We start from the raw sequence: 84833 nt of genomic DNA on the forward strand, positions 1-84833 counted from the left end.
TTGCCAATGAACTCCATGGGCCGGTTGATCATATCCCGGGTGTGTTCGTTCTCCAGCAGCAGACTGATCAGATCAAACCCCATCGGTTTGCCGGCGGCTTTACGGGCCTCTTTCTCGCGCCACAGCAACGACATATGTCGCGCCATATCCGCAGCCGCCCGGAAGCCCTCATCGCGATCAACCTGGCCACCGGTGGTCTCTGGCGCAGCGGTGGCCAGGTCAGACCAGTAGGCGAGCTTGTGCCGCTGGTCGAACGGAAAATCAAACAGCGTGGCCAGCATCCGGGAAGTCAGGTCGATCGACACCCGCTGCACCCAGTCAAAAGGCTCATCCACCGGCAGCTGATCCAGCACCCCGGCAGTACGCTGGCGAATCAGCGACTCCATCTGCGCCAGGTTTTTCGGTGCCACCACCCCCTGCACCGCCTGACGCTGGACATCGTGCCGGGGCGGGTCCATGGCGATAAAAGTCTCGATTTCCAGCCCCTCTGGCTGAGGGCCGATGGAAATAATGGGCTCGGCGGAGAACAGTTCGTGGTGTTTGTCGACAAAAAGAATGTCCTCGTAACGGGTAATCGACCAGAACGGACCAAACGGACTGCTGGCCTGGTAGTGCACCGGGCACTCATCCCTTAACCGTTTGAAATAGGACTCCCACAGCCCCTGCCGATACAGGAAGGGATTGCTGACATCGATCTGTTCCAGCGCCAGCTCAGACGCCGGCGGCAACGGGGTTTCCCGGAACTCCGGCACCGGCCGGCTGAGGCCGGCCCGTTGCCGGGCCACCTGCAGTGCGTGCGAGCCCCGGATCTGCCAATGCAGGGGAACGCGGGAACTGGCTTTCGCGACCAAGGGTTGAACAGCGGCTTCAAGCTGGGATAAAAGCGGGCGCATAACGTGACTCCTTGCGGGTAGGCTGCAGGGTTTGACTACATCTGGAATTCCGGCAAACGCACCACCATGCCGTCCATGGCCTCCGACACGGTCACCTGACACGCCAGCCTTGAAGTGTCGGTTTTCTCCGGCGTCATCGACAGCATGCCCGCCTCACTGGCCAGCATGTCGCCGGTGGCCGGCAACCAGTTGGCCTCCACCATCACATGACAGGTACCACAGGCGCAGGCACCGCCACAGTCAGCATCAATACCCGGCACTCCATTCTCGGTGGCGGCTTCCATCAGCGACTTTCCCGCCTCAATGTCGACCACATGCTCGGTGCCATCGTGTTCAATGAACGTAATACGGCCCATCACTCACCCTCTGTTGTTATTGATATCGGACAATGAGGCCAGAATACGGCCGAACCGACAGGTGCAGCAGGTCATCAATTGACACAGGGGAGTCATTTCAAGACACTCTGATTGTCGTGACCCTGCGCCGCGACCTCTCCTTCCTGAGCCCAGACGGAGGCCGTTAACGCCATGCTGACCACCAACCCGGACAGGGCGTGTATTCCCTCAAATTACAGCCGGTTGATCGCGCGGGAACTGGGCCTTCAGCCTCGGGAGTTGCGCAAACTGCTGCATGGCACCGGCCTGACCGTGAATCAGTTGTTACAGGAAGACACCCTGCTGACCCCGATTCAGCAGGTCCAGGTACTGCAGAACAGCCTCACCCTGGCCGGCGACGAGGCCCTGGGGCTACGGCTGGGCCAGCGAATGACCTCGCCCAGCCACGGAGCGATGGGGTTTCTGGTGAACAGCAGCCCGGATCTGCTCACCGCCCTCAAGGCCTTCCAGACCTTTCTACCCACCCGACTGAACCTGGCAAAACTGGACCTGAGCATTCGCAATCAGCGTTTGACGGTGACCTGTTCCTTCAACCTGGCGTTGACCGCTTCCCTGCAACGTCTGCTCAGTGAAGCGTTCGCCGTGATTTTCTTCGACACCGCCGAGTTCATCATCGGCCGCCCCCTGCATGAGGCCGTGCTGGCCTTTGGCCACGCTGAGCCCGCTTACAGCGAACTCTACGGCCGTTATCTGCCCTGCACCGTGCAGTTCCGGTCACCCGTGATTGCTCTGGAGCTGCCCCTCCCGGTGTGCAAAGTGCCGAATGCCTCGGCCAATCACGAGAACTACCAGCTGGCGCTGAAACAATGCCAGGCCATGCTGGATCAGCTGAAGGCTAACGACAGCGGATACCGTGCCCAAGTACAGAAAGCGATGTTGTCGACCCCGCCCGGGGCCCTGTGTGAAGACGAGATCGCCGCGCAGTTGTTCCTCAGCAAACGAACACTGGCACGGAGACTGAACGCAGAAGGAACGAGTTTTCGGGCACTGAGGGATCAGGTGCTTGCACAGCAGGCGGCAGGCTACCTGCGTGACAGCCCGTTGGCGGTAGAGGCCATTGCGGAATTGATGAACTACCACGACAGCGCCAATTTCCGGCGCGCGTTCAAGCGATGGTTCGGGGTAACTCCGGACGAATACAGAAAACGCAGGTCTGTCTGAAGCAGCAACCAGGCGAAGCCTGGCAGCAAGGTAGGGAGCAAGCGCGGTCACCGCAAGAACCATGGGCCAGAGGTTACCGCCCCTGAAGGTGTAGGCCTCCAGCAACTCTGCCCGGGATTTCCCCTGCCAGAGCCCGAAGGAGAACTCGAACACCAACGTAAGCACCAACCAGGCCACGCCCAGGCCAAAGAGCCCCGCCAGGTGACGGACATTCAGCCAGGGCAAGGCAACGTAGGCCATACCAATAATCAGCAGTGAAAGCAGAATACCGCTCAGCACCAGCGCAACCGACCTGCCGAATACCGGTTCCAAAACCGCTTCCCGCAGAACGCCATTGGCGATGGCCAGCACCAGAATACCGCCCCAGACCACCAACCCCTTCAGCAAAACCGTGATCATCATCCGCCGTCCTTCCAACCGATAGCCCGCGTCATGTCGCCTTCGGCAAACCCGGGAACTCAGGCACATTGCCCAGCGCGCGATCCCAGGCTGCCCGGCTCGACGTAAACAGATGCGCCGTCGGCTCCCGGGAGAGCTCCGTATCCAAACACCCGGCGGGCACCACCAGCAAACCCGGAATATGAGTATTGGGCACAGCCGAACCACAGGTTTGGCAAAAGCACTTTTGGTGCCGGGTACCCGGGAGCGTGAAAGAGGCCACGGCCTCCTCACCCGCCAGCCAGACCAGCCGGGCCGACTGGGAGAACAGGTTTGCCGCATGGGCAGACCCGGTGTCCTTCTGGCAATACCGGCAATGACACAGGTAAAAGCTGTCGAAGTCTCCGTGCACCTCGAACTTCACGGCGCCACACAGGCAAGAGCCAACATAATCCGTCATCGCATTCCCTCCCTTCAGTATTCAAGGTATCAACCTGTGTTCGCGTGCATGCAAAGCTTCGGCAAAGGCACCACCAACAGGCTGCATGGCGCAGGCTTAACGGCTACAATGGGCCTCAGTGGAGCGCAGGCGCTGCTGCCATTTTTTACAGGAAAGCCCATGGCTATTCAGCTTGATTTTCGCACCCTGAGCCTGACATTGATGTTGTTCAGCCTGGTGTTCGGTCTTGGTATGTTTGCCTACTCAAGAGAGCATGCCAAGTTCTCTGGAATCCGGACCATGGGCGCAGGTTATCTTCTGATTGGTGGTGGCTGTGTGCTGCTTGGCCTGCGCCATTTTATTTACGATTTTGTTTCCATAGTGCTTGCCAATACCGCAATCATTATAGGAGTAGTGTTGATATACAGAGGGCTGTTTCGTTTTCGCGGTATCTCTCTGCGCCATGAACGCTGGCTGAGCACCACACTGGTGCTGGTGCTGGCGGTTTTAATGTACGTTTATACCTTTCATATTCCAGATGTAAACCTGCGCATTCAGGCCTTCTCTATTGTTTTTGCAGCTGCCTGCCTGATTGGTGCCACCGGATTTTTACGACATCGCGAAAGCCATAACCGTATGGCCGGCAAAATGCTTATCGTCATGTTTTTGCTGGTGAGCGCATTCTTTATTTTCCGGTTTTTTCGGTCGTTTTACGAAGTACCGCCTGAAGACTTCATGAACGCCGGGTGGCTTAGTGCATTGGCGATTGTTGCGGGAGAGTTTTTGGTTATTTTATCGTCCTTCTGCACGATATGGATGGCTTCCGATGAATTGCAGGATGAACTCTCCGAAATCGCCAGAATTGATCCTTTAACGGGGCTCTACAACAGGCGGGCATTCGACGAATGTTGTGACATTGAGTTCAGCCGAGCGCAGCGTTCAGGTGCACCTTTCGCCATTATCATGTGCGACCTGGATCACTTCAAAAACGTGAACGACGAGTACGGCCATCATGTAGGCGATGAGGTATTGAGACGCTTTGCCAATACGCTCAAAGAGCACATACGAAAGCATGACGTGGTGGCGCGTTTCGGGGGCGAAGAATTTGTTCTGTTGTTGCCTGGTAAAGACACCGAGCAGGGATTAGAGGTGGCGGAGAAACTCAGAGCCAAAACGGCAGACACCCAGATCACGATTGGTGATGATGTCTGTTTAACGCTCTCGGCCAGTTTCGGAGTGGCTCACTACGATTCCAGTGACCGCGAGTGGAGTGCCGTGCTGCACCGTGCGGACAACGCGCTGTACGCCGCCAAAAAACAGGGGCGTAACCGCGTTGTCGATCTGGTAACGGAAGGCCAGAACGTTCAACCGGGGCAGATGCTGAGTGCGCAGCCATAGGCCCGAAAAGTAGGGGCCCGTAGCCGGACTAAATCCACCGTTTTGCCTCAGCAATAACCGTCTTCATTCTCGCCGCCAGGGCCCGATGCCGGGGAACGCAGAGATACAGCGTTTCGCTCACCGGGTTGGCGAGGGGATGAACTCTGATCTGACCGGGCTTCTCAAAGGCCTCTACCGCATGCGCGGGCAGAACGGTAAAACCCAAGCCCATGCTCACTGGCTCCAGAATCAGACCAATCTGGTTTGAGAACCCTTTCTTCGGAAACAGGTTACTGTGCTGGAACTGAGGGTAATTGGCACCGAGAAGCAAACTCGCGTGATGACTCCCATCCGGGTGGTCGATAAACCCCAGGTTCATCAACGTGTCCCAGTCCGGTTCTTCGATGGATGCAGGTGTTACCAGCAACAGCGCTTCGTGCGCCACAGGCGTGCAGCTTACGTCCGCCAACGTCGATCTCGACGTCATGAACCCAAGATCCACACTCGACCCGGCAATCGCCTTTTCCACATCGGGATTCGGCGCAAACCGGTAATCAATGATCAGCTTCGGGTGCTTGCGCTGTAGCGCCAACAGATGTGGGTAAAGTTTCAGCCCGACACTGCCCGGAGACATGATCCGCACACTGCCTTCGAAAGGCGGGTCCTCTGCGATTGTCTGTTCCAGATTCGACAACGCAAAGAGGATGCCCTGCGCCTCTGCATAAAGCCTCTCGCCGGCACCGGATAGAGAAAACTGTTTACCCTGCCGCACCAGCAATTCGGCACCCAGTTGCTCCTCAAGCTTACGTATATGCTGACTGACGCCCGACTGTGTCATATGCAGGCGTTCCGCCGTACGGGTGAAATGACCAACTTCCACCAGAGTGCAAAAGGTGCGCAACCATGTCGTATTTATCATTACATTGCGTAATCTTTTAAAGAATAAATGATAATTTTATCTGATCAATGATCGTGTGTAACCTGCTCTCAGCCTTAACAAAGGAGGACAGGAAATGAACAACGTTTACCCAAGAAATTTCTCACACATCGGCATCTCCGTGCCCGACCTTGAGCAAGCCGTAAAGTTCTACACAGAGGTGATGGGCTGGTACCTGATCATGGAACCAACCGAGATCGAAGAGGACGACAGCGCCATCGGAGAAATGTGCACCGATGTCTTCGGCGCGGGCTGGGGCAGCTTCCGTATCGCCCACCTGTCGACAGGCGATCGGATCGGCGTGGAGCTTTTTCAGTTCAAGAACCAGACCAACCCGGAAGACAATTTCGAGTATTGGAAAACCGGGGTCTTTCACTTCTGTGTTCAAGACCCGAACGTCGAGGAACTGGCAGAGCGGATTGTGGCTGCGGGTGGTAAAAAGCGCATGGAAAAACCTCGCTACTATTACCCGGGCGAGAAGCCCTACCGCATGATCTACATGGAAGACCCGTTTGGGAATATCGTAGAGATCTACAGCCACAGCTACGAGCTGATATACAGTGAAGGCGCCTACTGATAGAGGCTGAAACCATTCGGGGCGGCATACGGCGGGGCACAAAGGACGTTTCGTGGATGCCGCCCTATGCCTGCTTGGGGACGGCGCAGTGGGTCGCCAGCGACAGTGGCACCGCGTTTCCGCTACTGGCTATCAATTTTACGAGTGTAGATTGTCCTGGTTCCAAAAACGGATTTCCGGTTCACGATTAGAAACGGGACAGTGGGGATCGCAGACAGGAGTATGAAAGTGCAAAAATCGTTGATGTATGAGTTTGAACTGACCGGAATCTGAACCACCTCTCCAATGACCACCAAAAACACCAAAATCATGGCCAGATAATAGACGGGGCCGAACCGTAGATGAAGGATGTCGTCTGACTCAACTGCCTCACTCAAATTGGCGCGGCAAAAAGGACAGAGAAAACCATTCCGAAAACCCTGATCACCGCCGTCAACAGCCTCTCCTGTAGGGAAGGAACGTTCACAGGAGACACAAAGATATTGCTCTTTCACAGCTCACCATCCTCATGGGCAACACAGGTCATAACCCGCCGAAAGCATGCACGCCCAAGGAATGAAGGCGAAGCCTCAATGCCACAGGCGTCGCGATACCTAGCCCTGAAAAGGCTATATCCTACTGAATTGAATCAATAATTTTATTTCTCACAAGCTCAACCGAATCCCTGTTGTAGCCGGCAACCGCAACCATGAGCTTGCTTTGATTAGGCGATATTTCTATACATTTAACCACAACACGGTTCGACTTTACGTTCCCGTATATTCCATATTCATTCTCAACCTGATTCTCCAGACCCAGGACTTGCAGGGCATACGAGCTCTGTATCTCACAAGCCTCTTTGGATTTGTTCAGATCTTTAAACCATGACCAAAGCTCAGGCGGTTTTTCCTCAGCGAGAGCTGGTCCTGATAGTAGAAACAAAAGAACTAAAACTGCCTTATTGATCATGCGAGTTTCCCTACCATTTATAACACCCGGCGTAGCCGGTTGGCGTTGGAGCATCAGCGGAAAACCTCATCCGCTTTGACGCTACAGTTCGCCGCCTATTCATGAAGCCATGGCGCATAACTCAGGCCAACCAACACACCCTCGGGGCTCATAAACCTTGCCACTGTCTGCCCCCAGGGTTCAGTGCGGGTTTCATGAACGAATTCCTGCCCCCTTTCCTTCATCTCTTGCACTGCCGCCTCTACAGCCGCCGCATCCGCCAACTCGAATTCAATGGTCGCCGTCGGCTCAGGAATATGGCCGGGCCATTCCTCCTGGCCAAAACAAGAGTTCGCTGCCATCGAAAGGGGCCATACTCCGAAATGGTTCGCTCCGGGGAATTTATCCATGAAGCGATAGTCGTCCATCTTCTCCAGCGGCAGGCCCAGCGCATCCTCATACAGAGAGGCACTGGCCGCAGGGTCTTTGGTTATGGACGCAAAACCTGAAATACACTTGATTTCCATACAATCCCTCCGTGGTTTATGGAGCACCCTCATGTTAGGGGTTTCCCTAGCTATATAAGGTGTTTCCTGTTTGTGGGTATATTCGGGGTTAGCGATGCGTGTCCACTACATCAGGGGAAGTCCAGAGCGAGGTTGAGCGCCATGTTAGAAACCTTTTGGATTGATCTCGATGTCGATCTGGTGCAATTTGGCTATCTTGGATGATTTTTTGGAAATCTCTACTTTTAATTCATCAATCTTCATCATTCCGTCGTAATCAATTGCCACGAAATCTCCCTGGCCAACTTTTGACTTATTCACTATCGCTTGAATATCAGAGACGGCGTCCATTACATCTCGGAGAAATTTAATCATGGATTGATCATCGAAGTCAGATATTGACTTTGCCCGCTCTTTTCCTCGAATGGCCCCCTTAGCAATCAACTCGGATATTTCTCGAAGTCCTTGGGTCATGTCGGTAATATTGCCTTCACATGACATCATGTGCTTGATTGCGTTGCGATTAATAGTATTCAGAATAATTTCAAGAGAGTCCTTATCATTCCAAGGATGCAATGACGAATAATCTTGATGCCGCCGTACAGCGTTTAGCATGTTTTGTATTTGATCTTCATCCGCCTTGTCGCAAAGTTCCCCAATGAAATAGCTCGGATTAATCACTTTGCAGTAGGTTGGGACGGTGTGTTTTGATGACCTACAGAACCCGAAAATATAAAGCGTTGAGTAGCTGTCTTTCAGGCTAACGCCAGCATCGTTTTTTGTCTCGAAGGCTTTGATTGTCTTGTCAATCTTTGCCGGACTCGCATTCGACGTAACTTGAACGGCAATCTTTTTTTTGTCGTCCGCCAAGTCAATTGCAGGAAAATTAACCGTTAGCTGATTCTTGTTAACTAACTCCCCGATATTGAGTGCGCGAAACATATGAATGGATAATGCCTCAAGCATCCGCTCCATGTCATAGAAGCCAGCCTTTTGGCGTTGGACAATGTAGGTTTGAAGCAGCGCGATATCTGCTTGCAGGTTTCTGATGAGTGCATCAATCACGGTAAATTCTGCCTTGTTTCTAACGCCAGCCAGCATGCGCGGCTACGGAATGGAGGCGAAGCCGCAATGCAGTAGGCGTCGCGTGCCTGGCCTTGTTATGAGCTTTCACTGTCGTATGCATTCATCAAAGTATTTAGTCTTGCTGTATCGGGGCTTTCGTTAAAGAGGTCTGGATCTCGCTCGAAGAGCATTTCGATGTAGTTGTGCATGATCTTGTACTCCCGAATATTGCGAATCCTTCCACGTCGCAAGATTGGATTGACCTGAAACCCGAACACCTGCCGGTCAAGCACGATGATGTCGAACCTGAATAGGACGAATACCAACAACAATAGAGCAAATACAAGAATCAAAGGCACCCAACTTTCCTCAATTTACTCATAACGCCTGGGCTAAGCCGCCGGTGCGGAGCGCAGCGTAGTACCGGTGGACTTCACCCATTGGTTATGCATGGTGACCCTCGATCTTTCGGTTCGCAAAACTGACGAATTCATTTTCTTCAGTTTGATCTGCAAATGACCTTTTGGGAATTATGTGTGCGACCATAGTATCCAAAAACAGATAGATGTGGTCCTGGTTGACTGCTAATGATTTAACGGCGCCCCACTCTGTAAACGAGCTATAGCTCTTGGCCTGCTCACCTATTCCACTCTCTCCTACTTCATATATATGCGATCCAAGCACCACGCCGTTTTCCAACGGCATATAACTACGCATCTGCCTGGCGCTAACAACCAGAAAATAGATTATCAAAACCAGGAACGGGAAAGCTGCAGTACCCCCCGTTACCCAGTCAAAACTCTGATGTTCGCCGCCGTAGAACTCAAGCAAAAACACGAAATATGCTGCATAAATGACCAGAAAACAAAAGTTGAGATAAGAAAATTTTTGTTTTCCTGGGGCCGTTCCCGATGAAAGAGCCGCCACAACATAATGCTGATAGGCCTCAAAATCTTTTTGGCTTATATTTGTCTCGATTTGCACTTACTGAACCCTTGTAGCGATTGCATAACGAATGATATGGACTCCCCATGCTCCCTCGGCATCGATGTGCCACATTGAAGGTGTCAAAGTCTTCAAGCGAAAGCAGGAGGAGTCATCATGAATGTTACAACCATCGGCATCGATCTGGCGAAAACTGTGTTCAGTATTCCTGGCACCAATCAACACGGCAAGGTCGTGGTTCGCAAACGGCTCAATCGTCCCAAACTGCTGGCGTTCTTCGCACAACTGCCTCCGTGCCTGATCGGCATGGAGGCCTGTTCCGGTGCCCATTACTGGGCTCGGGAGTTAACCAAACTCGGCCACGATGCCCGGATCATTGCGCCCCGCTTTGTCGCTCCGTATCGCAAGAGCAGCAAGAATGACGACAACGATGCCGAGGCCATTTGCGAAGCCGTCAGTCGGCCCAACATGCGCTTTGTCCCGATCAAGACCGAAGATCAACAAGCCGCGCTGTGCCTGCACCGCATCCGCCGTGGGCTGACCAAAGAACGCACCGCACAGATCAATCAGATTCGCGGGCTGCTGGCCGAGTTCGGACTGATCATTCCTCAGGGCCGTTATCACGCTCGCCATCGGATTCCGGAAATCCTGGAAGATGCCGAAAACGGCTTGCCCATGCTGGCCCGGCGTTTACTCAACAACATCAACCAGCGCATTCTCCAGCTCGATGAGGAGATCCTGGCCTATGACCGGGAAATCGAAGCCACGGCCCGGCGCGACGAACAGGCCAAACGGTTAATGGCCATTCCGGGCATCGGCCCCCAAACAGCCACCGCGATATTGGCCAGTGCGCCGGATCCCAGACAGTTCAAAAGCGGGCGACACTTTGCCGCCTGGCTCGGGCTCGTACCCAGGCAATACTCGACCGGAGGCAAGCCCCGGCTGGGTAGAATCACTAAACGGGGGGACAAGTACCTGCGAACATTATTAATCCATGGCACCCGAGCGGTGATTGCCAAACTCGCTGACAAACACGATCAACTCAGCGAGTGGGCCAAAGGATTGGTGGAACGCCGCGGCTACAAACGAGCCGCCGTGGCATTGGCCGCCAAGAATGCCCGGATTATCTGGGCGCTGTTGATGAACCAAACCGAGTTTAAAACACAGCCTGCAGAGGGCTGATAACGGGCAACAACGACAGGCAGAACACGCCTGCCAGCCGAGTCTTGCAACGGCAAGCGATGACGGAACGGTCAGACCGAGAGTGATTGAACCTGTTTAGTTCTGTGGCTGATAAAAGCCGACTAACGAATGAGGTCATCACTCACACGCATCATCATCCTGGCCCGGGCAAAAGCGCCCACACAGAGGCCGAATGTAGAGCTGCAGTCTCAAACCGCTTCGGAATCAAATGGCGTTGCTTGACCGCAGGGGGAGTCCATGTAGCTGAAATAAGCGGCGGCCCGACAGGGGCGTCCGGTGGAGGCCTCAGGCCGGAACGTACTTAATTGACTGGTTAAATTCAGCCTGACTGATTGCCATAGAGCCTTGCCCCGTAAACGATGTGCACATAGAAAAGAAGCGGCACAAAAATCAGAATCGCCAAACCCACGATCCCCTGATGCTCCAGAGATTGTCGATACGTCGGTTTGATAGCTCCAAGGGAAACTACGTAAAAAACAAGTCTCGACACTTGAATGAAGGGCCAAGCCACGACCAGAAAGAGTATCCACAGCACCGAAGCAACAACAAAAGCTTGGGCAAGTGACTCCAGCGTGCTTACGAATCCCGAACTATTTTCTTGCACAGGCTCCCTCAAATTTAACGCCGCCGTAACCGGCCGGAAAACCACGCAGTGGTTTGGAGGTCCAGCCCACGAAGTGGGCGATGGTTGACGGCCTTGTTATAAAGCGAAACTTTCACAGTTAACAGTAATCCACTTTGATACTGGTGCAATTTTTATATCTGGAACTGAAACAAGAACATCAACGTCAGTATGCTTGCTTACACCTTGTGAATAAACATCACAAACGTAGTTTTGTAATTCTTCACCTAACCTTTCCCACCAAGCAGGACACATGTAAATATTCTCTATCAAAGCGAACATAAACATAGCTAGAGAATTGGATATTGACTCTTTCTTTAGTAGCTGGGTGATTAATTTCTTGCTGCATGTAGAATGTTCGGAAAGCCAAGATATAACTATGTAACCATGCCCTTGACTCGCGAAAGAGTTTATAGACAAATAATCTGGAATATCATTTTGATCGCTGGATGGTGTTTGAAGAACACCACCATTAAAGTCAATCTCTGATCCAAGAACAGCACTTGCCATTACGCTTGGCGCGTAATTTAACTCAAATACAATATGCTCTAGCCCATCATAGTTTTTGGAGAGCAACATGTTATCGAGCTTAGCCTTAATATAAGACAAATCCCCCATTGTTAAGTCATTGTTTCCGCTAAAGTGTTTTGATATTTCTTGGATCTTTACTTGATGAGCTAAAGATTTACCTTTATCTAAATCTTTGAGCAAACCAAATACATTCGAGGCAGCCTCTTTGGTAAAAAGCTCTCTAGCAACTGCTCTGTAAGCTACCAAAAAACAATGGTATTCCGAGCTGTCAAAAGGCTCATCTTCAATAGCAGAAAATAGCTCGTTATCGTGGCGAGAGCAGAATCCAGTGAAGGTGGACGCCTGATTTATGCCTACGGACTTCGGCGTAATTTTGCTGGACTTACTAAAATCATATTTAGCCCTGAAGGTTGTTAATACATGACCGTTAACCGCAATTTCTTTAAGAGAAGAACTCTTAGATACAGAGTGAGCTTTGATGATTTTGGTAGTGCACTCACCATGTAATGAGGAAGGGGCGCTACAGCATTTTTTTGAATTAAATGAATTCAAGGTCTTATGTATTTGCTCTTTACCAATTGCTGATTGTTTGGCTCGGCCTAGATGGCACTTCTTGTACTTCACGCCAGATCCGCACCAGCATGGCTCATTTCGGCCAATTTTCATGAGACTCCACTATAGCTTTATAACGCGAAGGTCAGCCGCAGGATTGAAGTGACAGCGAAAAACCTGTCGGCTGGAGCGTATGGTTAAATACTGTAGATAGCATGATCAGATTTGAGCCATCGTGCCAATCCATCTAGCCCGGGGAAAAGTGTTCGGTGAGTAATACCCAGTTTAGAGAGTTCAATTCTTATTTTCCGTTTACAAGCGGAGGGCACAAGAGCAGACACTAACACATCAACGTCACCGCAGTAGTTGTCCTTGGTGAGTTCAGGAACTTGAAAATTGTCAGCCTCTTCTAGGGGAAAAGAAGTGAAGCATCCCTCTTGTGCCGCCAAACGCTGATTCATAAGTTCGGGAAAGAATACAGTCAGTGAATGATCCAATTTCACACTTTTGGTGGCATCACACCATGCGGTCGGGCTGAATCCGTAAACGATGCCATCACAGTGATCAAACGAGGCATCCTGAACTGCATAAAACAGCGCCTTTAAAGGATTTGTAGACCAGTCTAGCAATCTGGTAGGAAGGCCATGATGTTGAGCATGAACAAGTTTCTGTACATAGCTCAGTGACCGGAGATCCTCATAAGGAACAGAGTACTTCTCAAAATCTTCAATTAGATCTAGTTCGATATCGCACAGCCGCTCGTAGCCATCCTGCGTTGTTTTAGAATACCTAGATATTCCTGGTAGGAGCGGCCAATCAGCATCAGATTGCCCGCGATACATTTGAGCACCGCCAGCCTCCCTTTCTTTGTCTTCCCAAAGAAGAATGTCAGAAACTGTCTCAATCCTCATTTGCGTCCTTATTTAATCGGGATAGGGAGGTGCCTCACGGCACCCCTCCTCCCACACCACCGGGCATACGGATCACGTACCACGGCGGTTCGGTTAATTACTTTGGTGACCTGTCTTCATGACTCACAGCCAAAACATTCCTTTCTGGTCTGATGAATCGACAGAGCACCAACCGGATTCCTATATGTTGTCGAGCCTACTGCGGTTTCACCAGGTCTGGTGCAATACCTCTGTACCAAGACAACCTGTCCTCCTCTCAACCGTTCAGGCCTTCCTGCCGCGATTCACTTCGCGATGTCAACATCGCGCCGAGTAGGCCACAGTACTATGCCCTCTGCTGACTTCTGTAACGCGATCAAGAACGATCGCTCGCCCTTCAGTTGATCCCTCAACACGCTACAGACCTCCCGGGGTAAGACACTAGACTTTCATAGCGTAGACGCTGGATTTATAAAACGCACCCCATTGCGGATGGAGGGCTTCGCTGTCACGTGCCAGCTCGCCCCGAGTACGTCACACCTCATATCCAGTTCCTGTTCGTCGCCCCGCCAATTTGCGTTGGGCTTCCTCCAGACCCCACCTCGCGATGACGCCCTTGCCCTTCCGCTAACCTTCGGCTCCGCGAATACCTGGTATCGGGACTTTCACCCGACGAGTCTAGTGCCATGCCCGGCACACACGCTGTGGTAATGGGCGCCAACGGAGCAACGCGTAGTTGGCGTCCCGTTGACCACCTTGATACTGATTGAGCCTTCTCCCCAGCCCAGCGGTTGCCCGCTAAGCTGGAAGGCGACGAAGCACTACAAGGGAGAAGACTCATGAACTTTTACCATAGCACCCACCGCCATTATTGTGGAATCGATCTGCATGCCCGCAGCCTGTATGTCTGCATCATCGACCAACAGGGCGAGGTACTTCTGCACAAAGAAATCAAAGCTCGCCCGGAACCGCTTCTGGCCCTGCTTGAACCGTTTCGTGATGACCTGGTGATCGGTGTCGAATGCATGCACTGCTGGTACTGGATCTCGGATCTGTGTGAAGAACACAGCATTCACTTTATCCTGGGCCATGCCTTGTATATGAAAGCCATTCATGGCGGTAAAACCAAGAACGACCGCATCGATTCCTTCAAGATCGCCATGCTCATGAAGGGCGGCAATTTCCCCCTGGCCTACGTTTATCCCAAGGAGATGCGGGCCACACGCGACTTGTTACGCCGACGCACCCGCATCGTCCAACACGGGGCCATGCTCAAAGCCCATGTGGTGAATACCACGAGCCAATACAACCTGCCGCCCAACAAGGCCAACCTGAAGAATATCGGCGCCCGGGAACAGGTTCGGGCGACGTTTGCCAACCGGGATGTCCAACACAACATCGATCTCGACCTGGCGATCATCGAGTGCTATCACCGGGAACTCAGCAAACTGGAAGATCACCTGGAACAGCAGGCCAAACAACACGATCCCACTTCCCTGAGTGTGCTGAAGACTATTCCCGGTGTGGGGCGCATCTTGGCGCTGACCATTCTCTACGAAATCGGCGACATCCAGCGCTTTGAATCAGTCCAGAAGTTCGCTTCTTACGCCCGACTCATCAAATGCAAAGCCGAGTCTGCCGGCAAGGTTTACGGAACCCAGGGCAACAAGATCGGCAATGCCCACCTGAAGTGGGCCTTCTCGGAAGCAGCGGTGTTGTACCTGCGGGGCAATGACAAGGCCCAGCGCTATCTACAGAAACTCCAGAAACGCATGAACAAACCCAAGGCGCTGTCCGCGCTGGCCCACAAGCTGGGCCGAGCTGCCTACTTCATGCTCAAGCATCAGAGGGTGTTCGATGAACAACAATTCCTGAAGGGTTAGTCACGCCACGGGGTGAGCATGACGTCTAACTGGATCAAACAGGATGATGACCGAAAGCCGGGTGTCCGCTGACTGGTACTCGATACCAAACCAGCCTTCTATCACCGCCGTTGAAGCCAGTCGCTTTGATTAGCCACCCCGTGGGCGTGCCTTAATACCATGAGCCAGTGCGCTTACACCGATCCTGAGCCTGACCCTAACTGGAGCTATGCAGCCAGATCCTTGAATAGTGCCAGTGATCGGTTAACCGATGAATGTCTGGTGCCCCTAACCCACCGATGGAACGACCGGTTAGGCTGTGGTCTAAAGCCACGTAAGAGAGCCCCTATATGTGTTTGCTGTGAGTGCCTGACAGCCCTACGAGACTGACGAAGCAGGCGTTCTCGCTCATGGGTTTAGGTTGGCCGCTGCCGCGGCCAAAAAACCACTATTGCCTATTGATTCAGAGAAGGCTCATATGGGTTATATGCACAATTCTCGCAAGCTCCTGATGACCCGAACCTCAGTTCCCCGAGGTGCATTTTCTTGGGTCAACCAGATGGGCTTAATGCCTAATCGCATTGCGGGCTTAATATCTTTAACGAAGCTATCGCCTACCACTGCCGCTCGAGAGGCAGGCAAACCCAAGCGGTTCAAGATAGCTTCCAGAAATTCCGGACTTCCTTTGGGAAGCCCAACGTTAGATTTACAGAAATAGCCCGATACAAACTTATCTAGCCCGACTCGACTGAACGCCCCTTTAATCTCGGACTCGGACGATTCCTCCGCTCCCGTAGCGACATAGATCTTTGCAGACTGGGACAAAAATTCTAATGCTTCCGGCGCACCATCAACGGCCTGGACCACCTTCCAATCACACATTTTTCCGGGAGTTCCGGGGAAATCCACCATTAAGGTGCCCCCCCAGTCGAAAAGATACGTGTCTATCACCTAACCTTCCTTGTGCATATAACGCCTGCAGCATGCGCGCCTACAGAATGTAGCCGAAGGCGCAATGTAGTAGGCGTCGCCGTGCCTGCATTTGTTAGGCTGAGCCATTTTTTAGGGTTGCAAGTAGAGCGCCCACGCCTATGAATGTGCCACCAAATAGTTTACCTGTAAATTTGTATAGCTTGGCGCTGCTGATTGCCGTGAACGTGCGACCCACTGTAATTGCACAAACTATCAAGCATGAAAACGAAAGAAACATGAATGTCATGACAAGTAACAGAAATTGCGGCAATAAATTTGCATTAGGATCAATAAATTGGGGGAATAGTGCTGTTGTAAATAATATTGCCTTCGGATTAGAGAGAGCGACGGCGACCCCCTGGGCATACAATGAAGTCACATTTTTACGGTGAGCATTAGCCTTTGCGCTCACAGGCGATAAGCCCTTTCTCCACATACTCATACCCAAGTAGATTAGATAAATGGCACCCATAATTTTCACGGCAGTGAACGCCATTGGTGAGTGAATAAGTAGTGAACCGAGCCCAAGCACGGAGAGCGTGGATAGGATGGTAAGCCCGGTGATATTGCCCAAAATTGTGAAAACGGTTTTTGCAACACCGCAACTGATGCTATGTGACGCTACGAGTAACATCGCGGGCCCCGGAATAGCCGTAGCTACGACAGCCACCAAAACGAACGTGACCCAGACCTCAATATTCATGTGCTCTCCAAGGTGTATGGCCTAACGCCCGGCACATGCGCCGGTTTGGAGCCGCGAAGCGGCGGAAAAGCGGTCGCCGTGCTGCCGCTGGTTATGTGGCATCTTGGTAAATATCGATGACGTGGCGAGACTGAAAGAACACGTCTTGGTCACATTTCAAGCAATCGCTGCCGTAGGGTTCATTGTCCAGCCTTCCCAAATAATACCCCTCATAAACCTGAGTTACCTCGACCCACATTCTCTCGACGGAGGTTGCTTCTGAGCCCGTCGTTTCTTCCATACTGAAAATCAATTTGACTAAATCTCCTACCCTTAACGACTCACGGGTGGACTTTTCGGGGATCCAAAATGTGTCCGGATGCTGTTCATGAATGACTTCGCCGTCATCCAAGACGTAATGATCCTCTTCGTAGGTAGGTAACTTCACAACTCACCTTTTTGACACATAACACTGAAGCATTTAATGGTCGTGCGCAGCATGGCCTTTAAATGTGGGTTGGACTAAGCCGCTGCCACCAATGCCAGCACACAATGTATAAGGGTAAAGTAAATTTTGAACGGATACCGGGATGGCGGTTCAGGCCCGCAAAGGTACTCTGCAGAAGTGCTTATCGTCCTGATGGTCCCCATAAAATGCCTCATCCCTGGGTGGTTTGGATCAGCCTACCCCCCTGTCTCTTTCATTGCCAGCCTCAGCCCGAGTCGAAGCCCAGCTCCTCAGGAACTGTAGCGCTCACAGGAAGCCGCCAGGGAAAGCGGCTAACCCGTCACTCTACCCACGGTTTTAAACCGGGGAATCTGCCGAACCATATAAACCACACCATCCTCGCATCGAGGGCACGGCCAGCTGCGTTGGGACTCCGAGCCATTCTTGACTTCAACATCGACCTCGGGTGGCTTTTGAAGGGCCTGACGAATGGCCGTCAGCTTGCGACGTCGGGTTCGGTTACTCAGATAACCAAAGTGACGAATCCGCATAAAGCCCTTGGGCAGGATATGCATGAGGAACCGTCGAACAAATTCCGCCCCTTCCAGTTGCAGGCTCTTCTGGCGTCCTCCTTCCCGGTAGTCCACATAGCGGATCATGATTCGGCCGCCGTCCTGTGACAACAAACGACCGTTACTGATAGCAATGCGGTGGGTGTAGCGAGCCAGGTAATCCACCACCGTCTCCGCCTGATTCAGACAAGGGCGGGCGTAAACCACCCAATCCTGCTGCATCACTTTTTTGAGTACGTCGTCGATGGCTTGAGGCTCCGTGAGTCTGTGCAATTCGCCGGTTCTGACCGATCGTCTGAGGGACGATACCATGCGGCCGCGAAAGCGGCGGGACAAGGCCCTGACGGGGAACAGATATTGATGTTTAGCCTCATGCCATTCTCCGGCCTCTGTGAGCACCCCGCCCGGAATCAGGCAATGCACGTGAACGTGGCGACTCAGATTCTGCCCCCAGGTATGGAGCACGGCTGTCATGCCCAACTCACCCTGCAAGTGTTTGGTTTTATGGCCAAACTGACTGAGCGTATTCCAAACTGACTCAAACAGGCGACGGTAAACCACTTCCGGGTGCACCTGAACCCAGCCATTCAGGGCGTGGGGCACGGTGAACACCAGGTGGAAGTAGGGTACCGGCAGTAGCGATCGACGCTGGCGCTCACACCACTGTTGGCTAGCCCGACTCTGGCATTGCGGACAATGCCGGTCCCGGCAACCGTAGTAATGCACGGTTCGTGCTTTGCAGTGATCACAACGCATTTCCATACCGCCCATCCGGGCTGTGCGGCAATCCATCAGTCGGCTGCACACCTTGCGACGGTGGCGGTCCAATGAGTCGGTCGAGAGGAACTGGGTCAGTGCCGACTGGACCGTAACTGAACCGGCCATCACGCACCTCCCAGATCCGCGATCAAGTCCGCAGGCGAACGGTTTTGTGAGGATATTCCCGGCAACCAGTGCAGGTAGCGCTCCGTGGTGCGCAGATCACTGTGCCCAAGATATTTCTGTAACTCGTTGAGCGGTACACCATGTTCCAGCTGATGGGTCGCATAGGCGTGGCGCAGTGCGTGTATCCCTCCGCGTCTTTGCACGCCGCTGAGTCGCTTGGCGTGACGATAAACCTTCTGGGCCGTGGTGGCGGTCAGGTGCTGACCAACCAGTACTTCACTCGGAAACAGCCAGAGTACGGGGCGGCCAAGGCACCAATACGCTCGCAATACATCGAGTAGCACGTCAGTCAGGGGCACCATGCGATCCTTACCGCCCTTGCCCTGATGGATGTGAAGCAGGTGGCGCTCCCCGTCGATGTTCTTCACTTGCAATGACACGACTTCACTCACTCGCAAGCCGCAGCCATACGTGATCAACAGCAAGGCCCGATGCTTGGGGTTCTTGGTGGCTCCCACTATCCTTGCAACGTCCTGACGAGTCAGTAACTCAGGAATGCGCTGTGGTCGCTTGGGCAGCACCAGGTTCACGTCGAAGTCTGCCCAATGCAGCACCTGCAGATACAAAAACCGAATGCCATGCAGGTAAAGCCGACAACTGGCCGGCGCCAGGGAACGTTCCTGGACGAGGTAATTAAAGTAGGTCTGCAGATCCCCGACCTCCAACTGGTCCGGGGATCGACGATAATATCGAGCCAGATCCGCGACTATATAGAGATAACTTTTTTGGGTCTGCGGGGAAGAACCATGCTGACGCATGGTCTGGATCATAGCCTGACGTAAGGGGGTCATGGCGGCATCTCCTCTTTGAAAAGCCCACTTGGGCCATTCAAAAGTATCCTCCAATCACCTCCATTCCGGGGAGATTCTCAGTATCACCGCTACCGCGGAGCGGTTTAGTTCAACAGCTAATTATACGAACCCGTTCGTATAACACGCATTCGTATAACTCCAAAACTCGCGGTGCTCGCAAACCCAAGCTTCGCCAATAAAATCAGCAGATTACCTGAACCCACCACGGCTACCGCCGGAGTTATACGCCCGTGTTCGAGCCACCCCTGCTCCATGTTGGGGGCGTATAACTCCGCCCGCCCTGTTTTTCCTTTTCAAACTTATCAGAAGGTTAGCAACAATTTCCGGAGCCTGCCCGGGGTTTTGCGAACGCGTTCGTATAACTCCGGTTTTTAGGCCGGTTTTAGCTGTAGTGCGCGGCCCAGAGAATGGAAGTAGGTTCGGAAGGCGGCGTTTATCCGGTCGCGCTGTTCGCCCTGTGGGTAAAGCCCCAGGCGGGCTTCTTCACTCTCTTTGGTGCCCTTCACCAGAAAGGCGTTCTTCACTGCAGCGTCCTGGATGAAGGCTTCGAAGGCTCGGGCGCAGAGTTCTTCTGGCTGGCTGTAGTAGTGCACGCCGGCGGCTTTGTCGGCTTTTGCGGAGTTCCGGAACAGGGGGCTGGGGTTTTGGCCGCTGTCGTCCAGCAGGATGGCCTGGTAACAGGCTTGCAGGCGCTGGTTCAGCGGGTGCTGGATGGCGTCCTGGCGGGTGAGCCATTGGCGGGAGGCGAACTGGCCCCGGGGTATGTTGGGGAACAGTTTGTCGCCGATGTAGTGGTCGAAGGCATGAAACCATTCGTGGGCGATGCTGCCGGGGCCGGCGTTTTTGGCCAGGGCGAAGCTGCGGGTGGCGGGGGTGTAATGGGCAGACACCCCGGGGCGGCCACCAATGCCGTATTGCAGGGCCAAAGTGCCACGCAGGGAGATCAGGCTTTCGGTGCCGCCGAGGATGGTCATCAGGTCGCACAGGGCGTCGTAGAACAGGGCGGCACTGTGCTGTTTTTCAGGTTCGGTTACCCAGCGGCCAATCTCGACGGATCGAAACTGGAACCGCCGGCGCACGTCTAGAAAGCTGACCGGTGCCCCGGCGCGGTGGTCGGGGCCGGTTCTGTAGAAGGGTCTGGGCATGGCGGCATTGTACGAAGGCGCGGGCGGCTTGTCTCAGTTCAGGTGCTGCCGTTGGCGGCCAGCACCCGGTTGGCGCACTCGCCGCCGGTTTCCAGGTCCGTCAGGTTGCTGAGTGTTGTGTGGGCAATGCTTTCCAGGGCGTTGCGGGTGAAAAACGCCTGGTGGCCGGTGATGACCACATTCGGGAATGTGAGCAAACGGGCGAACACGTCGTCTTTCAGCACGATATTGGAGAGATCTTCGAAGAACAGGTCGCTTTCTTCCTCATATACATCCAGCCCCAGGTAGCCCACCTGGCCGGATTTCAGGCCTTCGATGATGGCGGCGGTGTCCACCATGGCGCCCCGGCTGGTGTTGATCAGCATCACGCCTTTTTTCATTTTGGCCACGGCCGCGGCATCAATCAGGTGATGGGTGTCCGGGGTGAGCGGGCAATGCAGGGTCACAATGTCTGCTTCCCGGAACAGTTCGTCCAGGCTCACATATTCCGCGCCCAGCGTTTGCGCCTCCGGGTTGGCGTGCAGGTCGAAACACAGCACGCGGCAGCCGAACCCGCGCATGATGCGCACCACTTCCACGCCAATCTGGCCGGTACCCACCACACCCACGGTGCGACCCCGCAGATCGAACCCCAGCAGGCCGTCGAGCGCAAAGTTGCCATCACGAATGCGGTGGTAGGCCCGGTGGATCTGCCGGTTCAGGGTCAGGACCAGGGCGGCGGTGTGTTCGGCCACCGCGTAGGGGGAATACGCCGGTACCCGCACCACGGCGATGCCCAGGCGTTCGGCAGCTTTCAGGTCGACGTTGTTGAAGCCGGCGCAGCGCAGGGCCACGGCCCGGGTGCCGCCGGCGGCCAGCTGTTCCAGAACGTTGGCGTCCACCTGGTCGTTCACGAACACGCATACCGCGTCGAAGCCTTTGGCCAGTGCCGCAGTGGCCGCATTCAGGCGTGGTTCCAGGAAGACCAGTTCATGCTGGTGGCTGGCCTGGTTCGCCTGTGCCAGGAACTGTTCGTCGTAGGGCTTGGTGCTGAAAACCGCCACTTTCATGGGATTGGCCTCATCCGGTCTGGGTGGGTACGGGGTCTTTCAAACATAAATCAAATGCCCGGCGGCGAGCCACCGCAATTTTGTTCAATACCGGTTACGAGGCTCCGTGCACACTGGGCGCCTCCGTTGGTTTACAGAGTGCTGATGCTATGAGTCTGTCTATTATCCTGCCGATGTCGGCCTTCGCCCTGGTGGCTTCGGTGTCGCCGGGGCCGGTCAATCTGGTGTGCCTGAGCAGTGGCACGCGCTATCCGGTGTCTCAGGGCCTGGTGTTTGTCACCGGGGCCACTCTGGGGTTTATCGCCCTGTTTATGGCGGTGGGCCTGGGCCTGAATTCGCTGTTGGAACACGCGCCCGGGTTCGAGCGCTGGTTGAGCTGGGCTGGCGTGGCCTTCCTGCTGTACTTGAGCTACCAGCTGGCCACCGCCGATGGCCATCTCAGTGAGGATGAGGCACGCCCTGCCCCCGGCTTTGTCACCGGCGCCCTGATGCAATGGTTGAACCCCAAGGCCTGGCTTGCTTCGGTGGCGGGTATCAGCGCGTTTACCGAGCGCGGCAATACCACCCTGCTCTGGCTGTTTGCGGGGCTGTATCTGCCCATTTGCTGGCTCTCGCTGGCCAGTTGGGTGTATGTCGGGGCCGGGCTTCGCCGGCTGGTGCAGCAACCGCGAATCCTGCGCGGGTTCAATCGGGTTCTGGCGCTGTTACTTGCCGGAAGTTGCGTGTTCCTGCTGCTGGACTGAGGGCTGGCGATACTGGTTCGGGGTGGCCGCCACCACGCGTTTGAAGGTTCTCTGGAAATGCGCCTGGTCGGCAAAGCCGGCGTTGAGGGCCGCGTCGGCAATACTCACGCCACGTTTCAGTTCGCTCTGGCCGTGCTGTATGCGGCGGTTGATCAGGTAAGCGTGGGGCGTTAACCCGTAGCTTTGCCGAAACGCCCGCACCAGATGCCCCGGGCTGTAGCCACTGAGCTGGCACAGGTCGTCCAGCGATACCTCGTCGGTACAGTGGCTGTCCAGGTGCTCAGCCACCGCGGCCAGGGTGCCCGAGGGGCGCGGAATGCCCCGGGCCGGCGCTTCCGCCAGGCTCTGCATCAGGTCCAGCAGATATTCGGCAACCCGGCTCTGCTTTTCCAGCAGGTCCCGGCCCGGGTCCAGCAGGCAATCGGCCATGGTGCAGTAGTCCTGGTACTGGCGGGGGTCGGTGATCACTGCCGTGTCCAGGTCCTGCCAGTCTTCGCTGGGCAACAGGCCCGCTTCAAATCTGAGCCGGGTCAGCCAGGCGGTATCCACATACAGCATCAGATACGCCCAGGGCTGGTTATCAATGGGATTACAGGCGTGGGGCCATTCCGGGTTCATCAACACCAGCGTGCCGGCACTAACGTGGTACTGGTCGGTGCGGTACAGGAACGTGCTTTCACCGCCGGTTATGGCGCCGATCGACCAGTGCCGGTGGGTGTGCAGGGCATAACAGACCTCGCGCCCATCCTCGACTTTGCGCAGTTCCACAAGGGGCATGCGGGCGTCGCGCCAGAAGATGGGTGTGCGAGGATCGGTCATGGTGGTTGCCTCAAAGCGAATCGGCCAGGCCAGTGCGTATGGCACTAGCCTAGCAGAAGCTCATCCAATCAACCGCAACCGGTAACCCTTTATTGGCTTTCTGCCCTGGCAAGCAACTCATAAAAACTCACGTTGCGTTCCAGTGCCTGCCTGGCAAGGTCGCATCTCTCTCTTACCGCCACCTTACCGGCTCCGGCTTCACAAAGCTTTTCCTTCAGCGCACTCACGCCAGGAACCTGATACCGTTTGGACAAGTAGTATTCATCGGCCACGTAGGCATCTGGCAGGTCGAGATCCGCGAGCCTGGACACTGCGTCGTGCATGAGCCGTTTTTTGTCGGTATCCGAGAGGCCAGATTGCTGGTCCAGAAACCGGGTGGCCTCACTGAGCACACTGAAACTGGCATCGGGTCTTGCGATGAAGGCTTCCGCCATTTCCCGGGCTTTTTGTTGCTCACCCCGGGCCAGCACAGCACGAAACTTCAACAGTTGCAGATGGAGATTGTCGGGCTCGCTTGCCAGGGCACGGTCAACCAGTTGCGCGTAGTCTTTACTGGCGGGCGGGTAGGTGTGGATGGTTTTCAGGGACGTCACAGGCGCCAGGGCATCGACATCGATCTGAAGGTCCGTAAACGAGCGTGCCAGTATTGCGCCATCCAGATCGTAGATCGCCATCCGGACAATAGTCCGACGCTCTTCCGATGACAGATACTCGCGACCGCCCATATCGCTGGCAACAGAAGACAGCCATTTCTGGAGCTGGTTGTCGCTGACTTCCGCCTCCTGCTTTCTGGCTTTCAAGGCAGCTACGGTCATCATCTCTTCGTAGGCACTGCCGGCTACGGGTATTCCCTCTTTGTCATTCTTGAGCTTGGTTAAAAGCGCAATCATGGCCATTGGGCTGTATCGGGATTTTTCCAGAATCTTCACGGCCAACAAATCCGCTTCGGTTTCCTGCTGCCGGTTCCATTGGGTGAATCCTGCCGCCGCCACCAGGGCATCGGTCGATCCGCCCATGCGCAGGGTGGTCTCACGGGCTTTGTCGTCATTACCGAACAGGGAAATGGCCTGGGCCAGATCAGTTATGCCTTTTGTTGTGCTTTGCAGTTCGTTCTTCTGGTGATGATTCAGCCATAGATGAGAGAGTTCATGGGCCAGCAGTGCGGCCACCTCATCTCGGGTATCCAGATATTCCAGGGTTCCTGCCTGAATCACGACGGTACCCTCAGGGTAGGTAAACCCGCCGAAACTGTAGCTCGGGCCCACCCGAACCTGACAATGGCAGGGTCCGCCGTACCAGCTTTCTGCCAGTTCCTCGGCAATGGCCTGCAATGCCGGGGTGACATCACGGGCATTCAATGGCGCCACGCTGTCACTGCGCAAACGAACCGCATCCTCGGAAGGATCCTGACCTACTGCCTGATACTGACCGGCCTGGACAACAAGCTCATTGATTTCCTGCTGCCGCATCTCTTTGTTGGTGCTCCAGTCTTTCGACTGGTAAGGCGATGAGCTGCAGCCGATCAAGCCGAAACACACGGCGACTAAAACAAGCGCTGTTTTGTTATGACAGTTCATGGGCAGTCCTCCCCTACGCCACGGGCACTAGCCACCTGGTGGTCATCCGCAAACACCACCTGTGATTTATCGCAGTAAATAACCGGCTGTTTCGAATCGCTGGTAATCACCTCCGGAACAAACACCCGATAGGTGCCCCCCGGCCCTTCAAACAGGTACTGGCCCCGCTCCTTACCACTGATCGTGACGGGCAATTGCAAACCGAGCTCACGTGCCGGTACAAGCGAGCCATCCGGTTTGCTGACGAAGGCATTCTCCGGGTCATGAAAACCCTCAATGGACTGAGCCTCTGCCAAGGCCGAACTGCACAGCAGTGCAAGCAGCCAAAGCCATCGCTTTCCGTTCATTTTCCATCTCCTTTCTTTCTTTTCTGACTGCGATCAACAGTAACGGTGTCAAACCGATCAGCTCTGCCAGGAAGCCAGGGGTGCGGTGAAACAACAGTAAAACGCTGTAGAGCACACAAAGGCTGAAGACGATGATGATCAACTCAGCCAGCTCCACCGCCAACTCTGGCCATTCCGCTCGACGCTCGTCGCGCCAGCGCCATGCCAGAACCCAGCGCGCGAGCATGAGGATGAGAAAAAGGATCAGCGGCCAGGACAGCAACAGATCGACCGGAATGGTCCACCCTGGCAGACCAATCCCGGCGAGATTCCATTCCACCCCGATCGGTTTCAGATAGTCCGCGCCGTAATGCAGTAGGTTGCGAAGTGCTTCGGCATGCAGATAAACGCCAGGCAACTGCCCCGCAATTGGTGGGTTAAACAGATCTCTGGCCGAGGGTAAAGACACACCCACAATCGCAATCCGATTATGCAGGGGCATCTCGGTGAAGAAATCATCGCAGTTTGGCGCCAGGCAAAAGACATCCCGAAGGGTGGCAGTCGGCACCGGCGGGCATGGCTTGGCACCGTTGTTACTGACGGATTCTGCGCGAAGGATATTCTTGGCCCAGTGCCAGAGTGAGCTAAATCCGCCATTGTTTTCGGGCGTTGCACGGCAATCCAGCGTTGAGGTGATACGCTGCGCCGGCATTCCCCAACTGAGATGCATACCGGGAGGCTGGGGTACCATCCAGGCCTCCGCTGCCTTCGATAGATCACCGCAAGGCCTGGACCGCGGTTGCTGGCAATAGATCTCATATCCGGCAACAGCCAGCGTTGGAACCTCACCGTATTCAGGCAGTGCTCGCCTTATCGGATAGTGTGAGCCATAGCCGGACCAGCCAACCAACCCGATATCAGAAGCCGCTGCAATGAGTGGCTGAATTGAGGGTTCAAGGTGGCCCGGATGTTCACCAGCACTCATGACCAGGGCCAAACCCGTGTGCTCCCGAAAGTACTGCAATCGGGCCACAAGTAGCGGAAAGCTGTCATCCAGCTGGCGCGCACGATAGAAGGTGATGTCGAGAATAATCGTGCCATACCCCAGGCGGCGAAGGGCGTCGATCAGAACCAGGTGGTCGCTGTAGGCCAGAGGCCAGTCATTGGCGCTCAGGTAACCATTTTCTTCGTGGGAGAGCCGACGGATGGAGGCGTCATCAATCAGAATGACATCGACCAGGTCGGCACCGCTGGTCGTCACCGCCTGGTCATAGAACGGTGAAAACAGCCGATCAAATCCGTCACTGATCGCTTGGGTGCTTCTTGAGCTGATGCCAAAAGGATCGGCAAAAACAAGAAAATAGCCCACCACCAGGAGCGCCCAGTGGCGGCGAATCATTCCGGCTAGCGATGTGCCTGCATGTAACGTCTGCACTCTGGCCTCCGCACGGGGATGCAATCCCACGCTGCCCGCACTGCGGAAGCGAGCAAGTTATGAGTGCTTACTCAGGCAACAATCAGGCCTATTGTAAAAAAACACGCTTTATCTGGTCACTTAATATACAGACCAATGCTGTTTCTATTCTGTTTTGTAAAGAACTCTGACAGATACCCACTTCTCAGAGCAGGTATCTGAATGCTCAATTACCACTCCAGCTGCGCACCGGTCTGATACTCAATCACCCGGGTTTCAAAGAAGTTCTTCTCCTTGCGCAGGGTGGCCTGCTCATCCAGCCAGGGCGACACGTTCTTCGCCCCCGGGAACGGTTCTTCCAGGCCCACGGTGCGGGCCCGGCGGTTAGCCACAAAGCGGAACTGTTCGCTGTGGTATTCCGCCGAGTAACCCAGGATCGGGTCCCGCAGCACGTAGTTGGCGTAGGCCATTTCCGCGGCTTCGGATTCGTCCCACATCTCGCGCACCGCTTTCGGGTCCAGGGTGATTTTCTCTTCCTCGAGAATCTGGTTCACCACTTTCAGGCCGAAGGAGAAGTGCATGGCTTCGTCCCGCAGGATGTACTGCAACTGTTCGCCCGTACCCCGCATCAGGCCCCGGCGCTGCAGGGCGAAGATGGGGCTGAAGCCGTTGTAGAACCAGCAGCCCTCAAACACGGCGGCGAAGAACAGGTAGGACATCACGAAGTCCTGCAGCTCTTCCGGGTTGCGCAGGTTCATGTCGGAGCGCATGGCGGCGTCCAGCCGGCGGTTGGCCAGCTGGATTTTGCCGTTGATCTCCGGCACCACGCGGTAGCGGTTGTAGATCTCGCTCTGGTCCAGGTTCAGGGTTTCGATGCAGTGCTGGTAGGTCCAGGTGTGCAGCGCTTCCTCGTACACCTGGCGGGCCTGGTAGATCTGCAGTTCCGGCGCACTCATCTTCTCCATCACCGCCAGGCCGATGTTGCGCATGGCAAGGATGTCGGAGGTGGTCAGGTACGCCAGCACGTTCTCGTACACGTGTTTTTCCGCCGGCGTCAGCCGGTGGTGGTAGTCGTGAACGTCCTGCGCCATGTTCACGTCCAGCGGCGTCCAGTGGTTCTTGTTGGCGTTCATGAAATACTCCCAGGCCCAGGGGTACTTGAACGGAGCCAACTGGTTGATGTCGGTCTCGCCGTTAATCACCCGCTTGTCGTCGACATTCACGGGCGCCGGGCCGCCGGTGGCGGCGGCAGTGGTTTGCGCTTTTGGTTCGTCGTCCCAGTCCAGCATGTGGGTGCCTCCCAAATAAGTAAATGGTTACTGACAAGCTTCGCAGTCGGGATTGTCGATGCTGCACACCTGTGGCTGTGGCGCCGACACCGGCGCTGTCTTCTCGGCGCCAGTGGCCCCCAGGGAGCGCAGGTAGTAGGTGGTTTTGAGGCCACGCTCCCAGGCCAGCTGATACAGGGCATCCAGCTTCTTGCCGCTGGGCTCGGCCATGTACAGGTTCAGGCTCTGGGCCTGGTCCAGCCATTTCTGGCGCCGGGCCGCCGCTTCCACCAGCCAGCGCGGGTCAATCTCGAATGCGGTGGCGTAGCGGGCCTTGAGCTCGGCGGGGATGCGGTCGATCTGCTGCACGCTGCCATCGAAGTATTTCAGGTCGTTCACCATCACGTTGTCCCACAGGCCTTCGGCCTTGAGATCACGCACCAGCGAGGGATTCACCACGGTGAACTCGCCGGACAGGTTCGATTTCACGAACAGGTTCTGGTACGCCGGTTCGATGGACTGGGACACGCCCACGATGTTGGAAATGGTCGCGGTCGGGGCAATGGCCATCACGTTGCTGTTGCGCATGCCGTTTTTGGCAATCAGCTCCCGCACCGGGGTCCAGTCGAGGCGGCTGTGGGTATTGAGCGACAGGTCGCCGTCCCGGCGGTTGTCCTTCAGCAGGCCCACCGAATCCATCGGCAGGATGCCCTGGCTCCACAGCGAGCCTTCGTAGGTGTCGTAGGCGCCCCGCTCACCCGCCAGCGTGGCGGAGGCACGCAACGCGAAGTAGCTGAGTTGCTCCATGGCAACGTCGGCAAATTCCACCGCTTCCGGGCTGGAGTACGGCAGGCCCAGCTGGTACAGGGCGTCCTGGAAGCCCATCAGGCCCAGGCCCACCGGGCGATGCTTCAGGTTGGAATTGCGCGCCTGCGGCACGGCGTAGAAGTTAATGTCGATGACGTTATCGAGCATGCGCACGGCGGTGTTCACGGTGCGCTCCAGGCGCGTAACGTCCAGCTCGCCGTCCTTGATGTGGGCAGCCAGGTTCACCGAACCCAGGTTGCACACCGCAATCTCATCGGCACTGGTGTTCAGGGTGATTTCGGTACACAGGTTGGAGCTGTGCACCACGCCCTGATGCTGCTGCGGGGAGCGCAGGTTGCACGGGTCCTTGAAGGTGATCCAGGGGTGACCGGTCTCGAACAGCACGGTGAGCATCTTGCGCCACAGCTGTTTGGCCGGAATTTTCTTGAACAGCTTGATCTTGCCTTGCTCGGCCAGGGCTTCGTAGTGCTGGTAGCGCTCACGGAAGGCGTTGCCGTACAGGTCGTGCAGGTCTGGCACATCGCTGGGGGAGAACAGGGTCCAGTCGCGGTCTTCGCGCATGCGTTCGATCAGCAGATCCGGCACCCAGTTGGCGGTGTTCATGTCGTGGGTACGGCGGCGCTCATCGCCGGTGTTCTTGCGCAGTTCCAGGAACTCTTCGATATCCAGGTGCCAGCTTTCCAGATAGGCACAGACCGCGCCCTTGCGCTTGCCGCCCTGGTTCACCGCCACGGCGGTGTCGTTGACCACTTTCAGGAACGGCACCACGCCCTGGCTCTGGCCGTTGGTGCCCTTGATGTGGGAGCCCAGGGCCCGCACCGGCGTCCAGTCGTTGCCCAGACCACCGGCCCATTTGGACAGCAGGGCGTTATCGCGAATGGCCCCGTAAATGCCCTCCAGGTCGTCGCCCACCGTGGTCAGGTAGCAGGACGACAGCTGGGAATGCCGGGTGCCGCTGTTGAACAGGGTGGGCGTGCTGGCCATGTAATCGAAACTGGACAGCAGCTCATAGAATTCGATGGCGCGGGCGTTGGGGTCGTCCTCACGCAGCGCCAGGCCCATGGCCACCCGCATAAAGAAGACCTGGGGCAGTTCCAGGCGGGCCTTGTTCCAGTGCAGGAAGTAACGGTCGTACAGGGTTTGCAGGCCCAGGAAGCCGAACTGGAGATCGCGCTGCGGTTTCAGGGCGTTGCCAAGGCGTTCCAGATCAAAGGCCGCCAGGGCTTCGTCCAGCAGTTCGTAGCGGATACCGGCGTGAACAAAGGCGCTCAGGGCCTGTGGATAAATCTCTGCCAGCGGAAGACTGCGGGGCAGGTCCAGGGCTTCCGCTGTTTCCAGGCGGAGCTGTTCCAGCAGCAGGCGGGCGGTTACGGCGCTGTAGTCGGGTTCCCGTTCAATGCGGCCCCGGGCGGTCATGATCAGGGCAGACAGGACTTCAGTCTCTTCAATGCCGTCGTAAAGGTTGCGCAGGGCATCTTCCACCAGCGAATCGCCGTCAATACCGTCCAGGCCGGTGGCCGCCTGTTCCACCTGCTGCTTCATCAGGCCCAGATCCAGCGGGGCGATGCTGCCATCGGTTTTTTTCACGGTCAGGTGCGGGTGCGCTTCCACCGGCTCGTCCACGGCGCGCTGGCGGGCGTGTTCTTCACGGTACAGCACGTAGGCCCGGGCCACTTTCTGCTCTTCGGCCCGCATCAGGGCCAGTTCCACCTGGTCCTGGATGTCTTCGATGTGCACCTTGCCACCGGCTTTGAGGCGGCGGCTGATGGCCTGCACTACCTGTTCGGTAACCCGGTGCACGGCGTCGTTGATGCGGGCGGAACCGGCTGCCTGGTCCCCTTCCACCGCCAGGAAGGCTTTGGTTACCGCCACACTGATCTTGGCCGGGTTGAAACTCACCAGGGTGCCGTTTCGTTTGATAACTTGCAGGGATTGGGTATCGGTCGCGGGGGCCGGGGGTTCGGCAATGACAGTGGCTGTCATGGTGCTCTCCTGAATTCGCGTTGGTTCCGTTTCACCCTCGCGAACGCAGTGGCACACCTTGCCCCGAATACGGGCAGGCCTGACCAATCTGCTCACCCTTGAATCGCGAAGGTGCAGTCCAGAAACCCATGGGGGGCTTCTGATCCCTGGCAGGTCTTCGGACTCAGGGGCGTGAACCTTTCAGCTCTGCCTAACGTGGCGACTTCCCGGCTTGCGCCAGTGTCATCTTGCCACGCTCGTTCCCCAATACCGCTGCGCGTCAGTTCCGGATTCTCACCGGATTCCCGACTACCCTGTGATCAAGATGATCAGAGTTTGATCACAATATATGGTAGTTAACCAAGGACCCGATCACTATATAGGGCCGAATACGCCAAGACAAGGCACTTTTTGCAACAGAGCCTGTCCATCTCCAGACCACCGGATTTGAGGAATGAATGTGAGAATTTCACTGCTTTTGGCCAGTACCCTGATGCTCGGTCTCGCCGCCAGCCCGGTGTGGGCAGACACAGACCGGCTAACCCGGTTCTCCACCATGACCTCACTGGAGGACGGCTGGGAGCCCCTGACCTTTCCGAACATCGAGACACACACCCGCTACACCCTGGACACGGACGACGGCCAGCAGGTGGTCCGTGCCGACGCAGACGCCAGCGCTTCCGGGCTGATTGCCCGTGTTGAGCTGGTGCCCGGCGACTCGCTCACGCTGTCATGGCGCTGGAAGGTGTCGAACATCTACGAAGCCGGCAACGCCCGCGAAAAGTCCGGTGATGACTACCCTGCCCGCATCTACGTCGCCTTTGAGTTTCAGCCGGACAAGGCCGGCTTTTTTGAACGGGCCAAGCGCAAGACCGTGGAAGTGCTGTTCGGCGAGACCCTGCCCGGCAACGCCCTGAACTACATCTGGGCCAATCAGCTACCAGAGCAGAGCATGGTCGCCAACGCCTACACCGACAAAACCATGATGATTGCTGTCAACTCCGGGCCGTCGCGGGTGGGCGAATGGGTGACCGTTACCCGGGACCTGGTGGCAGATTACCGGCAGGCCTTCGGCGAAGAACCGCCCGCCATTGTGGGCGTGGCCATCATGACCGACGCCGACAACACCGGCGAGCAGGCCACGGCCTGGTATGGCGACCTCACCCTGGAGCAAAACCGCTGATCGGCCATAAAAAAAGGCCCCTCAAGGGGGCCAAACACGTGAAAGCAATGGTCAGTGGCTGATCATCCAGGGCCGCATGGACGGGAACATCTTCTTGCCGTCGGCGGTGTAGAACAGCATGTGTTTACCGTCCGACTTTTTCTTGCAGCCACAACTCTTGCGGTGCTCGGCGTCCCGGACCCGCTGGTCGGCGGTGGAGATGATGGGCTCATGGCTCGCCTTCTCATTCCGCGCCTCCGCGTTGCGGCGGGCCGGGTCCATGGCCAGGAGCTCCGGCGGCAGCACAATCACCCGGGGTGACAGCGCCTTGCAGGTGGGGCAATGGGCCGGATTACCGGCTTCGGCCATGGCGCCCAGTTCCTGGAACAGCCCGTGTTCCCGGCATTTGTAGTCGTACAGTGGCATGGCTTACTCCTTGTCCGGTGAAAGGGGTACGTCGGTGCCCGGCGTGACCTTCCTGGTCGGTCCTTCCGCCGTGGGGTTGATGTCGAAGTCGAAGATTTCGGTCGGCAACCACAGGGTGGCGCAGGCGTTGGGCACATCCACCACGCCACTGATGTGGCCTTCCACCGGCGCACAACCAAGCAACGCGTAACCCTGAGCCGGGGTGTAACCGAACTTGGTCAAGTAGTTGATGGCGTTGAGGCAGGCCTGGCGGTAGGCCACGTGCACGTCCAGGTAGTGCTGCTGGCCCTCTTCATCCACCGAGATGCCCTCGAAGATCACATAGTCCTCGTAGCGCGGCTTGATGCTGCTGGGTTTGAAGACCGGGTTCTTGATGCCGTATTTGGCCATACCGTCCTTGATCAGGTTCACCCGCAGATGAATCCAGCCGGCCATTTCGATGGCGCCGCAGAAGGTGATCTCGCCGTCGCCCTGGCTGAAGTGCAGGTCGCCCACCGACAGGCCTGCCCCCTTCACATAGACCGGGAAATACACCTTGGAACCACGGGACAAGTCCTTGATGTCACAGTTACCACCGTGTTCCCGGGGCGGTACGGTGCGGGCGGCTTCCAGCGCCGCCTCTTTGGCGGCATCACCCGCCAGCTTGCCCAGGTGGGCAGTGTCGGCGTAGGGCAGGTTTGCCAGGCCCGGCACCCGATCCGGCTCGGTGTCGTACAGTTCTTTCTCGCGCTTGTTCCACTCCGCCAGCATTTCCTTGGACGGCAGGCAGCCGATCAGGCCCGGGTGGATCATGCCGGCGAATTCAACGTTGGGGATGTGGCGGGATTTGGTGAACATGCCGTTGAAATCCCAGATGGATTTCTGGGCTTCCGGAAAGTGCTCGGTCAGAAAGCCGCCGCCGTTCTTCTTGGAGAAGAAACCGTTGAAGCCCCACTGGCTGTCCTTGAAGGCACCGATGTCGAGGATGTCCACTTCCAGCAGGTCGCCGGGTTCTGCGCCCTCCACGCCCACCGGGCCAGACAGGAAGTGAACCTGGGTCAGATCCACGTCGCGCACGTCGTCGGCGCTGTCGTTGTTCTTGATCTGGCCACCGGTCCAGTCGTAACACTCGAGGATGAAATCGTCCCCGGGCTTGACCGTCGCCGCCATGGGAATGTCCGGATGCCAGCGGTTGTGGATATTCTCGTTCTCGTACGCGGATTTGCTCAAATCGATCTTGATGAGTGTTTCGGCCATAGCGGTCGCTCCTTGGTTCTTGGCGTTCGGCGTCTAAGCTTGGGAACGCAGTGCCCGACGGCGCCTGCGCTGACCGTTTCACTATCCGCGATACGCCACCGGCGCGGTATTCGCGAATTGCCCCCGGCACCTACGTCATTCGACGTATTGGCGCACCACTATCTCCTGCCCCTTAAGCTCGGCCAGAAATGAGGAATGCTCGGGATGCGCCAGCAACGCACGGGCCAGCGCCGGCTCCAGTTTCTGGCGGAACGCCCGTAGCATCTCGCGGGCGCCATAGCGGCTGTCGTAATCGCGACACAACACACTGCGCAGCTCCACCGACAAATCCAGCGAGGCCTGTTTGCGGGCCAGGCGCTTGTTCAACCCGGCCAGTTCGATCTCCAGAAGGGCATACAGCCACTGGTCTGTCAGGGGGTTGAACGTAAGAATCTGGTCAATCCGGTTCAGGAACTCCGGATCGAAATGCCGGCGCAGGGCCCTGTCCCGAAGGTTCTCCTGCGGGCCCGGCTCCAGCCCCAGCCAGCGGCGCCAGCCTCGCTGATAGCGATGATGGTGCGCTTCCGCTTCCAGGGCTCCGGCGTTGCTGGTCATAAAGATCAGGGTGTTGCGGAAGTCGATTTCCCGGTTGCCGGAGGGGAACACCAGCCGGCCGGTATCGAGCACATTAAGCAGGGTCCGGGTGACCTCCTTGCTGGCCTTTTCAAGCTCGTCGAACAGGACAATCCCCGGTTTGCTGAACGATCCCTGAACCTTCTCAAGATCAAACAGGCTGTGGCCTTCCTTGCTGCCCACATAACCGGGCGGCGCGCCGGTCAGCGCCGCCGCGTAGTGCTCCTGGGCCAGGGTGTTCATGTCGATGCGGCACAGGGCATCGCGGCTGCCATGAATGGCCTCGGCAATCAACCGTACGGTTTCAGTCTTGCCCACCCCGGTCGGCCCCAGAAACAAGTGAACCGCCAGCGGGCGGTTCTCTTCACCGATGTCGGCCTTGACCCGAACCAGCATGGATTCCATCGCCTCCAGGGCGTGCTGCTGGCCGACGATATTGGCCCGCAGGCTCGCCATTACGGCGTCCGGCTCAAAGCGGAACCGGGAAACACGAACCGGGCCTGAATCGGCCCGGTTCCTTGCCAGCGTTTCCCGGTTGGCTTCCAGCCGCTCATTGATAAACGGCATCGCGGTCTCCCGGGCTCAGGCCCCTGCAGTTTTTTCCTTGCCATCGAACGGCAGTTCACCCACCGGGCACTCCGCCGTGCCCACGGTTTTGCGGGTCATGGCCTCGACATTTTCCTGGGCTTTCTGGGCGTCCATCACCCAGGTGCGATAGAACTCGAACGGGCAATCGGCCACGCCCTTGTCGCCGTCACCGGAGTTGTGGACGCCGGTGTAGCCCCGGTGCAGCAGTTTGAACAGGTGGTTCTGGGACTGGTCGTTGGCGCGGGCGTCACGGATCTGGCTAACCGACAACTGGGCGTACTGAACCCCCATGTCCTCCTCGCCACATTCACCCAGGGTACGACCATCAAAGCCGATGATGGCGGAGTGCCCGAAGTACGAATACACCCCGTCGAAGCCGGAGGCATTAGCCACCGCCACGTAACAGTTGTTGGCCCAGGCCATGCTCTTGGCCATCATGATCTGCTGTTCCTTGGCCGGATACATGTAACCCTGGCACCGCACAATCAGCTCCGCCCCCTTCATGGCGCAGTCGCGCCAGATCTCCGGGTAGTTGCCGTCGTCACAGATGATCAGACTGATCTTCATCCCCTTCGGCCCCTCGGTCACATAGGTGGTATCGCCGGGGTACCAGCCCTCAATCGGGCACCAGGGAATGCACTTGCGGTATTTCTGGACAATCTCACCCTCGTTGTTGATCAGCACCAGGGTGTTGTAGGGCGCCTTGTTGGGATGATCTTCATGGCGCTCGCCGGTGAGCGAAAACACCCCCCAGGTATTCGCCTCCCGGCAGGCCGCCGAGAAAATCGCTGTCTCATCTCCGGGAATGGTGGCGGCGGTCTCCATCATCTCGTCGTTGTCGTACATGATCCCCATGGTGCTGTATTCCGGAAACACCACCAGATCCATCCCCGGCAGCCCCACCTTCATCCCCTTGATCATGTCCGCAATCTTGCGGGCGTTGTCCAGCACCTCGGCTTTGGTATGCAGCCGGGGCATCTTGTAGTTCACCACCGCCACGCCGACGGTATCGTTACTGCTGGAAATATCACCGTGTCTCATATTAATTCCCCCTCAACAAAGCTAAACGGCCAGATAACTGGCAATCTTGTCCTGATCCGCCTCTTCCCGAAGCTCCTCGTGCACAATCTCCCCCTTCTCGATCACCAGAATCCGATCCGCCGCATCCATCACAAAGCTCAGCACCTGCTCCGACACCACAATCGACAACCCCCGCTCGTCGCGAATCCGCCGAAGGGTTTTGGCAATCTCCTTGATGATGTTGGGCTGGATGCCCTCGGTCGGCTCATCGAGCAGAAGCACCTTGGGCCGGGTCGCCAGGGCCCGGGCGATGGCCAGCTGTTGCTGCTGCCCGCCGGAAAGGTTGCCGCCCCGGCGGTGCTGCATTTCCTTCAGCACCGGAAACAGCTCATAAAGGTCTTCCGGAATTTTCTTCTCGCCCACCGCAGCCAGACCTGTCTCGATGTTTTCCTTCACCGTCAGGGTCGGGAAAATCATCCGCCCCTGGGGCACAAACCCGATGCCGGCCCTCACCCGCTGGAAGCTCTTCAGGTTCGACAGGTCCGTGCCATCCAGCGTGACCTGGCCACCGCGGCTCGGGGTCATACCCACCAGGGATTTCATCAGGGTGGTTTTACCCATACCGTTGCGGCCAACCACCGCCACGATTTCCTGCTTGCCCACCTCCAGGTTCAGGTCCTGGATAATGCTGCTCTGGCCATAGGCCACCGAATGTTGTTTGACGCTCAGCATGATTAATGCCCCAGGTAGACTTCGATGACTTTCGGATCCGACTTCACGTGCTCGATGGACCCCTCAGACAGAACCTTGCCCTGGTGCATCACCGTGACCCGGTCTGCGATATCCCCGACAAACTGCATGTCGTGCTCGATCACCAGCACCGTGTGGTCTTTGGTAATGCGCCGCAGCAGTTCAGCGGTTTTCTTGCGCTCGGCTACCGACATACCGGCCACCGGTTCATCCAGCATCAACAGGTCCGGCTTCTGGATCAGCAGCATGCCAATCTCCAGCCACTGCTTCTGGCCGTGACTGAGCAGGGACGCCGGCTGGTCCAGGGCATCTTTCAGGAAGATGGTCTCGGCCACTTCTTCCACCGCAGCCACCACCTCAGCCGAGCGTTTGAAGGCCAGAGCCCCCATCACGCTGTGGCCCTGTGGATAAGACACCTCCAGGTTCTCGAATACCGTCAGGTCCTCGAACACCGACGGCGTCTGGAACTTGCGGCCAACACCGGAATGCACAATCTGGTGCTCCTTGAGTCTGGTCAGCTCCTTGCCATCAAACTTGATGGAACCCGAGGTCGCCTTGGTCTTGCCGCAAATCAGGTCCAGTACCGTGGTTTTGCCGGCCCCGTTGGGGCCGATGATGACCCGGATCTCTTTCGGGTCCAGGTAGAACGAGAGATCATCCACCGCCTTGAAGCCATCGAATGAGACGGTCAGGCCCTCCACTGCGAGCAGGAAGTCCTTGCTCTGTACTTTGGCTGCGTTCATCAGGATTTCTCCGGGCTGTATTGATCCAGCATCGGGTCGTAATCACGGCCCTCATCTTGGCGGGCAGCAGGCGCTGGCTTCGCCGGAGCGCTCGCCGCTGCTTTCGGCTTGCGCTTGAACAGACGGTCTTCCAGGGGCATCACGTAGGTCTGGTACAGGCCGGCCAGCCCGTTCGGGAAAGCCAGCACCACACCGATGAACAACGCGCCCATGGCGAACGGCCACAATTCCGGGAAGGATTCGGAGAAGCCGCTCTTGGCGGCGTTCACCAGCAACGCGCCGTAGACTGCGCCCAGAATCGACAGGCGACCCCCGAGGGCACAGAAGATGACCATTTCAATGGAGGCAACGATGCCGATGAACGAGGGCGACATGAAGCCGACAATCAGGGTGAACAGCGCGCCGCCAATGCCCGCAAAGGCGGCGGCCAGGCAGAACACGAAGATCTTGAACGCGGCCACGTCATAGCCTGAGAAACGCACCCGGTTTTCCTGGGCGTTCATGGCCACCAGGATGCGACCGAGCTTGCGGTTCTGAACAAACCGGGCCACGAACAGGCACACAAACAGCAGGCCCACGCACACGAAGTACAGGATGGTTTTGGCCTCGTCGGTGCGGATGTCCCAGCCCATCAGGGTCTGCAGATCGGTAATGCCGTTGACACCCCCGGTGTAGCCCTGCTGACCAATGATCAGAATGGTCAGGATGGCGGCGATGGCCTGGGTGATGATGGCGAAGTAGACGCCCCCCACCCGGCGGGTAAACATCGCAAAACCGATGATGAATGCCAGCAGCACTGGCACACCGACGATCGCCAGCAGGGTGAACGAGAAGCTGTGGAACGGTTCCCAGAACCACGGCAGCTCGGTCAGCTGGTTCCAGTCCATGAAGTCCGGGATACCCGGGGTGGACTGGATGGCCGTGGCCTCCGGCGTGGAAGCCTCCAGCTTCAGGAACATGGCCATGCAGTAGCCACCCAGGCCGAAGAACACGCCCTGGCCCAGGCTGAGGATGCCGGCTTTGCCCCAGCACATCACCAGGCCGATGGCCACGAAGGCGTAGGTGAGGTATTTACCCACCATGTTCAGGCGGAACGGGTCCAGCGCCAGCGGCAGGATGACAACCAGCAGCAACGCCAGTGCCAGATAGTAGAGTCCCTCTCGGGAGGTAAACCATTTCAAAGGGGAAGTGTTTTTCATGACAGTCTCCTAGCGACGGACCTTGAGCGCCATCAGGCCTTCCGGGCGCAGCATCAGGATGCCAACGACCACCAGCAGGGTGAGGACTTTGGCCATGGAACCACTGAGGAAGAACTCCATCGTGGACTGGGCCTGGGAAATACCGAAGGCAGAGACAATGGTGCCAATCAGACTCTGGGCACCGCCGAACACCACCACCAGGAAGGTATCGACAATGTAGGCCTGGCCGGAGGACGGGCCCGTGGAGCCGATCATGGTGAAGGCCGCACCGGCGATACCGGCAATGCCACAGCCCAGGGCGAAGGTCATACGGTCAACCCCGGCACTGTTGATGCCCACGGCTTCGGCCATCGGGCGGTTCTGTACCACGGCACGAACCTTCTTGCCCCAGCCTGAGCGGTACATCAGCAGGTAAACCCCCAGGGCGATGGACAGGGCAATGATCATCACGAACAGGCCGTTGATGGGCAGTTCCACCAGATCGGTAACCTGGATGGCGCCCATCATCCACTCCGGCAGTTCCACACCCACTTCCCGGGCCCCGAAGATGGAGCGGTAGGTTTGCTGCATGATCAGGCTCAGGCCCCAGGTGGCCAGCAGGGTGTCGAGCGGCCGCCGGTAAAGGTGCCGGATCATGGCCCATTCGATAAAGGCCCCGAGGGCCGCACAGATGAGAAACGCAATGATGATGGCGACGAAGAAGTATCCGCCAAACAGACCGGGCAGGACCGACTGGAAAAACCCGGAGACAAGGTAGGTGGTGTAGGCGCCGAGGATCATGAATTCCCCGTGGGCCATATTGATCACCCCCATCTGACCAAAAATGATCGCCAGGCCCAGTGCCATCAGTACGAATACCGAGAACAGGGACAGCCCGGCAAAGCCCTGCATGGCAAAAATCGACATCAATTCGCTGGTGGTGTATCCGTCAAACATGACCCTTACTCCCGTCGCTTAAGAACACGTGCTTGCGTCCGAGCCGGACGCCGGTGCCCGAAGGCACCGGCCACGGCTGCTTACTGGTAACCTTCCGGGAACGGATCGGGTTCCATCAGCTCGTCGGTTTCATAAACCACTTCATACTGGCCATCGGTTTTGGCGCGGCCGATGCGGGTCTTGGACCAGAGGTGATGGTTTTCGTGGATGCGGACATAGCCTTCCGGTGCCTTGGTGAATTCGATACCGGGTGAGGCCTCACGGATCTTGTCGATGTCGAAGGAGCCGGCTTTTTCCACCGCCATCTTCCACAGCCACGGGCCGAGGTAGGCCGCCTGGGTAACATCGCCAATCACCATGTCGTCACCCCAGGCTTCCTTGAAGGCGGCCACGAATTCTTCGTTGTTGGGGTTCTCCAGGCTCTGGAAATACTTCATGGAGGCGTAGATACCTTCCACGTTCTCGCCGCCGATACCGCGGATTTCATCCTCGGTGACGGAGATGGTCAGCAGCAGCGGCTTCTCGTCGGTGAAATCGACACCGGCGGCTTTCATCTGCTTGTAGAAGGCCACGTTGGAACCACCCACCACCGACGCAAAGATCACGTCCGGCTTCTTGAGCTTGATCTTGTTGATCACGGAGTTGAACTGGGTGTGGCCCAGCGGGTAGTACTCCTCGCCCACCACTTTCAGGCCCAGTTTGTCGATGTGCTTGCGGGCAATCTTGTTTGAGGTACGGGGCCAGATATAATCCGAGCCCAGCAGGTAGAAGGTTTTGGCGCCTTTCTCTTTCACCGCCCAGTCGATACCCGCGAGAATCTGCTGGGTGGCTTCCTGGCCGGTGTAGATCACGTTGGGTGACTGCTCCAGACCCTCGTAGAAGGTCGGGTAGTACAGCATACCGTTGTACTGCTCGATGACCGGCAGAATGGCTTTACGGGAAGCCGAGGTCCAGGCACCGAAGATGGCCGCGACGTTGTCCTGGCGGAGCAGCTTGCGGGATTTCTCCGCGAAGGTGGGCCAGTCACTGGCGCCGTCTTCCTGGACAAACTCGATCTGCCGGCCAAGGACACCGCCGGACTCGTTGATCTGCTCAATGGCGAGCTTCTCGGCCTGCACCGACCCAATCTCACTGATGGCCATGGTGCCGGTGATGGAGTGCAGGATACCGACCTTGACGGTGTCGTCAGTGACCGCCAGTCCGGTGGTGTTTACCTCGTCGGTTGCCGGCGTGGCCGCCTGGGCCGACGTGGCCAGCATGATGGATGCGGCCAGGGTGGCCAGGCTCTTTCGCAGCCCTTTGCTCTTGTGACTCCGCCCTCCGGCGGCAATGGTTGTCGTTCCCATGGTCATTCCTCGCAGTGGTTGAAAGCCGGTACCGTGCTCCGCTCCGGAAGCACAGTGCCCACGTCAATCATTCTGCTCAGGGCTGTCATGGGTGCCCATTCGGCATTCACCCCAGCGTGGTACGTCATTTGACGCATACCCGTGCCAGGTCAGACAGGTTACAACCGCAGGCAACCCCAAGGCGCACATCCGTTGCACCGGTTTATGGCACGGTTCTTGTTCCAGCTTTCTGATCCGGTGCGTGACGGCAGCAAACGCGCACCAATTCAGGGCGGCCCGGCGGGCCAGGAGCAGGGCGGGAATGGCAGTAAAACAGAATATTTTTCGGGTCCGGCGCAGCTATAACCAATGGGTGGCCAACCAGACCCTGGAAGACTACGCCCTGCGCTTTACCGCCAAAAGTGCACGCCGGTGGTCGGCTGCGCGGGTCAGCCATACTGCGCTGGGGGCCATCTCGTTCCTGGCCATGGAGGCCATCGGCGGCTCCATTACCCTGCACTATGGTTTCGACAACGCCGTCGCGGCGATCCTCGCGGTCAGCCTGGTGATTTTCCTGACCGCGATCCCGATCAGCTACTACGCCGCCCGCTACGGGGTGGACATCGACCTGCTGACCCGGGGCGCCGGCTTCGGCTACATCGGCTCGACCATCACCTCGCTGATCTACGCCTCCTTTACCTTCATCTTCTTCGCCATTGAGGCCGCCATCATGGCGATGGCGCTGGAAATGCTGTTTGCCATTCCCCTGGTACTGGGTTACCTGATCTGCGCCGTGGTGATCATTCCTCTGGTCACCCACGGCATCACCACCATCAGCCGTTTTCAGGTGTGGACCCAACCCCTGTTTATCCTGCTGCAGCTGGCGCCTTTCGTGTTCATCATCTACGCAGATGCCTCTTCCATCACCGACTGGACGCAGTTCCAGGGCGTGGGCCTGCCCGCCGACAATGGCTTTGACCTGCTGCTGTTCGGGGCCGCCGCCGCGGTGGTGTTCTCCCTGATTGCCCAGATTGGCGAACAGGTGGACTTTCTGCGCTTCATTCCCGAGCCCACCAATGCTCCGGAACGGCGCCGTTGGTGGGTGGCGGTAATGGCCGGCGGCCCCGGCTGGATTGTCATCGGCATGGTAAAAATTCTGGCCGGCTCCTTTCTGGCCGTGCTTGCACTGAATCAGGGCATTTCCGCGACAGAAGCGGCCGACCCAACCCAGATGTATCTGGTGGCGTTCAACTACATCACCCATTCCCCCGAGCTCTCGCTGGCGATGGCCGGCATCTTCGTGATCCTGTGTCAGATCAAGATCAATGTGACCAATGCCTACGCCGGCTCCATTGCCTGGTCCAATTTCTTCTCCCGGTTGACCCACAGCCACCCTGGCCGGGTGGTCTGGCTGGTGTTCAATGTCGCCATTGCCCTGCTGGTAATGGAACTTGGAGTGTATCGGGCACTGGAAGAGACCCTGGGGTTCTACGGCATTGTCGCCATTGCCTGGGTGGGTGCCCTGGTGGCAGACCTGGTGATCAACAAACCCCTGGGCCTGAGCCCGGCCCATATCGAATTCAAACGGGCGCACCTGTACGACATCAATCCGGTGGGCGTGGGCGCCATGATCACCGCCTCGGTGGTGGGAATCACCTGCCACACCGGGGTACTGGGTGACTACGCCCAGGCCCTGTCCCATTTCATTGCCCTGGCGGTGGCACTGGTCACCGCGCCCCTGATTGCCTGGAAGACCGGTGGACGTTTCTACACCGCCCGCCCGTTTGTGCCCCTCGCCACCGATCACCAACTGGTGGGGTGCAGCATCTGCGAACACCGCTTCGAGCCGGAAGATGTTACCCACTGCCCCGCCTACGATGGCGCCATCTGCTCGCTGTGCTGTTCGCTGGATGCCCGCTGTGAGGACGCCTGCAAGCCGGGCGCCGGCTACCAGGAGCAGATGCAGCAGTTTCTCGGGCGGTTTCTTCCGGCGCCACTGCTGTCGGCACTGCGCTCCCGGCTCGGGCATTTCCTGTCGCTGCTGGTGGTCATCAACGGGTTTTCCGCACTGCTGCTGTCGCTGATCTACTTCAAAACTCCGGTGGCTTCGCTTGCCGAGGCTATGCTGCTGTCTGTCACCCTGTGGAAAGTGTTCTTCATTCTGGTGATTGTCACCGGAGTGATCTGCTGGCTGTTTGTACTGGCCCATGAAAGCCGGGTAGTGGCAGAGGAGGAATCCCGGCGCCAGACCCGCCTGCTGACCGAGGAAATTGTCGCCCACGAACGCACCGACCAAGCCCTGCAGCAGGCCAAAGAGCAGGCCGAGGCCGCCAACGGCGCCAAGAGCCGGTATCTGACCGGAATCAGCCACGAGTTACGCTCGCCCCTGAACGCCATCCTCGGTTACGCCCAGCTCATGGAGAACGACGACTCGGTACCGCCTCATCGCAAGGAAGCCCTGGGGGTCATTCGCCGCAGCGGCGAATACCTGGCGGATCTGATTGAAGGGTTGCTGGATATCTCAAAAATTGAGGCGGGCCGGCTGGACCTGCACCGGGACCAGGTACGCATCGGGTTGCTGATGGAGCAGTTGGTCACCATGTTCCGGCTTCAGGCCGAAGAAAAGGGCCTGGCGTTCGACTACCACTGCCCTCACCCTCTGCCGGAGCTGGTGACCACCGATGAAAAACGCCTGCGCCAGATCCTGATCAATCTGTTGTCGAACGCCATCAAATACACCGACCAGGGCAGCGTGTCCCTGACCCTCCGCTACCGCAGCCAGGTGGCGGAATTCACCGTGCGTGATACCGGCGAGGGCATTGCCGCAGAAAACATCGAACGCATCTTCCGGCCGTTTGAGCGTATCCGCAATCCCGGCCAGAGCCGCACCGGAACCGGCCTGGGCCTGACCATCACCCGGCTGCTGACGGAAATCATGGGCGGTGACATCTCGGTGGAGAGCGAACCTGGCGAGGGCAGCGTGTTCAAGGTCAGCCTGATGCTGTCGAGCCTGCATTCCGCCAGCCCACGCTCGATCTCGACGCCGGCCCGCCGGATCTACGGCTACCATGGCGCCCGCCGGAAAATCCTGCTGGTGGATGACGACGACTCCCATCGTCAGGTGATCCGGGCCATGCTGTCGCCACTTGGCTTTGAAATCAGCGACACCGGCAATGCCATGACCGTTCCGGAACGGGTGGAACAGGAGCGCCCCAACCTGATTCTGCTCGACGTGTCGATGCCCGGGAAAAGCGGCTGGGAGGCGCTGGCCGAGCTCAGGGAAATGAAATACAACCTGCCCGTGGTGATGGTCTCGGCCGACGCCAACGAGGGCCACCATAGCGCCGAGGCACCGCGCCTGCACGACGGTTACATCATCAAACCGGTGCGACTGAACCTGCTGCTGGACACCATTGGCCGGGTCATGGGCCTGGACTGGCGCTTCGAGAAAAGCCCGGAGCCCCTGGCCGCGCTACCGCTGCCAGCCAGCGGCGCGCTTGAACTGCCCGCCCGGGAGCACTGCGAGGCGTTGGCAGACCTGGCCAGAATCGGCCATCGCAAGGGCCTGCTGGAGGCACTGCACAGCTTGCAGTATGCCGGAGACGCCAGTGACGCCTTCGTTCAGGAGATCACCAAATTCACCAACGATTTCCAGTTCGAGAAGATTCTCGAACTTCTTGAGGTAGCCGAACATGAAGCATCCTGATGACCGCAAAACCGTGGTACTGGTCGTCGACGACGCCATCGATTCCATCCGCATGATCAATGATGCACTGGAAGAAGCAGGCATGACCGTGCTGGTGGCGCTGGAAGGTAATCAGGCCCTGACCATCAGCCAGAACATCACCCCCGACGTGGTGTTGATGGATGCGCTGATGCCGAATATGGATGGCTTCGAGACGTGTCGGCGCCTCAAGGAAAACCCCGCCTTCGCGGACATTCCGATCATTTTCATGACCGGCCTGAGCGATACCGAACACGTGGTTATGGGCCTGAATGCCGGCGGCGTGGACTATGTTACCAAGCCCATCGACACCACCGAGTTACTGGCCCGCATGGCGGTGCACCTGGCCAACGCCAGAATGACCCGCAGCGCCCGTTGCGCGCTCGATACCGCCGGTCAGAACCTGTTTGCGGTCGACCGCGAGGGCAACCTGCTGTGGGGTACCCCGCAAGTATGCCGTTGCCTGCCGCCGCCGGATCACGAGGACTTCCAGGGAGTACGGGAACAACTTGAGGACTGGCTGGGCCACCGGCCAGATCCCGGCCACAGTCTGCCCATCCGGTTACTGGACACGCCCCGCTCCATTGAATATCTGGCCCTGGTGGATGGCCAGGAATACCTGTTGCGTCTGAAAACACCCCAGAACCAGAACAGCGCCTCAGCGGCGCTGCGGGAACGTTTTGATCTTACCCTGCGGGAGTCGGATGTCCTGCTGTGGATCGCCAATGGCAAGACCAACCGGGAAATCGGACAGATTCTGGAGATGAGCCCCCGCACCGTGAACAAACACCTGGAGCAGGTGTTCCGGAAGATGAATGTGGAAAACCGGACGGCGGCAGCGGCCAATGCCATTCGGGTGCTGGCAACGCTTTAAAGCCTGCCGGTGTTACCGGTACTGCTCCGGGAATCCTGGCACCACGTAGGTTTTCTGAAACCGTCGCACCGGCGGTACTTCGCCCTTTTCGGCCAGGCGCAGGTAAGCGTCGTCAAAGGCCTCACGCAGAATGGCCGCACGCGGATTGGCCAGTGAAAACAGCCAGGCGCCATTGCGGCTGCGCATTTCCGATTCGCGAATCTCGGCATCTGTCGTCCGGCTCAGGGTTTCCTGCACCGGTTGCCGGTAGTCCAGCAGGTAATCGCCGCGATGACGCTTGAGCATGTTGAGGCCGGACCGATGGTTCGGTGCTTCGGTAATCTGGATATCGGGCTGGGAGGTCAGCCAGTCTCTGAGGCCGGCGTAGGTATAGCCGCCGATCAGAATCACGGTTTTGTTGCGCAGGCGATCCATATGATCCACTGGCGGCAGGCCTTCCAGATACCACGCGCTCAGTTCCACCGGAATCGGGCTGATCCAGCTTTCGAAAATGTCGTCTTTTAAAGCGGGAATGTCGGTTAGCCCCATCCACAAATCGATCGTGCCGTTTTTCAGATAGAGGTAGGTGCGTGCCACCGGCAGGTAGATAAATTCCAGTTGGTAACCCGCCTCTGCCGCCACCTTGCGGGTGATGTCCACAAACTCTCCGGCAGGCTCGCCCCTGTCATCCCGATAAGTGACCGGCGGAAACTCAACATAAGCAACCCGTATGGTTTTATCGACAATAGCCTCCGAATCTGAGGCACGGACAGCGGTGGGATAGAACAAATAGGAGAAAACCAGAACAAGAAAAAGCGCCATCAGACAGGCGCGCGAAAGGATCGATTGGGGTTGTTGGCAACTGCGCATGTATACCGCTTTTCTTTTATCTGTTTACCTGAAGGTTAACAGATCCTATGAAAACTGTGCGGTGAAATATGCAAAACCTTGACTCAGAACGCGTGGGTGACCATGTAAAGACCGACGCCCCCCATCACGATGGTGTAAGGCAACGCCATGATCACCATGCGCCCGTAGGACAAACGCACCAGAGGTGCAATGGCTGAGGTCAGCAGGAACAGGAATGCCGCCTGGCCATTGGGTGTAGCTACGCTCGGCAGGTTGGTACCGGTATTGATGGCTACGGCCAGGGTCTGGAAGTGCTCGTAGCTGATGCTGCCGGCGTCCAGCGCCTGTTTCACTTCGCTGATGTAGACGGTCGCCACAAACACGTTGTCGCTAATCATCGACAACAGCCCGTTGGCAATGAAGAACATGCCCGGCTGCTGGCCTTCAGGCAGCGCCAGTACGTAATCAATGATCGGTTTGAACAGGTGCTGTTCGTGAATCACGGCTACCACGGCGAAGAACACCACCAGCAACGAGGTAAAAGGCAGGGATTCCTGGAACGCCTTGCCAATCTGGTGTTCATCCGTCACGCCGGTAAAGGAGGTAATCAGGATAATCACCAGCAGACCAATCAGCCCGACCTCGGCAATGTGGAACGCCAGGCCAAACACCAGAATGACCGCGGCCACCGCCTGAATCCAGAGCGCCGCCTGATCGGACTTGGTTCGCCGCGCTTTTTCGTTGTCGGCAAACTCTTCCAGAACCCGGCGCACCGGCTTGGGCAGTCGACCGCCATATCCAAACCAGCGCAGTTTCTCCAGCGCCCAGCACGTGGCCAGGCCCGCAAACAATACCGGGACGCTGACCGGCGCCATGTGCAGGAAAAAGCCGGCAAAATCCCAGCCAACCACCTTGGCAATCAACAGGTTCTGGGGCTCACCCACCATGGTGGCCACGCCGCCCAGGGCAGTACCAATGGCACCGTGCATCAGCAAGCTGCGAAGAAAGGCCCGGAAGTTTTCCAGATCTTCCCGGTGCAGCTCAATCACTTCATCGTCGCTGTTGGTGTTGTGGTCTTTCTGCTGGTAGCCCTTGCCGGATGCCACCTTGTGATAGACCGAGAAGAACCCTACCGCGACGCTGATAATGACCGCGGTGACGGTCAGGGCGTCGAGGAACGCAGACAGCACTGCCGCAGCGCTACAGAACAGCAGCGACAACGCCGACTTGGACCGTACCCCCACAAGAATCTGGGTAAAGGTCACCAGCAGCAGCTCTTTCATGAAGTAAATACCCGCCACCATGAACATCAGCAGCAGGATGACCGGAAAATTGGTCAGAACCTCATGGTACACCGCATCCGCGGACGTCAGCCCGATCAGCAGGGCCTCCACCGCCAGCAAGCCCCCCGGGAGCAGTGGGTAGCATTTCAGCGCCATTGCCAGGGTAAAAATGAACTCGCCGATCAGCAGCCAGCCTGCAACGCCCGGTCCAAGCACGTACATCACGACGGGATTGGCAATCAGGAATAGCAGAATAACCTGCTTGTACCAGACGGGTGCCTTGCCAAGAAAATTATGGGTGAAGCCAGCAATTACGGTGTTGGGCATTACACAATTCTTCTGAAGATGACTGCCGGAGAAGTATGCGGCATGAAGCCGTTATCTTCCTTGATATTTGTGCCCGGGGTAATGGCCCGAAGGTGGTAGAAAGGCCCACATTCAGGTGTAGGCGGGGCGTACCCCTGGCAGGGCGCCTAGTTTACCGGGAATTGGTCAACGACGCGAGTTATCCAGCGGCGGCCCTCCGCCTTTGCCAGCGACCTTGCGGGAAGCAAGTATTCACCAACAATTTGATAAAGATCATCCCAAAGAACTATATGTCGCCAAGTTACACACAGTAAAATAGGCCGCTTTCCAGCAATACGATGTCGGCATGAAACACTCTCTGGTCCGAGTATTCCGGGCACTTCCCGTTGTTCTGATCCTGATGCTCAACCCGGCATCCGACGCTGCGGCTCAGGAACGCACGCTGGCCTATCTGGTTCCCGACATTCGTATCCCGTTCTGGGACATCATGGCCCGGGGCATTCACCAGAAGGCTACTGAACTGGGCTATGAGCTATCGGTGCACAGCGCCGACAACCTGGCCCGACGAGAACTGGAAGCGACCGTTGCCGCGATTGACTCCGGCGTTGACGGCATCATCCTCTCCCCGACCCAATCTTCGGCCGCCGTCACGGTTCTCAAGCTTGCAGAACAAGCCGGTATTCCGGTGGTGATTTCAGATATTGGCGCCAAGTCGGACAACTATGTGAGCTATATCGAATCCGACAATGACCAGGGCGCCTACAATCTGGGCGAACTGCTGGTTGCCGCTCTGGACGAGAAAGGCTGGATGGACGGGACGGTGGGGATTGTCGCCATTCCCCAGAAACGAGCCAACGGCAAGGCCCGGACCGAAGGTTTTATGCGGGCCCTGGAGGAGCATGGTGTCAGCACCGCCGGTATCTACCAGCAAGCGGACTTTTCCTACCGCGAGACCTATGAATTCAGTCGACGTCTGATTCAGGACAATCCACAGCTCCGAGCCATCTGGTTACAGGGCTCCAATCGATACCGGGGCGCGCTGGATGCCATTTGGGAATCCGGCAAAACCGGCCAGATCCTGCTGATCTGCTTTGACGCCGAACCCGAGTTTCTGGCCATGATCCGTTCTGGCGACCTCGTGGCGGCCGGGATGCAGCAGCCATTCCTGATGGGCGAAACCGCCGTGGAGGCAATGCATCGGCACCTGTCGGGTGCACCGGTTGAAAAGGTCCAGCGGCTGCCGGTGTTACCGGTACACCGAGGTAATCTGGAGCAACTCCTGCCGACCATCCAGCGCACCGTTCTGGGTAACCGGTCGCAACCATGATGAAACAAGTGGCCGCAAACACCTCTGGTTACCCCTCGTTACTGGGCCGCACTACGTCTCTGGTAGTGGCCGTTATCGCGGGCGTATTTCTGTTGCATGCGGTGTATGTTTACAGCACCGCCCGGGCAGAGATTACGGCGGGCATCGAACAGGATGTCCACGAGAGTCTTGAACGTCTGAGCCGGAGCATTGCCCCATTTATCGAATCCTACTCGGTGCACGAATACGAAAGCCTGATTGCCACCGAGATGGCCCTGAAACAACACTTCGGGGTGATACTCGAAGACTATGAGATGGGCCGGATTCTCGGCCAGCCCTACTACCTGTATGGCCAACTGCGGCAACAGAACGGCCAATACAGATTGTTCCAGGAACGCACCCAACCGGTTCAGCATGAGCTTGCCCAGGCGTTTTACCAAGCCAGTGCGCCCATAGTGGGCGGCAACGATGAAGTACTGGGTACAATCCGGATCTACGCCACCGATGACCTGCTGGTGGCAAAGTTGGAGCGGGTAGTGCTTGAGGAACTGCTGACGGTACTGGCCCTTGCGCTCACCCTGTCGGCTTTACTCGGCACGGTGCTCCACCGCTCGGTTTTCCGTTCGATTGTCGCCATCGATGACGCGCTCAGGAACAAGGATGCCGAGGGTATTCCGCTCCAGCCCGTGCCTCCGTTCCAGTATCGGGAGCTGGCCGTGCTGAGTGATGGCATCAACACCATGCTCGAGTCCATCAAAGCTTCACGGGAGCAACTGAAGCTGGAACGAAGTCGGCTGGAGAACATTATCAGCGGGACCCGGTCGGGTACCTGGGCGTGGAATGTCCAGACGGGAGAAACCGTCTACAACAAACGCTGGGCCGAGATCGCAGGCTATACCCTGGAGGAACTGGCGCCGGTATCGATCGACACCTGGATGAACCTGGCGCATCCGGATGATCTGCAGCGCAGCGCCGATCTGCTGGAGCGGCATTTCCGCGGCGAGCTGGCCTATTACGAATGTGAGGCCCGGATGCGACACAAGGACGGTCACTGGGTCTGGGTTCTCGACCGCGGCCAGGTGCAATCCTGGGATGACCAGGGCCAGCCCTTGCTTATGTACGGCACCCATCAGGACATTACGGAACGCAAGCGGGCGGAGGCCAGCCTGTCGATGGCAGCGGGTGTGTTTCGCCATGCCCGGGAAGGCATTGTACTGACCAGTGCACAGGGACGAATTCTGGACGTAAACGCCGCCTTCAGCGCGCTGACAGGATACGCCCGGGAACACGTTCTGGAGCAGTATTACGAGGATATCCTGGCCTCTGACCAGTACTCCCGGGATTTTCGGCATCAGGTGCTGGCATCGCTTGATGCCAAGGGAGTATGGAGTGGTGAGTACTGGATACGTTGCCAGAATGGCTCGTTGCTGCCCTCACTGATGACCATCGCGGCGGTGCGCAGCCGGGAGGGAGAGGTGGAGCATTATGTCACGCTGTTCGCGGATATTTCCCACCTCAAACAGACCGAAGAACAGCTTCGTCATATTGCCCACTACGATCCCCTGACCGGCCTTCCCAACCGGCTGCTGCTGGGCGAGCGGCTTCAGCACGCAGTCGCCTCTACCCGACGGCACGGGGATGTACTGGCTGTGGTGTTCCTGGATCTGGATGGCTTCAAGGCCGTTAATGACACCTATGGCCATGCCACCGGCGACGAACTCCTGGTCACGCTGGCCAGGCGAATGAAAGGCATCCTGAGGGAATGCGACACCGTTGCACGACTGGGTGGGGATGAGTTTGTGGTATTGCTGCCGGAGCTTTCGTCCGGGCCTGACTGCAAAACCATCCTGTCCCGACTGCTGTCGGCATTGTCGGAGCCGGTCGAACTGCTCGAACGAACCGTTCAGGTCTCTGCCAGCCTTGGCGTCAGTTTTTATCCACAGGTGCCGGATATTGATGCCGAAGTACTGCTAAGGCAAGCCGACATCGCCATGTACCAGGCCAAACAAAGAGGCAAGAATCAGGTGCGGTTCTTCAACGGTCTGGACCACACAGACGACACCAAAGCTGTGCCGGCCGGAGATCAGGAATAGCTCTGCCTTCAACCTTTTCGGAGCTGTTCTGCCAGCTTGGTCTGCAGCAGCTCGTTCTGTACTTCAAGCTCATGAATGCGCGCGTCCCGCGTACTTTTCTCCCAGACCAACCGATCCGCAAGCTGATCAATCTCGGCAGCAATGTCGGATACCTCATCGGTTCCGTGGTCATCCAGGCGTTGCAGGTAATCCCCCTGGTTCACGGACTTCAGAAAACGACGAATCCGGCGTAGGCGCCGGACCAGGTAATGACCGGCAAGCATGGAGAACAGCGCGGCCGTCAGCACCTCAAGCCCGGCGATCATCACGCTGTTCCGCTTAGCTCCGGCCATGGCCCGTTTCTGGCCGGATAAATCCAGTCCGATTTCCACCGACCCATAACCCAGTCCCGCCTGGGTAATCACCGCCTTCGCCATGTAAAGGTCCGGAAGTGCTTCGGCTCTGCGGGAACGCTCGAACGGCTGCTTCAAGCTCTCGGGAGAGCCCGCTTCCACCAACAGCCGGCCCTCGTAATCCAGAATACGGGCGAATTCGATGCCATCAGCACGCGCAGTGGCGCTGACCAGGTCCTGCAGTCCCACTCGATTGCCAAGCAGCAGGTTATCAACGGCATTGGCTGCCAAGACCCGGGCGATGGATTGGGCACGGCGGTCCACCTCCCGGTGGATAGAGTCATCCATGAAGTGGAATACCGAGTACAACAGAACCACCAGTATCGCTACTTCAATGGTGCCGATACCAATGACCGCCTGGACTCGCAGTGACAGCTTCATACCCGGACCTCCGCAATTCCCCGGACGGAATCCGGGCCGGGCCAGCGCGTTTTGGCATCCAGAAGCAAAGCCAGATAGTCGTTGAATAACATCGGCTTGTGGGCGTAGTAGCCCTGCACCAGAACATCCCCGAATGACTGCACCTGCTGCCATTGCGGCTCGTTCTCCACCCCCTCAATCACGCTCTTCATAAACGCCTGGTTGGCCATCGACACAATGGATGCCAGGAACCTGGCTTTGTTGGCATCCAGCTCAATGCCCTCAACGAAGCAACGGTCGATCTTCAGCCTGTCGACCTTGAGCTCCCGGACGTATTCCAGGGACGAGTGGCCGGTGCCGAAATCGTCCAGGGCAAAGGTAATGCCGAGACCATGCAACGCTTCAATCACATCATTGATGTTGCCAAACTCCAGAGCCGCGTTGTCCTCGGTAATCTCCATACAGAGGGCCGCCGCTGGGATACCGGGCTCGAGCAGTAGCCGCTCAACGTTACCGATCAGCTTCATGGACAACATGGCGGGGTTGAGGTTGATCGAGAGGTTGCCGGTATACCGGAGCCCGGAATACAGCTGCCGGGTTTCCGCGGCAACCCTGCTGAACAGCCAACAACCCAGCTGTTCCCCCAGACCATAGCGCTCGCAGAGCTCTACCACGCGATTGGGCGGGATGAATCCCAGGCTCTCGTGTTCGCAGCGCAACAGGACTTCGGCCCCGGTTACAAGGTTCACGTCGGACGCACTGACGATGGGCTGATAGACCAGCCGGAGTATCAACGCACCAGGTTCCTCATTAAACAGGCTGAGCAGACCTGCGTGAATCTGGCGTTCTTCCAGTATCCGCCGACGCAGAGCTTCTCCGTCAATGAAATAGGACTGGTTTTCCTCCGAGGCCTGGACCAATGCACGATGCGCCTGCTGATAGCGGATCTGCCAGTCACCTGCTTTTCCGGCGCAGGGCGGCGCCACGCCGAAAACGGCTGAGGCATGCCAGACGGAATCGCCAATCCGCCAGTCAAAGCGGGTCGCAGACACCAGCTGGTAGACCGAAGACTCAACGAACTCGGGCTCCAGGGGCGCCAGTAGAATCACAAACTCACTGGCCGACACCTGGATGAGCTGATCATCAGACGACAATTCGCGCTGGAGTTTACGAGCAAATGCCTGGGTAAGCGAAGTTGCGCCCTCCTGGCCATATTCACTGAGCACCAGCGTGTATTTCTGAATGGCGCAGGTAATGATGCTGACGCGAGGGTCCACGCCTCCGAGGGAATGCAAATAATGGCTGTTGGGCAACCCGGTGACCGGATCGGTCTTTGACTGCTTACGCAGGAATGCCATTCCCAGCGCCAGATAGCCGAAAACTACCGCCAAGGCGACCAGTGTCAGTATCCTGAGCTTGGCCAGCCTGTCCCGGGAGGCTTCCACGCTGCTCATCAACCGACTGGTTTCATCGCCCACAAAGTTATCGGTAACCAGCTGCATAACGTCCTGCCACTGCCGATGCCATGCCGCCATGGCGTCAGACCAGCCGGTAGGGTCTCCGGCGAGGCGTCGGGTAAGAGGGTCCTCCAGCGCCTGCAAACGGGTGAACAGATCCTGCAGGCGAGCCGCATTGTTGTCGTGTTCTCGGGTGGGCGCAGACTCCTTGCTGGTCAGGAGGTAATCGTAGCGGCTCCAGAGAACGTCGTACCTCAGGGTAACCTGAGCAGGCTCGCCGACACCGCGATCAAGCAGCGACAACTCCCTATCCAGGGCGCTTGCTTCGCTGCCGAGACGAACCAGGTTCCACGACGCCATTCTCAGGGCACTGAGCGAGACACTCTGCAGTTTGCGATCCTGGAGATAGGTGTAAAAACTGGCGGACAGCAAGACACCCACCACGGAGAACAACAGGACCACGGTGATGCGGGAGAAGAGTCCCGCCAGAACAGATTGGCTGTTCATTCCTGCGTGAGTTCAATCCGGTTGAGCTGCCAGACCATGTAACGGTGGAAATCCTCACTGTCCAGCTCAGGCCGCTCCGATAACGGCAACATGATCCAGTAGGGACCACGCTGGCGGATGCTCATCGGCTCGCCGTTCTGGCGGGTGGACACAATGGCGTCCAGGCTCATCAGTTCCTTCATCGACCCTGACACCTTGTAACCATTCAGAGCCACCAGGGTGACCTCGCTGGCCCCGGTGCTGCCAAAATGCTCAATGACCCTTGCCAGCGTTGGGCCGGAGAACTCGGCGGTGCCGTCGTAGTAAGGACTGGTGGTCTCGATAACTGACTGTGGAAAACTCTCCAACAGTGCCCGATCCAGCACCAGAGTCTCCTTTCCATCGGTAATTTCGAGCGTCTGGGCAGAGGCCGAGCCGAAGGTAATGAGGAGGAGAATGGCCAGGCCTAACATTGATCGGAGACGATCATTCATCGGAAACACCCATCCTATTGATCATAATTTGGACAGGCATCATAGTGGCGGGCGCGATTTTCAGCCAGTACCACTTGGTTACACAATGCATCTAGTTTGTGAAATCGTTTAAAACACCGAGAGAACGAAAAAAGCCCGCTGGCTGATGCGCGCAACGGGCTTTTCAAACACCTGGAAGGGAAAGACCGGTTATTCCACCGTCACACTCTTGGCCAGGTTCCGCGGCTGGTCCACATCCGTACCCTTCAACACCGCCACGTGATAAGACAGCAACTGCAGCGGTACGGTGTACACGATGGGCGCGGTGATCTCGTGCACGGACGGCAGTTGCATTACGTGGATGCCTTCTTCCGGCTTCACATCCGCCGCCTTGTCGGCAAACACGAACAGCTCACCGCCACGGGCGCGAACTTCCTCCAGATTGGATTTCAGCTTTTCCACCAGGTCGTTGTTCGGTGCCACCGTGACTACCGGCATTTCACTGTCCACCAAGGCCAGCGGACCGTGTTTGAGCTCGCCGGCGGGATAGGCCTCGGCGTGGATGTAAGAGATTTCCTTGAGCTTGAGGGCCCCTTCCATCGCCACCGGGAACTGGGAGCCACGGCCCAGGAACAGGCTATGGTTCTTGTCCATAAACGCCTTGGACATCTCTTCAATGTCGGCATCCAGGGCGAGGACATCACTCACCTGCTTGGGCAACTGATGAATGGCGGCAACGATGTCTGCTTCTTTCTCTTCACTCAGGCCATTATGGCGCGCCAGGGCCAGGGTGAAGATCAGCAAGGCGGTCAGCTGGGTGGTGAACGCCTTGGTCGACGCCACACCAATTTCCGGACCGGCCTGGGTCATGATGACCAGATCGGATTCCCGCACCAGGGAACTGCCCGGCACGTTGCAGATGGCCAAAGCCGCGCGGAAGCCCGCCTGTTTGGCCTGACGCAATGCCGCCAGAGTGTCGGCGGTTTCACCGGACTGGGAAATGCACAGGAACAGGGTGTCGGGCTGAATCACGTGTTTGCGGTAGCGGAACTCGGAAGCGACTTCCACCGAACAAGGCACGCCGGCCAGTTCCTCAATCCAGTAGCGGGCTACCATGCCGGCATGGTACGAAGTACCACAGGCGATGATCTGGACGTGACGGACGTTATCCAACAGATTGGCCGCGTCGGTTCCGAGCGCCTGCTCCAGGACCCGGCTGTCGGTAATTCGGCCTTCCATGGTGGCCTTGATCACTTTCGGCTGCTCGTAGATTTCCTTGAGCATGAAGTGGCGGTATTCACCTTTGTCTGCAGAGTCAGCACCGTGCTCAAAACGGGTAATGGTCCGCTCCACCGGCTGACCACTGCGATCGTGGATGCGGATGCTGTCCTTGCGGATATCGGCGATATCGCCCTCTTCCAAGAACATGAATCGGTCGGTCACCGGCAACAGGGCCAGCTGGTCAGACGCGATAAAGTTCTCGCCAATACCGACGCCAACTACCAGAGGGCTGCCCTCGCGACAGACCACCAGGTGATCCGGCTCATCGGCATGAACAACGGCCAGGGCGTAGGCACCGCGCAGACGCTGAATGGCCGCCTTTACCGCTTCATAGAGTTTGCCCTGTTCACGGAAGTATTTCTCGATCAGGTGCGCGACCACCTCGGTATCGGTCTGGGAGGTGAACTCAAAACCCTCGGCCCTGAGTTCATCCCGGAGTTCCTGGTAGTTCTCGATGATGCCGTTATGGACGATGGCCAGCCGCTCGCCGGACATATGGGGATGGGCATTGACCTGCGAGGGCTCGCCGTGGGTGGCCCAGCGAGTGTGGGCGATACCCAGGTGACCAGCCAGGGGGTTTGCTTCAATGGCATCAGCCAGGGCCGCAACCTTGCCAACTTCCCGGGCTCGCTGCACCAGGTGCTGGCCATTGATGACGGCCATGCCGGCGGAGTCGTACCCCCGGTATTCCAGGCGGCGCAGGCCCTCCAGCAGAATACCCTGGACATCCCGTTCAGATACCGCTCCTACAATCCCACACATGCTGTTATCACCTGTTCGTTAATCGTTGGTTACGCTTTTTTCGGCCGTTCCCAGCCGGCGATGTTGCGCTGCTTGCCACGGGCCACCGCCAGTTCCCCTTCGCTGATATCGCGGGTAATGGTGGAGCCGGCACCAATGGTGGCCTGTTCCGCTACGTTCACCGGAGCGACCAGTGAGGTATTGGAGCCGACAAATACCCCGTCACCCAATACCGTCTGGTGTTTGTTCACACCATCATAATTGCAGGTGATGGTACCTGCACCCACATTCACATTACGGCCCAGTGAGGCATCACCAACGTAACTGAGGTGATTTATCTTGCTGCCCTCACCCACCACGGCCTTCTTGGTTTCGACAAAATTGCCAACCTTGGTGTTGGCGGCCAGTTCAGTTCCCGGGCGCAGACGTGCGAATGGCCCGATCTGGGCGTTGGCACCCACTACAGCACCTTCAATCACGCTGTTGGCCTTGATCTCGGCACCGTCGGCGATGGTGGCGTCTTTGATCACACAGTTGGGTCCGATCACAACGTTGTTGCCGAGGCTCACCCGGCCTTCAAAGACCGCGTTTACGTCTATCCACAGGTCGTTGCCAATGGTGAGCTCACCGCGCACCTCAATGCGGGCCGGGTCCGCCAGGGATGCACCCTCGGTCATCAAACGCTCGGCTTGCTGACGCTGGTACCAGCGCTCCAGTTCCGCCAGTTGCAGGCGGTTGTTCACGCCCTGAACCTCAAACGGATTCAGCGGCTGGGAAACCGTCACTGACAAGCCGTGGTCGACCGCCATCGCGATAATGTCAGTCAGATAATACTCGCCCTGGGCATTACTGTTGGACAGAGCGGGCAGCCATTGCTTCAGATGACGGGCGGATACCGCGAGAATGCCGGTGTTCACTTCCTGAATCTGCTGCTGTTCAGCGGTCGCGTCTTTCTGCTCAACGATGGCCTGAACCAGGCCTTGTTCGTTGCGAACGATCCGGCCATAACCGTGGGGGTTGTCCATATCCACCGTCAGCAAAGCCAGATTCCGTTCGTCCAGGTCCGCGACCATGGTTTCCAGGGTATCTTTGCGAGTCAGAGGGACGTCACCGTACAACACCAGCACCCGGGCGTCATCCGGCAGTGCCGGCAGCGCCTGGGCCACGGCATGGCCGGTGCCCAGCTGTTCGGTCTGCAACACCCAGTTCACCGAGTCGTCTTCCAGAGACGCCCGAACCTGATCGGCTCCGTGACCAATCACCGTGTGAATTTTCTCCGCGCCCAGTTGTTTTGCGGTATCAACCACATGGTGCAGCATGGCTTTACCCGCCACCGGGTGCAGCACCTTGGGCAGGGAGGATTTCATGCGGGAGCCCTGGCCTGCGGCCAGGATCACAACGTGTAACGGGCTCATGGGGCAATCAGCTCCGGTATTCAAAACGTCCATAAATGAAAAAACCGCGTCCCGGTGGAATCGCCGACACTCCGTTTCCGGAATACCGGGCCCTCCACCTGAGGATGCGGTTCACTGTCAGGCCAGTCCGGGCGCTGACACAGGCTCTGCTTAACGCAGGTGCTTGCGCAGCTTCTGGATGGTGCGCAGCTGAGCGGCAGCTTCGGCCAGCTCGGCGGCAGCACGCGAGTACTCGAACTCGCCTGTCTTGTTCGCCAGTGCCTTCTCGGCTTGCTTCTGGGCTTCCAGGGCCGCTGCTTCGTCCACATCCTTTGCACGAACGGCGGTGTCGGCCATCAGGGTAACCAGATTGGGCTGTACTTCCAGATAACCACCGGATACGTACAGAATCTCCTCACTGCCACCCTGCTTGATGATCCGCACTGCGCCGGGCTTCAGCTCGGTCAGTAGCGGAGCATGGCCATACTGGATGCCAAGCTCACCTTCGGTACCGGTGGCGATCAGCATCTCCACCAGGCCCGAATAGATTTTTTCCTCGGCACTTACGACGTCACAATGTACGGTCATAGCCATTTCATACGCCTCTTGGGTCAGAAAGGAAAAAAGGTGTCTTACTTACCTTCCTTCTCTTTCATTGCCTTAGCTTTCTCAATCGCTTCTTCGATGCCGCCGCACATGTAGAACGCCTGCTCCGGCATGTCGTCGTAGTCACCGTTGAGAATGCCTTCGAAGCTGGCGATGGTCTCTTTCAGAGACACGTACTTACCCGGAGAACCGGTAAATACTTCAGCAACGTGGAACGGCTGCGACAGGAAACGCTCAATCTTACGGGCGCGGGATACGATCAGCTTGTCGTCTTCAGACAGCTCGTCCATACCCAGGATCGCGATGATGTCTTTCAGTTCCTTGTAGCGCTGCAGAACGTTCTGAACACCACGGGCAACGTTGTAGTGCTGCTCACCAATTACCAGCGGATCCAGCTGACGGGAGGTGGAGTCGAGCGGATCGATCGCCGGGTAGATACCCTTGGAAGCGATGTCACGGCTCAGTACCACGGTCGCGTCAAGGTGCGAGAAGGTGGTGGCCGGAGACGGGTCAGTCAAGTCATCCGCCGGTACGTAGACCGCCTGGATAGAAGTGATGGAACCGGTCTTGGTAGAGGTGATCCGCTCCTGCAGCTGACCCATCTCTTCCGCCAGGGTCGGCTGGTAACCTACCGCAGAAGGCATACGGCCCAGCAGTGCAGATACCTCAGTACCGGCCAGGGTGTAACGGTAGATGTTGTCAACGAACAGCAGTACGTCACGGCCTTCGTCACGGAACTTCTCAGCCATGGTGAGACCGGTCAGGGCCACACGCAGACGGTTTCCAGGGGGCTCGTTCATCTGGCCGTAAACCATGGCAACCTTATCGAGAACGTTGGACTCCTTCATTTCGTAGTAGAAGTCGTTACCTTCCCGGGTCCGCTCACCAACACCTGCGAATACGGAGAGACCGGAGTGCTCTTTCGCGATGTTGTTGATCAGTTCCATCATGTTTACGGTCTTGCCTACGCCGGCACCACCGAACAGACCAACCTTACCACCCTTGGCGAACGGGCAGATCAGGTCGATAACCTTGATGCCGGTTTCCAGCAGGTCGGCAGACGCTGCCTGATCGGCATAGCCCGGTGCTTTGCGGTGGATAGCCCAGCGCTCTTCTTCGCCGATGTCGCCCTGTTCGTCGATGGGACGACCCAGAACGTCCATGATCCGGCCCAGAGTCTGTGTACCAACAGGTACAGAGATCGGCTTGCCGGTGTTTTCTGCTTTCAGGCCACGCTTCAGGCCCTCAGTGCTGCCCATGGCGATGGTACGAACAATGCCGTCACCCAGCTGCTGCTGGACTTCCAGAGTTGTTTCGCCACCTTCAAGCAGCAGTGCGTCGTAAACGCTTGGAACGGAGTCACGTGGAAATTCCACGTCGATAACCGCGCCAATGATCTGAACGATGTGTCCGCTACTCATGCTCGGTTCCTCGTTATCTTGATAGTCAATAAAACCAGTAGGTCTGTGAGCGTTAACCAACAGATGCCGCGCCGCTCACAATCTCCGAAATCTCTTGTGTGATCGCTGCCTGACGGGCCTTGTTGTAGGCCAGTTGAAGCTCGTCAATGATGCTGCCAGCGTTATCTGTCGCGCTCTTCATGGCAATCATCCGGGCAGCCTGCTCACAGGCCAGATTTTCTACCACACCCTGATACACCTGGGATTCGATATAACGTGGCATCAGCCCGTCAAGGATCGGACGGGAATCCGGCTCGTAGATGTAATCCCACTGGTGACCGATTTCTTCATCATCGCCTTCCGGCAGCGGCAGCAACTGCAGCGCCTTCGGGCTCTGGGTCATGGTGTTGACGAATTCGTTGCTGATCAGGAACAGGCGGTCGATCTTGCCTTCCACGAACGAATCCAGCATCACCTTGACGCTACCGATCAGCTGATCTGCACTCGGGCTATCGCCCAGGTGCGTCACGGCTGCCACCACGTTCCCGCCGTAGTTGCGGAAGAAGGAGGCACCCTTCTGGCCAATAGCGCAGATATCGGTCTCAATACCTTGTTGTTTCCATTCACGCATTTCTCTGACGAGCAGCTTGAACGCGTTGGTGTTCAGACCACCGCAAAGACCGCGATCAGAGGAGACCACAATGTAGCCTACCCGCTTGACCTCGCGCTCCTGCATGAACGGATGGCGGTAATCCTTGTTGGACTTCGCAATGTGTCCGATTACCTGGCGCATCTTTTCAGCGTACGGGCGGGTTGCCTGCATACGCTCCTGAGCCTTACGCATCTTGCTCGCGGCTACCATTTCCATGGCAGACGTGATCTTCTGCGTGCTCTTGATGCTTCCGATCTGGTTACGTATTTCTTTTCCGACGGCCATATGTCACTGCCTTTTCAAGTTAGACACTCAAATGGACCAGCAGGCCCGCACAACGGCGGGCCTTTTGGATTTACCAGCTCTGAGTGGTCTTGAATTTCTCCAGAGCAGCTTTGAGGCCGGCAGTGATGTCGTCGTTGAAGTTACCTTCAGGGCCGATCTTGTCCAGAAGTTCCTTCTGCTCGGACCGCATCCAGTCCAGCAGTTGGGCTTCGAACTTCACAACCTTGTTGACATCCACATCGTCCAGGAAGCCTTCGTTCGCTGCGAACAGTACGGTACCCATTTCCGCAACGGTCATCGGGCTGTACTGGTTCTGCTTCATCAGCTCGGTGACGCGCTGACCATGCTCCAGCTGCTTACGGGTTGCTTCGTCGAGGTCAGAAGCGAACTGGGCAAACGCCGCCAGTTCCCGGTACTGGGCCAGGGCCAGACGGATGTTACCGCCGAGCTTCTTCATGATCTTGGTCTGGGCTGCACCACCTACCCGGGATACAGAGATACCGGCGTTCATGGCCGGACGGATACCGGAGTTGAACAGGTTGGTTTCCAGGAAGATCTGACCATCGGTAATGGAAATTACGTTGGTCGGTACGAACGCAGACACGTCACCAGCCTGAGTCTCGATGATCGGCAGCGCGGTCAGGGAACCGGTCTTGCCTTTCACTTCGCCGTTGGTGAACTGCTCAACGTAGTCAGCATTTACACGGGACGCACGCTCCAGCAGACGGGAGTGCAGGTAGAAAACGTCACCCGGGAATGCTTCACGTCCTGGCGGACGACGCAGCAGCAGGGAGATCTGACGGTAGGCAACGGCCTGTTTGGACAGGTCATCGTATACGATCAGGGCGTCTTCACCGCGGTCGCGGAAGAACTCACCCATGGAAGTACCGGCGTACGGAGCCAGGAACTGCATGGCGGCCGGATCGGCGGCACCAGCAGCAACCACGATGGTGTGGTCCATGGCACCGTGCTCTTCCAGCTTGCGCACAACGGCGGCAATGGAAGACTGCTTCTGGCCAACGGCAACGTAGATACACTTGATGCCGGTGTGCTTCTGGTTGATGATCGCGTCGATGGCAACCGCGGTCTTACCGATCTGACGGTCGCCGATGATCAGCTCACGCTGGCCGCGGCCGATGGGAACCATGGTATCGATGGCTTTCAGACCAGTCTGTACCGGCTCGTCAACGGACTGACGGGCGATAACGCCAGGTGCAACCTTCTCGACCGGGGAGGTCAGGCTGTTGCCCAGCTCGCCCTTACCGTCGATGGGGTTACCCAGGGAGTCAACCACACGGCCCAGCAGTTCGTTACCAACGGGTACTTCCAGGATACGACCAGTACAACGTACCTTCTGGCCTTCGGCCAGACCTTCGTAGTCACCCAGAACAACCGCACCAACAGAATCACGCTCCAGGTTCAGCGCCATGCCGTATGTGCCGTTGGCAAATTCAATCATCTCGCCGTACATAACGTCGGCCAGACCGTGGATCAGCACGATACCGTCAGATACAGACAGGATCGTACCTTCGTTTTTTGCTTCGGAAGAGATGTCGAGTTTCTCGATTCTCTTCTTGATGATGTCACTGATCTCGGATGGATTCAGTTGCTGCATGCCTTTGTCCTCAAACCTTGTGCTGAAATCAGGAGCCCAGAGCCCTGGCCATTCTGGCCAGTTTGCCACGGACTGAAGCGTCGATAACCAGGTCGCCTGTTCGTACGATCACGCCACCGATCAGGGACTGATCCACGGTGGTCTCGAGTTCGACCTTGCGCTCCAGCTTTTTGGACAGTGCGTCGATCAGTTTCTGCTGCTCGTCTGCAGACAAGTCGAATGCGGTATCGATTGTAAGGTGCACAGACTTCTCAAGGTCTGCACGGTACAAACGGAACAAAGCAGAAATCTCCGGCAGCAGGGCCAGACGCTTGTTTTCAGCAAGAATCAACAGGAAGTTTCTGAGTGCTTCAGGCAGCGGCTCTTCAAAACACTCTGCGAAGAGTTCCGCCTTGCGTTGCTCAGACAGGCCGGGGTTGGCCAGGATGTTCTTTACCTCTTGGTCAGCCGCAACCTGAGCGGCAAAAGCCAGAGCCTGATCCCATTGATCAACGGCGTTCTGGTCCTGCGCGGCATCAAAAACGGCCTTCGCGTAGGGTCGGGCTAACGTTGTAAGTTCTGCCATGATGACCCTCGTTTAGAGTTCTGCGGCCAGCTTTTCCAGCATCTCGCTGTGAGCTTTGGCGTCTACAGAGGTTTCCAGAATCTTCTCGGCACCGGCAACGGCCAGGGTGGCCACTTCTGCTCTGAGTGCGTCGCGAGCCTGAACACGCTCCTGTTGAATTTCCGCCCTGGCCTGCTCAATAAGCTTTTCGCCTTCTTTGCGGGCATCCTCTTTGGAGGCTTCCACAATCTGGGCGGCACGCTTGTTGGCCTGGTCAATCAGGGCTGCAGCTTCTTCTTTCGCCTTTTGCAGTTCTTTGGTGGCTTTTTCCTGGGCCAATTCGAGATCGAGTGATGCCCGATCGGCCGCGGATAGGCCATCTGCAATTTTCTTCTGGCGCGCTTCCATGGCAGCCGTAATCGGCGGCCATACATATTTGACGCAGAACCAGACGAAAATAGCGAAGGCAATCGATTGCCCTATCAACGTAAGGTTTATATTCACGGCGATATACCTCTTGCTATTCGTTGCGTCCTGGTTTCCGGAAGGAGGGGCGCGGCCTTAGCCGGCGCCCACAGCTCTCGGTTTAATTAACCAGCAACAACGAAGATCAGGTACATCGCGATACCAACACCGATCATGGGAACCGCGTCAAGCAGACCAGCCATGATGAAGGCTTTGGTTTGCAGTTGGTTGGCCATTTCCGGCTGACGGGCAGTGGACTCAAGCAGTTTGCCGCCCAGCAGACCGAAACCGATACCAGCGCCCAGAGCGCCCAGACCGATGATCAACGCAGCTGCGATAAATACCATTTCCATTGAAGACTCCTCAGTTTTTTTCAGATAGTTAAGGGTTTGTTTATTTAAGGGTTAATCAGTGATCTTCGTGTGCCGCGCTGAGGTAAACCACAGTAAGCACCGTAAAAATAAAGGCCTGAAGCGGAATAACCAGAATGTGGAAGATCGCCCAGGGAACGTTCAACGTCCACTGAATCCACAGTGGCAACAGCGCAATCAGGATAAACACAACTTCACCAGCGTACATGTTACCGAACAGACGCAGCGCCAGACTGATTGGCTTGATGATCAGTGCCAGGATTTCCAGCAGCAGGTTGAACGGGATCATGATCCAATGATTGAACGGGTTAAAGGCCAGCTCTTTGCTGAAGCCACTAACGCCTTTCACCTTGAAGCTGTAGAACAGAATCAGCAGGAACACACCAATCGACATGCCGAAGGTAGCATTCGGATCGGTGGTCGGAACAATCTTGAAGTACTCAAGCCCCAGCGCGTGAGCGATCGACGGAATATAGTCGATGGGGATCAGCTTCAGGATGTTCATCAGCAGAATCCAGACGAAAATCGTCAACGCCAGGGGCGCAATCAGCGGATTCTTGCCGTGGAAAACGTCGCGCACGATGCCCTGAACAAATTCAAAGGTCATCTCGATCAGGTTCTGCAAGCCGCTCGGCGTGCCTTCGGTGACCCGGTTGGCCACAAAGCGGAACAGGCCCAGGAACAGAATACCCATGGCGATTGACCAGCCGAGGGTATCGACGTGGATTGCCATGAAGCCCATGTCTGTGGCTTCCTGACCAGTTCGTGCGAAGGTCCAGGTGGCCTCCTGCACGACACTGCCATCCGCGCGCTCATAGCCTTCCGGGAGCTTGCCATAGGTAAGGTTGGTGAGGTGGTGTTTTATGTACTCTACTGGGGTATCAGCTGCCATACTGCTCTCGTCCAGTCATCGCTGTGGTCGCGGCCGGATGAGCCAGCGCAATGCCGTACCCAACACAACCATCACAGCAAAAGTGAATAACAGAGCCGGTACGTGGACTGGCTCCATTAAAGTGAAAACGGCCGCAAAAAACACTGCGGTAAGGGCCAGCTTGATGCTCTCTGCCCTGAATATGTTGCTCACTGCCAGGTGCATCTGTCGGGCACCCTGATAACGATAAGCGCGGTGAGCAAAGTACGCGTTTGGTATGACAAAAATAAGACCGCCAATGAGGGCGGAATACCCGGCCAAACGACTTTCCAACAACCATAACAGGCTCAGAATCAGCAGAACCGCCATCTCTATAATCAACCACTTGCCAAGTGGTACGTACGTGATGGCTCTCGAAGAACGGTTCATATCACCAGCTGTCATTCCAAGCGCGCGGAATTATATGTGTTAACCGATAGGTGTTCAACATAACCGCACGGAAAAATTGGCGAAAAAGTGAGCAGATTTTGCCACGGAAACCTGAAGTTTTACACAGGTTGTGTTGCTCATCGATCACCACAACCACATGTGGTGTTTCCGGCACCAGACGGGACTTTAGGATGATTTTCAGGTTTTATCGGGCCGACTAGCGGATGTGGCCCAGAATGCCGTCAAGCTCGTCCAGTGAACTGTACTCAATCACCAGCTTGCCTTTGCCCCGTTTACCATGATTGATCGCCACCCGGGCACCGAGCCGGTCAGACAGATCGTCCTGCAGGGCCCGGATGTTCGGATCAAGAGCCGGCTTGGTGTTGTCTTTGTCTTCCGGTTTTTCCTGCTGAACCCGGCGCACCAGGGCTTCAGTCTGGCGTACCGACAGCGATTTGGCGACCACCTGACGGGCCACCTGCATCTGCTGCTCCGGTGGCAGGGTGAGCATGGCACGACCGTGACCCATTTCCAGATCACCATGCTCCAGCATTACCCTTACGTCTTCGGTCAGGCCGATCAACCGCAACAGGTTGGTGATCGTCGTTCGGGACTTGCCCACCGCCTCGGCCACCTGAGCCTGGGTCAGGCCGAACTCGTCCTGCAGGCGCTGCAGGGCGAAGGCTTCTTCAATAGGGTTCAGGTTTTCGCGCTGGATGTTCTCGATCAGCGCCATCGCAATGGCGGCTTCATCCGGGACATCGCGGATAATGGCAGGAATACGGTCCAGTTCTGCCAGCTGGGTGGCACGCCAGCGGCGCTCACCGGCAATCAGTTCATAACGGCCTTCCGAAACCGGACGCACCACGACCGGCTGCATCACGCCCTGCTGACGAATGGAGTCTGCCAGTTCCTGCAGAGCGGCGGGGTCCATATCCCGGCGCGGCTGATAACGACCACGCTGGATCAGGTCGACCGGGATCTCACGCAGTTCACCATCGTGATCACTGGTCTCCTGATTGAGATTCACCTTCGAGCCCTGGAGCAGTGCCCCCAGTCCCCGTTCGCCCAAGCCTCGCTTCTTCGCCGCCATGGTAGTTGTCATTCTTCCTGTTGAAATAGTGGGTGCATGGTTGCCTGACGGCGATCTATGTTACACCGCAACCGCGGGCGATGTCTTTTTCGATCCGTGCCGGCGTACCATCTCGCCAGCCAGCGCCAGATAAGCCACCGCACCTTTGGACACCCGATCATACTTGAGTGCCGGCATGCCGTAACTGGGCGCTTCTGCCAGCCGGACATTACGGGGAATCACCGCCCGGTAAACCTTGTCACCGAAATATTCACTGAGCTGACCGGAGACATCCAGAGTCAGACTGTTGCGGGGGTCGTACATGGTGCGCAGGATACCCTCAATCTCCAGATTGGGATTGACCGTTTCCTGAATCTGCTGGACGGTGTTCATCAGTGCCGCCAGCCCTTCCAGGGCATAATATTCACACTGCATCGGGATCAGTACCGAATCCGCGGCGGACAGGGCATTCACGGTCAGCAGACTGAGCGAAGGCGGGCAATCAATCAGGATGTAGTCGTAGTTTTCCCGAACGGTGTTGAGGGTGAGCCGTAACCGGTGTTCCCGGCCAATCTCGTTCATCAGCTCCACTTCGGCGGCGGTCAGGTCACCGTTGGCGGGCAGCAGATCAAAACCGGAGGCTTCAGCGTGGACGATCACGTCCGCCGGCGTAGCCCGTTTGGTCAGCACATCGTATCCGGACAGCTCCAGGGAATTTTTATCCACACCGCTGCCCATGGTGGCATTCCCCTGGGGATCCATATCTACCAGCAGCACCCGGCGCTTGGTGGCCGCCAGAGACGCGGCAAGATTGACGCAGGTGGTGGTTTTGCCCACACCGCCTTTCTGATTGGTCACTGCAATCACGCGCGCCATGCTTTGCCTCCTGCTGTTGAGGGTTACCGGTGTCGTTCAGCCCGGGCGACGATCAGTAAATGCCGTTCACCGTCGGCTCCGGGGACGGTCAGGGAATGGCTGGATTCTACCTGCCAGTCCGCCGGAAGGGCAGCTACTTCATCATCCGGATACTGGCCTTTCATGGCAAGGAACTCGCCGTCATTCGCGAGCAGACCGCCACACCAGGTCACCAGGTTTTCCAGCGCGGTAAAGGCCCGGCTGCTGATCTGGGAGAAGGGCTGATCGGGCTGGCAGTCTTCCGCCCGGCCGTGGATAACTTCAACGTTGTCCAGCCCGAGCTCAAGCACACACTGATTCAGGAATCGGGTTTTCTTGCCGTTGCTGTCCAGCAGGGTAAAGCGTTTTTCCGGGAACACAATGGCCAGCGGAATACCAGGCAGGCCGCCGCCGGCGCCCACATCCAGCAAATGGTTTGTGGTCACCCAGGGCAAGATGCTCAGACTGTCCAGCAACTGGCGGGAGACCATGACCCGCTCATCCCGCACGGCGGTCAGGTTGTAGGCCTTGTTCCACTTGTTCAGCAGAGCCAGAAAAGCCAGCAACTGTTGCTGCTGGCTGTCGGACAAAGACAGGTTCATGGCCGCGAGGCCGTCCCGAAGCTGGCCGGGCCACTGTGGATAACTCATCTCAGGCGCTCTGCTTTTTCAACAGGTCGCGCTTTTTCAGATGCACCAGAATCTGGCTGACCGCCGCCGGGGTCACACCCTGGATACGGGACGCCTGAGCCACCGTTTCCGGGCGCACGTCCTTGAGCTTCTGCTTGATTTCGTTGGACAGGCCACCGATGACGTCGTAATCCAGATCCAGCGGCAATGCGGTGTTCTCGTTCTTGCGCAGGCGCTCGATCTCATCCGCCTGGCGGGAGATGTAGCCTTCGTATTTGATCTCGATTTCCACCTGATCGGCTACGTTCGGGTCCTCCGCCCGTTCGGCCCCGATCTCGGCGATGTGATCGTAGACAATCTCCGGACGGCGCAGCAGCTCCGCCAGAGACTGGTCACGGGTCATCGGCTGTTTCAGGTAGCCATTGGCTCGCTCACCCGCCTCGGTGTTCGGATGGATACGGGTGCTTTCCAGGCGGCTACGCTCTTTGGCAATGCCTTCGCACTTCTCGCTGAACTTCTGCCAGCGCTCGTCGTCCACCAGGCCCAGCTTGCGGCCGGTTTCGGTCAGGCGCAGGTCGGCGTTGTCCTCCCGCAGGATCAGCCGGTATTCGGCACGGCTGGTAAACATACGGTAGGGCTCCTGGGTGCCCATGGTGATCAGGTCGTCCACCAGTACGCCCAGATAGGCCTCATCCCGGCGCGGGTACCACTCTTCTTTATCCTGGGCCCGCAGCGAGGCGTTGATGCCCGCCAGCAAGCCCTGGGCACCGGCTTCTTCGTAACCGGTGGTGCCGTTGATCTGGCCGGCAAAGTACAGGCCCTGGATAAACTTGGTTTCCAGGGTGTGGCGCAGGTCCTGCGGGTTCAGGTAGTCATACTCGATGGCATAGCCCGGGCGCAGGATGTGGGCGTTCTCGAAACCGGGAATCGAGCGCACTGCCTTGAGCTGGATATCAAACGGCAGGCTGGTGGAAATACCATTCGGGTACAGCTCGTTGGTGGTCAGGCCTTCGGGCTCGACGAAAATCTGGTGCGAATCCTTGTCGGCAAAGCGGTTGACCTTGTCCTCGATGGACGGGCAATAACGCGGGCCCACGCCCTCGATGTTGCCAGCGAACATGGGCGAGCGGTCAAACCCACTGCGGATAATGTCGTGGGTTTCTTCGGTGGTGCGGGTCACGTAACAGCAGATCTGCTCCGGATGTTCGTCACGGCTGCCAATAAACGACATCACAGGTGTCGGATCGTCTCCCCACTGCTGCTGCATCGCGGAGAAATCCACGGTGCGGGCATCAATGCGCGGCGGTGTTCCTGTTTTTAGGCGGCCAACGTTGAACGGTAGCTCCCGCAGGCGTTTGGCCAGGGCATTCGCCGGCGCATCACCAGCGCGACCACCGGCGTGATTCTGCATACCGATGTGGATAACGCCACCGAGGAAGGTACCGGTGGTCAAAACCACGGTTTTGGCGTTGAAGCGGATGCCAGTCTGAGTCACCACACCCACCACCTGGTCGTTTTCCACAATCAGGTCATCGGCCGCCTGCTGGAACAGGGTCAGATTGGGCTGATTTTCCAGCATATGACGAATGGCGGCTTTGTACAGAATCCGGTCCGCCTGAGCACGGGTGGCACGCACCGCCGGACCCTTTCGGCTGTTCAGGACCCGGAACTGGATGCCTGCCTGATCGGTGGCCCGGGCCATGGCGCCGCCCAGGGCATCGATTTCCTTCACCAGATGGCTCTTGCCAATGCCACCGATGGCCGGGTTACAGGACATCTGCCCCAGAGTCTCAATGTTGTGGGTCAGCAGCAGGGTTTGCGAACCCATACGCGCTGCCGCCAGGGCGGCTTCAGTACCGGCATGGCCACCACCAATGACAATGACATCGAAACGGGTCGGAAACTCCACACTACACCTCGGAAATCGGGGAAAAAAACAGGGCGGCGAGTATAACGCCTCGCCCGGGAAATTGCAGTCAGAATGTGCAAATTTTAACCAGCAACGAGGTGAATAAAAACCCTGGCGGCTGGCCTTGGCCGATGATCAGTGCGACGCCGCTCTCTGACAGGGTTCGTACAGGATAAGGAAATTCCGAAAGTTTCAGGATTTCATAGCCTTGTCATACATTGTTCAAAAAAGTTTTCAAAAAGTTATCCACACAATTGATGCCTTCACTTACAGCCAAAAACGTCGATAACTATTTGTTAAATAAAAATTTTATTAAATTACTCTGGCATTATTCGCAAATTATCCCAGTAATTATCCACAGCGTTTTTAGCAAATGCCTATATACGGTGCAAAAACCGGTACCCCTGAACGCAAGTGCACCAACAAAGGGCCAGTTTCCACGCAGGCTCGCCAGCGCGGTCGTCTGGCCCCGGTGCCAGGCGCCCAACCAGAGGTTTTGGCACAGAACTCGCTTGAGCCTGGAATGCAGTTTCTCAACCATGGCCAGGAAGGCTCGAACAGGCAGTACAAGGGTTCCTGACCATGAAGCGCGTTCTCAGACTTGCCGAGCACCGGCACCGCCCCTCTGGCAAAACCGCCAGCTTTATCGAACATCACGATTTCCGGTCGGTCTATCAACCCATTCTCAGCCCCACCCATCAGAAGATGGTCGGCTACGAGGCACTGGTACGGGTTCGTCGTGGTAATCAGCCAGTACCGCCGCCTTCGCTTTTCGAGCAGGCCAGCATTCAGGGCGTCACCTCGGAACTGGACCGGCACCTGCTGAACCTGCATCTGGAGAATTTCACCCAGACCAACCTACCTATCTGGCTGTTTATCAATATCAACCCGGACACTCTGTTCCACCATAACGACTACCTGTCTGTACTGGCTGACCATTGCCATCAACTGGGCGTGCATCCGGAGAAGATCGTGCTGGAGCTGGTGGAGACCGCCTCCCGGGACAGCGCCACGCTGCTGGAGTTCGTCCAGGAAGCCAAGGCCCGGGGATTCCAGATCGCCATCGACGACTTTGGCATGGGTGATTCCAATTTTGAGCGCCTGTGGCGAATCAACCCGCTGATCGTGAAGATTGACCGGTCTCTGTTGATGAACGCCCAGGATCACAACCGCGCGCGATTGCTGTTGAACAGCCTGGTCCGGATGATTCGCGAGAGTGGCAGCCTGGTGCTGATTGAAGGCATCGAGAACAATGCCCAGGCCCACATTGCGCTGGCCACCGAAGCGGATCTGCTGCAGGGCTTTCTGTTTGCCCGACCGGGGCAAGGGTCCGAAGAACTGACGCAGACCGCCGAAACCGCGTTGCGACAGGTCATGTCGGAATCCGAACGCTGGTGCCAGAACGATTTCAGGACCCGCGAGACCTATCTCAAGCTGCTGAGATTCGAAATCATGGATGCCTGCCATGCCCTGGCCCGGGGCGAAGAATTTGATCGGGTATGCCGGCCTCTGCTGCAAATGGAGGGCGTACGGCGATGCTTCCTGCTTGATCAAAAAGGGGTCCAGCAAGGCAGTCTGGCCCAATCCGGGGCTTCCCGGAATGCCGCATTCAACCCGCTGTATCAGTCCGCTGGCGCCTGCTGGAGCCATCGGGAATATTTCCGCAACGCCCTGGAGCGACCGCAACACATCAGCTGCAGTCGCCCCTACGTGGCCCTTCCGGACGCCCGACGAACCGTTACCCTGTCCACCGGCACCTCACTGGCCCAGGGCCACCGGATCTTCTGCGTGGATATCCACCCGGATGAGGTCCTGGACGGTCAGGTTCTGTTCCCGGACACCCTTTGATGCCGGGATTCAGCCGGTAGGGTTCAGAAATCGTCCGCCTTGCGCTGTGGCACCGCCGCCGAGCTGCTACCACCGGATGGGCCCGCTGCCAGGCGTTCCAGCTCCTGCTCCACCGCGTTCGAGGATTTCGCAAAGCGGGCTAAAAGGTTGTACAACACCGGGATAATGAACAGGGTCAGGGTGGTGGCGAAAATCAGGCCACCCAGGATCACCATGCCGATGGCCGCCCGGCTCTCGGCCCCGGCACCAGTAGCAATCACCAGCGGAACCGCCCCGAACACCGTAGATATGGTGGTCATCAGTACCGGGCGGAAGCGCAGGCTGGCACCTTCCAGAATGGCTTCTTTCACCTCGTAACCCTTGTCCCGAAGCTGGTTGGCAAATTCCACGATCAAAATGCCGTTCTTGGCCATCAGCCCCAGCAGCATGATGATGCCGATCTGGCTGTAGATGTTCAGACTGATGCCGGACCAAGCCAGTGCGATCAGCGCACCGGTCACCGCCAGCGGTACCGACAGCATGATAATCAGCGGGTGGATCCAGCTCTCGAACTGGGCCGCCAGCACCAGGAACACGATGATAAACGCCAGCCCGAAGGTCAGGTAGATGGCCGCCGAGGAATCCTGGAATTCCTGGGACAGGCCCTTGTAACTGAGCCGGGCCTCCGGAGGCAGGTTATCCACAGCCAGGTTATTCAGGTAGGTCAGCGCTGAACCCAGGTCATAGCCCTCGGCCAGGGACGCACTCACCACCACCGCCGGCAGCCGGTCAATCCGGCGCAAATCCGGATTGGCCCCGATCTCTTCCACAGATACCAGGGCCTTGAGTGGAATCAGTTCCCCACCTGCCCGAGGCCGCAGGAAGATCTGTTCCATATCACCGGGCGTGGCCCGGTCGGCATCGTCCGCCTGGATAATGACGTCGTATTCCCGGCCCCGATCGAGATAGGTGGTTACCTGCCGGGAGGCCAGCATGGTCTGCAGGGTGAGGCCTACGTCTTCGATGGTGATATCCAGATCCGCTGCCCGGTCGCGGTCAATATTGACCTTCAGTTCCGGCCGGGTCAGCTCAAAATCGGTGTCGACATTCAGCAGATTCGGATTTTCCTTTGCCCGTTCAACGATCTCCTCACTCCAGGCCTGCACCGACTCGTAGTCAGGGCCGGCAATGACAAACTCCACCGGCTGATTGAAGCCGCGCTGGCCCAGCCCCGGCGGATTGATGACACTGATCCGCACCCCGGAAATGTCAGACAGCTTGTCGCGGATCTCGGTGGTGACCTGCTGCTGCTTGATATCCCGCTGTTCCCAGGGCACCAGCCCCATGATCATGAAGGCATTGTCTTCTTCATCCCGGAATCCGACGATGGACAGGAATCGCTCAGCGATACCGTCATCCAGGTAGGGCAACAGCCGCTCTTCGGCCTGTTTGACAAAGTGATCGGTGAATTCAACCGTCGAACCCCGGGGCGCGCTAACGGGCATGATTATCACGCCGCGGTCTTCGGTCGGGGCCAGTTCCTGGGGCAACCGGGGGAAAATCACCACAGCGATGATCAGCCCGACAATACCAAGCCCGAGCAACAGGCCCGGCTGGTTCAGAGAGAAGCGAAGCATTCTCTGATAGCCATTCGTCAGGCCATTCAGGATGCGTTCACTGAAGGCCCAGAGCCGATGCCCCTCGGCACTGTCGGGACTGTGCCGGAGCCACTTGGAGCAGAGCATCGGCGCCAGGGTCAGAGCAACCAGGCTGGAAACCACCACGGCGGCGGCCAGGGTGAAGCCGAATTCCGCAAACAACCGGCCCACGTTCCCGCCCATGAACGAGATGGGCACAAACACCGCCACCAGTGTCAGCGTGGTGGCGATCACCGCGAAAGCTACCTGCTTGGCGCCCCGGTAAGCCGCCAGCAGAGGTGGTTCGCCTTCATCGATGCGGCGCTGGATGTTCTCCAGCATGACAATGGCATCGTCCACCACCAGGCCGATGGCCAGAATGATGGCCAGCAGGGTAAGCACGTTGATGGAAAAGCCCAGGAAACCCAGGCCGATAAACGCACCGATCACCGCCACCGGAATGGTGACCGCCGGAATCAGGGTCGCGCGCCAGGAGCGCAGGAACAGAAAGATAACCAGTATTACCAGCGATACCGCAATCGCCAGCGTGGTCAGAACCTCTTTGATCGAAGCCCGGATAAACACCGATTCGTCATAGCTCTCGGCAATACGCACTTCCGGCGGCAAGGTCTCGCGAATCTTCACCAGCTCCGCCTTCACCGCATCCGACACCGCTACCGTGTTGGCCTTGGACTGGCGGATTACCCCCATCCCGATAGCGGTTTCGCCATTGGCCCGCAAACGACCAACATCCGATTCCACCCCGACCTGAACATTGGCAACCTCGCCCAGGCGCAACAGGTCGTTGCCATCCCGGCGGATCACCAGATTGCGGAAATCTTCCACATTGGACAACCGCCCTTCTGCGCGCACGGTAAAGTTACGGGTGGAGGAGTCCACTGAACCGGCCGGTAACTCCACGTTGTTCTGCCGCAGTGCCTGCTCTACCTCGGCAACGGTAATGTTGCGGGCCGCCAGGCGGGTGCGGTCGAGCCAGACCCGGATGGCGTAACGGCGTTCACCGCCAATCCGGACATCGGCAACACCGTCCAGAACCGATAACCGGTCTGCCAGTACCCGATCGGCGAAGTCACTGAGTTCGGCACTGTCCCAGACGTCACTGATCAGAGTTATCCACATCATTGGCCGGGCATCGGAATCGGCTTTTTGAACCACCGGGGGATCGGCCTCATCCGGCAACTGGTTCAGAACCCGGGACACCGCATCGCGCACGTCGTTGGCGGCAATGTCTACATCCCGGGAGGTATCAAATTCTATTGAGGTTCGGGATTCACCCTGTTCAGTTGAGGATTCGATGGAGCGAATGCCTTCAATGCCACTGATGGCCCCTTCAATCACCTGGGTAATCTGGGTGTCGACCACTTCCGCCGCAGCGCCGGTGTAATCGGTGGACACCGAAACCACCGGCGGATCAATATCCGGATATTCCCGAACCGGCAAGCCCAGCAAGGCGGCCACGCCGAATACGACAATCAGCAGACTCAGAACGGTGGCAAACACCGGGCGTTTGATGGAGACATCGGACAACACCATGGATCAGGACTCCACGGTCCGGGCAAACCGGTTTTCCGGAATCGCCTGGGCGTTACTCTGTACTTCAATGCGGTCGCCGGTGCTCAGGCGATCCTGCCCGGTTATCACGACGGCATCGTCGAGGGTCAGGCCGGAGGTAATCTCCACCAGACCGGGCATGCGCGAACCGGTCGCCACCGATACCCGGCGTGCCACGCCGTCTTCGGCAACAAACACATACTTGTCGTCGCCACGAATCATCACTGCCTGCTCCGGAATCACCAGCCCTTCCCGTTCCTGCAGGGTCAGTGACGCCGACATGAACTGGCCCGGCCGCAGACGACCGTCCGGATTATCGATAATGGCTCGCACCGACAGGGTTCGGCTCAATTCGCTGATACGGGTGGCCAGTTCCACCAGCTCTCCCCGGAAGACCTCGTCTGGGAATGCCGGCGAGGAGGCAATCACCGATTGGCCTACCCGAACCTGGCCGACAAAACGTTCCGGAACCGCAAAACCCATTTCCATACGATCGGTGGTGTCCAGCGTGGTAATGGTGGTGCCCGCTTGCAGATATGCCCCCACGCTGATGTCGCTCAGGCCCACCACACCGGAGAACGGCGCTTCAATGCGATGGTTTTCCAGCCGCACCCGGGCAGCCTGTCGCTGGGCTTCAGCCACACTCACAGCGGTGATCAGTTCATCCACCTGGGACTGGGACACGCTATTGTTGGAGCGCAAACGCTGGGCCCGCTCCAGTTGCCGCCTGGCATCGGCCAGCTGGGCTTCAATCACCTGGAGATCGGCACGGGCCTGACGATCGTCCAGACGTAACAGGACATCGCCCTGAGATACTTTCTGTCCGGGTTCGAGGTTGATCTGCACCACCCGGCCAGTGACTTCAGTGGTCAATTCCACGGCATTCAGTGCCTTGAGGTTGGCCACCGAACGAATCTCATCCCTGACCTGCTGCAATCTGGGCGCCACTGCACTGACTTTGCTGGCCCTCGGCTCCTCACCGGCCTGTTCTGTGGACGATGAATCCATCGCCAGAAAGAACACCGCACTTCCGGTACCCGCTGCAACCAGTACCACCGCAATCAGCCATTGCTTCCACATGGGTATCGCAAACCTTTCCGAGTTCAGTTCTGCGGGACAGCCCCGCTTTCACGTTTCTGAATCACCAACACCACTTCACCCACATCGACACCCCACTTGCTCATGGTGGTCTGGTTGATCAGGGTGTCGGGAGTAACCAGGTACATCCAGTCGTCCATCCGGACATCGATCGTGCCATCGCCGTATGCCACCCGCAGGACATAATTCATGTGTATGGCGTTGCCCTGCCAGCGCATGGTGCCGGCTTCCACCACGTCGCCGGCGCTGGCGTGATAGCTGCCGTTGTCCGGTGTCAGCGTCCAGATCCGGGTCTGGACCTCGCCGTCGTTGAAACGGAACACCTCATCCAGCGTACCGACACCGTTTTCATCCCAACTGGCCACAATGTCTGCGTCGAAGGTACGGATAACCTGGCCGGCGTAGTCCTTGACCACCCCCCGGGCCGAAAGTTCGCCCCGGAAAAACTCCGAGGGCACCAGCTCCGGTGCCTGGCCCTGATAATCCTCCAGATTCGGCCCGGCACACCCTGCCAGCATCAGGGTCATTAACAGTATAAGACCACCGCTTCGAAGACCATGGAAAAGACCGGGGAAAGGCTGCGTTTGCATGACTTTTACACTCCTTGGCGACTACCGGATAGCAACAGAACGTTTACAGCATTACGGACCCATGGCCGTGCCCGATCAGTCCCCGGGCCCAACCGTCATTTCAGCCAATTGTCCATTCTGACATCAGCACCAGCGCTTTCCGTCAATGGCAGCCCGCCGGGAATACCGTACAACTGCACACACAGTGGCCTTTCTGGCCCAACCAATTCCGGATGATCAATGCATGTGAGGACTGGCTATGCCTGTGTATAAAGCGCCCCTGAGGGACATGAAATTCCTGCTCAATGACGTATTCGATTACCCGCGGCACTACCAGACACTGGCCTCCGGTGAGAACGCCACGCCCGACATTGTCGACGCCATTCTGAGCGAATGCGGCCGTTTCTGCGAAGAGGTGCTGAGCCCGCTGTATCAGTCCGGCGACGAAGAAGGGTGCCACCTGGAAAACGGTGAAGTGATCACCCCTAAGGGCTATAAAGAAGCCTACGAGCAATATGTGATGGGCGGCTGGCAGGGCCTGTCGGCACCGGAGGAATTCGGGGGCCAGGGCCTGCCAGCCTCCATGGGCCTGCTGAAGCAGGAAATGATGGGCACCGCCAACTGGTCCTTTTCCATGTACCCTGGCCTGTCCCTGGGGGCCATGAACACCATCTATCTGCACGGCGATGAGCAGCAGCAACAGACTTATCTGGCGCCGCTGACTGAAGGCCGCTGGGGCGGCACCATGTGCCTGACCGAGCCCCAGTGCGGTACCGACCTGGGCCAGGTCAAAACCCGGGCCGAACCCCAGGCCGACGGCAGCTACAAACTCACAGGCACCAAGATCTTCATTTCCTCAGGAGAGCACGATCTGACCGAAAACATCGTTCACATCGTGCTGGCCCGTCTGCCGGATGCCCCGAAAGGCACCAAAGGCATCAGCCTGTTTATCGTGCCCAAGTTCCTGCCCGATGCCCAGGGCGGTGTCGGTGAGCGCAACGCCGTCAGTTGCGGCGCGCTGGAGAAGAAGATGGGCATCAAGGCTTCGGCCACCTGTGTGATGAATTTCGATGGCGCCACCGGCTATCTGATCGGCCCGGAGAATCAGGGCCTGGAGTGCATGTTCACCTTTATGAACACAGCCCGCATCGGTACGGCAATTCAGGGGGTTGGCCCCGCCGAGCTGTCCTATCAGTGGGCTCTGGATTACGCCAGGGAGCGCCGATCCATGCGGGCGCTGTCCGGCAAGAAAGAGCCGGATGAAGTTGCAGACAGCCTGATTCACCATGCCGATGTCCGGCGTATGCTGCTGACCCAGAAAGCCATCGCGGAAGGCGGCCGCTCCATGCTCTATTACGCCGCCAAGATCGCGGACCATATGGTGGAAGCGCATACCGCAGGCGATACCGCCAAGGTTGAGAAATATGACGACAAACTCGGCTTCCTGACGCCAATCCTGAAGGGATTCCTGACCGAGCTGGGCTGTGAGGCCACCAATCTGGGCATGCAGGTGTTCGGCGGTCATGGCTACATCCGCGAACACGGTATGGAGCAGATTGTCCGGGATACCCGTATTGCCACCCTGTACGAAGGTACAACCGGCATCCAGGCCCTGGACCTGCTCGGGCGCAAGGTCTTACTGATGACCCAGGGCGGAGCAGTGCGGGAATTCACCCTCAAGGTGGCCAATTTTGCCCGCAAGCACCTGACCAACAAACAACTGCGGCCGATGGCGGTGGAGCTGCTGAAACTGACCGCCCAGTGGAACCTGCTGACCGTGCGCGTGATGCTGGCAGCACGCAAGGATCGCGACGTGGTCAGCGCCGCCGCCAACGACTTCCTGATGTACAGCGGCTACGTGACCATGGCGTACATGTGGCTACGCCAGGCGGCGGTGGCCAGCGATAAACTGGAAAACGGCGGCGATGAATCTGACGCCTTTTATCGCACCAAGCTGGCGACCGCCGAGTTCTATTATGAGCGCTTGCTGCCCCGGGCCCAGGCCCACGCCACCAGCATGCTGAGCCCGACCCGCAACCTCATGCAGGTGGCACCAGAAGAGATGGCCTTTACCGGTTAACCTCCGGTATTTTCCCGTCCCGGGCTCTGCCCGGGACATTTTTGCCTGTTCATGACCATCCGGAAACCGGGGTTGAAATCCCGTTGATACGACCTCAACTTTCCCCCTGCCTTACCACTTTTCTCACAATGCACTGAGGTTTAACGACTTTTAGAGACATCACCATTCTCGCGTATAAAAGAAGGAGGTTCGAAAATGGACAATCGTACTGACGACTTTTATCCCACCCGCCTCGAGCGCCCGGCAGAGAGTTTCGAGCGCAAGGACCCGGTTATCCACAGCCAGGGAACCGACCGCCACAATGGGCCGTTGAGCGAAACTGAACTGGCCCGGTATGAACGGGACGGCTTTCTGGTATTCAACAACTTTCTGGATCAGGAAACGGTCAAACGTTTCCGGGACGACCTGCGAGCCTATGAGAATGACGACAGCATCCTGCGTTCCGAAGGCACTATTACTGAGCCGGGCAAGCAGGAAATCCGCTCTATTTTCGGGATCCACGAACTGTCTGATCGCTTTGACCGACTGACCCGGGAGTCCCGCCTGCTGGATATGGTGCACCAGCTACTGGGCAGTGATGCCTACATCCACCAGTCACGCATCAATTTCAAACCCGGTTTCCACGGCAAGGGCTTTGACTGGCATTCGGATTTCGAGACCTGGCACGCCGAGGACGGTATGCCGCGCATGCGGGCCGTCAGCTTTTCCATCGCCCTCACCGACAACACACCATTCAACGGCCCATTGATGCTGATTCCCGGCACCCACAAAACGTTTGTGCCCTGTGTCGGCCGCACGCCCGAGGACAACTACCAGTCCTCACTGAAAAAGCAGGAGCTGGGGGTCCCCAACGAGCAGGACCTGCAGAAGATGGCCGATCAGTACGGCATCCAGGCGCCTACCGGGCCAGCGGGCTCTCTGATCATATTCGAGTGCAACACGTTGCATGCCTCCAATGCCAATATGTCACCCTGGCCCCGCAGCAATCTGTTCTTCGTCTACAACAGTGTGGAAAACCGTCTGGAACAGCCATTCTGCGGCAACAAACCGCGGCCCGACTTTCTGGGCAATCGCAGCCATACCGAGGCCCTGCGCCCGGTTCGTTCACCGGATCTGCGCCGCACCGGTTAAGCGATGGCCCAATAACGAAAAAGGGGAAGCCAGTGGCTTCCCCTTTTGCAATGGAACAAAGCTCTGATCAGAGGCCGTACTTGGTCTCAATAGCCTCGTAGATTCCGTTGTTCTTGATGGTTTCCAGGCCCTGATTCAGTTTCTGGATCACCTCGTCCGGCGTTTCCATGTTCATGGCCAGGTACAGTTCGGTCTTGTTGAACGAATACACCGGAACCAGCCCTTCCACATCCTGCTGGGAGGCAAAATAGGGCCCGGCCAGCTGGTCCGCAATCCAGAGGTCAACCTGCCCCAGTTCCAGGCGCTTCGGGTTCAGATCGTCGCTTTCCATCTCCGAGACCTTATAGCCGCGCTCCAGCAGGTATTCGGTCATGACGTCACCGCGATAGCCGGCATACAGCAAACCCCGGGTATCTTCCAGATCGTCGATCTGCAGGTTGGTGCCGGCCGGGGCAAAGATGGTCCACAGGTTGTTCGCCAATGGCCCTACCCACTTGAACTGCGGTGCCCGGCTTTCGGTATAGGTGGTGCAGAAGATCCCATGGTTCTTTTTGTTCAGGGCCCGGTTGTAGCCGTAATCCCAGTTCCGGAGCTTGATGACATAGTCCAGCCCGGACGCCTGCAGCACCGCTTTCACCATCTCGGTGCACAGTCCATCAATGCCATCGCCGTTATGCTCGAAGGCACGGCCGGTGGAACTCATGTTGTACGGAGGAAAGTTCTCGGTGTAGATGTAGAGTTTGTCTGAGCCCAGGGCGGGCACAGAAACGCCGGCAAACACCAGCGTGGCAGCTAACAGAGAGGCCAACTTGCGCACGGGTTATCTCCTTTACCACGAATGACTTGGTCCGCTGCACAGGCAGCGGCACGATGAGACAGTAGTGGAGTTTACCCGAGCTTTTAACGTTGTTTTACAGATAAACTGTTTGTTTTCGTAAGGGAACACCCGAGAGCCAGAGCGGGCTGAGGGCTTCTTCCTGAATTATTTCCCGATACAGAAACTGCTGAATATCTTACCCAGAAGCTCATCCGGGGTCAGATGCCCGGTGATTTCCCCCAGGGCATCCTGAGCGGCCCGCAGGTCTTCGGCCAGCAATTCACCGGCGCCGTAACCTTCCAGCTGGGTCTGGCCTTGCAGCAGGGAATCCCGGGCACGTTCCAGGGCATCCAGGTGCCGGCGCCGGGCCAGGAAGCCACCTTCGGTAGTGCTGGCAAAGCCGATGCATTCTTTCAGGTGCTCCCGCAGGACCTCCAGGCCCTCCGCGGCTTTTGCTGCCAGACGAATCACCGGAGCGGTCTGATGGGGCTCTGCGCTGATGCCGACCGGTTCACCAGACAGATCCACCTTGTTACGAATCACCGTCACCGGCGCGCTCCTGGGCAGTTGATCAATAAAATCCGGCCAGATTTCATGGGGCTCGGTTTTGTCGGTGGTGGTGGCATCCACCATCAGCAAAATACGATCAGCCTGTCGGATTTCTTCCCAGGCCCGGGCAATACCAATCTGTTCCACTTCGTCAGGGCTGTCCCGCAGCCCGGCGGTATCAATAATGTGCAGCGGCATACCATCGATGTGGATATGTTCCCGCAACACATCCCGGGTCGTGCCCTCGATGGCGGTGACAATCGCCGCTTCCCGACCCGCGAGGGCGTTCAGCAGGCTGGATTTGCCGGCATTGGGCCGGCCGGCAATAACCACTTTCATGCCGTCCCGCAGAATGGTGCCTTGCTGGGCTTCACCGAGAATCTGCTGCACCTGCTCCAGCAGACCCTGCAAGTCAGAAGCAACCTTGCCATCGGCCAGGAAATCGATCTCTTCCTCCGGAAAATCGATGGCCGCTTCCACGTAGATGCGCAGATGGGTGATGGCCTCCACCAGGTTATCCACACGTTTGGAGAACACCCCCTGCATGGAACGCACGGCGCAGCGGGCCGCCTGTTCCGAGCTGCTTTCAATCAGATCTGCAATGGCCTCAGCCTGAGCCAGGTCCAGCTTGTCATTGAGAAACGCTCTTTCGGAAAATTCACCGGGCCGGGCCAGCCGGGCGCCCAGGCTGCAGACTTCCCGCAACAGGATATCCAGGATCACCGTACCCCCATGGCCCTGAAGCTCGAACACATCTTCGCCGGTAAAGGAATGCGGGTTGGGAAAGTACAGACCGATGCCCTCATCAATGAGCTCTCCCTGCCGATCCCGGAACGGGCCGTAATGGGCGTACCGGGGTTTTGGCTCAAAGCCCAGCATGGTGCGGGCAATGGCCATGGCTCTGGGTCCGGACACCCGGACAATCCCCACCCCGGCCTGGCCCGGGGCAGTGGCGATGGCGGCAATGGTGTCAGTCGCTGGCTGCATCTTGATTTTCCTGAAATAGAAATGACAAAGGCTCCACAAGGGAGCCTTTGTCAGGTCAGAAGCACTGTTGAATCAGTACTTCTTGCCTGCCGTTTCCGCTTCGATCTTGCGGGTAATGTACCACTGCTGGGAGATCGAAAGAATGTTGTTCACCAGCCAGTACAGAACCAGACCGGCCGGGAACCACAGGAAGAACACGGTGAAGATCAGCGGCATCAGCTTCATGATCTTGGCCTGCATGGGGTCCGGGGGCGTCGGGTTCAGGCTCATCTGGATGAACATGCTGGCGCCCATCAGGATTGGCAGGATGAAGTACGGGTCCATCTGGGACAGATCCTGAATCCACAGCATGAACGGCGCATGACGCAACTGGACACTTTCAAACAGTACCCAGTAAAGCGAGATGAACACCGGCATCTGCACCAGTATTGGCAGACAGCCCCCGAGCGGATTGATTTTCTCGCGCTTGTACAGCGCCATCATTTCCTGGGACATGCGCTGGCGATCGTCGCCATAGAGCTCTTTCAGCCGGGTCAGTTGCGGAGCGACCGCGCGCATTTTCGCCATGGAGCGATAGCTGGTGGCGGAGAGGTGGAAGAACACCGCTTTTACCAACACCGTCAGCAGGATGATAGCGACACCCCAGTTACCGACCAGGCCATAGAACCATTCAAGGATGTAGAACAGCGGCAGGGAAATGAAGAACAGCCAGCCGAAATCAACGGTGCGATCCAGGTTCGGAGCCAGAGCTTCCAGCCGATCAATGATCTTGGGACCGACATAAGCAGTGGCGCCCACTTCTGCGGTCTCACCCGGTGCTACCGTCGTGGCAGGATAAACAAAGCCCATAACATGGAGATCGCCCCGTCGGGTGGTCTGGAACTGGGCTTTCTGGTCCCGCTCGGGTACCCATGCGGTCAGGAAGTAATGCTGCAGGAAGGCCAGCCAGCCATTAGTGACCGACTGATTGACGCGCTTCTCTGACAGATCCTCGAAATCGTACTTCTCATACGGATCTTCCGGGGTACTGATCACCATGCCCAGATAAGCCCGGATTCCCATGCTGGCCTGGGAGGTCGGATCCGGCGCCTGATCACGCACGATCTTGCCGGTGAAGTTACCTTGCCATGGGCTTTCTGAACGGTTGTCGATCAGGTAGCTGACATCAATCTGATAGCTGTTGCGGGCCAGATGATAGCGTTTGGTGATGGCTACACCGCTGTCAGTGGTGTACACCAGGTCGATGGTCAGTTCATCTTCCCCTTCCGCGAGCTGGTAACTGCCGGTTTCTGCCTGAAATACCGGAGCTTCACCGGCCTGGCTGCCATCCGGGCCATCGCGACCGATCAGGCCGCTTTCCAGAAGATAGGTGCGGGTGCGGGTATTGGTCAGCAGTTTCAGTGGCTGTTCGCTGTCGAGAGACTCGTCGTATTGCAACAGGGAACTGTCAACCACATTACCGCCTACGCGGTCGATCTTCAGTTCGTAAACATCCGTGGTCACGGTAATAAAACGATCTGCCAGATCCTGATCGCTGTTGGCGGAGGTTGACGCCAGTGAGCCGGTCTCCGGTGTTGCAAACTCTTCGCCGCCTGCGTTGTTATCTTCAGGCAGGATCATGTCATCGGTGCTGTTGGTAGCACTGCTGTCTGAGGAAGATTGCGCCTCGGCAACCTGTTCTGTTTGAGGCTGGTGATAATCCTCGTTCCAGGCAAGTACCATCAGGTAACTGACAATGGCGAGGCCGGCAAACAAAACAATGCGTTGAATATCCATAAACTTAGTGTCTGGTCTGAGTAGTGGAATGAGTGCTTTCTGTCGGATTGCAGGCCTGGCCGGAGCGAGGCGCCGTATTCAGTTCCGTTCCCGGTACCGGATCATAACCGCCTTCTGCCCAGGGATGACACCTGAGTAGCCGGGCTGTTGCCAGGTAACCGCCTTTAAGAGGTCCGTGATGTTGGATGGCCTCGACGGCGTATTGTGAACAGGTAGGGTAATGACGGCAATGGCTGGCCATCATCGGACTGATGGCATACTGGTAGAACCGGATGGGCAAGAGCAGGAGTTGACGCATTACTCCGTACCTCTGGGATTGCCGACGGATTGATCAGGCGTGGACTGCCGGTATTTTTTCTTTACCCGATGCCAAAGATCATTCAGTGAGGAACGGACCGTATCGTTATCCAGCCGATCCAGCCCCTGGCGGCCGAGCACAATGATATCAAGGCCTGGCAGATCTGGTTGGAGCCGGAAGGTTTCCCTTACCTGACGCTTGATCCGGTTTCTCTGAACGGCGAGCCGAAGATTCTTCTTGGAGAAGATCAATCCGACCCTGGCGTGTCCGAATGAATTGGCAGAGGCCAGGATCAGAAAATTCCTGTGCGGAACTTTCAGCGTTACGTCATTGAAGACCCTGCTGTAATCCGAAGGTTTCAACAGTCTGTGAGACTTCGGAAACGTCAAGGCCTTCATGAGGCAGGCTTCAGATTACGCAGACAGGCGTGCACGGCCCTTGGCACGGCGACGAGACAGTACCTTGCGACCATTGGCTGTCGCCATACGGGCACGGAAACCGTGAACGCGCTTGCGCTTCAGGACGCTCGGTTGGAATGTTCTTTTCATGGTGATGTTCTCACAAATCGTCGATGGACATTGATCAGTGGCTGGAAAATAGACAGCCAAAACAGGAGCGGCATTCTAGTCAAATACCGGTGCAAGTTCAATGGTTATGGTTTGGTCAGGCAAGATTCTGGCATGGGTACTAACCGACATGGCGAGTAATAGAATCTGTAAGGTCTTTTTAAAATTCTTTCAAAGATATTTATTACTGTTGTTAGGCACCTTGATTTCTGTGGATAAGGGAAAATTCATGCGAATAATCATGAAATTAACGCCATGACAAAGCTTGTGACAGATACCGGTGAGCCCTGTGGATTTCGTCATCACGGATTGTGCACAAGTGGGATGGGTGATGGTGAACCGAGTTATGCAAGTATCCGTCAAGATC

Annotated in this window: 76 protein-coding genes and 1 riboswitch (1 of these 77 running past the window's edge); of the genes, 14 read left to right on the forward strand and 62 right to left on the reverse strand. The window is 57.4% G+C overall.

Annotation, left to right across the window (positions count from 1 at the left end):
• Together MARHY_RS17960 and MARHY_RS17965 are read right to left on the reverse strand one after the other, a co-directional pair.
• Window positions 1–893, reverse strand: the 5' portion of a protein-coding gene (locus MARHY_RS17960; RefSeq protein WP_041655251.1) for a cytochrome P450. Its footprint begins 523 nt before the window's first position; 893 of the gene's 1416 nt are visible here — the first part of the coding sequence; the start codon lies at window positions 891–893; its stop codon lies beyond the left edge, outside the window.
• A 35-nt stretch (window positions 894–928) separates the two neighbouring features.
• Window positions 929–1249 (reverse strand): 2Fe-2S iron-sulfur cluster-binding protein, encoded by a 321-nt coding sequence (locus MARHY_RS17965; protein WP_023007704.1) that lies wholly within the window; start codon window positions 1247–1249, stop codon window positions 929–931.
• A 171-nt stretch (window positions 1250–1420) separates the two neighbouring features.
• Here MARHY_RS17965 and cypR point away from each other — a divergent pair, with 171 nt between their 5' ends.
• On the forward strand, window positions 1421–2449 hold the full coding sequence (gene cypR, locus MARHY_RS17970) for a transcriptional regulator CypR (protein WP_014423085.1): 1029 nt from the start codon (window positions 1421–1423) through the stop codon (window positions 2447–2449).
• A gap of 430 nt (window positions 2450–2879) precedes the next feature.
• On the opposite strand, the gene MARHY_RS17975 is transcribed toward cypR, so the two are convergent.
• Window positions 2880–3287, reverse strand: a complete 408-nt coding sequence (locus tag MARHY_RS17975) for a GFA family protein (protein ID WP_014423086.1) — start codon at window positions 3285–3287, stop codon at window positions 2880–2882.
• A gap of 48 nt (window positions 3288–3335) precedes the next feature.
• On the opposite strand from MARHY_RS17975, the gene MARHY_RS17980 reads away from it, so the two are divergent.
• Window positions 3336–4664 (forward strand): GGDEF domain-containing protein, encoded by a 1329-nt coding sequence (locus MARHY_RS17980; protein ID WP_226374364.1) that lies wholly within the window; start codon window positions 3336–3338, stop codon window positions 4662–4664.
• Window positions 4665–4692: 28 nt separating this feature from the next.
• On the opposite strand, the gene MARHY_RS17985 is transcribed toward MARHY_RS17980, so the two are convergent.
• Complete coding sequence (locus tag MARHY_RS17985) at window positions 4693–5562, reverse strand: LysR family transcriptional regulator (RefSeq protein ID WP_014423088.1); 870 nt, start codon at window positions 5560–5562, stop codon at window positions 4693–4695.
• A gap of 94 nt (window positions 5563–5656) precedes the next feature.
• Here MARHY_RS17985 and MARHY_RS17990 point away from each other — a divergent pair, with 94 nt between their 5' ends.
• The gene (locus MARHY_RS17990; protein ID WP_014423089.1) at window positions 5657–6157 is read left to right on the forward strand and encodes a lactoylglutathione lyase family protein; all 501 of its coding nucleotides are present in this window, start codon (window positions 5657–5659) and stop codon (window positions 6155–6157) included.
• Window positions 6158–6772: 615 nt separating this feature from the next.
• On the opposite strand, the gene MARHY_RS18000 is transcribed toward MARHY_RS17990, so the two are convergent.
• The 4 genes from MARHY_RS18000 to MARHY_RS18020 all read right to left on the reverse strand — a co-directional run bounded on the left by MARHY_RS18000 (window position 6773) and on the right by MARHY_RS18020 (window position 9639).
• Entirely contained in the window at window positions 6773–7105 is a 333-nt protein-coding gene (locus MARHY_RS18000; RefSeq protein ID WP_014423091.1) for a hypothetical protein, read from the reverse strand.
• A 95-nt stretch (window positions 7106–7200) separates the two neighbouring features.
• A complete protein-coding gene (locus tag MARHY_RS18005; RefSeq protein ID WP_041655261.1) occupies window positions 7201–7611 on the reverse strand; it encodes a VOC family protein in 411 nt (136 codons plus the stop codon).
• A 144-nt stretch (window positions 7612–7755) separates the two neighbouring features.
• Window positions 7756–8655 (reverse strand): SMEK domain-containing protein, encoded by a 900-nt coding sequence (locus MARHY_RS18010; protein ID WP_041655682.1) that lies wholly within the window; start codon window positions 8653–8655, stop codon window positions 7756–7758.
• Between the two features lie 444 nt (window positions 8656–9099).
• Window positions 9100–9639 carry a YcxB family protein gene (locus tag MARHY_RS18020; RefSeq protein ID WP_014423095.1) on the reverse strand — a complete coding sequence of 180 codons (540 nt, stop codon included), beginning with the start codon at window positions 9637–9639 and terminating at the stop codon, window positions 9100–9102.
• Window positions 9640–9756: 117 nt separating this feature from the next.
• Between MARHY_RS18020 and MARHY_RS18025 the strand changes: the two genes are divergently transcribed.
• Window positions 9757–10782, forward strand: coding sequence for an IS110 family RNA-guided transposase (locus tag MARHY_RS18025; RefSeq protein ID WP_014423096.1), 1026 nt, complete (start codon window positions 9757–9759; stop codon window positions 10780–10782).
• 340 nt (window positions 10783–11122) lie between these two features.
• On the opposite strand, the gene MARHY_RS18030 is transcribed toward MARHY_RS18025, so the two are convergent.
• From MARHY_RS18030 to MARHY_RS18035, 3 genes are all read right to left on the reverse strand, one after another.
• Window positions 11123–11407 (reverse strand): hypothetical protein, encoded by a 285-nt coding sequence (locus tag MARHY_RS18030; protein WP_158011903.1) that lies wholly within the window; start codon window positions 11405–11407, stop codon window positions 11123–11125.
• A 96-nt stretch (window positions 11408–11503) separates the two neighbouring features.
• On the reverse strand, window positions 11504–12622 hold the full coding sequence (locus MARHY_RS18665; protein WP_081496580.1) for a YecA family protein: 1119 nt from the start codon (window positions 12620–12622) through the stop codon (window positions 11504–11506).
• Between the two features lie 83 nt (window positions 12623–12705).
• Window positions 12706–13419, reverse strand: a complete 714-nt coding sequence (locus MARHY_RS18035) for an FRG domain-containing protein (protein ID WP_014423099.1) — start codon at window positions 13417–13419, stop codon at window positions 12706–12708.
• Between the two features lie 818 nt (window positions 13420–14237).
• Between MARHY_RS18035 and MARHY_RS18040 the strand changes: the two genes are divergently transcribed.
• A complete protein-coding gene (locus MARHY_RS18040; RefSeq protein ID WP_041655267.1) occupies window positions 14238–15281 on the forward strand; it encodes an IS110 family RNA-guided transposase in 1044 nt (347 codons plus the stop codon).
• 462 nt (window positions 15282–15743) lie between these two features.
• Here the strand turns inward: MARHY_RS18040 and MARHY_RS19125 are convergent, their stop codons facing one another.
• The 7 genes from MARHY_RS19125 to MARHY_RS18075 form a co-directional block, all read right to left on the reverse strand.
• Entirely contained in the window at window positions 15744–16172 is a 429-nt protein-coding gene (locus tag MARHY_RS19125) for an HAD family hydrolase (RefSeq protein ID WP_050999057.1), read from the reverse strand.
• 133 nt (window positions 16173–16305) lie between these two features.
• Window positions 16306–16935, reverse strand: a complete 630-nt coding sequence (locus tag MARHY_RS18050) for a LysE family translocator (protein ID WP_041655270.1) — start codon at window positions 16933–16935, stop codon at window positions 16306–16308.
• Window positions 16936–17026: 91 nt separating this feature from the next.
• Window positions 17027–17326, reverse strand: a complete 300-nt coding sequence (locus MARHY_RS18055; protein ID WP_197535987.1) for a DUF2314 domain-containing protein — start codon at window positions 17324–17326, stop codon at window positions 17027–17029.
• 368 nt (window positions 17327–17694) lie between these two features.
• Window positions 17695–18819 carry an IS91 family transposase gene (locus MARHY_RS18060; protein WP_041655279.1) on the reverse strand — a complete coding sequence of 375 codons (1125 nt, stop codon included), beginning with the start codon at window positions 18817–18819 and terminating at the stop codon, window positions 17695–17697.
• Window positions 18819–19670 carry a tyrosine-type recombinase/integrase gene (locus MARHY_RS18065; RefSeq protein WP_041655282.1) on the reverse strand — a complete coding sequence of 284 codons (852 nt, stop codon included), beginning with the start codon at window positions 19668–19670 and terminating at the stop codon, window positions 18819–18821. Before MARHY_RS18065 ends, MARHY_RS18060 begins: the two co-directional genes overlap by 1 nt.
• 392 nt (window positions 19671–20062) lie before the next feature.
• A complete protein-coding gene (locus tag MARHY_RS18070) occupies window positions 20063–20836 on the reverse strand; it encodes a CLCA_X family protein (RefSeq protein ID WP_041655284.1) in 774 nt (257 codons plus the stop codon).
• A gap of 38 nt (window positions 20837–20874) precedes the next feature.
• Entirely contained in the window at window positions 20875–21885 is a 1011-nt protein-coding gene (locus tag MARHY_RS18075; RefSeq protein WP_014423109.1) for a 2-hydroxyacid dehydrogenase, read from the reverse strand.
• 149 nt (window positions 21886–22034) lie between these two features.
• On the opposite strand from MARHY_RS18075, the gene MARHY_RS18080 reads away from it, so the two are divergent.
• The gene (locus MARHY_RS18080) at window positions 22035–22628 is read left to right on the forward strand and encodes a LysE family translocator (RefSeq protein WP_193364629.1); all 594 of its coding nucleotides are present in this window, start codon (window positions 22035–22037) and stop codon (window positions 22626–22628) included.
• Here MARHY_RS18080 and MARHY_RS18085 read toward each other — a convergent pair.
• The 6 genes from MARHY_RS18085 to MARHY_RS18110 form a co-directional block, all read right to left on the reverse strand.
• Window positions 22590–23447 (reverse strand): AraC family transcriptional regulator, encoded by an 858-nt coding sequence (locus MARHY_RS18085; protein ID WP_041655687.1) that lies wholly within the window; start codon window positions 23445–23447, stop codon window positions 22590–22592. The two genes, MARHY_RS18080 and MARHY_RS18085, sit on opposite strands and share 39 nt — an antisense overlap.
• Window positions 23448–23536: 89 nt before the next feature.
• Window positions 23537–25024, reverse strand: a complete 1488-nt coding sequence (locus MARHY_RS18090; RefSeq protein WP_014423112.1) for a M48 family metalloprotease — start codon at window positions 25022–25024, stop codon at window positions 23537–23539.
• On the reverse strand, window positions 25021–25320 hold the full coding sequence (locus tag MARHY_RS18095; RefSeq protein WP_014423113.1) for a hypothetical protein: 300 nt from the start codon (window positions 25318–25320) through the stop codon (window positions 25021–25023). The genes MARHY_RS18090 and MARHY_RS18095 overlap by 4 nt, the downstream gene beginning before the upstream one ends.
• Entirely contained in the window at window positions 25298–26785 is a 1488-nt protein-coding gene (locus MARHY_RS18100; RefSeq protein WP_158011904.1) for a CHASE2 domain-containing protein, read from the reverse strand. The genes MARHY_RS18095 and MARHY_RS18100 overlap by 23 nt, the downstream gene beginning before the upstream one ends.
• 209 nt (window positions 26786–26994) lie before the next feature.
• Window positions 26995–28053: a ribonucleotide-diphosphate reductase subunit beta gene (locus MARHY_RS18800; RefSeq protein WP_041655289.1), complete on the reverse strand. Its 1059-nt coding sequence runs from the start codon at window positions 28051–28053 to the stop codon at window positions 26995–26997.
• Between the two features lie 27 nt (window positions 28054–28080).
• A complete protein-coding gene (locus MARHY_RS18110; RefSeq protein WP_041655291.1) occupies window positions 28081–30843 on the reverse strand; it encodes a ribonucleoside-diphosphate reductase subunit alpha in 2763 nt (920 codons plus the stop codon).
• Window positions 30844–30974: 131 nt separating this feature from the next.
• Window positions 30975–31171: riboswitch (cobalamin riboswitch) on the reverse strand.
• A 144-nt stretch (window positions 31172–31315) separates the two neighbouring features.
• Between MARHY_RS18110 and MARHY_RS18115 the strand changes: the two genes are divergently transcribed.
• Window positions 31316–32005, forward strand: a complete 690-nt coding sequence (locus tag MARHY_RS18115; protein ID WP_081496595.1) for a DUF3047 domain-containing protein — start codon at window positions 31316–31318, stop codon at window positions 32003–32005.
• A gap of 51 nt (window positions 32006–32056) precedes the next feature.
• Here the strand turns inward: MARHY_RS18115 and MARHY_RS18120 are convergent, their stop codons facing one another.
• The 9 genes from MARHY_RS18120 to urtA all read right to left on the reverse strand — a co-directional run bounded on the left by MARHY_RS18120 (window position 32057) and on the right by urtA (window position 40840).
• Window positions 32057–32410 (reverse strand): zinc ribbon domain-containing protein, encoded by a 354-nt coding sequence (locus tag MARHY_RS18120; protein WP_014423118.1) that lies wholly within the window; start codon window positions 32408–32410, stop codon window positions 32057–32059.
• A 3-nt stretch (window positions 32411–32413) separates the two neighbouring features.
• The gene (gene fmdA / locus MARHY_RS18125) at window positions 32414–33646 is read right to left on the reverse strand and encodes a formamidase (RefSeq protein WP_011787261.1); all 1233 of its coding nucleotides are present in this window, start codon (window positions 33644–33646) and stop codon (window positions 32414–32416) included.
• A 135-nt stretch (window positions 33647–33781) separates the two neighbouring features.
• A complete protein-coding gene (locus MARHY_RS18130; protein WP_014423119.1) occupies window positions 33782–34825 on the reverse strand; it encodes an AAA family ATPase in 1044 nt (347 codons plus the stop codon).
• A gap of 15 nt (window positions 34826–34840) precedes the next feature.
• Complete coding sequence (locus MARHY_RS18135) at window positions 34841–35887, reverse strand: aliphatic amidase (RefSeq protein ID WP_014423120.1); 1047 nt, start codon at window positions 35885–35887, stop codon at window positions 34841–34843.
• 21 nt (window positions 35888–35908) lie between these two features.
• Window positions 35909–36598, reverse strand: a complete 690-nt coding sequence (gene urtE, locus MARHY_RS18140) for an urea ABC transporter ATP-binding subunit UrtE (protein ID WP_014423121.1) — start codon at window positions 36596–36598, stop codon at window positions 35909–35911.
• A 2-nt stretch (window positions 36599–36600) separates the two neighbouring features.
• A complete protein-coding gene (gene urtD / locus MARHY_RS18145) occupies window positions 36601–37359 on the reverse strand; it encodes an urea ABC transporter ATP-binding protein UrtD (RefSeq protein ID WP_014423122.1) in 759 nt (252 codons plus the stop codon).
• The gene (gene urtC, locus MARHY_RS18150) at window positions 37359–38558 is read right to left on the reverse strand and encodes an urea ABC transporter permease subunit UrtC (protein ID WP_014423123.1); all 1200 of its coding nucleotides are present in this window, start codon (window positions 38556–38558) and stop codon (window positions 37359–37361) included. The genes urtD and urtC overlap by 1 nt, the downstream gene beginning before the upstream one ends.
• A 9-nt stretch (window positions 38559–38567) precedes the next feature.
• Window positions 38568–39494: an urea ABC transporter permease subunit UrtB gene (gene urtB, locus MARHY_RS18155; RefSeq protein ID WP_011787267.1), complete on the reverse strand. Its 927-nt coding sequence runs from the start codon at window positions 39492–39494 to the stop codon at window positions 38568–38570.
• A gap of 80 nt (window positions 39495–39574) precedes the next feature.
• On the reverse strand, window positions 39575–40840 hold the full coding sequence (gene urtA, locus MARHY_RS18160) for an urea ABC transporter substrate-binding protein (protein WP_050999032.1): 1266 nt from the start codon (window positions 40838–40840) through the stop codon (window positions 39575–39577).
• 301 nt (window positions 40841–41141) lie between these two features.
• Between urtA and MARHY_RS18165 the strand changes: the two genes are divergently transcribed.
• Complete coding sequence (locus tag MARHY_RS18165) at window positions 41142–44525, forward strand: hybrid sensor histidine kinase/response regulator (RefSeq protein WP_014423126.1); 3384 nt, start codon at window positions 41142–41144, stop codon at window positions 44523–44525.
• On the forward strand, window positions 44512–45417 hold the full coding sequence (locus MARHY_RS18170; protein WP_011787270.1) for a response regulator: 906 nt from the start codon (window positions 44512–44514) through the stop codon (window positions 45415–45417). The genes MARHY_RS18165 and MARHY_RS18170 overlap by 14 nt, the downstream gene beginning before the upstream one ends.
• A gap of 12 nt (window positions 45418–45429) precedes the next feature.
• Here MARHY_RS18170 and MARHY_RS18175 read toward each other — a convergent pair whose 3' ends face one another.
• Together MARHY_RS18175 and nhaB are read right to left on the reverse strand one after the other, a co-directional pair.
• A complete protein-coding gene (locus MARHY_RS18175; RefSeq protein ID WP_226374366.1) occupies window positions 45430–46218 on the reverse strand; it encodes a substrate-binding periplasmic protein in 789 nt (262 codons plus the stop codon).
• 131 nt (window positions 46219–46349) lie between these two features.
• A complete protein-coding gene (nhaB, locus tag MARHY_RS18180; RefSeq protein ID WP_014423128.1) occupies window positions 46350–47855 on the reverse strand; it encodes a sodium/proton antiporter NhaB in 1506 nt (501 codons plus the stop codon).
• 325 nt (window positions 47856–48180) lie between these two features.
• On the opposite strand from nhaB, the gene MARHY_RS18185 reads away from it, so the two are divergent.
• On the forward strand, window positions 48181–49161 hold the full coding sequence (locus tag MARHY_RS18185; protein ID WP_014423129.1) for a substrate-binding domain-containing protein: 981 nt from the start codon (window positions 48181–48183) through the stop codon (window positions 49159–49161).
• Window positions 49158–51233: a sensor domain-containing diguanylate cyclase gene (locus tag MARHY_RS18190; protein ID WP_014423130.1), complete on the forward strand. Its 2076-nt coding sequence runs from the start codon at window positions 49158–49160 to the stop codon at window positions 51231–51233. The genes MARHY_RS18185 and MARHY_RS18190 overlap by 4 nt, the downstream gene beginning before the upstream one ends.
• An 8-nt stretch (window positions 51234–51241) precedes the next feature.
• Here MARHY_RS18190 and MARHY_RS18195 read toward each other — a convergent pair whose 3' ends face one another.
• The 18 genes from MARHY_RS18195 to mnmG form a co-directional block, all read right to left on the reverse strand.
• Window positions 51242–52006 (reverse strand): HAMP domain-containing protein, encoded by a 765-nt coding sequence (locus MARHY_RS18195; RefSeq protein WP_014423131.1) that lies wholly within the window; start codon window positions 52004–52006, stop codon window positions 51242–51244.
• A complete protein-coding gene (locus MARHY_RS18200) occupies window positions 52003–53949 on the reverse strand; it encodes an EAL domain-containing protein (protein ID WP_014423132.1) in 1947 nt (648 codons plus the stop codon). Before MARHY_RS18200 ends, MARHY_RS18195 begins: the two co-directional genes overlap by 4 nt.
• On the reverse strand, window positions 53946–54422 hold the full coding sequence (locus MARHY_RS18205) for a putative pterin-binding protein (RefSeq protein ID WP_158011905.1): 477 nt from the start codon (window positions 54420–54422) through the stop codon (window positions 53946–53948). The genes MARHY_RS18200 and MARHY_RS18205 overlap by 4 nt, the downstream gene beginning before the upstream one ends.
• Window positions 54423–54611: 189 nt before the next feature.
• A complete protein-coding gene (gene glmS / locus MARHY_RS18210) occupies window positions 54612–56444 on the reverse strand; it encodes a glutamine--fructose-6-phosphate transaminase (isomerizing) (RefSeq protein ID WP_014423134.1) in 1833 nt (610 codons plus the stop codon).
• 29 nt (window positions 56445–56473) lie between these two features.
• A complete protein-coding gene (glmU, locus tag MARHY_RS18215; protein ID WP_023008487.1) occupies window positions 56474–57838 on the reverse strand; it encodes a bifunctional UDP-N-acetylglucosamine diphosphorylase/glucosamine-1-phosphate N-acetyltransferase GlmU in 1365 nt (454 codons plus the stop codon).
• A gap of 150 nt (window positions 57839–57988) precedes the next feature.
• Window positions 57989–58411, reverse strand: coding sequence for a F0F1 ATP synthase subunit epsilon (locus MARHY_RS18220; RefSeq protein WP_014423136.1), 423 nt, complete (start codon window positions 58409–58411; stop codon window positions 57989–57991).
• Between the two features lie 38 nt (window positions 58412–58449).
• Entirely contained in the window at window positions 58450–59844 is a 1395-nt protein-coding gene (atpD, locus tag MARHY_RS18225) for a F0F1 ATP synthase subunit beta (RefSeq protein WP_011787276.1), read from the reverse strand.
• 52 nt (window positions 59845–59896) lie between these two features.
• On the reverse strand, window positions 59897–60760 hold the full coding sequence (atpG, locus tag MARHY_RS18230) for a F0F1 ATP synthase subunit gamma (RefSeq protein WP_011787277.1): 864 nt from the start codon (window positions 60758–60760) through the stop codon (window positions 59897–59899).
• A gap of 70 nt (window positions 60761–60830) precedes the next feature.
• Window positions 60831–62375: a F0F1 ATP synthase subunit alpha gene (gene atpA / locus MARHY_RS18235; RefSeq protein WP_011787278.1), complete on the reverse strand. Its 1545-nt coding sequence runs from the start codon at window positions 62373–62375 to the stop codon at window positions 60831–60833.
• Window positions 62376–62403: 28 nt separating this feature from the next.
• Window positions 62404–62940: a F0F1 ATP synthase subunit delta gene (locus tag MARHY_RS18240; RefSeq protein ID WP_011787279.1), complete on the reverse strand. Its 537-nt coding sequence runs from the start codon at window positions 62938–62940 to the stop codon at window positions 62404–62406.
• A gap of 12 nt (window positions 62941–62952) precedes the next feature.
• Window positions 62953–63423: a F0F1 ATP synthase subunit B gene (locus MARHY_RS18245; protein ID WP_011787280.1), complete on the reverse strand. Its 471-nt coding sequence runs from the start codon at window positions 63421–63423 to the stop codon at window positions 62953–62955.
• A gap of 86 nt (window positions 63424–63509) precedes the next feature.
• Window positions 63510–63737 carry a F0F1 ATP synthase subunit C gene (gene atpE, locus MARHY_RS18250; protein ID WP_014423137.1) on the reverse strand — a complete coding sequence of 76 codons (228 nt, stop codon included), beginning with the start codon at window positions 63735–63737 and terminating at the stop codon, window positions 63510–63512.
• 55 nt (window positions 63738–63792) lie between these two features.
• Complete coding sequence (gene atpB / locus MARHY_RS18255; RefSeq protein WP_011787282.1) at window positions 63793–64647, reverse strand: F0F1 ATP synthase subunit A; 855 nt, start codon at window positions 64645–64647, stop codon at window positions 63793–63795.
• A gap of 15 nt (window positions 64648–64662) precedes the next feature.
• Complete coding sequence (locus tag MARHY_RS18260) at window positions 64663–65070, reverse strand: ATP synthase subunit I (protein WP_011787283.1); 408 nt, start codon at window positions 65068–65070, stop codon at window positions 64663–64665.
• Between the two features lie 202 nt (window positions 65071–65272).
• Window positions 65273–66148 (reverse strand): ParB/RepB/Spo0J family partition protein, encoded by an 876-nt coding sequence (locus MARHY_RS18265; RefSeq protein WP_014423139.1) that lies wholly within the window; start codon window positions 66146–66148, stop codon window positions 65273–65275.
• A 60-nt stretch (window positions 66149–66208) separates the two neighbouring features.
• A complete protein-coding gene (locus MARHY_RS18270) occupies window positions 66209–67003 on the reverse strand; it encodes a ParA family protein (protein ID WP_014423140.1) in 795 nt (264 codons plus the stop codon).
• Between the two features lie 23 nt (window positions 67004–67026).
• A complete protein-coding gene (rsmG, locus tag MARHY_RS18275; protein WP_014423141.1) occupies window positions 67027–67671 on the reverse strand; it encodes a 16S rRNA (guanine(527)-N(7))-methyltransferase RsmG in 645 nt (214 codons plus the stop codon).
• 1 nt (window position 67672) lies between these two features.
• Complete coding sequence (mnmG, locus tag MARHY_RS18280; RefSeq protein ID WP_014423142.1) at window positions 67673–69559, reverse strand: tRNA uridine-5-carboxymethylaminomethyl(34) synthesis enzyme MnmG; 1887 nt, start codon at window positions 69557–69559, stop codon at window positions 67673–67675.
• 582 nt (window positions 69560–70141) lie between these two features.
• Here mnmG and MARHY_RS18290 point away from each other — a divergent pair.
• Entirely contained in the window at window positions 70142–71407 is a 1266-nt protein-coding gene (locus tag MARHY_RS18290; protein WP_014423144.1) for a sensor domain-containing phosphodiesterase, read from the forward strand.
• A 23-nt stretch (window positions 71408–71430) separates the two neighbouring features.
• Here MARHY_RS18290 and MARHY_RS18295 read toward each other — a convergent pair whose 3' ends face one another.
• The 3 genes from MARHY_RS18295 to MARHY_RS18305 are packed head-to-tail and all read right to left on the reverse strand — an operon-like array spanning window position 71431 to window position 76211.
• A complete protein-coding gene (locus MARHY_RS18295) occupies window positions 71431–74577 on the reverse strand; it encodes an efflux RND transporter permease subunit (protein ID WP_014423145.1) in 3147 nt (1048 codons plus the stop codon).
• 3 nt (window positions 74578–74580) lie between these two features.
• Window positions 74581–75675: an efflux RND transporter periplasmic adaptor subunit gene (locus MARHY_RS18300; RefSeq protein WP_014423146.1), complete on the reverse strand. Its 1095-nt coding sequence runs from the start codon at window positions 75673–75675 to the stop codon at window positions 74581–74583.
• Window positions 75676–75698: 23 nt separating this feature from the next.
• Entirely contained in the window at window positions 75699–76211 is a 513-nt protein-coding gene (locus MARHY_RS18305) for a DUF3833 domain-containing protein (protein ID WP_014423147.1), read from the reverse strand.
• A gap of 310 nt (window positions 76212–76521) precedes the next feature.
• Here MARHY_RS18305 and MARHY_RS18310 point away from each other — a divergent pair, with 310 nt between their 5' ends.
• Both MARHY_RS18310 and thpD read left to right on the forward strand, forming a co-directional pair.
• A complete protein-coding gene (locus tag MARHY_RS18310; RefSeq protein WP_014423148.1) occupies window positions 76522–78342 on the forward strand; it encodes an acyl-CoA dehydrogenase C-terminal domain-containing protein in 1821 nt (606 codons plus the stop codon).
• A 195-nt stretch (window positions 78343–78537) separates the two neighbouring features.
• Entirely contained in the window at window positions 78538–79473 is a 936-nt protein-coding gene (gene thpD / locus MARHY_RS18315) for an ectoine hydroxylase (protein WP_014423149.1), read from the forward strand.
• 67 nt (window positions 79474–79540) lie between these two features.
• Here thpD and MARHY_RS18320 read toward each other — a convergent pair whose 3' ends face one another.
• From MARHY_RS18320 to rpmH, 6 genes are all read right to left on the reverse strand, one after another.
• The gene (locus MARHY_RS18320) at window positions 79541–80290 is read right to left on the reverse strand and encodes a substrate-binding periplasmic protein (RefSeq protein WP_014423150.1); all 750 of its coding nucleotides are present in this window, start codon (window positions 80288–80290) and stop codon (window positions 79541–79543) included.
• Between the two features lie 165 nt (window positions 80291–80455).
• Complete coding sequence (mnmE, locus tag MARHY_RS18325) at window positions 80456–81826, reverse strand: tRNA uridine-5-carboxymethylaminomethyl(34) synthesis GTPase MnmE (protein ID WP_041655303.1); 1371 nt, start codon at window positions 81824–81826, stop codon at window positions 80456–80458.
• Window positions 81827–81898: 72 nt separating this feature from the next.
• The gene (gene yidC / locus MARHY_RS18330) at window positions 81899–83602 is read right to left on the reverse strand and encodes a membrane protein insertase YidC (protein ID WP_014423152.1); all 1704 of its coding nucleotides are present in this window, start codon (window positions 83600–83602) and stop codon (window positions 81899–81901) included.
• 4 nt (window positions 83603–83606) lie between these two features.
• Window positions 83607–83900: a membrane protein insertion efficiency factor YidD gene (gene yidD / locus MARHY_RS18675; RefSeq protein WP_011787297.1), complete on the reverse strand. Its 294-nt coding sequence runs from the start codon at window positions 83898–83900 to the stop codon at window positions 83607–83609.
• Window positions 83900–84298, reverse strand: a complete 399-nt coding sequence (rnpA, locus tag MARHY_RS18335) for a ribonuclease P protein component (protein WP_014423153.1) — start codon at window positions 84296–84298, stop codon at window positions 83900–83902. Before rnpA ends, yidD begins: the two co-directional genes overlap by 1 nt.
• A 15-nt stretch (window positions 84299–84313) precedes the next feature.
• Window positions 84314–84448, reverse strand: coding sequence for a 50S ribosomal protein L34 (gene rpmH / locus MARHY_RS18680; protein ID WP_008940054.1), 135 nt, complete (start codon window positions 84446–84448; stop codon window positions 84314–84316).
• Between the last annotated feature and the right edge of the window lie 385 nt (window positions 84449–84833).

Source organism: Marinobacter nauticus ATCC 49840 (genome assembly GCF_000284615.1).
GTDB lineage: Bacteria > Pseudomonadota > Gammaproteobacteria > Pseudomonadales > Oleiphilaceae > Marinobacter > Marinobacter nauticus.

Bases quoted from the DNA above. Each gene is read 5' to 3' on its own strand.
- MARHY_RS17965 (WP_023007704.1), bottom strand. From the start codon at position 1,249: ATGGGCCGTATTACGTTCATTGAACACGATGGCACCGAGCATGTGGTC.
- cypR (WP_014423085.1), top strand. From the start codon at position 1,421: ATGCTGACCACCAACCCGGACAGGGCGTGTATTCCCTCAAATTACAGC.
- MARHY_RS17975 (WP_014423086.1), bottom strand. From the start codon at position 3,287: ATGACGGATTATGTTGGCTCTTGCCTGTGTGGCGCCGTGAAGTTCGAG.
- MARHY_RS17980 (WP_226374364.1), top strand. From the start codon at position 3,336: ATGCAAAGCTTCGGCAAAGGCACCACCAACAGGCTGCATGGCGCAGGC.
- MARHY_RS17985 (WP_014423088.1), bottom strand. From the start codon at position 5,562: ATGATAAATACGACATGGTTGCGCACCTTTTGCACTCTGGTGGAAGTT.
- MARHY_RS17990 (WP_014423089.1), top strand. From the start codon at position 5,657: ATGAACAACGTTTACCCAAGAAATTTCTCACACATCGGCATCTCCGTG.
- MARHY_RS18000 (WP_014423091.1), bottom strand. From the start codon at position 7,105: ATGATCAATAAGGCAGTTTTAGTTCTTTTGTTTCTACTATCAGGACCA.
- MARHY_RS18005 (WP_041655261.1), bottom strand. From the start codon at position 7,611: ATGGAAATCAAGTGTATTTCAGGTTTTGCGTCCATAACCAAAGACCCT.
- MARHY_RS18025 (WP_014423096.1), top strand. From the start codon at position 9,757: ATGAATGTTACAACCATCGGCATCGATCTGGCGAAAACTGTGTTCAGT.
- MARHY_RS18665 (WP_081496580.1), bottom strand. From the start codon at position 12,622: ATGAAAATTGGCCGAAATGAGCCATGCTGGTGCGGATCTGGCGTGAAG.
- MARHY_RS18035 (WP_014423099.1), bottom strand. From the start codon at position 13,419: ATGAGGATTGAGACAGTTTCTGACATTCTTCTTTGGGAAGACAAAGAA.
- MARHY_RS18040 (WP_041655267.1), top strand. From the start codon at position 14,238: ATGAACTTTTACCATAGCACCCACCGCCATTATTGTGGAATCGATCTG.
- MARHY_RS19125 (WP_050999057.1), bottom strand. From the start codon at position 16,172: ATGGTGGATTTCCCCGGAACTCCCGGAAAAATGTGTGATTGGAAGGTG.
- MARHY_RS18050 (WP_041655270.1), bottom strand. From the start codon at position 16,935: ATGAATATTGAGGTCTGGGTCACGTTCGTTTTGGTGGCTGTCGTAGCT.
- MARHY_RS18060 (WP_041655279.1), bottom strand. From the start codon at position 18,819: ATGGCCGGTTCAGTTACGGTCCAGTCGGCACTGACCCAGTTCCTCTCG.
- MARHY_RS18065 (WP_041655282.1), bottom strand. From the start codon at position 19,670: ATGACCCCCTTACGTCAGGCTATGATCCAGACCATGCGTCAGCATGGT.
- MARHY_RS18070 (WP_041655284.1), bottom strand. From the start codon at position 20,836: ATGCCCAGACCCTTCTACAGAACCGGCCCCGACCACCGCGCCGGGGCA.
- MARHY_RS18075 (WP_014423109.1), bottom strand. From the start codon at position 21,885: ATGAAAGTGGCGGTTTTCAGCACCAAGCCCTACGACGAACAGTTCCTG.
- MARHY_RS18080 (WP_193364629.1), top strand. From the start codon at position 22,035: ATGAGTCTGTCTATTATCCTGCCGATGTCGGCCTTCGCCCTGGTGGCT.
- MARHY_RS18085 (WP_041655687.1), bottom strand. From the start codon at position 23,447: ATGACCGATCCTCGCACACCCATCTTCTGGCGCGACGCCCGCATGCCC.
- MARHY_RS18090 (WP_014423112.1), bottom strand. From the start codon at position 25,024: ATGAACTGTCATAACAAAACAGCGCTTGTTTTAGTCGCCGTGTGTTTC.
- MARHY_RS18800 (WP_041655289.1), bottom strand. From the start codon at position 28,053: ATGCTGGACTGGGACGACGAACCAAAAGCGCAAACCACTGCCGCCGCC.
- MARHY_RS18110 (WP_041655291.1), bottom strand. From the start codon at position 30,843: ATGACAGCCACTGTCATTGCCGAACCCCCGGCCCCCGCGACCGATACC.
- MARHY_RS18115 (WP_081496595.1), top strand. From the start codon at position 31,316: ATGCTCGGTCTCGCCGCCAGCCCGGTGTGGGCAGACACAGACCGGCTA.
- MARHY_RS18120 (WP_014423118.1), bottom strand. From the start codon at position 32,410: ATGCCACTGTACGACTACAAATGCCGGGAACACGGGCTGTTCCAGGAA.
- fmdA (WP_011787261.1), bottom strand. From the start codon at position 33,646: ATGGCCGAAACACTCATCAAGATCGATTTGAGCAAATCCGCGTACGAG.
- MARHY_RS18130 (WP_014423119.1), bottom strand. From the start codon at position 34,825: ATGCCGTTTATCAATGAGCGGCTGGAAGCCAACCGGGAAACGCTGGCA.
- MARHY_RS18135 (WP_014423120.1), bottom strand. From the start codon at position 35,887: ATGAGACACGGTGATATTTCCAGCAGTAACGATACCGTCGGCGTGGCG.
- urtE (WP_014423121.1), bottom strand. From the start codon at position 36,598: ATGCTGAGCGTCAAACAACATTCGGTGGCCTATGGCCAGAGCAGCATT.
- urtD (WP_014423122.1), bottom strand. From the start codon at position 37,359: ATGAACGCAGCCAAAGTACAGAGCAAGGACTTCCTGCTCGCAGTGGAG.
- urtC (WP_014423123.1), bottom strand. From the start codon at position 38,558: ATGAAAAACACTTCCCCTTTGAAATGGTTTACCTCCCGAGAGGGACTC.
- urtB (WP_011787267.1), bottom strand. From the start codon at position 39,494: ATGTTTGACGGATACACCACCAGCGAATTGATGTCGATTTTTGCCATG.
- urtA (WP_050999032.1), bottom strand. From the start codon at position 40,840: ATGGGAACGACAACCATTGCCGCCGGAGGGCGGAGTCACAAGAGCAAA.
- MARHY_RS18165 (WP_014423126.1), top strand. From the start codon at position 41,142: ATGGCAGTAAAACAGAATATTTTTCGGGTCCGGCGCAGCTATAACCAA.
- MARHY_RS18170 (WP_011787270.1), top strand. From the start codon at position 44,512: ATGAAGCATCCTGATGACCGCAAAACCGTGGTACTGGTCGTCGACGAC.
- MARHY_RS18175 (WP_226374366.1), bottom strand. From the start codon at position 46,218: ATGGCGCTTTTTCTTGTTCTGGTTTTCTCCTATTTGTTCTATCCCACC.
- nhaB (WP_014423128.1), bottom strand. From the start codon at position 47,855: ATGCCCAACACCGTAATTGCTGGCTTCACCCATAATTTTCTTGGCAAG.
- MARHY_RS18185 (WP_014423129.1), top strand. From the start codon at position 48,181: ATGAAACACTCTCTGGTCCGAGTATTCCGGGCACTTCCCGTTGTTCTG.
- MARHY_RS18190 (WP_014423130.1), top strand. From the start codon at position 49,158: ATGATGAAACAAGTGGCCGCAAACACCTCTGGTTACCCCTCGTTACTG.
- MARHY_RS18195 (WP_014423131.1), bottom strand. From the start codon at position 52,006: ATGAAGCTGTCACTGCGAGTCCAGGCGGTCATTGGTATCGGCACCATT.
- MARHY_RS18200 (WP_014423132.1), bottom strand. From the start codon at position 53,949: ATGAACAGCCAATCTGTTCTGGCGGGACTCTTCTCCCGCATCACCGTG.
- MARHY_RS18205 (WP_158011905.1), bottom strand. From the start codon at position 54,422: ATGAATGATCGTCTCCGATCAATGTTAGGCCTGGCCATTCTCCTCCTC.
- glmS (WP_014423134.1), bottom strand. From the start codon at position 56,444: ATGTGTGGGATTGTAGGAGCGGTATCTGAACGGGATGTCCAGGGTATT.
- glmU (WP_023008487.1), bottom strand. From the start codon at position 57,838: ATGAGCCCGTTACACGTTGTGATCCTGGCCGCAGGCCAGGGCTCCCGC.
- MARHY_RS18220 (WP_014423136.1), bottom strand. From the start codon at position 58,411: ATGGCTATGACCGTACATTGTGACGTCGTAAGTGCCGAGGAAAAAATC.
- atpD (WP_011787276.1), bottom strand. From the start codon at position 59,844: ATGAGTAGCGGACACATCGTTCAGATCATTGGCGCGGTTATCGACGTG.
- atpG (WP_011787277.1), bottom strand. From the start codon at position 60,760: ATGGCCGTCGGAAAAGAAATACGTAACCAGATCGGAAGCATCAAGAGC.
- atpA (WP_011787278.1), bottom strand. From the start codon at position 62,375: ATGCAGCAACTGAATCCATCCGAGATCAGTGACATCATCAAGAAGAGA.
- MARHY_RS18240 (WP_011787279.1), bottom strand. From the start codon at position 62,940: ATGGCAGAACTTACAACGTTAGCCCGACCCTACGCGAAGGCCGTTTTT.
- atpE (WP_014423137.1), bottom strand. From the start codon at position 63,737: ATGGAAATGGTATTTATCGCAGCTGCGTTGATCATCGGTCTGGGCGCT.
- atpB (WP_011787282.1), bottom strand. From the start codon at position 64,647: ATGGCAGCTGATACCCCAGTAGAGTACATAAAACACCACCTCACCAAC.
- MARHY_RS18260 (WP_011787283.1), bottom strand. From the start codon at position 65,070: ATGACAGCTGGTGATATGAACCGTTCTTCGAGAGCCATCACGTACGTA.
- MARHY_RS18265 (WP_014423139.1), bottom strand. From the start codon at position 66,148: ATGGCGGCGAAGAAGCGAGGCTTGGGCGAACGGGGACTGGGGGCACTG.
- MARHY_RS18270 (WP_014423140.1), bottom strand. From the start codon at position 67,003: ATGGCGCGCGTGATTGCAGTGACCAATCAGAAAGGCGGTGTGGGCAAA.
- rsmG (WP_014423141.1), bottom strand. From the start codon at position 67,671: ATGAGTTATCCACAGTGGCCCGGCCAGCTTCGGGACGGCCTCGCGGCC.
- MARHY_RS18290 (WP_014423144.1), top strand. From the start codon at position 70,142: ATGAAGCGCGTTCTCAGACTTGCCGAGCACCGGCACCGCCCCTCTGGC.
- MARHY_RS18295 (WP_014423145.1), bottom strand. From the start codon at position 74,577: ATGGTGTTGTCCGATGTCTCCATCAAACGCCCGGTGTTTGCCACCGTT.
- MARHY_RS18300 (WP_014423146.1), bottom strand. From the start codon at position 75,675: ATGTGGAAGCAATGGCTGATTGCGGTGGTACTGGTTGCAGCGGGTACC.
- MARHY_RS18305 (WP_014423147.1), bottom strand. From the start codon at position 76,211: ATGCTGGCAGGGTGTGCCGGGCCGAATCTGGAGGATTATCAGGGCCAG.
- MARHY_RS18310 (WP_014423148.1), top strand. From the start codon at position 76,522: ATGCCTGTGTATAAAGCGCCCCTGAGGGACATGAAATTCCTGCTCAAT.
- thpD (WP_014423149.1), top strand. From the start codon at position 78,538: ATGGACAATCGTACTGACGACTTTTATCCCACCCGCCTCGAGCGCCCG.
- mnmE (WP_041655303.1), bottom strand. From the start codon at position 81,826: ATGCAGCCAGCGACTGACACCATTGCCGCCATCGCCACTGCCCCGGGC.
- yidC (WP_014423152.1), bottom strand. From the start codon at position 83,602: ATGGATATTCAACGCATTGTTTTGTTTGCCGGCCTCGCCATTGTCAGT.
- yidD (WP_011787297.1), bottom strand. From the start codon at position 83,900: ATGCGTCAACTCCTGCTCTTGCCCATCCGGTTCTACCAGTATGCCATC.
- rnpA (WP_014423153.1), bottom strand. From the start codon at position 84,298: ATGAAGGCCTTGACGTTTCCGAAGTCTCACAGACTGTTGAAACCTTCG.
- rpmH (WP_008940054.1), bottom strand. From the start codon at position 84,448: ATGAAAAGAACATTCCAACCGAGCGTCCTGAAGCGCAAGCGCGTTCAC.